General features: G+C 71.4%; 83 protein-coding genes and 1 pseudogene (1 of these 84 only partly in view). 31 read left to right on the forward strand and 53 right to left on the reverse strand.

The features are described from left to right. Positions 1-265: the start of a Holliday junction branch migration protein RuvA gene (gene ruvA, locus JD276_RS03950; RefSeq protein WP_200114106.1), read on the reverse strand. It extends 386 nt beyond the left edge of the window; the window shows 265 of its 651 coding nt (coding positions 1-265); the start codon lies at positions 263-265; the stop codon falls past the left edge of the window. Positions 266-408: 143 nt separating this feature from the next. After that, the gene (gene leuA / locus JD276_RS03955) at positions 409-2,175 is read right to left on the reverse strand and encodes a 2-isopropylmalate synthase (RefSeq protein ID WP_200114107.1); all 1,767 of its coding nucleotides are present in this window, start codon (positions 2,173-2,175) and stop codon (positions 409-411) included. 185 nt (positions 2,176-2,360) lie between these two features. Here leuA and JD276_RS03960 point away from each other — a divergent pair, with 185 nt between their 5' ends. Continuing rightward, a complete protein-coding gene (locus tag JD276_RS03960) occupies positions 2,361-4,181 on the forward strand; it encodes a DUF2207 domain-containing protein (RefSeq protein WP_200114108.1) in 1,821 nt (606 codons plus the stop codon). Between the two features lie 97 nt (positions 4,182-4,278). Here the strand turns inward: JD276_RS03960 and era are convergent, their stop codons facing one another. The 12 genes from era to lepA all read right to left on the reverse strand — a co-directional run bounded on the left by era (position 4,279) and on the right by lepA (position 16,398). Next, positions 4,279-5,214, reverse strand: coding sequence for a GTPase Era (era, locus tag JD276_RS03965; protein WP_200114110.1), 936 nt, complete (start codon positions 5,212-5,214; stop codon positions 4,279-4,281). Beyond that, the gene (locus JD276_RS03970; RefSeq protein ID WP_200114112.1) at positions 5,211-6,578 is read right to left on the reverse strand and encodes a hemolysin family protein; all 1,368 of its coding nucleotides are present in this window, start codon (positions 6,576-6,578) and stop codon (positions 5,211-5,213) included. The genes era and JD276_RS03970 overlap by 4 nt, the downstream gene beginning before the upstream one ends. Next, positions 6,575-7,036 (reverse strand): rRNA maturation RNase YbeY, encoded by a 462-nt coding sequence (ybeY, locus tag JD276_RS03975; RefSeq protein WP_200114114.1) that lies wholly within the window; start codon positions 7,034-7,036, stop codon positions 6,575-6,577. The genes JD276_RS03970 and ybeY overlap by 4 nt, the downstream gene beginning before the upstream one ends. Further along, positions 7,033-8,109: a PhoH family protein gene (locus JD276_RS03980; protein WP_200114116.1), complete on the reverse strand. Its 1,077-nt coding sequence runs from the start codon at positions 8,107-8,109 to the stop codon at positions 7,033-7,035. The genes ybeY and JD276_RS03980 overlap by 4 nt, the downstream gene beginning before the upstream one ends. Further along, positions 8,099-8,449 (reverse strand): HIT domain-containing protein, encoded by a 351-nt coding sequence (locus JD276_RS03985; RefSeq protein ID WP_200114118.1) that lies wholly within the window; start codon positions 8,447-8,449, stop codon positions 8,099-8,101. Before JD276_RS03985 ends, JD276_RS03980 begins: the two co-directional genes overlap by 11 nt. A gap of 48 nt (positions 8,450-8,497) precedes the next feature. Next, positions 8,498-9,283 carry an SOS response-associated peptidase family protein gene (locus JD276_RS03990; protein WP_233615303.1) on the reverse strand — a complete coding sequence of 262 codons (786 nt, stop codon included), beginning with the start codon at positions 9,281-9,283 and terminating at the stop codon, positions 8,498-8,500. A 33-nt stretch (positions 9,284-9,316) separates the two neighbouring features. After that, entirely contained in the window at positions 9,317-10,135 is an 819-nt protein-coding gene (locus JD276_RS03995) for a 16S rRNA (uracil(1498)-N(3))-methyltransferase (protein WP_200114120.1), read from the reverse strand. A 5-nt stretch (positions 10,136-10,140) separates the two neighbouring features. Then, on the reverse strand, positions 10,141-11,247 hold the full coding sequence (dnaJ, locus tag JD276_RS04000; RefSeq protein ID WP_200114122.1) for a molecular chaperone DnaJ: 1,107 nt from the start codon (positions 11,245-11,247) through the stop codon (positions 10,141-10,143). A gap of 95 nt (positions 11,248-11,342) precedes the next feature. Next, positions 11,343-12,377, reverse strand: a complete 1,035-nt coding sequence (gene hrcA / locus JD276_RS04005; protein WP_200114271.1) for a heat-inducible transcriptional repressor HrcA — start codon at positions 12,375-12,377, stop codon at positions 11,343-11,345. Positions 12,378-12,460: 83 nt separating this feature from the next. After that, positions 12,461-13,696, reverse strand: a complete 1,236-nt coding sequence (hemW, locus tag JD276_RS04010; RefSeq protein ID WP_200114123.1) for a radical SAM family heme chaperone HemW — start codon at positions 13,694-13,696, stop codon at positions 12,461-12,463. A gap of 3 nt (positions 13,697-13,699) precedes the next feature. Further along, positions 13,700-14,551: a DUF1990 domain-containing protein gene (locus JD276_RS04015; RefSeq protein WP_307866435.1), complete on the reverse strand. Its 852-nt coding sequence runs from the start codon at positions 14,549-14,551 to the stop codon at positions 13,700-13,702. Next, a complete protein-coding gene (gene lepA / locus JD276_RS04020; RefSeq protein ID WP_200114124.1) occupies positions 14,548-16,398 on the reverse strand; it encodes a translation elongation factor 4 in 1,851 nt (616 codons plus the stop codon). The genes JD276_RS04015 and lepA overlap by 4 nt, the downstream gene beginning before the upstream one ends. Positions 16,399-16,545: 147 nt before the next feature. Between lepA and JD276_RS04025 the strand changes: the two genes are divergently transcribed. Further along, positions 16,546-17,343 carry an MOSC domain-containing protein gene (locus JD276_RS04025; RefSeq protein WP_200114125.1) on the forward strand — a complete coding sequence of 266 codons (798 nt, stop codon included), beginning with the start codon at positions 16,546-16,548 and terminating at the stop codon, positions 17,341-17,343. Between the two features lie 187 nt (positions 17,344-17,530). Then, positions 17,531-17,791 carry a 30S ribosomal protein S20 gene (rpsT, locus tag JD276_RS04030; RefSeq protein ID WP_200114126.1) on the forward strand — a complete coding sequence of 87 codons (261 nt, stop codon included), beginning with the start codon at positions 17,531-17,533 and terminating at the stop codon, positions 17,789-17,791. 134 nt (positions 17,792-17,925) lie between these two features. Here the strand turns inward: rpsT and JD276_RS04035 are convergent, their stop codons facing one another. Both JD276_RS04035 and holA read right to left on the reverse strand, forming a co-directional pair. Beyond that, positions 17,926-18,123: a hypothetical protein gene (locus JD276_RS04035; protein ID WP_200114127.1), complete on the reverse strand. Its 198-nt coding sequence runs from the start codon at positions 18,121-18,123 to the stop codon at positions 17,926-17,928. A 110-nt stretch (positions 18,124-18,233) separates the two neighbouring features. Next, positions 18,234-19,280: a DNA polymerase III subunit delta gene (gene holA, locus JD276_RS04040; protein ID WP_200114133.1), complete on the reverse strand. Its 1,047-nt coding sequence runs from the start codon at positions 19,278-19,280 to the stop codon at positions 18,234-18,236. A gap of 263 nt (positions 19,281-19,543) precedes the next feature. Here holA and ectA point away from each other — a divergent pair, with 263 nt between their 5' ends. From ectA to JD276_RS04055, 3 genes are all read left to right on the forward strand, one after another. Then, entirely contained in the window at positions 19,544-20,029 is a 486-nt protein-coding gene (ectA, locus tag JD276_RS04045; protein ID WP_200114136.1) for a diaminobutyrate acetyltransferase, read from the forward strand. Positions 20,030-20,130: 101 nt separating this feature from the next. Further along, entirely contained in the window at positions 20,131-21,399 is a 1,269-nt protein-coding gene (gene ectB / locus JD276_RS04050; protein WP_200114138.1) for a diaminobutyrate--2-oxoglutarate transaminase, read from the forward strand. A gap of 52 nt (positions 21,400-21,451) precedes the next feature. Further along, entirely contained in the window at positions 21,452-21,853 is a 402-nt protein-coding gene (locus JD276_RS04055) for an ectoine synthase (RefSeq protein WP_200114139.1), read from the forward strand. Positions 21,854-21,954: 101 nt separating this feature from the next. Here JD276_RS04055 and JD276_RS04060 read toward each other — a convergent pair whose 3' ends face one another. The 4 genes from JD276_RS04060 to JD276_RS04075 all read right to left on the reverse strand — a co-directional run bounded on the left by JD276_RS04060 (position 21,955) and on the right by JD276_RS04075 (position 29,820). Then, positions 21,955-24,438: a ComEC/Rec2 family competence protein gene (locus JD276_RS04060; RefSeq protein WP_200114144.1), complete on the reverse strand. Its 2,484-nt coding sequence runs from the start codon at positions 24,436-24,438 to the stop codon at positions 21,955-21,957. Beyond that, positions 24,438-25,460: a ComEA family DNA-binding protein gene (locus JD276_RS15840; RefSeq protein ID WP_233615304.1), complete on the reverse strand. Its 1,023-nt coding sequence runs from the start codon at positions 25,458-25,460 to the stop codon at positions 24,438-24,440. Before JD276_RS15840 ends, JD276_RS04060 begins: the two co-directional genes overlap by 1 nt. Before the next feature lie 217 nt (positions 25,461-25,677). After that, positions 25,678-28,209, reverse strand: coding sequence for a leucine--tRNA ligase (gene leuS, locus JD276_RS04070; protein WP_372432818.1), 2,532 nt, complete (start codon positions 28,207-28,209; stop codon positions 25,678-25,680). 51 nt (positions 28,210-28,260) lie between these two features. Continuing rightward, entirely contained in the window at positions 28,261-29,820 is a 1,560-nt protein-coding gene (locus tag JD276_RS04075; protein WP_200114147.1) for an anthranilate synthase component I family protein, read from the reverse strand. A 43-nt stretch (positions 29,821-29,863) separates the two neighbouring features. On the opposite strand from JD276_RS04075, the gene JD276_RS04080 reads away from it, so the two are divergent. The 3 genes from JD276_RS04080 (at position 29,864) to JD276_RS04090 (ending at position 32,151) form a co-directional block, all read left to right on the forward strand. After that, a complete protein-coding gene (locus JD276_RS04080) occupies positions 29,864-30,814 on the forward strand; it encodes an aminotransferase class IV (RefSeq protein ID WP_200114148.1) in 951 nt (316 codons plus the stop codon). 108 nt (positions 30,815-30,922) lie between these two features. After that, positions 30,923-31,906 (forward strand): SPFH domain-containing protein, encoded by a 984-nt coding sequence (locus tag JD276_RS04085; protein WP_200114149.1) that lies wholly within the window; start codon positions 30,923-30,925, stop codon positions 31,904-31,906. A 2-nt stretch (positions 31,907-31,908) separates the two neighbouring features. Beyond that, entirely contained in the window at positions 31,909-32,151 is a 243-nt protein-coding gene (locus tag JD276_RS04090) for a type II toxin-antitoxin system antitoxin (RefSeq protein WP_200114150.1), read from the forward strand. Between the two features lie 21 nt (positions 32,152-32,172). Here the strand turns inward: JD276_RS04090 and cydC are convergent, their stop codons facing one another. From cydC to JD276_RS04110, 4 genes are all read right to left on the reverse strand, one after another. After that, positions 32,173-33,924: a thiol reductant ABC exporter subunit CydC gene (gene cydC / locus JD276_RS04095; protein ID WP_200114277.1), complete on the reverse strand. Its 1,752-nt coding sequence runs from the start codon at positions 33,922-33,924 to the stop codon at positions 32,173-32,175. A gap of 5 nt (positions 33,925-33,929) precedes the next feature. Continuing rightward, positions 33,930-35,648: a thiol reductant ABC exporter subunit CydD gene (gene cydD, locus JD276_RS04100; protein ID WP_200114153.1), complete on the reverse strand. Its 1,719-nt coding sequence runs from the start codon at positions 35,646-35,648 to the stop codon at positions 33,930-33,932. A gap of 235 nt (positions 35,649-35,883) precedes the next feature. Next, on the reverse strand, positions 35,884-36,912 hold the full coding sequence (cydB, locus tag JD276_RS04105) for a cytochrome d ubiquinol oxidase subunit II (protein ID WP_200114154.1): 1,029 nt from the start codon (positions 36,910-36,912) through the stop codon (positions 35,884-35,886). A 12-nt stretch (positions 36,913-36,924) separates the two neighbouring features. Next, the gene (locus JD276_RS04110; RefSeq protein ID WP_307866437.1) at positions 36,925-38,379 is read right to left on the reverse strand and encodes a cytochrome ubiquinol oxidase subunit I; all 1,455 of its coding nucleotides are present in this window, start codon (positions 38,377-38,379) and stop codon (positions 36,925-36,927) included. 155 nt (positions 38,380-38,534) lie between these two features. Here JD276_RS04110 and JD276_RS04115 point away from each other — a divergent pair, with 155 nt between their 5' ends. The 4 genes from JD276_RS04115 to JD276_RS04130 are packed head-to-tail and all read left to right on the forward strand — an operon-like array spanning position 38,535 to position 41,566. Continuing rightward, the gene (locus JD276_RS04115) at positions 38,535-38,693 is read left to right on the forward strand and encodes a hypothetical protein (RefSeq protein WP_200114161.1); all 159 of its coding nucleotides are present in this window, start codon (positions 38,535-38,537) and stop codon (positions 38,691-38,693) included. A gap of 5 nt (positions 38,694-38,698) precedes the next feature. Then, positions 38,699-39,364, forward strand: a complete 666-nt coding sequence (locus JD276_RS04120; RefSeq protein ID WP_307866439.1) for a DedA family protein — start codon at positions 38,699-38,701, stop codon at positions 39,362-39,364. A 44-nt stretch (positions 39,365-39,408) separates the two neighbouring features. Next, a complete protein-coding gene (locus tag JD276_RS16290) occupies positions 39,409-40,458 on the forward strand; it encodes an App1 family protein phosphatidate phosphatase (RefSeq protein WP_307866440.1) in 1,050 nt (349 codons plus the stop codon). A gap of 34 nt (positions 40,459-40,492) precedes the next feature. Next, on the forward strand, positions 40,493-41,566 hold the full coding sequence (locus tag JD276_RS04130) for an FUSC family protein (protein ID WP_307866441.1): 1,074 nt from the start codon (positions 40,493-40,495) through the stop codon (positions 41,564-41,566). A 56-nt stretch (positions 41,567-41,622) separates the two neighbouring features. Here the strand turns inward: JD276_RS04130 and JD276_RS04135 are convergent, their stop codons facing one another. The 8 genes from JD276_RS04135 to JD276_RS04170 all read right to left on the reverse strand — a co-directional run bounded on the left by JD276_RS04135 (position 41,623) and on the right by JD276_RS04170 (position 49,014). Further along, positions 41,623-42,180 carry a YceI family protein gene (locus JD276_RS04135; protein WP_200114163.1) on the reverse strand — a complete coding sequence of 186 codons (558 nt, stop codon included), beginning with the start codon at positions 42,178-42,180 and terminating at the stop codon, positions 41,623-41,625. A gap of 116 nt (positions 42,181-42,296) precedes the next feature. Next, positions 42,297-43,013: a type 1 glutamine amidotransferase gene (locus tag JD276_RS04140; RefSeq protein ID WP_307866442.1), complete on the reverse strand. Its 717-nt coding sequence runs from the start codon at positions 43,011-43,013 to the stop codon at positions 42,297-42,299. Further along, on the reverse strand, positions 43,010-44,395 hold the full coding sequence (locus JD276_RS04145; RefSeq protein ID WP_200114168.1) for a Mur ligase family protein: 1,386 nt from the start codon (positions 44,393-44,395) through the stop codon (positions 43,010-43,012). Before JD276_RS04145 ends, JD276_RS04140 begins: the two co-directional genes overlap by 4 nt. 98 nt (positions 44,396-44,493) lie before the next feature. After that, complete coding sequence (trmD, locus tag JD276_RS04150) at positions 44,494-45,240, reverse strand: tRNA (guanosine(37)-N1)-methyltransferase TrmD (RefSeq protein WP_200114171.1); 747 nt, start codon at positions 45,238-45,240, stop codon at positions 44,494-44,496. Then, positions 45,237-45,947, reverse strand: coding sequence for a ribosome maturation factor RimM (rimM, locus tag JD276_RS04155; RefSeq protein ID WP_200114172.1), 711 nt, complete (start codon positions 45,945-45,947; stop codon positions 45,237-45,239). Before rimM ends, trmD begins: the two co-directional genes overlap by 4 nt. Beyond that, positions 45,947-46,219, reverse strand: a complete 273-nt coding sequence (locus tag JD276_RS04160) for an RNA-binding protein (RefSeq protein WP_200114173.1) — start codon at positions 46,217-46,219, stop codon at positions 45,947-45,949. Before JD276_RS04160 ends, rimM begins: the two co-directional genes overlap by 1 nt. Positions 46,220-46,223: 4 nt before the next feature. Continuing rightward, complete coding sequence (gene rpsP / locus JD276_RS04165; protein ID WP_200114174.1) at positions 46,224-46,649, reverse strand: 30S ribosomal protein S16; 426 nt, start codon at positions 46,647-46,649, stop codon at positions 46,224-46,226. A gap of 697 nt (positions 46,650-47,346) precedes the next feature. Beyond that, positions 47,347-49,014, reverse strand: a complete 1,668-nt coding sequence (locus JD276_RS04170; RefSeq protein WP_200114179.1) for an HNH endonuclease signature motif containing protein — start codon at positions 49,012-49,014, stop codon at positions 47,347-47,349. A gap of 197 nt (positions 49,015-49,211) precedes the next feature. Between JD276_RS04170 and JD276_RS04175 the strand changes: the two genes are divergently transcribed. After that, positions 49,212-49,652 carry a VOC family protein gene (locus tag JD276_RS04175; protein WP_200114182.1) on the forward strand — a complete coding sequence of 147 codons (441 nt, stop codon included), beginning with the start codon at positions 49,212-49,214 and terminating at the stop codon, positions 49,650-49,652. 84 nt (positions 49,653-49,736) lie between these two features. Here JD276_RS04175 and JD276_RS04180 read toward each other — a convergent pair whose 3' ends face one another. Next, positions 49,737-51,176 (reverse strand): mycothione reductase, encoded by a 1,440-nt coding sequence (locus JD276_RS04180; RefSeq protein ID WP_200114184.1) that lies wholly within the window; start codon positions 51,174-51,176, stop codon positions 49,737-49,739. Between the two features lie 280 nt (positions 51,177-51,456). Between JD276_RS04180 and JD276_RS04185 the strand changes: the two genes are divergently transcribed. The 5 genes and pseudogenes from JD276_RS04185 (at position 51,457) to JD276_RS04205 (ending at position 55,227) form a co-directional block, all read left to right on the forward strand. Then, positions 51,457-52,005 (forward strand): type 1 glutamine amidotransferase domain-containing protein, encoded by a 549-nt coding sequence (locus JD276_RS04185; protein WP_200114185.1) that lies wholly within the window; start codon positions 51,457-51,459, stop codon positions 52,003-52,005. A 69-nt stretch (positions 52,006-52,074) separates the two neighbouring features. Then, positions 52,075-52,887 (forward strand): annotated as a pseudogene (locus tag JD276_RS04190) (ABC transporter ATP-binding protein). Then, positions 52,884-53,564, forward strand: coding sequence for an ABC transporter permease (locus tag JD276_RS04195; protein WP_200114192.1), 681 nt, complete (start codon positions 52,884-52,886; stop codon positions 53,562-53,564). The pseudogene JD276_RS04190 and the gene JD276_RS04195 overlap by 4 nt, the downstream one beginning before the upstream one ends. Then, complete coding sequence (locus tag JD276_RS04200; RefSeq protein ID WP_200114194.1) at positions 53,561-54,313, forward strand: ABC transporter permease; 753 nt, start codon at positions 53,561-53,563, stop codon at positions 54,311-54,313. Before JD276_RS04195 ends, JD276_RS04200 begins: the two co-directional genes overlap by 4 nt. Continuing rightward, complete coding sequence (locus JD276_RS04205) at positions 54,310-55,227, forward strand: ABC transporter substrate-binding protein (protein ID WP_200114195.1); 918 nt, start codon at positions 54,310-54,312, stop codon at positions 55,225-55,227. The genes JD276_RS04200 and JD276_RS04205 overlap by 4 nt, the downstream gene beginning before the upstream one ends. A gap of 60 nt (positions 55,228-55,287) precedes the next feature. Here JD276_RS04205 and JD276_RS04210 read toward each other — a convergent pair whose 3' ends face one another. Next, entirely contained in the window at positions 55,288-55,593 is a 306-nt protein-coding gene (locus JD276_RS04210; protein WP_200114196.1) for a hypothetical protein, read from the reverse strand. Positions 55,594-55,709: 116 nt separating this feature from the next. Beyond that, on the reverse strand, positions 55,710-55,943 hold the full coding sequence (locus tag JD276_RS04215) for a metallothionein (protein WP_200114197.1): 234 nt from the start codon (positions 55,941-55,943) through the stop codon (positions 55,710-55,712). 310 nt (positions 55,944-56,253) lie between these two features. Here JD276_RS04215 and JD276_RS04220 point away from each other — a divergent pair, with 310 nt between their 5' ends. Both JD276_RS04220 and JD276_RS04225 read left to right on the forward strand, forming a co-directional pair. Next, positions 56,254-57,153, forward strand: coding sequence for a sensor histidine kinase (locus JD276_RS04220; protein ID WP_200114199.1), 900 nt, complete (start codon positions 56,254-56,256; stop codon positions 57,151-57,153). Further along, positions 57,153-57,806, forward strand: a complete 654-nt coding sequence (locus JD276_RS04225) for a response regulator (RefSeq protein WP_200114200.1) — start codon at positions 57,153-57,155, stop codon at positions 57,804-57,806. Before JD276_RS04220 ends, JD276_RS04225 begins: the two co-directional genes overlap by 1 nt. A 60-nt stretch (positions 57,807-57,866) precedes the next feature. On the opposite strand, the gene JD276_RS04230 is transcribed toward JD276_RS04225, so the two are convergent. From JD276_RS04230 to ffh, 3 genes are all read right to left on the reverse strand, one after another. Continuing rightward, on the reverse strand, positions 57,867-59,324 hold the full coding sequence (locus JD276_RS04230; protein ID WP_200114203.1) for an APC family permease: 1,458 nt from the start codon (positions 59,322-59,324) through the stop codon (positions 57,867-57,869). A gap of 177 nt (positions 59,325-59,501) precedes the next feature. After that, positions 59,502-63,776, reverse strand: coding sequence for a tetratricopeptide repeat protein (locus tag JD276_RS04235; RefSeq protein ID WP_200114205.1), 4,275 nt, complete (start codon positions 63,774-63,776; stop codon positions 59,502-59,504). A gap of 15 nt (positions 63,777-63,791) precedes the next feature. Further along, positions 63,792-65,363 carry a signal recognition particle protein gene (gene ffh / locus JD276_RS04240; protein ID WP_200114207.1) on the reverse strand — a complete coding sequence of 524 codons (1,572 nt, stop codon included), beginning with the start codon at positions 65,361-65,363 and terminating at the stop codon, positions 63,792-63,794. A gap of 84 nt (positions 65,364-65,447) precedes the next feature. Between ffh and JD276_RS04245 the strand changes: the two genes are divergently transcribed. Then, positions 65,448-66,104, forward strand: a complete 657-nt coding sequence (locus tag JD276_RS04245; RefSeq protein WP_200114208.1) for an SGNH/GDSL hydrolase family protein — start codon at positions 65,448-65,450, stop codon at positions 66,102-66,104. A 1-nt stretch (position 66,105) separates the two neighbouring features. Here JD276_RS04245 and ftsY read toward each other — a convergent pair whose 3' ends face one another. Beyond that, entirely contained in the window at positions 66,106-66,981 is an 876-nt protein-coding gene (gene ftsY, locus JD276_RS04250) for a signal recognition particle-docking protein FtsY (RefSeq protein WP_200114209.1), read from the reverse strand. 69 nt (positions 66,982-67,050) lie between these two features. Beyond that, a complete protein-coding gene (locus JD276_RS16295) occupies positions 67,051-67,974 on the reverse strand; it encodes an Lrp/AsnC family transcriptional regulator (RefSeq protein WP_200114211.1) in 924 nt (307 codons plus the stop codon). A 199-nt stretch (positions 67,975-68,173) separates the two neighbouring features. On the opposite strand from JD276_RS16295, the gene JD276_RS04260 reads away from it, so the two are divergent. From JD276_RS04260 to JD276_RS04275, 4 genes are all read left to right on the forward strand, one after another. Continuing rightward, positions 68,174-69,844, forward strand: coding sequence for an amidohydrolase (locus tag JD276_RS04260; protein WP_200114213.1), 1,671 nt, complete (start codon positions 68,174-68,176; stop codon positions 69,842-69,844). An 81-nt stretch (positions 69,845-69,925) separates the two neighbouring features. After that, on the forward strand, positions 69,926-71,278 hold the full coding sequence (locus tag JD276_RS04265; RefSeq protein ID WP_200114215.1) for an MFS transporter: 1,353 nt from the start codon (positions 69,926-69,928) through the stop codon (positions 71,276-71,278). A 106-nt stretch (positions 71,279-71,384) separates the two neighbouring features. Next, positions 71,385-73,022, forward strand: coding sequence for a thiamine pyrophosphate-dependent enzyme (locus JD276_RS04270; protein WP_200114217.1), 1,638 nt, complete (start codon positions 71,385-71,387; stop codon positions 73,020-73,022). A gap of 3 nt (positions 73,023-73,025) precedes the next feature. Next, the gene (locus JD276_RS04275) at positions 73,026-74,018 is read left to right on the forward strand and encodes a C-terminal binding protein (RefSeq protein WP_200114218.1); all 993 of its coding nucleotides are present in this window, start codon (positions 73,026-73,028) and stop codon (positions 74,016-74,018) included. A 6-nt stretch (positions 74,019-74,024) separates the two neighbouring features. On the opposite strand, the gene JD276_RS04280 is transcribed toward JD276_RS04275, so the two are convergent. Both JD276_RS04280 and JD276_RS04285 read right to left on the reverse strand, forming a co-directional pair. After that, positions 74,025-77,762, reverse strand: coding sequence for a chromosome segregation SMC family protein (locus JD276_RS04280; protein ID WP_200114287.1), 3,738 nt, complete (start codon positions 77,760-77,762; stop codon positions 74,025-74,027). Between the two features lie 208 nt (positions 77,763-77,970). Then, entirely contained in the window at positions 77,971-78,819 is an 849-nt protein-coding gene (locus JD276_RS04285; RefSeq protein ID WP_200114220.1) for a 3-hydroxyacyl-CoA dehydrogenase, read from the reverse strand. Between the two features lie 218 nt (positions 78,820-79,037). Here JD276_RS04285 and JD276_RS04290 point away from each other — a divergent pair, with 218 nt between their 5' ends. Next, the gene (locus tag JD276_RS04290; protein ID WP_200114221.1) at positions 79,038-79,454 is read left to right on the forward strand and encodes an MmcQ/YjbR family DNA-binding protein; all 417 of its coding nucleotides are present in this window, start codon (positions 79,038-79,040) and stop codon (positions 79,452-79,454) included. On the opposite strand, the gene JD276_RS04295 is transcribed toward JD276_RS04290, so the two are convergent. Next, positions 79,432-80,004, reverse strand: coding sequence for a GNAT family N-acetyltransferase (locus JD276_RS04295; RefSeq protein WP_200114223.1), 573 nt, complete (start codon positions 80,002-80,004; stop codon positions 79,432-79,434). The two genes, JD276_RS04290 and JD276_RS04295, sit on opposite strands and share 23 nt — an antisense overlap. Positions 80,005-80,174: 170 nt before the next feature. Continuing rightward, positions 80,175-80,777 carry a DUF1345 domain-containing protein gene (locus JD276_RS04300; RefSeq protein ID WP_307866443.1) on the reverse strand — a complete coding sequence of 201 codons (603 nt, stop codon included), beginning with the start codon at positions 80,775-80,777 and terminating at the stop codon, positions 80,175-80,177. A gap of 166 nt (positions 80,778-80,943) precedes the next feature. Between JD276_RS04300 and JD276_RS04305 the strand changes: the two genes are divergently transcribed. Both JD276_RS04305 and JD276_RS04310 read left to right on the forward strand, forming a co-directional pair. Beyond that, positions 80,944-81,486 (forward strand): hypothetical protein, encoded by a 543-nt coding sequence (locus tag JD276_RS04305; RefSeq protein WP_200114225.1) that lies wholly within the window; start codon positions 80,944-80,946, stop codon positions 81,484-81,486. Continuing rightward, positions 81,483-81,980 carry an HXXEE domain-containing protein gene (locus JD276_RS04310; protein ID WP_200114226.1) on the forward strand — a complete coding sequence of 166 codons (498 nt, stop codon included), beginning with the start codon at positions 81,483-81,485 and terminating at the stop codon, positions 81,978-81,980. The genes JD276_RS04305 and JD276_RS04310 overlap by 4 nt, the downstream gene beginning before the upstream one ends. Before the next feature lie 148 nt (positions 81,981-82,128). Here JD276_RS04310 and JD276_RS04315 read toward each other — a convergent pair whose 3' ends face one another. Both JD276_RS04315 and JD276_RS04320 read right to left on the reverse strand, forming a co-directional pair. Then, positions 82,129-82,917, reverse strand: a complete 789-nt coding sequence (locus tag JD276_RS04315; RefSeq protein ID WP_200114228.1) for an SDR family oxidoreductase — start codon at positions 82,915-82,917, stop codon at positions 82,129-82,131. Beyond that, on the reverse strand, positions 82,914-83,525 hold the full coding sequence (locus JD276_RS04320) for a PadR family transcriptional regulator (protein ID WP_200114230.1): 612 nt from the start codon (positions 83,523-83,525) through the stop codon (positions 82,914-82,916). The genes JD276_RS04315 and JD276_RS04320 overlap by 4 nt, the downstream gene beginning before the upstream one ends. A 46-nt stretch (positions 83,526-83,571) precedes the next feature. Between JD276_RS04320 and JD276_RS04325 the strand changes: the two genes are divergently transcribed. Beyond that, on the forward strand, positions 83,572-84,279 hold the full coding sequence (locus JD276_RS04325) for a bleomycin resistance protein (protein ID WP_200114232.1): 708 nt from the start codon (positions 83,572-83,574) through the stop codon (positions 84,277-84,279). Between the two features lie 173 nt (positions 84,280-84,452). Here JD276_RS04325 and mutM read toward each other — a convergent pair whose 3' ends face one another. From mutM to JD276_RS04355, 6 genes are all read right to left on the reverse strand, one after another. Further along, positions 84,453-85,403, reverse strand: a complete 951-nt coding sequence (mutM, locus tag JD276_RS04330; protein WP_200114234.1) for a bifunctional DNA-formamidopyrimidine glycosylase/DNA-(apurinic or apyrimidinic site) lyase — start codon at positions 85,401-85,403, stop codon at positions 84,453-84,455. 3 nt (positions 85,404-85,406) lie between these two features. Continuing rightward, positions 85,407-86,090 (reverse strand): ribonuclease III, encoded by a 684-nt coding sequence (rnc, locus tag JD276_RS04335; RefSeq protein WP_233615334.1) that lies wholly within the window; start codon positions 86,088-86,090, stop codon positions 85,407-85,409. 125 nt (positions 86,091-86,215) lie between these two features. Further along, positions 86,216-86,419 (reverse strand): 50S ribosomal protein L32, encoded by a 204-nt coding sequence (rpmF, locus tag JD276_RS04340; RefSeq protein ID WP_200114237.1) that lies wholly within the window; start codon positions 86,417-86,419, stop codon positions 86,216-86,218. Between the two features lie 43 nt (positions 86,420-86,462). After that, the gene (locus JD276_RS04345; protein ID WP_200114239.1) at positions 86,463-86,987 is read right to left on the reverse strand and encodes a YceD family protein; all 525 of its coding nucleotides are present in this window, start codon (positions 86,985-86,987) and stop codon (positions 86,463-86,465) included. A 35-nt stretch (positions 86,988-87,022) separates the two neighbouring features. Further along, on the reverse strand, positions 87,023-87,517 hold the full coding sequence (gene coaD, locus JD276_RS04350) for a pantetheine-phosphate adenylyltransferase (RefSeq protein ID WP_200114242.1): 495 nt from the start codon (positions 87,515-87,517) through the stop codon (positions 87,023-87,025). Positions 87,518-87,593: 76 nt separating this feature from the next. Then, positions 87,594-89,855, reverse strand: coding sequence for an ATP-dependent DNA helicase RecG (locus tag JD276_RS04355; protein ID WP_200114243.1), 2,262 nt, complete (start codon positions 89,853-89,855; stop codon positions 87,594-87,596). A 61-nt stretch (positions 89,856-89,916) separates the two neighbouring features. On the opposite strand from JD276_RS04355, the gene rsmD reads away from it, so the two are divergent. Further along, positions 89,917-90,501 (forward strand): 16S rRNA (guanine(966)-N(2))-methyltransferase RsmD, encoded by a 585-nt coding sequence (gene rsmD, locus JD276_RS04360; RefSeq protein WP_200114247.1) that lies wholly within the window; start codon positions 89,917-89,919, stop codon positions 90,499-90,501. Positions 90,502-90,511: 10 nt separating this feature from the next. Here rsmD and JD276_RS04365 read toward each other — a convergent pair. Beyond that, positions 90,512-90,629: integrase core domain-containing protein (locus tag JD276_RS04365; RefSeq protein ID WP_200114248.1), on the reverse strand; the 118-nt coding region annotated here is incomplete at its 5' end.

The raw sequence follows: 90,629 nt of genomic DNA on the forward strand, positions 1-90,629 counted from the left end.
GCACGCCGAGCGCGCTGCGCGGGCCGACGCCGGAGACCGCGATGAGGTGCCCGAACACCTCCAGCTCCTCGGGCGTCGCGAAGCCGAACAGCGTCAGGGAGTCCTCCCGCACGATCAGCGAGGTGTGCAGGGCGACGTCCTCGCCCGGCGCCGCCTGGGAGACCCGGCCGCTGGGCACCTCGACGCGCATGCCGACGCCGCCGACCTCCACCACCACCCAGCCGGCGCCCGCCGACATCACCCGACCACGAATCGATGCAATCACGAGCCCCAGCCTAGAGCCGACGTCCGACGTCGCGCGCCCGCCACACCGCCCCATTCGAACAAAAGTACGAACAGCGGGATCTTCCCGCTCCGGGAGGATCCCGCCGTCGCGGCGTGCGCCGATCGGGCCGCGGCCCGGAGGGACTACGCTCCGACGGGCTGCTGCTGCCGGCGCCCGCTGCGCACGGCCCGATTCACCGAGCTGACGATCGCCTTGAGGGTCGCCCGCGTGGTGTCCGGGTCGATGCCGACGCCCCACAGGCGCTGGCCGTCCACCTCGAGGTCCACGTAGGCGGCGGCCACCGCGTCGCCGCCCGAGCTCATCGCGTGCTCGACGTAGTCGAAGAGCGTGACGGCGTGGCCCGCCTCGTTGAGCGCGTTGAGGAAGGCGTCGACCGGGCCGTTCCCGCGCGAGGTGAACTGGTGCTCGCCCTCGCCGTCGCGGTAGTCGACGGTGAGCTCGGTGACGCCGTCGCCGGCGCTGGTCGAGGCGGTCCGGAACAGCTCGTAGCGCCCCCAGCGCGCCGCCGTCGAGTCGCCGGTGACGGGCAGGTACTCATCCTGGAAGATGCGCCAGATCTCGTCGCTGGAGACCTCGCCGCCCTCGCTGTCCGTGACGCCCTGCACGACCGAGCTGAACTCGATCTGCAGCCGACGCGGCAGGTCGAGCGAGTGATCCGTCTTCAGCAGGTACGCGACGCCGCCCTTGCCCGACTGCGAGTTGACGCGGATCACGGCCTCGTAGGAGCGGCCCAGATCCTTCGGGTCCACGGGCAGGTAGGGAACGGCCCACTCGATGTCGTCGATCGAGACGCCCGCCGCCTCGGCGTCTCGGGCCATCCGCTCGAACCCCTTCTTGATGGCGTCCTGATGCGATCCGGAGAAGGCGGTGTAGACGAGGTCGCCGGCCCAGGGGCTCCGCTCGGGCACGCGCAGCTGGTTGCAGTACTCGGCGGTGCGGCGCACCTCGTCGAGGCGGGAGAAGTCGATCTGCGGGTCGATGCCCTGCGTGAAGAGGTTGATGCCGAGCGCCACCAGGTCGACGTTGCCGGTGCGCTCGCCGTTGCCGAACAGGCAGCCCTCGATGCGGTCGGCGCCCGCCATGTACCCGAGCTCGGCCGCCGCGACCGCGGTGCCGCGGTCGTTGTGCGGGTGCAGCGAGAGGATCACGTTCTCGCGGTGGTTCAGGTGGCGGCTCATCCACTCGATCGAGTCGGCGTAGACGTTGGGGGTGGCCATCTCGACGGTCGCCGGCAGGTTGATGATGACCTTGCGCTCGGGCGTCGGCTCCAGGATCTCGAGCACCTCGTTGCACACCTCGACGGCATACTCCAGCTCGGTGCCGGTGTACGACTCCGGCGAGTACTCGTAGAAGATCTCGGTGCCCGCGCAGATCGGCTCGCTCGCACGGCAGAGCCGCGCGCCGTCGAGCGCGATCTGCTTGATGCCCTGCCTGTCGGAGCGGAACACCACGTCGCGCTGCAGGATGCTGGTGGAGTTGTACAGGTGCACGATGGCCTGCTTGGCCCCGACCAGCGACTCGTACGTGCGCTTGATGAGGTGCTCGCGTGCCTGGGTCAGCACCTGGATCGTGACGTCGTCGGGGATCGCCCCCTCCTCGATGAGGTGGCGGACGAAGTCGAAGTCGGTCTGGCTCGCGCTCGGGAACCCGACCTCGATCTCCTTGTAGCCCATCTTGACCAGCAGATCGAACATGATCCGCTTGCGCTCGGGGCTCATGGGATCGATGAGCGCCTGGTTGCCGTCGCGGAGATCGACCGCGCACCAGCGGGGCGCCTCGGTGATCCGCTTCGAGGGCCAGGTGCGATCCGGGAGGTCGACCTGGATGATCTCGTGGAACGGCCGGTAGCGATGCGTCGGCATACCGGAGGACTGCTGCATGTTCTTCATGGTCTCGTCTTCTCTCGCTTCGAATCTTGCTCAGCCAACACGAACGCCGCGACGAGGGAGGCCTGGAAGTCTAGGACTCGTCGCGGCGGCTAAGGAGAAGCGAGCCGAACAGCATGCGTTGATCGTATCACGACTCGCGAGCCCGCCCGATGCGCGGAGCGGGCGGGACTTCATAGGGTGAAGACATGAAGAACTCGCGAAGAATGCTCCGCGGCCTGGTTCTCGCTGCGATGTTCGGAACGGCGGCGCTGCTCGGCGTCGGCGCCGCTCCCCCGCCCCCGGCGCAGGCGGACGTCTCCGATTTCAGCTACGACCGGTGGGACGTCGACTACCGCATCGGCGTCGACGACGCGGGGCGAGCCGTCGCCCGCGTCACCGAGACGTTGACCGCGCGCTTCCCCGACTACGACCAGAACCGGGGACTCGTCCGCGGCCTTCCCGACGACTACGAGGGCGCCTCGACCGACCCGCGCGACTTCTCCGTCACCGACGCCTCGGGCGCTCCCGTACCGTTCGAGGTCGAGCACGACGACGGCTTCACGGCCGTGCTGACGGGCGACGACTCGTACGTGCACGGCGTGCAGACCTACGTCATCGAGTACACGCTGAGCGACGTGATCCTCGCGCGCGACGACGGCGAGGCCGACGAGTTCTACTGGGACCTCACCGATTTCGAGCACCGGCAGCGGATCGACGCGTTCTCGGCCGAGATCGAGTTCTCGCCCGAGCTCGCGGCGCGGCTGAACGGCGACGCGAGATGCTATTCGGGCCCGGCGGAATCGACCGACGAGTGCGGGGTCACGGGAGGCGAGGGCGGCTTCCGGATCTCGGTGCCGGGGCTCGGCCCCGGCGAGGGCGTGACCGTGGCCATCGGTCTGGAACCGGGCAGCGTCGAGCAGCCTCCGCAGCGGCTTCCCGCTCCGCTGCTCGACGTGCTGCCGCTCGTCGTGTCCGGCGCCGGCCTCGCAGCGGGCGCTGCCGGCCTGTTCGCCATCGGCGGTCTGAAGCGCAAGAAGCGGAAGAGCGGGCGCGGCACCGTCGTCGCACAGTACGACGTGCCCCGGAGCCTGCCGCCCCTGATCGCCGCCTCGGTGGCGGGGACGTCGACGAGCGCGCCTGCAGCCGAGATCGTGCATCTCGCGGTCTCGGGCGCGATCCGGATCGAGGAGGGCGAGGAGACCCGGGGGCTGTTCGGCCCGAAGCAGGGGCAGCCGGTGCTCCGCGTGCTGGACCCCGCCCGGGCCGAGGATCCGCTGGACCGGACGACCATGCGGCACCTGTTCGCGACGCTCGAGCCCGGCGTCGCGTTCGAACTGCCCCAGAAGGACGATGCGTTCGGGAAGCGGATGAGCGAGCTCGCCTCGATGGGCGGGAAGGAGGCGCTGCAGCGCGGATACTTCACCAAGGAGCGCAGCCCGGCCGGTCGGGTCCTCGGATTCGTCGCGCTCGGGCTGGCCGTCGTCATCGCCGTGCTCACGGTGCTCGGATTCGCATCGGGACGCGAGTCGGCGGTTCCCGTGATCGGCATCATCGCGGGCTTCCTCTCGTTCGCCTTCGGCATCGCCGCGATCTCGAAGCAGCGCGTCTACACGCCGGTCGGCGCCGAGTGGCGGGAGTACCTGGAGGGCGTCGAGCTCTTCATCAAGGTGGCCGAGGCCGACCGTCTGCAGATGCTGCAGTCCTACCAGGGCGCCGAGCGGCGGCAGGACGGCACGGTCGACGTGATCGAGCTCTACGAGAAGCTGCTGCCCTACGCGATGCTCTTCAACCTGGAGAAGGAGTGGAGCCGCGTGCTCGAGGTGAAGTACCGCGAGCAGCCCGGCTACGTCCCGGTCTGGTACCCGGGGGTCGCGGCCCACGGCATCGGCGACCTGACGTCCACCATCTCCTCCTTCACGAGTTCGCTGACCTCGTCGGTGAGCTACACCTCGAGCAGCTCCGGAGGCTCGAGCGGCGGCGGGTTCTCCGGCGGCGGAGGCGGAGGCGGGTTCTCGGGCGGCCGCTGAGCGAGGACGCGGAGCGTTCGAGCCAGCGGCCGGTGCTGCCACTGCAGCAGCCCACGGAGCGAAGCGCGGGGTGGGCCGCTGAGCGAGGGATGGGCCGCTAGAACCCGAGCCGGCCGAGCGCCTTGGGGTCGCGCTGCCACTCCTTGAGCACCTTCACGCGGAGCGAGAGGTAGACCCGTCGCCCGAGCAGCTCCTCGATCTCGCGCCGCGCACGCTCGCCGACGTCGCGCAGCCGCGAGCCGCCCTTGCCGATCACGATGCCCTTCTGGCTGTCGCGCTCGACGTAGAGCGAGGCGTAGATCTCGAGCAGGCCGAGCTCACCCTCGCGCTTCGGATCGCGCTCCTCCCGGTCGTCCACCGTCGCCGCGAGCGAGTGGGGGAGCTCGTCGCGCACGCCCTCGAGCGCGGCCTCCCGGATGAGCTCGGCGATGCGGTCGTCCTCGCCCTCGTCGGTGGTCTGCTCGGCCTCGTACAGCGGCGGCGACTCGGGCATGAGATCCAGCAGCACGTCGGCGACGATGTCCAGCTGCTCCCCGGTCACCGACGAGATCGGCACGACCGCGTCCCACTCCCGCAGCGTTCCCAGCCTCGTCAGCTGGTCGATGATCTCGGGCCTCGACGCCTCGTCGACCTTGGTCAGGATCGCGACCTTCTTCGCACGCGGAAAGTCGTCGAGGCGGTCGTTGATGAAGCGATCGCCCGGTCCGAGCTTCTCGTTCGCCGGCACGCAGAACCCGATCACGTCGACGTCGCCGAGCGTCGCCTCGACGAGAGCGTTCAGGCGCTCGCCGAGCAGCGTGCGGGGCCGATGGATGCCGGGGGTGTCGACGATGATCAGCTGCCCGTCCGGGCGATGCAGGATCCCGCGGATCGCCCGTCTCGTGGTCTGGGGCTTCGGGCTCGTGATCGCGATCTTCTCGCCCACGAGCGCGTTCGTCAGCGTCGACTTGCCGACGTTCGGCCGCCCGACGAACGAGACGAAGCCCGCCCGGAATGCCGTCGCGTCGGTGCTCTCGGAGCGCTCCTCGTTCATGCCCTGTCCTCTCGTGCGCCGCTCCCGCGGGGGCGGGGGATCTCGCCGGCCGTCTCCTCGCGTGCGAAGCGGTCGTCGCCGGGCGCCGCGCGCTCCCCGCCGACCCAGCGCGCTCGCACGCTGATCAGCCGCTGCCTGCGGCGCTCCGTCGCGACGGCCGTGAGCTCGATGCCCTCGATGCGGACGCTGTCGCCCTGCTCGGCGAGCCGGCCGAGGTGCTTCGCGACCAGTCCGCCGACGCTGTCGACCTCGTCATCCTCGAGCTCGATGTCGAAGATCTCGCCGAGACGGTCGACCGGCAGGCGGGCGCTCACGAGGAACGAGCCGTCGGCCTCGGGGATCGCCTCGGGCGCCTCGCGGTCGTGCTCGTCGCTGATGTCGCCGAGCAGCTCCTCGATGAGATCCTCGAGGGTCACGAGCCCGGAGATGCCTCCGTACTCGTCGACCACGAGGGCCAGGTGGTTCGCCTCGCGCTGCATCTGCCGCAGCAGGTCGTCGGCGCTCTGCACCTCCGGGACGAAGATCGCCGGTTTCATGATGCGCGTGACCGGTGCGTGCTCCGCCTCCTCCGGGCGGCGCAGCACGAAGCCGCTCGCGTCCCGCAGGTAGGCGACGCCCGCCACGTCGTCGGCCTCGCCCGTGACCACCGGCACCCGGGAGTGGCGGGAGGCGAGCAGCTGCTCCAGCGCGTCCCGGACGCTCAGCTCGGCGTCGACGGTGATCATGTCGATCCGGGGCACCATGACCTCTCGGACGAGGGTGTCCCCGAACTCCACCAGCGAGTGGATGTAGTCGCGGTCGTCGTCCTCGAGCAGGGCCTGCTCGGCGGCCTGATCCACCATCGAGAGCAGCTGCTGCTCGTCTCGGATGCGAGCGCTGCCGGGGCCGCGGCCCGGAGTCACGCGATCGCCGAATCGGATGAGCCCCGTCGCGAGCGGCCCGAGGATCACCCGGATCGCGTGCACCGCCGGCGCCGAGAAGCGGATCACGGCGTCGGGGCGGTGGGTGCCGACGGTGCGGGGGCTCGACCCGACGAGCACGAATCCGAGGCCCGTCATCACGAGCGTCGCGAACACCAGCTCGATCCACAGCTGGTCGAAGGTGTAGGCGACGACGAGGGTGATCAGCACGGCCGCGAACGTCTCGGCGAACACGCGGGCGAAGCTCAGCGCGTTGAGGTGCATCGTCTCGTCGTCCGCGATCGCCCGGATCGCGCTGCTCCGCTTGGGCGACTCCTCGGCCAGGTCGAGCAGGTCGGCGCGGGAGCGCACCCCGAGCGCGGCGTCGCTCGCGGCGAGCAGGCCGCCGACGCCGAGCAGCACGGCCGCGGCGATCAGCAGCAGCGCGACGAGCCCGCCGCTCACCTCGACCTCTCGCGCATCGCGAAGCCGAGCAGCAGATCGCGCTGCAGGCCGAACATCTCGGCTTCCTCATCGGGGGTCGCGTGGTCGAAGCCGAGCAGGTGCAGGATGCCGTGGGTGAGCAGCACGCCGATCTCCTGCGCCATGTCGTGCCCCGCCGCCTCGGCCTGCACCTGGGCGACCTGCGGGCAGATGACGATGTCGCCGAGCAGGCCGGCGGGGGTCAGCGCGTCGGGCCGGCCGGGCTGCAGCTCGTCCATCGGGAAGCTCAGCACATCGGTGGGGCCGGGGATGTCCATCCACTGGACGTGCAGCTGCTCGATCGCCGCCTCGTCCACGAGCATCACCCCCAGCTCGGTGTCGGGGTGCACGTGCATCGACTCGAGCACGAACGCGGTGAGGCGCTGCAGGGAGGCCTCGTCGACCTCGACGCCCGACTCGTTGTTGATCTCGACGCTCACCGGGCGTCCCCCTTCTCGGAAGTTCCGCGGCCGCGGGCGGACCGCTCTCGGGCGGCGCGATCCCGAGCGCCCGGATCCCGAGCGCCGTCCTCGTCCGACCGCTGCTCCTCGTGGGCGGCGTAGGCGTCCACGATCCTGCCGACCAGGCTGTGCCGCACGATGTCGTCGGCGGAGAGTTCGCTGAAGTGCACGTCCTCCACGTCGTGCAGGATCCTGGACACCTGCCGCAGTCCGCTGGCCCGGAGCGGCAGGTCGACCTGCGTGATGTCGCCGGTCACCACCATCTTGGAGCCGTATCCGAGCCTCGTCAGGAACATCTTCATCTGCTCGGGCGTCGTGTTCTGCGCCTCGTCGAGGATCACGAAGGCCTCGTTGAGCGTGCGTCCGCGCATGTAGGCGAGCGGCGCGACCTCGATGGTGCCGTTCGCGAGCAGCTTCGGCACCACGTCGGCGTCCATCATCGCCCCCACCGCGTCGAAGAGGGGCCGCAGGTACGGATCGATCTTGTCCTCGAGGGTGCCGGGCAGGTACCCGAGCCGCTCCCCCGCCTCGACCGCGGGCCGGGTGAGGATGATCTTCGACACCTCCCGCCTCTGGAGCGCCTGCACGGCCTTCGCCATCGCGAGGTAGGTCTTGCCGGTGCCCGCTGGGCCGATGCCGAACACCACGGTGTTCTCGTCGATCGCGTTCACGTACTCGCGCTGCCCCTGCGTCTGCGGACGCACGGCGTTGCCGCGCACCGTCAGGATCGGCTCCGAGAGCGTGCGCGCCGCGTTCGGTCCCTGGCCCGCCTGCACCATCCGGGTCACCTCCTTCACGTCGTGCCGCGAGACGGCGCCGCTGCGACGCGCCACCTCGAGCACCTCGCCCACCACCTGCTCCGCGTGCCGCACCTCGTCGGCCGGCCCGCTCAGGGAGAGGACGTGGTCGCGCACGTGGAACTCGATGCTCGGGTGCTGCGCCTCGAGGTCGGCGATCAGCTGGTCGCGGTGGCCCAGGAAGGATGCGAGGTCGACCCCCGTCAGCAGCACCGTGCGGTGCAGCTCAGGGGTGGGAGTCGGTTCAGGATCCAACGAGTCTGCTCTCCTCGAATTCGCCGGCGAGCACGTGGGCGTGGACGTGGAACACGGTCTGCCCGGCGCTCGCGCCGTTGTTGAAGATCATCCGGAACTCGCCGTTCGCGTGCTCCTCGGCGAGCCGCTTCGCGACGGCCACCATCTCGGCGAGCGTCTCCGGAGAGCCCGCGGCGAGCTCGGTCACATCGGCGTACTCCGTGGTCTTCGGAATGACGATGATGTGCACCGGAGCCTGGGGGCTGATGTCGGGGAAGGCGAGGACCCGGTCGGTCTCCGCGAGGATCCTCGTCGGGATCTCGCCCGACACGATCTTGCCGAACACGGTTTCTGCTGCCATGCGCACAGTCTACCGGCTCGCATCCGCGGGGCGCGCTGCGGGCCGGGGTCAGAACAGGGTCGGCTGCGCGGACGGCGCTCGCCGCGCCCCTCCGCCTCCGACCCGCGGCCGCATCGCCCGGGCGAGACCGGCGGAGGCGAGCACGACCTCGGCGACGAGGTCCGCGTCTCCGGGCCGGGCCGGATCCAGCCAGTCGTCATGGAACTCGCGGGGCAGCACCAGCGGCATGCGCGGGTGCGCGCTGCGCGCCTCGCCCACCGCATCACGGGTGACCATCGAGTAGCTGAGCAGCTCGGAGCCGTCGGGCTGCGGCGAGACGGCGGTGATGGCCGCGATCCCGAACGGCGCACCGCCCGGCAGCTCGAACGTACGGCCCTTCTCGACGTACCAGGTGGCGGGCAGGATCGCGCGTCGCTGGAACGCCTGTCGCCAGCTGCGCAGCAGCTGGTCGTCGCGGGAGTTGAAGGCGGAGTAGGCGGCCGGCTCCCCACCGACGTGCAGCCACCACCAGCCGAGCACGAGCTCGCGCGGCACGCGGTGGGTGCCGGTCGCGGGCGGCGCGGCAGGCGCAGGAGACGCGTACTCCGCTCGCGGCACGATCACCGGGTTGAGGTTGCGGGCCTTGCGCCCCGTGATGCGCGCGACGCCGTCGTGCTCGGCGACCCAGGCTCCGAGCATGCGCTCGACGCTCAGGGCGTCGCGCGGGGAGACTCCGAACTCCTCGGCCGGCCGGAACCGCACCCGCGACGGGCGCGCGGCCGACCCCGTCCCACCGCCATCGATCGCTGGATCCGCCGCGTCATCCCGCACCTCGATGCCGTACACCGCGCACATGACCTCGCGCCCCGTCTCTCTGGAGTGCTCGGGCTACCAGCGGCCGAGCGCCACGTTGAGCACCGCGAGCGCCGCGGGGCCCGCCGAGGAGGTGCGCAGCACGGTGCCGCCCAGCAGCAGCACCTGGGCCCCCGCCTCCTGCAGCGCGTCGACCTCACGGTCGCTGAGGCCGCCCTCTGGACCGACGACGAGGTAGACGTCGGGCGCCGCGCCGTCGTCCGCACTCCGGCCTGCCCCATCCGCGCCATCACCCGCACTGCCTGGCTCGAGGCGGAGTCGCGCCCAGTCGCTCAGCGGCCCGGTGCCGCGGGGGTGGAGCACCACGACGCGGACGTCTCCGCTCGCCGCGAGACCGCGCAGGCCGTCGAGGGTGACGGGATCCCGCACCTCGGGGATCCGCGCGCGCAGGGACTGCTTGGCCGCCTCGCGCGCGATGCGCCGCCACTTCGCGACCCCCTTCGCCTCCTTCTCGGAGCCGCCCGGCCCGTCCCAGCGCGACACCGAGCGCTCGGCCTGCCACGGCTGGATCGCGTCGACCCCGAACTCGGTCGCCTGCTCCACGGCCCGTTCGTCGCGGTCGCCCTTCGCGAGCGCCTGCACGAGCACGAGGCGCGGCGACGGCTCGGGCTCCGACAGCACCTCCTCGACGCGCACGGTGAACCGGTCCCGCGCCGCCTCCTCCACGGTGCCGACGGCTCGCGTTCCCCGGCCATCGCCCACCATCGTGCGCTCGCCGACTCGGAGCCGGCTCACCCTGACGGCGTGCCGGGCCTCCTCGCCCGCGACGGCGACGACCTCGCCGGGCACAAGGGAGCCCGGGGGCAGCTCCTCGGCGAAGTAGAGGTTCGCCACGGCGATCAGCCCTGACGGAAGAAGCGGTCGCGGATCTTGCCGAAGAAGCTCTGATGGAACTCGCCGAGCTCGGGGGCGCCGTCCTTGCGGAGCGCCGCGAGCTGCCGGACGAGGTCCTTCTCGCGGTTCGAGAGCTTCGTGGGGGTCTCCACCTGCACGGCGATCTTCAGGTCGCCGCGCGTCGTCGTCTGCAGCCCCTGGATGCCGCGACCGCGCACCGTGATGATGTCGCCCGACTGCGTGCCGGCGGGCAGGTCGAGGCTCACCTCGCCGTCGAGCCCCTGGATGGTGGTCTGGGTGCCGAGGATGGCGTCGGTCATGCTCGCGTGGACGGTGCACAGCAGGTCGTTGCCGTCGCGGCTGAAGGTGTCGTGGTGGGTGAGCCGGAACTCGATGAAGAGGTCGCCGTTGGGCCCGCCCGCGGGGCCGACCTCGCCGCCGCCGCGCATCTGCATGCGCGTGCCGGTGTCGATGCCCGAGGGGATGTCGATCGGCAGCGTGCGCCGCTCGCGCACGCGCCCCTTGCCCCCGCACTCGACGCACGGGTGCTCGATGACGGTGCCGTAGCCCGAGCAGCTGCCGCAGGGGTGCATGGTCACGACGTTGCCGAAGAGCGAGCGCACCTGGCGCTGCACCTGCCCCTGACCGCCGCAGACGTCGCAGGTGACGGGGGCGGTTCCAGGCTGGCAGCAGCTGCCCGAGCAGGTGCCGCAGAGCACGGCGGTGTTGATCGTGATGTCGCGCTGCGCGCCGAAGACGACCTCTTCCAGCGAGACGTCGACGCGGATCATCGCGTCGTCGCCGCGCTCGGAGCGGGAGCGGGGCCCGCGCTGACCGCCGCCGAAGCCGCCGCCGCCGCCGAAGAAGGTCTCGAAGATGTCGCCGAAGCCCGCGGCCCCGCCGAACTGATCCCCGCCCGAGTCGTAGCGCTGGCGCTGCTCCGGGTCGCTGAGCACGTCGTAGGCGTGGGTCACGTCCTTGAAGCGCTCGGCCGCCTCCTCGCTCGGATTCACGTCGGGGTGCAGCTCTCGCGCGAGTCGACGATAGGCCTTCTTGATCTCCTCGGGGGTCGCCTCGCGCGACACCCCGAGTGCCTGGTAGTGGTCTGCCACGGTCTGCAGCTCCTCAGTGATCGATGGTCGATGAAATGTGTGTCGGGACGGGCTCCGCCCGGGACCGCGGTCCCGGGCGCGGTCCGGGCGATGGGCTACCCCTCGCCCAGCGCCCCGTTGAGATACCGCGCGACCGCCCGCACCGCGGCGATGTTCCCCGCGTAGTCCATGCGCAGCGGCCCGAGCACGCCGAGGCGCGACACGGAGTCGCCCTCCGTCTCGTAGCTGGAGGCGATGATCGATGCGGCTCCGAGACCGTAGGGCTCGTTCTCCCGACCGATGGAGGCGGCGACGTCGCGCTCGCCCTGCACGAGCTCGCCGAACAGACGCAGCAGGGTGACCTGCTCCTCGATGGCTTCGAGCACCGCCGGCAGGCTGCCCGCGAACTCGCCGGGACGGCTCAGGTTCGCGGCGCCCGAGATGGCGATCCGCTCGCTGCGGTTCGCCCGCAGCTGACCGTTCAGCACGGCGAGCACGCTGCGCACCAGCTCGGTCTCGTCCGGCTGCGCCCAGTCCTCGACCGTGTCGCCGAGCCTCGCGATCTCCGTCACCGCGGTCTCGACGTCGTTGCCCACGACGGCGCCGGCGATGCGCTCGCGGAGCCCGTGCACCCAGGCCTCCGTCACCTGCGCGGCCGGGAGCCGCGCGACCTGCTGCTCGACAACGCCGGTGCCGAGGATCAGCACGCACAGCACCCGGTCCTCGCCCACGGCGACGAGCTCGACGTGGCGCACGACGGTGCGCCGCAGCGAGGGGTACTGCACGACGGCGACCTGGTTGGTGAGCTGCGCGAGCAGCCGCACCGTGCGGGCCATGACGTCGTCGAGATCCGCCGACTCGCCGAGGAAGCGCTCGATCGCGGCCCGCTGGGCGGCCGACAGCGGGCGGATCCTCGCCAGGGTGTCCACGTAGAGCCGGTACCCCTTGTCGGTGGGCACCCGACCCGACGACGTGTGGGGAGCGACGATCAGATCCTCCTCCTCGAGGAGGGCCATGTCGTTGCGGATCGTCGCCGCCGAGACGCCGAAGTGGTGCCGATCGACGATCGCCTTCGAGCCGACGGGCTCGTTCGAGGCCACGAAGTCGCTGACAATGGCGTGCAGAACCTCGAGACTACGCCCTGAGACCATCATCCCTCCCTCACTGGCACTCCTCGCACTTGAGTGCCAAGTCTATCGCAGCCCGCCGACATCTCGCCCGGAGCGGGCGCGCGCTACCCGAGCAGGCGGTGCACCACCGTGTCGGCGAGCAGGCGTCCGCGGAGCGTCGGGACGATCCGCCCGCCGATCGCCGCCCGGCCGTCGATGAGGCCGTCGGCGATGAGGCCGGGGATCCCGCGCCGCTCGTCGGGCGTGAGCACCTCGGCTGGCAGGCCGTCCGCGATCCTCGTCTCGAGCAGGATCCGCTCGCTGCGCCTGGCCTCCGAGCTCAGGACCTCGCGGGCGTGCGCCGGCGAGACCCCGCGACCGATCCGCTCCGCGTAGGCGCCGGGATGCTTCAAGTTCCACCACCGCGTGCCGCCGACGTGGCTGTGGGCGCCCGGGCCGGCCGCCCACCAGTCCTCTCCAGTCCAGTAGGAGAGGTTGTGGCGAGAGCGCGTCGATCCCCCGCTCTGCCGACTGCGCGCCCAGTTGCTGATCTCGTACCACTCGAACCCGGCGTCCGCGAAGCGGGCATCGGCGAGCTCGTACATCTCGGCGTGCAGGTCGTCGTCGGGGGCGGGCACCTCTCCGCGTCTGATCCGCGCCGCGAGCTTCGTCCCGCGCTCCACGATGAGCGCGTAGGCCGACACGTGATCCGGCTCGGTCGCGAGCGCGGCGTCGAGCGACCGTTCCCAGTCGGCGACGCTCTCCCCGGGCGTGCCGTAGATCAGGTCGACGCTCACCTGCAGGCCGGCCTCCCGGGCCCACCGCGTCACGAGCGGGATGCGCTCGGGGGTGTGGGTGCGATCGAGGGTCGCGAGCACGTGCGGCACCGCCGACTGCATGCCGAAGCTCACGCGGGTGAATCCGGCGTCCGCGAGGCGCTCGAGGTAGGCCCGGTCGACCGAGTCGGGGTTCGCCTCGGTCGTCACCTCGGCGCCCTCCGCGAGCCCCCACTCGTCGCGGATGCGGCCGAGCATGACCGCGAGGTCGGTGGCCGGCAGCAGCGTGGGCGTGCCGCCGCCGAAGAAGACCGTGCTCACGCGTCGTTCGGGCAGCCCGGCGTCACGCAGCACGCGGGCGCCGAGACTCAGCTCGCGCTGGACCTGGTCCGCGTAGTCGCCCCGGCTCGTGCCGCCGAGCTCGCTCGCGGTGTAGGTGTTGAAGTCGCAGTAGCCGCAGCGCACCCGGCAGTAGGGGACGTGCACGTACACGCCGAAGGCGCGGCGCTCGGCGCCCTCGCGCACGCTCGGCGGCAGGGAGCCGTCCTCCGGCGCCGGATCGCCCTCCGGCAGGATGCTCGGCACCGCTCAGCGATCCCGCTCGTCGGCGCCGTGGGCGTCGGCGTCATGGACGTCGGCACCGGCGTCGCGGTCGTCGACACCGCGCACGTCGGTGCCCGGATCTTCGACGTCCTGCGCGTCGCGGATCTCGGCGAGGTGCGCATCGCGGGCCTCGGCGAGGTGCTCGTCGCGGGTCTCGGCGAGGTGCTCGTCGTGGGTCTCGGCGCCCTGCGGACTCTCGCCGGGCCCCGCGCCCGGGGCGAGCGAACGCAGCTGATCCTTCACCGAGGCGATCGCCGTCTTCAGCAGCGAGCGCCCCTTGATCCCGAGCAGTCCGCCGTTCGGCACGGTCAGGAAGCCTCGCGCGACGGCCCAGACGGTGTCGTCCTCGCGGTGCTCGACGGTCAGCAGCTCCTCGCCGACGACGCCCTCCTCATCCGAGGTGCCCCACGCGAAGCCGACCCGCCGCGGTTCGTCCACCGTGTAGACGACCATGACGGCCCGCGGCTCCCGCTCCTTCTCGTGCCGCAGCTTCGCCGTGGTCCCCGCCGTGAGGTAGGGCTCTCCGTCGGGGCCGAACTGGTCCTCCGCCTCGGGCGCGGGCTCGGGTCGGCCGTCGGCGTCGAAGACCACGCCGGCGTACCGTTCGCCCTCGCCGCGCACGATCTCGCTCACCTCGTACCCGGCGCCGCGCTGAGCGCCCCAGGTCATGAGGAGGCTGGACGCCGTGATGAAGCGCTCCTGGCCGCTGCCGAGACGCAGCGTCTCCTCGAAGGGCGTCATGCCCTCCGGGGGGAAGCGCAGGAGGTCGGGCGCCTTCGAGGCGCCCACGGCGGCGTACGAGGCCGGCATGCCGACGAAGCTCTGCCTGCGGCTCACTTCTTCGCCTCCTTGCCCTCGACGTCCCCGGAGAGGGCGGCGATGAACGCCTCCTGGGGCACCTCGACGCGGCCGACCATCTTCATGCGCTTCTTGCCCTCCTTCTGCTTCTCGAGCAGCTTGCGCTTGCGGCTGATGTCGCCGCCGTAGCACTTGGCGAGCACGTCCTTGCGGATCGCGCGGATCGTCTCACGCGCGATCACGCGCGCGCCGATGGCGGCCTGGATGGGCACCTCGAACTGCTGCCTGGGGATCAGCTTGCGCAGCCGCTCGGCCATCATCGTGCCGTAGTGGTAGGCGTTGTCGCGGTGGACGATCGCGCTGAAGGCGTCGACCTTGTCGCCCTGCAGCAGGATGTCCACCTTGACGAGGTCTGCCTCCTGCTCGCCCATCGGCTCGTAGTCGAGGCTCGCGTAGCCCTGGGTGCGGCTCTTCAGGTGGTCGAAGAAGTCGAAGACGATCTCGCCGAGGGGCATGCCGTAGCGCAGCTCGACGCGCTCGCCGAGGTACTCCATGCCCATGAGGCTGCCGCGCCGGCTCTGGCACAGATCCATGATGGTGCCCACGTAGTCCTTGGGGGCGAGGATCGCCACGCGCACCATCGGCTCGCGCACGCTCGCGATCTTGCCGTCGGGATACTCCGAGGGGTTCGTCACCGTGATCTCCTGCCCGTCCTCGCGGGTGACCTGGTAGATCACGCTGGGGGCCGTCGCGATCAGGTCGAGGTCGAACTCGCGCCGCAGGCGCTCCGAGATGATCTCGAGGTGCAGCAGGCCGAGGAACCCGCAGCGGAAGCCGAAGCCCAGCGCCACCGAGGTCTCGGGTTCGTACTGCAGCGCCGCGTCGGAGAGCTTGAGCTTGTCGAGCGCCTCGCGCAGGATCGGGTAGTCGCTGCCGTCGATCGGGTAGAGCCCCGAGAACACCATCGGCTTGGGATCCGTGTACCCGGGCAGCGCCTCCTGGGCGCCGCGGATCTTCGTCGTGACGGTGTCGCCCACCTTCGACTGGCGGACGTCCTTCACCCCCGTGATGAGGTAGCCCACCTCGCCGACCGCGAGCCCCTTCGTGGCCTTCGGCTCGGGCGAGGAGACGCCGATCTCGAGCGCCTCGTGCTCGGCGCCGGTCGACATCATCTGGATCTTCTCGCGAGGGGCCAGGCGGCCGTCGACCATGCGGATGTACGTGACCACGCCGCGGTACGGATCGTAGACCGAGTCGAAGATCATCGCTCGCGCCGGCGAATCCGCCGCGCCCACCGGAGCGGGCACCCGCTGCACGACGCGGTCGAGCAGCTCCTCGACGCCGGCGCCCGTCTTGCCCGAGACCGCGAGGATGTCGGCCGGGTCGCCCCCGATCAGATCGGAGATCTCTCGGGCGACGCGCTCCGGCTCCGCCGCGGGCAGGTCGATCTTGTTCAGCACCGGGATGATCTCGAGGTCGTGCTCCATCGCGAGGTACAGGTTCGCGAGCGTCTGCGCCTCGATGCCCTGCGCCGCGTCGACCAGCAGGATCGCCCCCTCGCACGCCGCGAGGGAGCGCGAAACCTCGTAGCTGAAGTCGACGTGGCCGGGGGTGTCGATCATGTTGAGCGCGTAGTCGCCGCCCTCGGCCTGCCAGTTCATGCGCACGGCCTGCGACTTGATGGTGATGCCGCGCTCGCGCTCGATGTCCATCCGGTCGAGGTACTGGGCGCGCATCTCCCGGTCCGGCACCGTGCCCGTGATCTGCAGCATGCGGTCGGCAAGCGTCGACTTGCCGTGGTCGATGTGCGCGATGATGCAGAAGTTGCGGATCATCGCGGGATCGGTGGAAGCCGGGGCCGGGGGGTTCACGCTGCGTGGAGACATTGCGAGCAATTATCCCACAGCGGCGCGGAATGCCGGGACGCCGCGAACCCGCCGGAGGACGCCGAGCGGCGGGGCGGCCCCGGAGCGACGCCGGGGGCGACCCCGGGGCGACCCCGGGGGCCGCGACCGATCTGCGATGATGACGCCATGGCACGCGTCGCAGCTCTCTCCCGCTACCCGGTCAAGGGCTTCACCCCGGAGCCCCGGGAATCACTCACCGTGCAACCCGACGGCCGCATCGCCGGAGACCGGGTGCTGGCCTTCCGGTTCGCCGATGCCGCGGTGCCCGAGCGGCGGGACGGCCTCGACTACTGGCCGAAGGCGAAGGGCCTCGCGCTGCAGGACTTCCCGTCTCTGGCCGCGCTGCGGCTCTCCTACGACGCCGACGCGCAGCGCGTCCGGATCGGGATCGGCGACGAGGAGCTGGTCGAGGCGGGCCTCGACGCCGCCGGACGGGCCGAGCTGGTGGGGGCCGTCACCGACTTCGTGCTTGCGAGCCCCGAGGCGAAGCGGCTGCGCAGACCGGGGCGGCTCCCGCTCGTCCTCGTGGGTGACGGCGTGCGATCCAGGTTCCAGGACCGCCCGCGGGGCTACGTGTCCCTGCATGGCGGAGCGAGCCTCGCGGCGCTGAACGCGGCGCTCGGAGGCCCCGTGGACGATCGGAGATTCCGCTCCAACGTCGTCGTCGACGGCCTCGAGGCCTGGGAGGAGCTGGAGTGGCGGGGACGGGTGCGGATCGGCGACGTCGCGTTCTCGACGGAGGAACCGATCGTGCGCTGCCTCGCGACCCACGCCAACCCCGACACCGGGGTCAGGGACGCGCCGGTGCTCACCGCGCTGACCCGGCGACTGGGGCAGCGCGAGCCCACGCTCGGCCAGCTGCTGCTGCCCGTCGGAACCGGAGGCGTGATCCGGATCGGCGACGAGGTGAGCGTCGAACGGTGAGGTGGAGCGGCGAGCGACCGTCTCGTGCTCCGAACACGCCGGGAGGCCCGTGTACCCCGACCGCCCGTCTTCTGGTAAAGTTGATTCTTGGCTTGCGTGTGGTTACACCACACAACCCGCGAGGTGCCCTCTCTCGCCGCGCGGAACAACCCGTCAAACTCCTAGGTTGTAAGGAACAGAACCCAACGTGGCAAACATCAAGTCGCAGATCAAGCGCATCAAGACCAACCGCAAGGCGACCGAGCGCAACAGGGCGTACAAGAGCGAGCTCCGCACCTACGTCCGCGCGGCCCGCGAGGCCATCGCCTCGGGCGACAAGGCTGCCGCCGAGGCGAAGCTGCAGGCCGCAAGCCGCAAGCTCGACAAGGCCGTTTCGAAGGGCGTGATCCACAAGAACCAGGCCGCGAACCGCAAGTCGAAGCTCGCCACGCAGATCGCCGCTCTCTGAGCGCAGCGCCTCCGCGAACGCGCGAACGAGAAGGGCCCCGCCGCACGGCGGGGCCCTTCTCGTGTTTCGGGCGAAGTTCTCGCATTCCGCTCGGAGCTCATCACGTCCGACGGCGGCCCGGGCATCCGAGCGCGTCAGTCGTCGCGCAGATCCTCCTTGGCCTCGTTCTTCGCCTTCACCGAGTCGCGCTCGGCCTCCGCACGCCTCACCTCGGCCTCGGCGCGCGCTTCATCGGCCTTGTCCTTCAACCGGTCGACGCCGTCCTCGACCGCTCGGCCGGCCTTCTTGGCCGCGGCCTCGACGGTCTCCTTCGCGTTGTCCAGAATCCCCATGCTGGTCCCCTTTCACGAGTGGTACCCCCACGCTATTCCGGTTGCCGCAGGGTTTCCAGTGCGGCCGCCGGTTCTCAGCATCGGCCCAGGCTCCCGGCGCCGGTGCGCCCTCACCGCGCCCGGCCCACCTCGCGCCCTCTGCGCGCGACGAAGAGCAGGTAGCGCTCGAGGGCGTACTCGGGGTCTCGACTTCCCCCCTTGAGCAGCCACTCGGTCTCGGCGGCCAGGTCGATGCACCGGGCGAGGTCGCTCTCCCGCCATCCGCGCACCTCGCGCTGCGCGCGATCGACCTGCCAGGGCGCCATGCCCAGCTCCTTCGCGAGCTGGCCGCTGCTCCCTCCGGCCCCGAAGACGCGCGCCATCGCCCGCACCTTCATGTTCAGCGCGGCGAGCATCGGGATCGGGTCGGTTCCCGTGGACAGCGCCTGCCGCAGCAGCACGAGCGCGTCGGCGGCGCGTCCGGCGGTGGCGGCGTCGGCGACCTTGAACGCATTCGTCTCCACCCGGCCCTCGGTGGAGTGTCCGACCTCCTCCTCCGTGAGGCGCGTCCCCGCATCGGAGACGAGCTGCGCGCAGGCTCCCGCCAGCTCTCCGATGCCCCCGGCGTATGCCGCCACGAGCATGCGCAGCGCTCCCGGCGTGATCTGCGCCCCCAAGCGGCGGAACTCGGCCTGCGCGAAGGCCAACCTGTCCTGGTCCTTCTTGATCTCGGGGCAGACGACCTCGACCCCGTCGGCGGCGCCTCCGCGTACCAGGTCGAGCAGCGCCTTGCCTCGTTGGCCTCCGGCGTGCCGCAGCACGAGCGTGGTGTCCTCGGCGGGCTGCTCGAGATACCGCTTCGCGTCGGCGAGGAAGGCGTCGGAGCTCTTCTCGACCGCCTCGACCCGGATGAGTCGCGGCTCGGCGAACAGCGAGGGGCTCGCGACGGTGAAGAGCTCCCCCGCGGCGTAGCCGGCGGCGTCGATGTCGTGCACCTCGAGCTCGGTCTCCCCCGCCCGCAGCGCCTCGCGGATGGCCTGGCTCGCGCGGTCCGCGAGGAACCCCTCGGGGCCGCTGATCAGCACCACCGGCGCCGGGCGCGCCTCGGTCCACTTGAGCTGCGGGATCTTCGCCTTCGCACCGCTCTTCGCCCCGGTGCTTCCACGTGCTGCTGCCACCCCCACAGCCTATCCCCAGCCGCCCGCGCGGCCCTCGATGGACATCGGGCCCCGCGCCGAATGGTAACGAAAAGGTAACGAAGGAGGAGTGTCTGAACGGGCCCGTGTCCCACCCCCGGACTTCCCAGTGAGCCTCTGGCGCTGAGCGTTCCCGATCGGGCGTCTGCACCCCCGCGCAGGGGCGGGAATCGCGGCTTCCCCGGCTTGACGCGGAATCGACGCTCGTTATGTTGGGACGGGTGACAACGACACTCGCAGAACCGATGACCACCGCGGAGGCCGATGTCGATATTCGGATTCCCACGATGGAGGACGGGCAGCACCTGTGGGCGCTCGCCCGCGATTCCCGCGTGCTCGACCTCAACTCCAGCTACTCGTACCTGCTCTGGTGCCGCGACTTCGCCGAGACCTCGGCCATCGCGACCGTCGCCGACGATCCCGCGGGCTTCGTGACCGGCTACACCCGCCCCGAATCGCCCGAGACGCTCATGATCTGGCAGATCGCGGTCGGCGAGCGGCACCGCGGGCGGGGACTCGCCCTGCAGATGCTCGAGGAGCTCGTCGACCGCACCGGCACAAGCCGCCTCGAGACCACGATCACCGCGGACAACGACGCGTCGAGCCGCCTCTTCGCCGCGTTCGCCGAGCGACGCGGCGCCGCCTGCGTCAGCAGGCCCCTCTTCACCGAGGAGCTGTACCCCGATCGGCACGACACGGAGTTCCTGTACGAGATCGAGCCGGTCGCCTGATCGCCGCCGGAGGCGGCCGGGCTCGGGAGTTCCCGGGCGAGCGCCATCGTGCGCGCTCCCGCTCCCGGACGACCGCACGAGAAAGGAAAGCAGACCTCACCATGACCGACATCTTCGACACCCTCGAATCCGAGGTGCGCAGCTACTCGCGCTCCTGGCCAGCCGTCTTCACCCGAGCCGAGGGAGCCCGCCAGTGGGCGGAGGACGGCGGCGAGTACGTCGACTTCTTCGCCGGAGCGGGGGCACTCAACTACGGCCACAACAATCCCGCCGTGATGGAGCCGCTCATCCGCTACCTCCAGTCGGGCGCGGTGCTCCACTCGCTCGACATGAAGACCCCGGCAAAGCGGGAGTTCCTCGAGACCTTCCGGGACCTGATCCTGCGTCCGCGGCATCTCGACTACCGGGTGATGTTCCCCGGACCGACCGGCACGAACACCGTGGAGGCGGCGCTCAAGCTCGCCCGCAAGGTCACGGGGCGTCAGCACATCCTCTCGTTCACCAACGCCTTCCACGGCATGACCCTCGGCTCGCTGTCGGTCACTGGGAACTCGATGAAGCGGCAGGGGGCCGGGATCCCGCTGACCAACAGCTCGAAGATCCCGTACGACGACTACCTCGACGGCGAGACCCCGGATCTCCTCTGGCTCGAGCGGGTGCTCGAGGACTCCGGATCCGGCGTCGACAGGCCGGCGGCGATCATCGTGGAGACGGTGCAGGGCGAAGGCGGGGTGCGCGCGGCCCGCGCCGACTGGCTCCGCGGACTCTCGGAGCTGTGCCGCCGGCACGGCATCCTGCTCATCGTCGACGACGTGCAGGCGGGGTGCGGACGCACCGGCTCCTTCTTCAGCTTCGAGGAGTCCGGGATCGTGCCCGACATCGTCTGCCTCTCGAAATCCATCTCGGGATCGGGGCTGCCGATGGCGCTCACCCTGTTCAGACCCGAACTCGACGTCTGGGCACCCGGGGAGCACAACGGCACGTTCCGCGGGAACGCCCCAGCCTTCGTCACCGCGACCGCGGCGCTGCGCACCTACTGGGCCGACGCATCCTTCCAGAATCTGCTCGGAGGCACGGTGGCCCAGCTGCAGCGGTGGATGCAGTCGATCGTGGCCGAGGTCGACGGCGCGAGCATCCGCGGTCGCGGTCTGCTGGCCGGGATCTGCTTCGAGAATCCCGGCACGGCCGAGCGGGTGGCCGCCGAGTCGTTCGCCAGCGGTCTGCTGGTCGAGACCTCCGGCCCGCGGAACGAGGTGCTCAAGCTGATGCCGCCGCTCACGATCAGCACGCGCGATCTCGACGCGGGGTTCGAGATCCTCGCGGCCGCCGTGCGAGCGCAGACCCGAGAACCCGAACCGGCCGGCGTCTGAACGCGGCCGCCCGCCCCTGCCACCGTTTCCGCACCGAGGAGGAACACCGAACATGCACGTCATCGATCTCCACGATCTCGACGACACCGACCGCGACGTGAAGTCGGAGACCTGGCGCAGCCGGCGCATGGTCCTCGCGAAGGAGGGCGTCGGCTTCTCCTTCCACGACACCGTCATCTACGCCGGCACCACGTCGACCTTCCACTACCAGAACCACGTCGAGGCGGTCTACTGCGTGCAGGGCGAGGGCACCCTCACGAACGAGGAGACCGGCGAGGTCTTCCCGCTGCGCGACGGCACCATGTATCTGCTCGACGGCAACGAGAGGCACTCGGTGCGCGCCCGGTCCGAGCTGCGCATGGCCTGCGTCTTCAATCCGCCCGTCACCGGTCGCGAGGTGCACGACGAGAACGGCGTGTACCCGTTGGTCACGGAGGACGATCGGAGCGCGTGAGCGGCGCACTCGCCTCGCCGCGCAGTTCACCCCGCCTCCGCACTCGCCGCACCCGGCTCGCTCGGCCCGCGCCCGCACTCGCTGCACTCGCGGTACTCGCCTCACCCGGCGCGCGCTGCCCACGCCCGCAATCGCCCCGGCTCGCCGGCGATCGCGACCGATCCGTGCCGGTCGGTGCGCAGCGCGGCGATGCCGGAGGCCGCGAGGTCGGAGAGCACGTCGGGGTGCGGATGTCCGTAGCCGTTGTCCTCGCCGGCGGAGATCAGCCCGTACTCGGCTCCGCTCGCCGCGAGGATGCGGGGATCCTGATCGCGGGATCCGTGATGCGCGATCTTCACGACGTGGGCCGAGAGGTCGAGGCCCGACGCCAGGAGAGAGACGTGCTCCTCGCGGCCGGTATCCGCGAGGAGCAGCGCCGTGAGGTCGCCGGCACGCACGCGCAGCACGACGCTCGCGGCGTTGCTGTCGCTCGGCACGACATCCGGCCTCGGCGCCAGCACCTCCCATCCGAGGCCCCGCCCGCCCCCGAGCCCACCGCTCATCCCGGCGGTGCCGACGGTCGTCCGCACCGCCGCGGCCTCGAGCTGCCGCACGACGGCCCGATCCGCACCGCCCTGAGCGTGGGGCGGAGCGATCAGCGCGGCCTCGACGCGTTCGGCCACGGCCGAGAGCGCGCCGACGTGGTCGCGATCGTCGTGCGTGAGGACGAGCAGGGCGATGCTCCGCACGCCGAAGCGATCGAGGCAGGCGCCCAGCAGCTCGGGGTCGTCGCCGGTGTCCACGAGCATCACCGCATCAGGCCGGTCGGGATCGCGCAGCAGGAGCGCGTCGCCCTGCCCGACGTCGCACGCGACGACGCTCCAGTCCGCGGGCGTGCCGATCCGCTCGACGAGCGGCGCCGCAGCGGTGACCGAGACGAAGATCCCCGCCGAGGCGCAGGCGAGCAGGGCGACCGCTGCCCGCTGAGCCCGAGACCGCCCGATCGCCCGTTCCCAGGGGGCGCGACGGGGGCGCGGCGTGCCGCCGGGCAGCGCGATGCGGCCCGTGGCGACCGCCCAGCCGAGCAGCGCGGCGCCCTCGCACGCCGCGAGCAGGAGGGCGCCCGCCCATCCCTCCGGCCAGTGCCACCGGGCGAGCGGGAGAGCGGCGGTCACCTCCGCCGTCGCCGCGACCCAGCGCGCCGGGATGCTCGCCAGGCCGACGGCCCACTCCCCCGCCATCGCCGCGAACGGCAGCAGCAGCATGCCGAGCAGACCGATTCCCGTGCCGAACGGAGCCGCGGGCGCCGCGAGCACGTTGGCGAGGATCCCCGATGCGGGGAGGCCCGGCTGCAGCAGGAGCAGGAGCGGACCGCAGGCCAGCTGGGCGGCGATCGCGATGGAGATCGGGAGCGTCAGCGCCCGCGGAGCCCGCGGCAGACCGGGCACCCGCACGAGGCGACGCAGTCCGCGGTCGATCGAGGGAACGAGGAGCAGGATGCCGGCGGTCGCCGCGACGGAGAGCGCGAAGCCGGGCTGCAGCGCCTGCCAGGGGTCGGCGACGAGCAGCACGAGCATCGCGATGCCGAGCGAGGGCAGGGAGACGGCGCGCTTGCCCCCGAAGCCCGACACCAGGATGACGGCGGCCATGACCGCCGCGCGCTGCACGCTCGCGTCGGGACCGACGACGACGACGAAACCGGCGAGCACGGCGGCGGCGATCGCCGGCCGCAGTCGGAAGCCGGCGCCGAGACGCGAGGCGCACCAGATCGCCGCTCCGCAGATCAGGGAGATGTTCGACCCGGAGACCGCCGTGAGGTGCGTGAGCGAGCTCGCGAGCATCTGCTCCTCCAGCTCCTCCGGCACGAGCGAGGTGTCGCCCACGGCGAAGCCCGGCACGAGTTCCGCCCCCGGGACGCGCTCCGCCGCGGTCCGCAGCCGCTGCCGCAGCTCGGCCGCGGCGGTTCCGGCGGCCTCCCGAAGCCCGCCGCCGCTTCCCGCCGGGAGGCCGATCTCCGGCGCCGGCGCCTCCGAGAACGCCCGCACGGCGACGCCGTAGGCCGCCGCGGAGCCGGGATCGAGGCGCTCGAGGTGGCCTCGGATGCCGAGCCGGGTGCCCGGCCCCCACCGCTCGATCTCGTCGTCGAACCACAGCAGGACGGGCACGGCGCCGCTCGCGGCCTCGACCTCCGCCCGGGCCCACCCCCGGCTGCCGAAGGCCGTCCGCGTCGCTTCGGGGTAGCCCGTGAGGACGGCCCGCAGGGCGACGACGGTGCGCTGCTCCGCGGCGAGGGCGAGCCCCGGGTCGGACCTCGCCGCCTCCTTCGCCTCGATGCGCGCCCCGAGCACGAGGAGCACGGCGCAGCCCACGGCCCCGTAGCGCAGCAGTCTCCTGCCGACGCGAGCGACGGGGCGCGCTCTGCCCGCGTCGCGATGGAGCGCCGCCAGCAGCAGCCCCGCGCCCGTGACGCCGGCTCCGAGAGCGATCCAGCGCCCCGTCCCGGGCAGCACGACGGCTGCGGCGGCGACCGCCCAGCCGAGCAGGGCCGGGCCGAACAGCCGCCATTGCCCCGGCGGAGAGCGGGCCGCGCGTCCGTCGAGCCCCATCAGACCGCCACCCGATCCCGCAGGCCCTCGAGCGTCTTGACTCCGATCCCGGAGACCTCCAGCAGCTGATCGACGCTGGCGAAGCCGCCGTTCGCCCCACGCCAGTCGATGATCCGTTGCGCGAGCGCCGGACCCACCCGGGGCAGCGTCTCGAGGGCGGCCGCATCGGCGGTATTCAGGTTCACGAGGCCGGTGCCGATAGCGGCTCCGCCGACGCCGGCCTCCGCCTCAGAAGAGGCGCCGGGGCCTCCGCCTGGAGCTGCGCCCGGCGCGGTCCCTGCAGCAGCTGCGGCAGCCGTCTCCGCGTCGGGAACGAGGATCTGCTCGCCGTCCGCGACGACCCTTGCCAGGTTGACACCCGAGAGCACCGCCTCCGGCGTCGTGCCTCCTGCGGCGTCGATGGCCGCCTCGACCCGAGCGTCGGCCGGCAGCTCGTACACGCCCGGGTCGTTCACCTCGCCGACCACGTGCACGAACACCTCGCCGGTCGGGTCACCCGTGTTCGCTCCCCTCGACGTGCCGGTCGCATCGGCAGTGTCGCCGGAGTCGGAGTCGACCCCGGTCGCCGCGGAACCGCCCTCGGAGAGCGACGCCGCTGCCCGGTCAGCGTCGAGTGCCGCCCCGAGCGGATCGTGCGGCTTCGCCATCACCACGACGATGGCGATGACCACGGCCGCGACGAACACGACGGCGCCGGCGAGAGCGGGCACCGAGACGGCCCTCGACAGGCGCTGCCTCAGCGTCGGCGGCGGGCGCCAGTTCAGGGGCTCGGGAGGCTCCCCGCTCGGGTCGGGGTCCGCGTCTGCCGAGGTTCGATCGGAGTCCGCCCCGCGACCGTCGCCGGTGCTCCGGGCGTCGTCGACCTCCTCGGCGCGGAGGCGCACGGGCTGTTCGGCGCGGAGGCGCACGGGCTGTTCGGAGCCGCTCCGCGCGGCGAGGAGACGATCCGCGAGCCCGAGGCCCGCGGCGCTCTCCTCACCGTGCGCCCCTCTGCGACCGGGAAGGTCTCGTGTTGCCGTCATGCCGCAACGTTAGGTCGCGCGACGCCTCTCAGGCTCGCGAGCAGCCTCCGATGTGGAGGACGCGCCGCTCGACGGGCGGGAACGCGGTCTGTGGACGAGAGCGATCAGCGCGCGGACACGCATCGGAGCCCCGGGCGGGAGGAACCGGCCGACCGAGCACCACCCGGCCGACCGAGCACCACCCGGCCGACCGAGCACCACCCGGCCTGAGCCGCCCCTATGCCGCGGGCTTCGTCGCGATGCTCACGATCTTCGGCACGCGCACGACGACGTTCACCACGGCACGATCCCCGACGGCGCGCTGCACCGCGGCCGAGGCGCGCGCGGCGGCCTCCGCGTCCTCGGCGGACACCGAGGCCGGCAGCGTCAGGCGATCCCGGACCTTGCCATCGACCTGCACGACGAGGGTGATCTCGTCCTCGACCAGCAGCGCGGGGTCGGCTTCGGGCCAGGTCACGAGGGCCACGGTCGGCTCGTGGCCCAGCTTCGCCCACATGTCCTCGGCCGTGTAGGGCGCGAAGAGCGAGAGGATCACCGCGATCGCCTCGACCGATTCCCGCACCGCGGGGTCGGCCGCGCCGCACCCGGAGTCCACGGCCTTGCGGGTGACGTTGACCTGCTCCATGAGGCGCGCCACGACGACGTTGAACTTGTACTGCTCGACGAGGCCGGGTGCGTCGGCGAGCAACCGGTGAGTGGCCCGGCGCAGCGCGGCGTCGCCGGAGGCGAAGGACGCTCCCGGCGCCGATCCCGAACCCTGCACGTCGTCGGCGAGCCGCCAGGCACGCGCCAGGAACTTCGCCGAGCCCTGCACCGACACGTCGGCCCAGTCGATGTCATCCTCGGGCGGACCGGCGAAGGCCAGCGTCACGCGCAGCGCGTCGGCGCCGTGATCCCGCAGCTCGGAGGCGAACTCGACGAGGTTGCCCTTCGACTTCGACATCTTCGCGCCGTCGAGCAGCACCATGCCCTGGTTCAGCATGTCGAGGAACGGCTCCTCGAAGTCGATGTAGCCGAGATCGTGCATCACCTTCGTGATGAAGCGCGAGTAGAGCAGGTGCAGGATCGCGTGCTCGACGCCGCCCACGTACTGGTCGACGGGGGCCCACTTCTTCGCCTCGGCAGGATCGAACGCCTGCGTGCCGTCGTTCGCCGAGAGGAAGCGGAAGTAGTACCACGAGCTGTCGACGAAGGTGTCCATCGTGTCGGGATCCCGGGTCAGAGTCGCCCCCGTCTCGGGATCGACGACGGTCGCCCACTCGGTCGCGCCGCCGAGCGGCGAGGTGCCCTTCGGCTTCAGGTCGAGCCCCTCGGACGAGGGCAGCACGACCGGCAGCGCGCTCTCGGGGACGGGCTGCATCGAGCCGTCCTCGGCGTGCAGGATCGGGATCGGGGTGCCCCAGTAGCGCTGGCGCGAGATCAACCAGTCGCGCAGGCGGTAGGTGGTGGCGGCGCGGCCGGTGCCGCGCTCCTCGAGGATCTCGACGGCGCGCGCGATCGCGTCGGCCTTCGACAGCCCGTCGAGCTCGGCCGAGTTGACCAGCGTGCCGTCGCCGGCGAGCGCGACGCCGCTCTCGACCGGATCCGGAAGCGACTCGCCGTCTTCGCCGCGCACGTCGAGCACCACGCGCACGGGCAGCTCGAACTTCAGCGCGAAGTCGAGGTCGCGCTGGTCGTGGGCGGGCACCGCCATGATCGCGCCGTGGCCGTAGTCGGCGAGCACGTAGTCGGCGGCCCAGACGGGGATCCGCTCGCCGTTCACCGGGTTCACCGCGAAGTGGTCGAGGAAGACGCCCGTCTTCTCGCGGTCGGCGTTCTGCCGGTCGATCTCGCTCTGCTTCTGCGCCTGCTCGAGGTACGCTTGGAACTGCATGCGCACCTCGGGCGAGGCGCCCGCCGCGAGCTCCGCGGCGAGGTCGGAGTCGGGGGCGACGACCATGAAGGTCGCGCCGTGCAGGGTGTCGGGGCGCGTGGTGAAGACCGGCACGCGCTGCTCGCGGCCCTCGATCTCGAACTCGACCTCGGCGCCGCGCGAGCGGCCGATCCAGTTGCGCTGCATGTTCAGCACCTTGGTCGGCCACTTGCCTTCAAGCTGGTCGAGGTCGTCGAGCAGGCGGTCCGCGTAGTCGGTGATGCGGAAGTACCACTGGGTCAGCTTCTTCTTGACGACGACGGCGCCCGACCGCTCGGACGTGCCGTCGGCGAGCACCTGCTCGTTCGCCAGCACGGTCTGATCCACCGGATCCCAGTTCACCCAGCTGGCCTTGCGGTAGGCGAGGCCCTTCTCGTACATCTTGAGGAAGATCCACTGGTTCCACTTGTAGTACTCGGGATCGCTCGTGTGCAGCACACGGCTCCAGTCGAAGGAGGGGGCGTAGACCCGGAACGACGCCTTCTGCTGCTCGATGTTCGCGTAGGTCCACTCGCGCGGATCCACTCCGCGTTTGATCGCGGCGTTCTCGGCGGGCAGGCCGAAGGAGTCCCAGCCGATCGGGTGCAGCACGTCATAGCCGCGTCCGCGCCAGTAGCGCGCGAGGATGTCGCCGAAGCAGAAGGCCTCGGCATGCCCCATGTGCAGATCGCCCGAGGGGTAGGGGAACATGTCGAGCACGTACTTCTTCGGGCGATCGTCGCCCGCCTTACCCGCCTCGAACGGCCGCAGATCCTCCCACACCGGAAGCCAGCGATCCTGGATCGCCCGGAAGTCGTAGCCCTCGGCCTGCCGGTCCTGCTGCTCGCTCACACACACCTCGATTTAGTTCGGGATCGGCCCGCGTTCAGGCGGGCACGCACACATTCTTCAAGAATACCCGAGCGCCGCGAGCAGGGGCGCTGCCTTCAGCTCCTTCTCCCCGAGCTCCCGCTCGGGATCGCTGTCGACCGTGATCCCGCCGCCGGCACCGACGCGCGCGCTGCCGGTGCCAGTGGCACTGGTGCCGGTGCCAGGGGCGCCGGCGTCGCGAGTGCCGTCAGCAGCGCGGACACCGCGAGCGGCGATACCGCGGAGCTCGATGCTGCGGATCGTCATCGCGAGTTCGGCGTCCCCGCCGTCGTCGACCCAGCCGAAGCACCCGGAGTAGAGACCTCGCGGCCCGCGCTCGAGAGCCGCGAGGATCTCGACGGCCCGGCGCTTCGGAGCGCCGGTCATCGATCCGCCGGGAAAGCACGCCTCGACCGCGTCGAAGACATCGGCGTCGGCGCGGAGCATTCCCGCGACCGTGCTGACGAGCTGGTGCACGTGCGGGTGCGTCTCGACGTCGAGGAAGCGCTCGACGCTCACCGTTCCCGGTCCGCACACCCGGCTCAGGTCGTTGCGCATGAGGTCGACGATCATGAGGTTCTCGGCGCGCTCCTTCGGATCCGCCGCGAGCTCGGCGCGCAGCTCGGCGTCGCGCTCGGGCGACACGTCGCGCGGGCGGGTCCCCTTGATGGGGTGGGTGCGGATCCGCCGATCCCGCACGCTCAGAAACCGCTCGGGGCTCGCACTCACGAGCGCACGATCGCCCGCGACGACCACACCGCCGCGCACGGCGCCGCCGCGCTCCCGCAGCCGGAGGAAGAGCCCGAGCGGGTCGAAGTCGCCCGGAACCTCGGCGGTGTCGGTGAGGCAGAGCACGTAGGCGTCGCCGTCGCGGATCGCCGAGCGGCACGCCTCGACCTCCTCGGCGTACGCGGTCTCGGTGCTGCGCCAGGTGGGACGCGGCCCCGCCGCATCCCGTTCTTCGGCTCTCACCGTCGTTTCGGATCGTTCCGGGCGATCCGAGCCGAAATACGGGTGAAAGCCGAGATACGGGACGCGGTCGAGGCGCGGAGGGGCGGGAGAGGCTCCCGAGCCCGCGTTCGGCTCGGCGAGCGCAGCACCGGGCGCGCCGGGAAGCTCACCGAGCAGCTCCGCGAGTGCCGCGGCATCGCCCCGCAGCTCAGCGGTCCCGCTCTCGTGGTCGACCGCGAGCACACCGTCCACGCGCAGCGCGAATGCGGCGGGAACGGCGTCGGGCAGTGGATCGAGCCCCATCAGCGTCACCCCGAATTCGTAGCCCAGCGCCACCACCCAGCCATGATGCAGCCCCGCGCCCCGATCTCCCCCGGGTTCCGGGTGCTCGGCCCTGAGACCGGCGAGGAACTCCCGCTCGCCGCCAGGCTCAGCGATCCGCAGCTCGCTCGCGACGCCGAGGGTGCTCACCCGGGGTTCGCCCGGCGCCGCGGTCTCGCCGTCGAACCAGAACCAGGGCCGCTCGGCACCGGCGAGCGAGCGAGCGACGGCCGCAGGATCCTCGGGGCAAGTGACGGGGCAGGGCACGGAGCGCGCCGCCCCAGCCGGCTCCCCGCTCGGCGGCCCGTCCGTCTGCTCCACGGTCATCAGCGTAGTGGGCCGAGCCGGGCACCGATGGTACGTTCGGTGCATGCCGGCCTCCCCCTCACGCGACCGATCGCCGAGCGCCCTCGCCGGCTCGCTGCTCGTGGCGGACTCCTTCCGCGTGCGCACGAACCCGCGCACCGGCGTCGCCGAGGTGCGCGGGCTGGACCGCCATCGCGACCGCTTCGCGCGGTCGGTGCTCGCGTGCTGGCCCGGCGCCGCGGAGCGGGAGGCCGAGATGCGCCCGGCCGTCGAAGCGCTCATCGGGGAGTACGGGGCGGAGCGCGGAACGGCCTCGTTCATCTGCAGCGTGCGCCGCCCGGAGGAGGAGCGGCTCCTGCGGGGCGTCGACGCCTTCCTCGACGACGCCCTGGCGCGGATCGCGGAGTACGGCGAGGGGTTCCCGCGTCTCGAACTCCGGGGCGACGGCGACCGCGATCCCGAGCTGGGCCTCGCACTGCGCCCGCTGCCCGAGCTGCACGACACGATCGAGCTGCGGACGGCGGGGCACGTCGGTGTCGAGCGTGCCGGAGTCAAGGGCCCGAACATCTCCCGCTACTCGGCGCTGAATCGGGAGCTCGGAGCCGAGGCGCTGCTGCTCGACCCCCGGGGGCGCGTGCTCGAGGGGACGACGACGAGCCTCGTCTGGTGGACCGACGGCGGTGACGGATCGGGCCACTACGTCGATGAGCCGTGGGGATCGAACGCAGCCGCGGATCGAGTGGGCTCGATCACCGAGGAGCTGCTGCGCGAGGCCGCCCAGAAGCGGCTCGTCGGGCGTCGTCCGAATCGCAGGCGCACGGGCGCCCTCTCCGCAGGACGACCGACACCGGCCGAACTCTCGCAGCACGAGGTGTGGGCGGTGAACGCGCTGCACGGGATCCGCGTCGTCACCCGCATCGACGACGTCGCGCTTCCGGCGCCCGATGCGGATCGGCTGCGGTGGTTCCGCGACGCGCTCGATCGCGCCTGGCAGCCGCTGACGCCGCGCAACTGAGCAGGAGCGCGGCCGGGCAGACCCTCGCCTGAGCAGGGCCTCGTCCCTCTCGCCGCTCGGAGCACCTAAAGTGATATCATTTTTATATCACCCAGCGAAGGAGCGCAGATGACGACGAACCCCGTACCCGCACCGCAAGAGATCGGCCCGGTGAACGCCGAGCCCGTCGGCCACGACGGCATCCGCGTCGACGTCGACGAGCGCCCCGCGTGGCACGGCGGCTCGGGCATCGCACTTTCCCTGTTCCTCCTGAGCATCGTCGCGTTCCTCGGCGGCGTCGTGCTCGTGATCCGCGGCGGCGTGATCCTCGACGACGGCGGCTCGGGCGTCATCGCGGGCCTCAGCATCGCGATCGGCATCCTGCTCGCGATCGTCAGCCCGTGGGTGTGGGGCATGGTGACGATCGTCGCCCCCGGCCAGACCTCGGTGCGGCAGTTCTTCGGCCGCTACGTCGGCACCATCCGCAGCACCGGCATCAGCCTCGCCGCACCCTTCACGACCGGCAAGAAGGTCTCGGTCCGGGTGCACAACTTCGAGACGAACGAGTTGAAGGTCAACGATTCCGACGGTAATCCGATCCACATCGCCGCGATCGTGGTGTGGCAGGTGGCCGACACCGCGAAGGCCGTCTTCGCCGTCGAGGACTACAACGAGTTCATCGAGACCCAGGCCGAGGCGGCGCTGCGCCACGTCGCGACGACCCACCCGTACGACGAGCCCGGCCCGGGCGAGCAGTCGCTGCGCGGGAGCACGGATGTCGTCTCGGCCGAGCTCGCGGAGGAGGTCGCCGCGCGCGTCGCGCTGGCCGGCCTCGAGGTGCTCGAGGTGCGCATCTCCTCGCTGGCCTACGCCCCCGAGATCGCCCAGGCCATGCTGCAGCGGCAGCAGGCGAGCGCCATCATCGCGGCCCGCGAGAAGATCGTCGAGGGCGCCGTGACGATGGTGGATCAGGCGCTCGACCGCCTCGAGCGGGAGGACATCGTCGCGCTCGACGACGAGCGGCGGGCGCAGATGGTGTCGAACCTCCTGCTGGTCCTGACGAGCGAGCAGCGGGCGACCCCCGTCATCAACGCCGGGTCGCTGTACGGCTGACCATGGCCGAGCAGGAACCCGGTTCGGAGGGCCGGGCCCGCAGCCGCAGCAGGAAGCAGCTCCTGCTGCGGCTCGACCCGGCCGTGCACGCCGCGGTCGCGAAGTGGGCGGCCGACGACCTCCGCTCGGTGAACGCGCAGATCGAGGTCATCCTCAGGCGGGCGCTCGTGGAGGCCGACAGGGATCCCCGCCCGCGGCCGATGCGCGGGCGGGGCCGCCCGCCGCGCGAGACGCCTCCGGAGTGAGCGCGGGCGACGCCGCGTCGCTCACCCCGCTGAGAGCTCCAGCCGCCGCACCCGGGAGTCCGCGAGCCCCTCGGGCAGCTCGGTGTGCGTGATGAGGATCACGGCGCGATCCTCGGGCACGGCGCCGATCAGGTCCACGAGCAGGCGATCGGCCAGCTGCCGATCGACCCCCGCGGTGGGCTCGTCGAGCACGACGACCGGGAAGTCGGCGAGGATCGCCCTCGCGAGCGCGATCCGCTGTGCCTGGCCGCCGCTCACGAGCGCGCCGCGCTCCCCGACCGGACTGTCGAGCCCGCCGCGATCCCGCGCCCACTCCCCGAGCCCGACGCGGTCGAGCGCCGCCATCAGCTCCCCGTCGGATGCCGCGTCGGACGCGCCGACGGCTCCGCTGCCCGATGCCCCGCGCCCCGCGCTGTCGAGCGCGAACTTCAGGTTCTGGCGCAGGTCGGCGTCGAAGAGGTGGGGCGTCTGCTCGCAGAGGCCCACGATCGAGCGCAGCTCCCGGATCGGCAGGTCGCGCGCCTCGACGCCGCGCACCCGGTAGTCGCCGCCGTACTCCAGCAGCCTCACGAGCGCGAGTGCGACCGTGCTCTTGCCCGCGCCGCTCTCCCCCGTCAGCACGAGGGTCTCCCCGGCGCGCACTGCGAAGGAGACGCCCGACACCGAGGGCGCCGGCGCGCCCGGATGGCTCACCGAGAGGTCGCGCACCTCCACGAGCGGGGCCGCGGGATCCGGGCGGGGTACCGCACCGCTCCCGGCGCCCTCGCGCGGGACCTCCGGCGGCATCGGGGCCTCGGTGAGCTCGGCCACCCGCTCCGCGCTCGCTCGCACCGTGCGCCGCGCCGCCAGCGCCGCGGGCAGCTGCGCGAACACCTCGAACACGGCGGCCGGCACCACGACGGCCGCGGCGACGAGGGGGGCGGAGAGCGCGCCCGGCCCCTCGGCGTGGAGCGCCGGCGCGGCGGCCAGCAGGATGAGGAGCGACGCCGCCCCCGACCCGAGCGCCAGGATCGCGCCGGTGAGGCCGGCCGCACGGCTGCGCCGCAGCTGCACCCGGGCGAGGCGCTCCTCGGCCGCGGCGATCCGGCGCCGCTGCAGATTCTGGGCCCCGAAGGCGGCGAGCACCTCAGCCGCGGCGAACCGCTCGAGCAGGGTGTCGAGCAGCGCGGCGCGGGCCGCGGAGAGCTCGCGGTCGCTGCGGCCCGCGATGCGCTCGGAGAGCCACGCCGCAGCGCCGCCGGAGACGAGCAGGGAGGCGGCGAGGATCAGGGCGGCGGGCGGCGAGACGAGCGCCAGCACCAGGAGGCTGAGGCCGACGACGATGCCGCTCACGAGGATCGGCTGGCGCACGCGCAGCGGCTCATCCTGCAGTTGGTCGACGTCGTCGACGAAGGCCGCGAGCACCTCCCCTCGTCTGCGCGACTCGATCGCCCCCGGCACGCGGGGCACGAGCGCCTCGAAGGTCGACACGCGGAGTTCGGCGAGCTGGGCGAGAGCGGCGTTGTGGCTCGCGAGACGCTCCGTGTAGCGGAACGCGGCCCTGCCGATGGCGAGCGCCCGCACTCCGACGATCGCGAAGGTGAGGTGGAGGATCGGGGGTTGCTCCCCCGCCCGCACGATCAGCCACATGCTGAGGGCGAGCAGCCCGACGACGCAGCCGTCGGCGAGCGCCCCCAGGACGACGCCGGGGGCGCGGGCCGGGCGCGACGGCATCGCGCGCCGCAGCACACGCTCGACGGCGGCCTCGCCCGCGGCCGTGCTCCGCGACTCCATTCCGCTCACGATTCCTCCCCCACGCGCACCACCCGATCGGCCGACGCCATCAGCGCCTCGCGGTGGCTCACCACGAGCACAGCCCGGCCGGCCTCAGCCTCCCGACGCAGCGCCGCACCCACGCGAGCCTCGGTCGCGGCGTCGAGGGCGGAAGTGGGCTCGTCGAGCACGACGGCCCCCGCATCGACCGCCCAGGCCCGGTAGAGGCAGCGCGCGATCCCGACCCGCTGCGCCTGACCCCCCGAGAGCCCCGAACCGCCGGCGCCGAGCACGCGCCCCGGGTCGGCGTCGGGCAGGCCGGCGGCGTCGAGCGCGCGGCGCACCAGTCCGGCATCGGGGGCGCCGGCGCCGAGCGCCACGTTGTCGGCGATGGTGCCCTGCAGCAGTCCCGGCCGCTGCCCGGACCACGCGAGCTCGGCGGGGCGGCTCAGCACCCCCGCTTCGGGCGCCGTGAAGCCGAGCAGGCCCGCGATCAGTGTCGATTTGCCCGCGCCCGACGGGCCCGCGAGCGCGACCACCTCCCCGGGGCGCACCTCGAAGGACACCGGGCCGACGATCCGCCGCCCGCCCCGGGCGAACACCGCGCCGTCGAACGCGATACGCCCGTTCTCGCGGCCGCCTCCGCGGCCGGCGCTCCCTCCGGAGAGGATCTCAGCAGACACCGGAGCCTCGGCAGGCTCAGCAGACGCAGCCGGCACAGCCCCGGCATCCTCCTCGATGATGTCGAAGACCTGCTGCGAGGCCGCGAGCCCCTCCGTGGAGGCGTGGAACGCCGCGCCCACCTGGCGGATCGGGATGAACACCTCGGGAAGCAGGAGCAGCACGTAGAGCCCGAGGGCGAGCGGGAACTCGCCCGACACGAGGCGCGTGCCCACGGTCACCGCGACGAGCGCGATCGAGAAGGTGCCGGCGAGGTCGAGCACGAAGCCCGAGAGGAAGGTGACCCGCAGCACTCTCATGGTGCGCGAGCGGTACTCCTCGGTCTCGCGGGCGATGCGGGCGGCCTGGCGCTCCTCCCGGCGGAAGATCTTGAGCGTGGGCAGCCCGGTCACGACGTCGAGGAACGAGGACGAGAGCCGCTGCAGCTGCTGCCACTGCCGGTCCTGCACCGCCTGCGTCGCCAGTCCGATGAGGATCATGAAGAGCGGGATCACGGGGAAGACGACGATCACGGTGATGCCGCTCACGGGGTCCGCGAGCAGCACCGCGAGGATCAGGAACGGCGTCGCGCAGGCGGTGAGGATCAGCTGCGGGACGTACCCGGAGAAGTACCCGTCGAGCGCGTCGAGACCCCGGCCCAGCACGGTCGCGATGCCCGCGTCGGCCCGGGAGGCGGCCCACTCGGGCGAGCGGCCGTCGATCGCGTCGAGAGCCCGGGATCTCAGCTGCGCCTTCGCGCGGATCGCTCCGCGTGCGGCGACGACGTCCATGCCCCACCCGCTGAGCGCCCTGACGAGCAGCGCCGCACCCGCGCCGGCCAGCAGCCACGGCAGGAGCTCGGGATCCTGCACCCCCTCGGCCACGCGACCGGTGAGCTCCTCGCCGGCCGCCTCTCCCCCGCGGGAGCCGAGCACCGGCAGCACCAGCACCGCGAGCGCCTGCGCGAGGAACCAGCACCAGCCCACGATGGCCGCGGTGCGGAGCAGGCCGAGCGCCGCGCCCGTCGCGAATACCCCGCGGGCGGCGCTCGCGTAGCGGAGCAGCCTGGGATCGAGAGGTTTCAACCGGTGTCCTCGTTACGTGTCGCGCGATCTGCGGGCGGCGGGCGGAGCGTGCGCATCCGCTCCGCCTCCGGCAGTCTACGGAATCGGCGGGCCATACATCTGATGAAATACCGGGTGCCGGGATCCGAGCCTCGTCGATCCGGATCCCGGCGGGCCCCCGGAACACCGGGAGCCCCCGAGCACCGCGAACCCCGGAGCGCCGGGAGCCCCCGGAGCGCCGGGGCCCGCTCGCCCCCTAGTGCGCGCCCTGCGGGATCGACTCGCGCGAGAGGCGCTTGCGGAAGATCCAGTAGGTCCACGCCTGGTAGGCGAGCACCAGCGGCATGGTGAAGACCGCCACCCAGGTCATGAGCACCAGGGTGTTCTGCGAGCTCGCCGCCCCCTCGATCGACATCGACTCCGCCGGGTCGATGCTCGACACCATGAGGTTCGGGAACAGCGCCATGAAGATCGTCAGCAGCGCGAACACGATCGTCGCCGCGTTGCACGCGAACGCCCGGCCCTCACGACCGACGGCGTTCGCCACCCAGCCGGCGACGAGCGCGAGGGCTGCGACGATCGCGCAGGCGGCCACGACGGGCAGCATGGGGTTGTCGAGGTGCTGCAGGATGGTCCACGCGAGGAAGACCGCGGCGACGAGGATCGTCGCGAGGCCGACCTTCTTCGCGAGCGCTCGGGACCGGTCCCGGATCTCGCCGGAGGTCTTCAGCGCGATGAACACGAGGCCGTGGGTGAAGCACAGCAGCATGAGCGCGACCCCGCCGAGCAGGCCGTAGAGGTTGAGCAGCGTCAGCAGCGTGCCCTCGTAGATCCAGCCGCCGTTGTCCATGGTGCGGATCGGCAGCCCCTGGGCGAGGTTCGCGAACGCGGTGCCCCAGAGCAGCGGCGGCAGCAGCGAACCCCAGAAGATGAACTGGTCGAACCAGCGGGTCCACTCCCGCCCCTTGCCCTGGTGGCGGTACTCGAAGGAGACCCCGCGGAAGATCAGGGCGACGAGGATCAGCAGCAGCGCGAGGTAGAAGCCGGAGAACATCGTGGCGTACCACTCGGGGAAGGCTGCGAAGAGGCAGGCGCCCGCGACGATGAGCCAGGTCTCGTTGAGATCCCAGACGGGGCCGATGGTGTTGATCACCACGCGGCGATCGGTGTCGTCGCGACTCACGAAGGGCAGCGCCATGCCGACGCCGAAGTCGAAGCCGTCGAGCACGAAGTAGCCGATCAGCAGCACCCCGACGATGAAGAACCATACTGTGGTCAGTTCCATTGCGGTGTCCTCCTAGTAGACCGTGGCCAGTGCGCGGTGATCGGGCTCTCCGCCCTCGTCCTCCGAGGTCTCGATCTCGGGAGGGCCCTCCTTCGCCGCCTTGGTGATCAATGTGAACTCGACCACCGCCAGGGCGCCGTAGACGAGCGTGAAGACGATCAGCGAGACGAGCACGGCCCAGCCGGGAACGCCCGGCGAGACCCCCTGCTCCGTCGTCATCAGCCCGAAGACGATCCAGGGCTGGCGGCCCATCTCGGTGAACACCCAGCCGACGAGCGAGGCGAGCATCGGCACCGGAACCGTCCAGACGGCGACCTTCCACGCCCACTCGGGCACCTCGCGGTTCTTCCGCGTGATCCAGAGCCCGACGGCCGACACGAGGGCCGAGAGCGCGCCGAGGCCGATCATCCAGCGGAACGACCAGTAGGTGACCCAGATGATGGGCGCGAAGCCACCGCCGCCGGGGCAGGTCAGCAGGCTGTCGGCGCCCCCGCAGTACAGCGCCTCGTACTCGGTCTGGAGGTCGCGGATGCCCTCGACGGAGCCGTCGAACGTGCCGTTCGAGAGGAAGGAGAGCAGGTACGGGATGCGGATCGAGAAGATCTCGTGCGCCCCGTCGGGGGTGCCCAGGCTGAAGATCGAGAAGGACGCGTCGGCACCGGAGGCCGTCTCGTAGAGCGCCTCGGCGGCGGCCATCTTCATCGGTTGGGTCTCGGTCATCACCATGCCGAGCGAGTGCCCGGTGAGCCCGACCCCCATGAAGGCGAGGATGTTGGTCCACGCACCGAACCGGAGGCTGACGCGCATCTCGTCGACGAACTGCCCGCGCTTCAGGTGCCACGCGGCGACCGCGACCATCACGGCCCCGGCGAACATGACGGACGCGAAGAGGGTGTGCGGGAACTGGGTCATGGCGACGGGGTTCGTGAGCACGGGGACGATGTCGTTCAGCTCGACGCGGCCGCGCTCCTCGTTCACCGTGAACGCCTCCGTCACGGGGTTCTGCATGAACGCGTTGGCTGCGAGGATGAAGTACGCCGAGAGCATCGTGGCGATCGACGTCATCCAGATCGAGAGCAGGTGCACCCGCTTCGGCAGCTTGTCCCACCCGAAGATCCAGATGCCGATGAAGGTGGCCTCGAGGAAGAAGGCGATGAGGCCCTCCATCGCGAGCGGAGCGCCGAAGATGTCGCCGACGAAGCGGGAGTAGTCCGACCAGTTCATGCCGAACTGGAACTCCTGCACGATGCCGGTGACGACGCCCATCGCGAAGTTGATGAGGAAGATCTTGCCGTAGAGGCGGGTGAGGCGCAGGTACTTCACCTTGCCGGTGCGCACCCACACGGTCTGCAGGATCGCGACGAGCAGGCTCAGCCCGATCGTCAGCGGGACGAAGATGAAGTGATACAGCGTCGTCAGCCCGAACTGCCATCGGGCCAGCGTCAACGCATCGAGGGTTTCGTACACGTGAGGCTCCAGGGCACGGGACGCGGACCGCACCCAGGGGGCGTCGTTCCGCACTCCCTTAGTGAGATCCGGGGGCAGGATGGTCATTCCTCGCCGGAGCTACCGGTCGGTGACCGGTCACCTCCGATTCTACCTTTTCTGCGAATTCCCTGCGAATGCATCTCGACGTCGAACTATTCCACGACCAGGGTTTTCTCGACGTGAAGCTATCTCGCCGATCCATCAATGCCACAGATGTCGCGCTCGGTATCGCCATCGGCGCGTGCGGCGCGCCATCGGGCGCAGGCGGCGTCCGGCTCGCGGCCCTACACTGACCCTGGTGACCGAGCTTCTGAACACTCTGCTGGATGCGATCCGCGACATGGATCCCGCGCTGCGCACCGTCGTGGCCGGCCTGGGCATCATGCTCGAGACCTCGGTCTTCGTCGGCCTCGTCGTACCTGGCGACTCCATCGCGCTGATCGCCGCGGTCGGCGTCACGAGCCCCGCGCAGTTCTCCTGGCTGGTCGTCGCGCTCATGGCCGGCTCCCTCGCGGGGGAGAGCGTCGGCTTCGCCCTCGGCCGATGGTTCGGCCCGAGGCTCCGCGGCAGCCGGGCGGGGCGGAGGCTCGGCGACCGCAACTGGGCGCTCGCCGAGCACTACCTGGGCGAGCGCGGCGGCGTCGCGGTCTTCCTCTCCCGGTTCCTCCCGGTGCTGCACTCCCTCGTGCCGCTCACCGCCGGCATGGCGGGCATGCGCTATCGCGTCTTCATCGTCTGGACCTTCGCCGCCAGCCTCGTCTGGTCGCTCCTCGTCGTCTCGCTCGGGTCGGGGGCCGCCGCGGGGTACGAACGGCTGGCCGGCACCGTCAAGGGAGCGGGCCTGCTGTTCGCAGCGGCGGCCGTCGCGGCGGCGGCCGCCCTCTGGGCGCTGAAGCGCTGGTTCTTCGCCCGCGAGCGACGGCACATGCGGAGCGAGGAGATCGAGGGCGGGGACGCCCGCTGAGCGCGTCCGAGCGCCCGACCGGCCTCGCACCCTAGACTGTCCGGGTGACCGAGTACGACCGCACCGACCCCCGGCCCCGCTTCGCAGCGCGCATCGAGGACTGGGTGCAGGGCCGCCGGGCGAAGCGGGCCGCGAGTCGGGGCAAGGTGCCCTCGGTGATCCCCTACATCGGCTACGGCAGCGGCGAGTGGGTGCGGGTGCTGGGCCGCGTGATGTACCTCAAGCCGTCGACGCGAGAGCACACGCGCTTCCGCTCAGACGTGGCCGAGGTCTCCCGCGTGCGGGGATGGCGCACGTTCACCAGCCTGCACGTGCCCCACCAGACGGTGCGCGTGCTCGTCGACGGCGAGCCGGTCAGCGAGGTGGTCTCGGATCGGGGCGGCGTGATCGACTCGATCGTGCCGGTCACGCTCTCCCCCGGCTGGCACACGCTCACGCTGCAGGCCGGCGACAGCGAGGCCACGAACGCCCCCGTGTACGTCGTGGATCCCGCCGCCCGCTTCGGCGTGATCTCCGACGTCGATGACACGATCCTCATCACCGCGCTCCCGAAGCCGCTGGTGGCGGCCTGGAACAGCTTCGTGCTCGACGAGCACGCCCGCGCCGCCACCCCGGGCATGGCCGTCATGCTCGACCACCTCGTGGCCGACCATCCCGGCTCGCCCGTCGTGTACCTGTCGACCGGGGCGTGGAACGCGGCGCCGGCGCTCAGTCGGTTCCTCGCCCGCAACCTCTACCCCATGGGCCCGCTGCTGCTCACGGACTGGGGCCCGACGCACGACCGCTGGTTCCGCAGCGGCAAGGAGCACAAGCGCCGCGAGCTGCGACGGCTCGCGGCCGAGTTCCCCGACGTGCGATGGGTGCTCATCGGCGACGACGGCCAGCACGACGAGATGCTGTACCACGAGTTCGCGACGGCCCACCCGCAGAACGTGGCGGCGGTCGCGATCCGGCAGCTCTCCGTCGGAGAGGCCGTGCTCGCCGGCGGCCGCTCCAAGGCCCGCCTGCACCGCAGCGTCAGCGGCGTGCCGTGGGTGTACGGCCCCGACGGCGCCACGCTGCGCCACGAGCTGCAGAAGCTGGATCTGATGTGAACGGCCTCGGCGCGACGCGGGAGGCGGAGCGGCCGTGACCGACGCCCGGCCTCCGCTCTGGCGACGCACCCCCGCGGAGCTCACGGGGCGCTTCCGCGCCGAGAAGCGCGCCTCCCTGCTGCAGGCCGGGAAGGCCCTCGCCGCGATGCTCATCGCGTGGCCGATCTGCCTGCTGGTCTTCCCCGACCAGCTGCCCATCTTCGGGGCGATCGCCGCGCTGCTCGTCGTGCAGCAGGACAATGTCGACCAGTCGCTCAGCCGGGGGCTCGAGCGGGTCGTCGGCGTGCTGCTCGGCGTCACGGTCGCCCTGATCGCCGGCGAGATCCTCGGACAGCACTCCTGGCTCTTCGTGGCGGCGCTCACGCTCGCGATCGCGCTGGGCTGGCTGCTGCGGATGACGCCGAGCGCCTCGAATCAGGTCGCCATCAGCGCGCTGCTGGTGATCGCGCTCGGCGGCCTGGATCTGCACTACGGAGTGGAGCGCCTGGTCGAGACGCTCATCGGCGCGCTCATCGGATTCGGGCTCAACGCCCTCGTCGCGGCCCCCGTGCGCACCCTCCCGGTGCACGAGGCGATCGCGAAGCTCACGGAGGACGCCGCAGCGGCGCTCCGCCGCCTCGCAGACGCGCTCGACGAGCCGCGCGACGACGAGTGGCTCGAGGAGATGTACGAGCGGGCGCGAGCGCTGCAGGAGGACCGCTCCGGCGTGCACGCGCTGCTCAGGCAGGCGCGCGAGAGCCTGCGGCTCAACCCGCGGAGCCGACGCTACCGGGAGGGTCTCGCCGCCGACGACGAGCTGTTCCAGCGACTGCAGCCCATCGTGACCCAGGTCATCGGGATGTCGCGAGCCGTCTACGACCTCTACGAGTCGGATCTCGTGGCCGATCCCTCGGTGGTCGGGATGGTGGAGGAGATCCGCCGCGCGGCGCACGACCTCGAGCTGCTCGTCGGTCCCGGAGAGCCGACCGGTGACCACGTCGAGCCTCCGCTGCTCACCTCCCCCTACACGATCCCCCGCCCGCATCCCGACCACTGGGTGCTGATCGGATCGCTCATGGAGGATCTGCGGCGGGTGCGGGGCCGGATCACGGGCGAACTCGACCTGTAGCGAGCTTCGGGCGCACGAAAGAGGGGTCGCCGCGGACGACCCCTCTGCGCGCCTCGCTACTGCTGCAGGGCGGCCTGGACGTCGAGGGTGATCGTGACATCGGAGCCGAGCAGGAGACCGCCCTTCTCAAGCGGTGCGTTCCAGGTGAGGCCGAAGTCCTCGCGCTTCACGACGGTCGTCGCGGTGAAGCCCGCCTTGTAGTTGCCGTAGGCGTCCTCGCCGAAGCCGCCGAACTCGAAGTCGAAGGTGACGGGCTTGGTCACACCGCGCATGGTGAGGTCGCCGTCGACCTTGAAGTCGCCGTTCTCCTCGCGGACGCCCGTCGAGACGAAGGTGAGCTGGGGGTACTCCTCGGCGGCGAAGAAGTCACCCGTGCGCAGGTGGCCGTCGCGGTTCGGCTCGTTGGTGTTGATCGACTCGACCTCGGCCGTCGCCGTCACGGAGGAGTCGAGGGGGTTCTCGCCGGTCGTGAAGGTCGCCTCGAACTTCTCGAACTTGCCCTTGACCTTGCTGATGGCGAGGTGGCGGACGGAGAATCCGACCTCGGAGTGGGTGGGGTCGACGGTCCAGGTGCCGACGCGGTAACCGGGGATCTGGTCTGCGGTGATTGCCATGGTGAGCCTTTCGATCAACTGCATTCGTTTTAATTGATGTTTCAACTATAGCGACGCGATGCGGGATCCGCAAGCATTCATGCGGATCCTTTTCTCACACGGGCGGCGCCGGGCTTCTAGCGCGGGCGGCGCTTGGCCGATTCGCGCGCGCGGAGGGCGGTCTCGTCCACCCCGGCGCGGGGCTCGAACGATCCGTAGCGGCGCTTCGCCGCCTCCGCGATGAGGAAGTCGGTGATGGCCGGGTTCTTCGGCAGCAGCGAGCCGTGCAGGTAGCTGCCGATCACGTTGCCGGTGCGCGCGCCCTCGACGCCGTCATCGGGGTTGTTCCCCGCCCCCTGCGTCACCCGGCCGAGCGGCCGGGACCCGGGGCCGAGCGTCGTGTGCCCGCTGTGGTTCTCGTAGCCGATCACCTCGCCGAACTCCTCGGTGTCGAGGACGATGTTGCCGATCATGCGCTCGTCTCCGCCGCGGGTCTCGACGTCGAGCACGCCGATCCCGACCAGCTCGTCGCCGGTGTGGGTCACGAAGCGGTGCCCGAAGAGCTGGTAGAGGCCGCAGACCATCAGCATCGGAGCGCCCTCGTCCGCGAGCCGCTGGATGCGGTGCTGCTTGAGCGCGAGGTCGACGGCCACGCGGCCCTGCCCCGAATCCTGCCCGCCTCCCCCGACGACGATGTCGATCCTCTCGGGCAGCGGGTCCCCCGGGTTGACCTCGACGACCCGCGGCTCGAATCCGTGGGCACGGGCGCGCCGCTCGAGGGCCAGGACGTTGCCGCGGTCGCCGTAGATGTTCATGTCGCGCGGGTACAGGGACACGATCACGAGCTCGTTCACCAGATATCCTCCACCTCGGTCAGCTCCGCGAGCTCCCTGCGCAGCGCGAGCATCGCGGTGTACGTGCAGTAGATGCGGCGGGGTCCTCCGCCGGTGCGCGCCCGGAACTCGCGCAGCGCGCGAGCCAGATCCTCCTCGACGTGCCGCACCTCGACATCGTCGTGCTCGAGGCGCAGCGCCATGTCCCAGGCGCGGGTGCCGCTGACCGTGTCCACGCCCTCGACGAGCGAGGTGAAGTCCACGTCCCACAGCCAGGACATGTCGCGTCCATCGGCGTACTGGTCGTTGATCGCGATCATCACGTCGACGCCGGCCGCGTCGAACGAGGCGAGGCCGAGCCTGAACCCCGCGGGGTTCTTGACGAGCACGAGCTCGAGCGGCCGGCCGTCCAGCTCGAGCCGCTCGCCGCGTCCGAACGCGGGGCGCACCTCCGCCAGCGCCGCGAGCAGCGAGGCGGTCGTCGCAGGCGGCCGACGCCGGGCCGAGCGGCCGGGCAGGATGCCGGCGTCCAGGACCATGCGCACGGTTGCGAGCGCCGCAGCGGCGTTGAAGGTGTTGTAGAGGCCCTCGAGCTTCAGGTCGGTACCGTGCCGGGCGCCGTCGATCTCGAACACGGCCGAGTGATCGCCGAGCTCGACGAGTGCGACGTCGGCGCGAACGGCGTCGCTTCCGGCGCCCGCCGCGTCGGCCGTGCCGACGGCGACATCGCCGTCGTCCGTTCCGCGCGCGTCCCCGCCGCCGTGGAAGTCGTCGTCGCTCGGGAACATCGCCCGCAGCTCGGCGGAGAGGCCGAACTCCCGCACCTCGGGCAGCGATCGGCGATCCCGCGCCGCGGCGGCGCGCACCCGCTCCCCGATCGCGGCGAGCAGCGGATCCTCGCGGTTCACGACGACGCCCTCGGTCGTGGCGTCGGCGATGCGCTGCAGCAGCTTCGCCGTCGTGTCGATCTCGCCGAACCGGTCGAGCTGATCCCGCAGCACGTTCAGCAGCAGCGTGAAGCGGGGCTTCACCTTGTCGATGAAGTGCATCGCGTGCGCCTCATCGAGCTCCAGCACCGCGATATCGGCGTCGAGCCGCCCGCGCAGCGAGCACTCCTGCACCGCCGCAGCGATGACGCCCCTCGTGAAGTTCGATCCGGTGCGGTTCGTGAAGACCCGCAGGCCCTGCGCCTCGAGGATCTCGACGATCATCTTCGTGGTGGTCGTCTTGCCGTTCGTGCCGCTGACCGCGACCGCCCCGTAGGGCAGGCGGCCGAGCACGCGCGCGAGGAACCCTGGATCGAGCTTCTCGATCACGAGGCCGGGCAGCGCGGAGCCGCCGCCGCGGAGTCTCGCGAGCTGCCGCACCGTCTTGCCCGCGACGGCTGAGAGGAAATCACGCATGGGTCAAGCCTAGTGCGCGCGATGAGACTGCCGCGGTCGCACGGCGAGACTGCCGCGGTGCGCGCTACTCGGCGGCGTGCCTACCGCGACGGTGCGCGCTACTCGGCGGCGTGCCTGCCGCGACGGCCACCGCTCAGCCCGGGCGGCAGCAGCTCGGGGCGCATCCTCAACGTGCGCTCGACGCGCTGCTCCTGACGCCACTTCGCGACGGCGCCGTGATTGCCGCTCAGCAGCACCGGCGGCACCGCTCGGCCGCGCCACTCGGCGGGCTGCGTGTAGCTCGGGTACTCGAGCAGGGCACCCCCGCCGGAGGCCTCGTGCGACTCCTCGACGAGGCTCTCGGGGTTCCCGATCACGCCGGGCAGCAGGCGCCCGATCGCCTCGATCATCGCGATCGTCGCGACCTCGCCGCCGTTGAGCACGTAGTCCCCGATACTGACGAGGCGCACGCGGCCGCGGTCGGCGTACTCGTCGAAGACGCGCTGGTCGATGCCCTCGTAGCGCCCGCAGCCGAACACGAGGTGCGACTCCCCCGCCAGCTCGCGCGCCATGCGCTGGTCGAAGACCTCTCCAGCGGGCGAGGGGAAGATGATGAGCGGGTCGGGACCGGCATCCTGAGCCGCGAGGATGCCGTCGAGCATCTCGCCCCAGGGCTCGGGCTTCATCACCATGCCGGCTCCGCCGCCCGCGGGCTTGCCGTCGACCGTGCGGTGCCGATCGTGGGCGGCATCGCGCAGGTCGTGCACCCGCACGTCGATCAGGCCCCGGCTCCGGGCCTTGCCGAGCAGCGAGAGCTCGAGGGCGTCGAAGTACCCGGGGAAGATCGTGACGACGTCGATCCTCACGCGGGGTCGCCCTCCGCGTTCCCTGGAGCGGGCTCAGCCTCGGGACCGGATTCAGAGCCGACCTCAGAGCCGGAATCGGGCTCGGCCTCGGGACCGGATTCAGAGCCGGAATCGGGCTCGGCATCCCCCGAGTCGGGGCCCTCCTCGAAGAGGCCGGTCGGCGGAGTCACGACGACGACGCCGGCCTCGGGATCGACGCTCGGCACGATGGCCTCGACGAACGGCACCAGCACGATCCCGCCCTCCGTCTTGACGGCCAGCAGATCCTGCGCGGGGAGGTGCTGCACCTCCACGACCGTGCCGACGGTGACGCCGTCCCGCTGCACCGCGAGCCCCACGAGCTGGTGGTCGTACCAGGCGTTCTCCTCGGCGCCCTCCGCGACGGCGCTCTCATCGATCCACAGGATCGCCCGCACGATGCTCTCGACGGCGGTGCGGTCCGGAAGCTCGTCGAAGAACCCGACGGGGGCGTCGTTGAACCAGCGCAGCTCGCGCATCGTGATGGTGCGCTCGAACCACGGCGAGTCCTGCGGCACCTGGAGATGGAACACCGCGCCCGGCACGAACCGCAGCTCAGGATTGTCGGTGAAGAGTTCGAGCTTGACGCCGCCCTTGAGCCCGTGCGGCTTCGTCAGGCGACCAACGCGGAGGCTCCCCGCCCCGCTAGCGGGACGAGGAGCCTGGGTGCGCTTGGGCGCGTCGACCATCAGGACGCGTCCTCCGCCTCGTCTGCGTCGTCGGTGTCGACGACGTCGATGCGGACGCGGTCGCCGTCCGCGAGGGAGCCGATGACCGTGCGCAGGGACTGGGCGGTGCGTCCGCCCCGCCCGATGACGCGACCGAGATCGGCGGGGTGCACGCGCACCTCGAGGATCCCGCCGCGCGACGTCTCGCGCGCGTCGACCCGCACCCGCTCAGGGCGATCCACGATCCCCTTGACCAGGTGTTCGAGAGCGTCGGCCAACGCCTGCGCAGTCACGGTTCTAGCCCTCGGTGCTCTCGGCGGCCTCGTCGGCGGCGGCCTCAGCGGGAGCCTCGGCGGCGGCAGCAGCGGGCTTCTCCGCCTTCGGGCGCAGCACGGGCTTCTTCGCCGCGTCGGCCTCGAAGGCCGGCTTCGGCTCGACGGGGAGGACCTTCGACTCGGTGTCGCCCTCGCCCGTGAACTTGCCCCAGTCGCCGGTGAGCTTCAGGATCGCCGCGACCTGCTCGGTGGGCTGCGCGCCGACGCTCAGCCAGTACTGCGCGCGCTCCGAGTCGACCTCGATGAACGAGGGGTTCTCGGTCGGGTGGTACTTGCCGATCTCCTCGATCACGCGTCCGTCGCGCTTGGTGCGCGAGTCGGCGACGACGATGCGGTAGAACGGCGCACGGATCTTGCCGAGGCGCTTCAGACGGATCTTGACGGCCATGAATGACTCCTTGAGTTGAGTGGTGACGATGCGCCGATGTGTCGCGGCGCAGAGTGCCACGGTGGGAACGGCGCGAAAGCCTGACGCGCGAGTCGCGCGAACCCATCAATCTTCACACACACGGCCCTGAAATGCAATTTTTGTTGGGACCAGGGATTTTCGAGACTCGCTCTCCGCGGAGATCCCATTCTCGCCTCGATGAACCGGATCCTCGTGAGCGAAGGGGTCTCTCTCAGGAGCGCGATGCCTCGGGGAGCCCGGACGCCCCGGTGAGCCCGGACGCCCCGGGGACCCTCGACGCCCCGGTGAGCCTGGGCGCCCGGGGACCCGGGCTCCATGAGCGCCGCGATCCACCGCCGAGGAGAACTCGTGGACGGGCTGATCGGGGTCTCCGGCGGCGTCCTCGATGGATCCACCGGCGAGCCCGACCGCGCAGGCCTCGCGCACCTCCTGCCGAGGAGTGATCTCCTGCTGCTCCGACATGCTTCCTCCGTCCGTGAGGATGGAGAGAGTCTAGGCCCCGTCGAGTGTGCGCCCCGCTACTCGCGATCGGGCGTCCCTGTCCCACCAATGGCGACCGGGCTGTCCCTCATCCCACTACCTACTCGCGACCGAGCTACGTCCCTGCCCCGCTACTCGCGATCGGGCTGTCCCTGTCCCGCTGCTCGCGACCGGGCGGCTGCACGCCCGACTCCTCTCAGAAGGGGACACTGAGGGGAGGCTCCCCACTGCGGTCGCGGGGCGCTCCTCGGGCGGACTCCCGCCCACGATAGGTCGGGGCACCTCGAGCATGCGCGACAGGCGGGGAGTTCGGCCCTCTCGGGGCGCCCGGCCCATACGGGTCGCGACGGCCTTCTCGGGCACTCGGCCCTGACGAGTCGTCGCGGAATGGGGTGAATCTCACTCGGCTCGCCGGCTCGTCGGGGTACACGCGCCCCGTGGGGCTGGTCCACGTCAGCACGCCGCTGTCGTCCTGCTCGACCTTCCAGGCCGTCGAGTGCTTCAGCGTGTGATGCCGTCTGCAGAGATGGGCTGTGTTGACGGTCGACGTCGGCCCCCCGAGCGCGGCGTCGATCGTGTGGTCGATGTCGCATCGCTGCGGCGCGACGCGGCATCCGGGGAACCGGCAGTGCTCGTCTCGCGCTCTGAGAAAACGCCTCATCTCAGCGCTCGGACGATAGGCCTCGACCGCGATGATCTCGCCCTTCTCGCTGTCCACGTCGACGCGATCCCAGCTGCTCGCCGATGCGGCGAGGCCGCGCACCGCCTCGTCGCTCACGAGCTGGCCTCCGCTCAGCACGGCAGCGTCGTCGAACCCCGGAACGTCGAGAGCGTCCGAGAACTCGGCGAACGCTCCGGCGGAAGTCGAGCCCTGTTCGGACCCGGCCCGCGGTGCGCCGCCCGTTCGCCGCCCCGCGACCCGCTTCACGGGCACGAGCACCTGCACCCGCGCAGCGATCGACGCGAGACCGCCAGCCGGCCTCGCCGCCAGCGCACTCGGATCCCCGGCGAGGAGCATGTCGGTGAGCAGATCGGCGCGTATCTCGTCAGCGGACCGCACGTCGACCCGATCATCGACCCGATCGTCCCCCCGATCACCATCAGAGGCGACAGCGCCGGCGGGGAGCACACCGCCGGCGGGGAGCACACCGTCGGCCATGACACCGTCGGCCGACCCGTCGGCCGGGCGCCCCTCGGCGCGTCGGCTTCCGGCCGGAGCCGCCTTGATGCGGCGGGCCATCTGATCGAGCCGGTCTTTGATGCCGTAGGCGTAGAGGGCGGGCAGCGTCGCCACGAGATCGGCCATGCCGTCTTCGCCGTCGACGACCCGCACCGCGCGAAAGCGCCCGGCCTCCTTGTGACGCTCCTCGAACGCGCGCTCCGCATAGCGCTCCGCGAGCCGTCGCGCGATCGGACGCAGCCGGCCGACCGTCTGAGCCTCGGCGTGCTTCAACGCCTCCGCCTCGTAGCGGGCCCGGGCCCGCGGATCGGAGATGACCTCCCCCGATTCAACGACCGCCGAGGCATGCGCCTGCGAGATCCGGCCGTCGGCGAGCGCGCGGTACGCCGCCGGATAGTCGTGCACGAGCCTCGCCGCCCGATCCATCTTCACCGCGACGGTGCGATCCGACTCGTTCACCGCGGCCCCCAGCTCGGCGGCCACGGCGCGATGGGCGAGCTGGGCGTTGTCGGGGTGCGCCCCAGCTGCGGAGACGGCGTCGGCGATCAGGGATCCGCTCGACAGCAGGAGCGCCTCGACCGCCTGCAGGTGACGCATCTGCTCGCGCACCGCCGCGAGGCTCGACACCACCGAGTCGAGCGCGTCGAGCTGCGCCGAGGGGGTATCGAACGGGAGCGGGGTCATGCCTCTATCAGAGCATCGACCACTGACATCGGCCCCCCAGGAGCGGCGGGAACGGGCGGGTGCTGCGAGATCGGCCGTCCACGCTTTCCGGGGGAATTCTGGAGGTTCGGGATCTTCTTCGCATTCAGCTCCTGTGCAGCTGTGGATGAGTCCCTGTTATCCACAGAGTCCTGCACTCCCGGAGACAGGAGGTCGTCATGTCGCCCACGTCAGCCGTATCCCACCTCTTCGCCGTGATGCCCTCGAGGGACACCCGCGCCGCGGCATCCTGGTACGCCACCCTCTTCGGCAGGCCGTCCGACGAGGAGGTCGGGGACGAGATCATCTGGGAGATCAGCGAGACGGCGTGGTTCGTGCTGGCTCCGCACGCCGAGCACGCGGGCCACGGCATCGCGACCCTCGCGGTGCACGACCTCGACGGCGTGCTCGAGCGACTGCGCACCTACGAGGAGGAGACCGCCACCGCGGCGGGCGCGGCGGGCTCGGAGCAGTACCTCGTCGAGACCTACGGGAACGGGGTGCGTCACATCGCGGTCCGGGATCCCGATGGGAACAGCCTCGCACTCGCGGAGGAGCCGACACCGGAGGAGCCGACACCGGAGGAGCCGACTCCGGAGAGGATCGCGGACGAGGTCTGACGCCGGGCGATCCGGCACCACCGCTCCGGACGGCGCCACGGCACCACCGCTCCGCAAGGCGCCACCGCCGCGACCGGCCCGCGCTCAGAGCGGGGGCCGCTCCCCCGCGGGAACGTCGAGGCCGAGCAGCGCGTTCTCGGTGACCTCCATCAGGGCCGGGTGGATCCAGTACTGCCCGCGCGCGAAGGTGTGCGCGTCGATCCCGAAGCTCATCGCCGTGACGACCGGCTGGATGAGGTTCGAGGCCTGATACCCCATGACGCAAGCCCCGAGGATCCGCCCGTCGCGACGATCGGCGACCGTCTTGAACAGGCCCGAGCGATCCTCCATCGCCCATCCGTACGCCGTGTCGCCGTAGCGCTGGACCTTGCAGGTGACGTTCTCGGCGCCGATGCGCTCCACCGCCTGCGTCTCGGTGAGCCCCACGCTGGCCAGCTCGGGGTGGGTGAACACCGCCGAGGGGACCGCATCCCGCCTCGACTCGCGGAGATCGTCCGGATGCTCGAGGTTGTGAGCGACGACACGCGCCTCGTGGTTGGCGACGTGCTTCAGCTGGAGCTCCGAGCATATGTCGCCGAGCGCGAAGAGGCCGTCGACCGGGCGCCCGCCCGAGAGCACCCGCTGGAAGGCGTCCACGGCGATCCTGCCGTCGCCGTGCAGGTCGAGCCCGGCCTCCGCCGCGCCGACGAGGTCCGAGTTCGGCCGCCGTCCCAGCGCCACCAGCACGATGTCGAACTCGCCGGGCTCCCGCACCTCCTCCTCGCTCTGCGCACCCCGCACGAGGATCTCCGCGGTGACGGCTCCGTCGTCCGTCTCCGCGAGGGAGGAGAGCACGCGCCCGCAACGGACCGTCCAGTTCTTCCCGGCCTCCTCGGTGTAGGCCCGTGAGATCTCCTCGTCGAGCCCGCGCATGAGCCGCGGCCCCCGGTTGATCTGCACCACCTCGGCGCCGAGCCCGGAGAAGATGCCCGCGAACTCGCAGGCGATGAACCCTCCTCCGACGACGAGGACGCGCCGGGGCAGACTGTCGATGCGCATGACGGTGTCCGAGGTGTGCACGTGCGGCAGATGGATCCCGGGCACGTCCGGCAGCACGGGCCGGGAACCGGCTGCGATGACGAGCCGCTCAGCCTCGACCCGCGTGCCGTCCTCCGCGACGAACGATCGCGCGCCCGCGAGCCTCACCCGCTGCTCGATCAGCTCGACGTTCTCGAGCTCGTCGCGATAGCGTCGGCCCGCATCGGAGATCGGATCGATCCGCGAGAAGATGCGGTCCCGCATGCCGACCCAGTCCACCGCCTCGGTGCGCTGCGTGACGTTCAGCCGGGCCGCCTCCTCCGGGCCGCGGGCGGCCTCTGAGGGGCGCACGAACATCTTGGTGGGGATGCATCCGACGTTGAGGCAGGTGCCTCCGAAGGTCCCCTGCTCGGCGAGCACCACCCGCTTGTCCTCCCAGTGCGGGGTGATCAGGGTGTTCCCCGATCCGGAACCGATGATCGCGAGGTCGGCGGTGAGTGTCGTCATTCCCCCATCGTAGGCCGGGCGAGCGGGGCTTCCGTGCGGGACGGGCGCGCCCCCGTAGGCCGGCGGCGGGGCCCCAACGCCCGGCGCGCCGGGGACGCCGCGCCGGGCGAGCGAGGCACGCCTGCGCGCTCCACGGCGATACCGCATTTGCGGCGCTCCATCAACGGGTTGCGGCACGGAGCGCCGCACCGCTTCACTCGTGAGGGAACCCAGGACGCGTCGCTCCCGCGGGCCCAGCCCGAGCCGAGCGGCCGTCATCGCCCGAACGAGAGGAGCAAGCATGTCGCATCTCACAGGCAAGAGGATCGCCTTCCTCGCCACCGACGGTTACGAGGACTCCGAGCTGACGAGTCCCTGGGGCGCGGTGACGGAGCACGAAGCCGTCGCCGAGCTGATCTCGACGGAGACCGGCACCATCAAGGGCAAGAAAGAGCACGAGGCGCAGGTGGGTCGCACGACCTCGGAGGCGAACGCCGACGACTACGACGCGCTGGTGCTGCCGGGCGGGGTCGTGAACGCCGACCACATCCGGCTCGACCGGGCGGCCGTGCAGTTCGTGCGGCGCTTCTTCGAGACCGGCAAGCCCGTCGCGGTCATCTGCCACGGCGCGTGGATCCTCGCCGACGCCGATGTGCTCCGCGACCGCACCATCACCTCCTACCCCAGCCTGCGGACCGATCTGATCAACGCGGGGGCGAACTGGGTCGACGAGGAGGTCGTGGTCGACCAGGGCCTGGTGTCGAGCCGCACCCCCGACGATCTGCCCGCCTTCAACGCGAAGCTGGTCGAGGAGGTCGCCGAGGGGCGCCACGAGGGCCAGACCGCATAGGGTTGATGGCAGACATCGCCCGACGGTGACGGAACGCCGGGCGGATCCCGCGGCGGAGGGGGTGGGCTCGTGATCGAGTTCCAATCGGTGACGAAGACGTACCCCGGCGGGTCGGTGGCCGTCTCGGAGTTCTCCTTGACGGTCCCGTCCCACCGCACCGTGGTGCTGGTCGGGTCCTCCGGTTCCGGCAAGACCACGCTGCTGCGGATGGTCAACCGGATGGTGGACCCGACCGAGGGCCGGGTGCTCATCGACGGAGACGACGTCCTCGACCGCGATGCCGTGCGGCTTCGGCGCTCGATCGGCTACGTGCTGCAGCAGGGCGGGCTGCTGCCCCATCGCACCATCGCCGACAACATCGCGACCGTCCCCGTGCTCACGGGCGCTTCCCGCAGGGAGGCGCGAGCCGCCTCGCTGGAGCTCATGGAGCGGGTGGGCCTCGACCGCTCGCTCGCCCGGCGGTATCCCGCCCAGCTCTCCGGGGGGCAGCAGCAGCGCGTCGGCGTGGCCAGGGCGCTCGCCGGGGATCCCAACATCCTGCTGATGGACGAGCCCTTCGGCGCGGTGGATCCCATCGTGCGGCGCGAGCTCCAGGACGAGCTGCTGCGGCTGCAGTCGGAGCTCGGGAAGACGATCGTCTTCGTCACCCACGACGTCGACGAGGCCTTCCGCCTCGGCGACGAGGTCGTCGTGCTGCGCGAGCGGGGAGAGATCGCGCAGCACGGCACTCCGGCGGGGATCCTGGCGGAGCCCGCGGCCGACGTCGGGCGCGGGTGAAGAGGATGCGAGCGCGCCGAGCGCTCCCTGCGCACGGTGCAGCGGGAGGGGCGCACGATCGTGGTCGACGGGAACGAGCGGCCGATCGGGGTGCTCGGCCCATGAGCTGGCTCGCCTCGAACTGGGCGCAGGTGCTCGAGCTCGCCGTCGACCACCTCATCCTGAGCGTGCCGGCGATCCTCGCGAGCGTGCTCATCGCCGTTCCCATCGGCCGCCTCGCCTTCCGGCGCCCGCTCCTCGGGTCGCCGCTGCTCGGAGCGGCGTCCCTCATGTACGCCATTCCCGCGCTGCCGCTGCTCATCATCGTCCCCGCCGTGATCGGCACCGCGCTCCGCTCATCGGCGACGATGATCGTCGCTCTGACGGTCTACGGCGTCGCCCTGCTCGTGCGCACCTCGGCCGATGCCTTCGCGTCCGTGGACGGGGCGGTGCGCGACGCCGCTCTCGCCACGGGGTACTCGCCGCTGGGCGTCTTCTGGCGGGTGGATCTGCCGCTCGCCGTCCCGGTGCTCGTCTCGGGCGTGCGGGTCGTGGTCGTCTCCACCATCAGCCTCGTCACGATCGGCGCGCTCATCGGGGTCTCGAGCCTCGGCACGCTGCTCACCGACGGGTTCCAGCGGGGGATCGCGGCCGAGGTGGCGACGGGCCTCATCGCCACGGTCGTGCTGGCGCTCGTGCTCGACGCCGCGGTGCTCGCGCTGGGCCGCGCCGTGACCCCGTGGACCGCGACCGCGAGACCCGCAGCGTCGAGGCGCCGCGCGCGAGGGGAGGTCGCGCGATGAACCTCTTCGCCGAGGCGATCGCCTGGCTCGCAGACCCGACGCACTGGTCGGGTCCCGGCGGCATCCCGACTCGTGTGGGCCAGCACCTCCTCATCACCTTCGCCGCCGTCGCGATCGCGGCGATCGTCTCGATCCCGAGCGGCGTGCTGATCGGTCACCTCCGTCGCGGCGCCGGCTTCATCGGCGCGATCACCGGAGCGGCCCGCGCGATCCCGACGCTCGGTCTGCTCACCCTGTTCGGCCTCGCGCTCGGGATCGGGCTCACCGCCCCGCTGCTCGCCCTCGTCATCCTGGCGATCCCGTCACTGCTCGCGGGCGCCTACGCGGGAGTGCAGGCGGTCGATCCGGATCTGCCGGGGGCCGCCCGAGCGATCGGGATGAGTCCCCTCCAAGTCGTCGGCCGGGTGGAGTTCCCCCTCGCCCTCCCCGTCGTCGTGGGCGGGCTCCGCGCCGCGACGCTGCAGGTCGTCGCCACCGCCACGCTCGCCGCCTACACCTCGAACCTCGGGCTCGGACGCTACCTCTTCGCCGGCCTGAAATCGCGCGACTACGCCCAGATGCTCGCCGGCGCCCTGATCGTCGCGGTGCTCGCCCTGGTGCTCGAGCTCGCACTGGCGGCCTGCCAACGGCTCGCCGCCCGACGTTTCGCCCGCCCGGGTTCGCACCCCCGCACCGGGCGGCGCGGGGCCCGCTCCACGGACACGACCGCAATCGCCACCGCAGCTTCGCGAAAGGAAGTCACACCATGAACCGTCGCACCATCGCCACCGGAGCGCTCCTCGCCGCGAGCGCGCTCGCCCTCAGCGCATGCACCGGCGGCGACCCGCTCAACGAGGGCGGGAGCGGCGATGCCGGTGGGTCCTCGGACACCATCGTCGTCGGCTCGCAGGACTACTACTCGAACGAGATCGTCGCCGAGATCTACGCCCAGGCGCTCGAGTCGGAAGGCTACGACGTCGACCGGCAGTTCAGGATCGGCCAGCGCGAGGTCTACCTGCCCGAGATCGAGAGCGGATCGATCGATCTCTTCCCCGAATACACGGGCCCGCTGCTGCAGTACTGGGTGCCCGACACCGGGGCCCGTCTCTCCGACGACGTCTACGACGAGCTGGCTGCGAACACGCCGGACGGCCTCCGACCGCTCGAGCAGGCGCCCGCGACCGACCAGGACTCCTACGTGGTGACGCGGGAGTTCGCCGACGAGTGGGGCCTCGAGACCGTGGCGGACCTCGAGAAGGTCACCGACCCCTTGACCCTCGGCGCGAACTCGGAAGCGGAGAGCCGCCCCAACGGGCCGGAGGGCCTGCGCGAGACCTACGGGGTGGAGGTGGGCTTCACGCCCATCGAGGACGGGGGCGGACCCCTCACCGTGAAGGCGCTGCAGGACGGCGACATCCAGCTCGCGATCATCTACACCGCCGACCCCTCGATCGCGGAGAACGACCTCGTTTCGCTGGAGGACCCGGAGGGCCTGTTCCTCGCCTCGCACCTGGTGCCGCTCGCGAGCGACAAGGTCGACGACGAGGCCGCCGCCGTCATCGACGCGGTGAGCGCGGCGCTCGAGCCGCAGGACCTCATCGAGCTGAACGCCCGCAGCGTCTCGGAGGAGCTGCCCGCCGACACCATCGCGAGCGACTGGCTGGCCGAGCAGGATCTCGGCTGAGCCCGGGCGGCCGGGCGGGGCCCTCGGGCGGCCGCCCGGCCGCATCCGGGGCAGCCTCGATCAGGGAGTCGCCTCCAGGAACGCACTGACGAGGATGCCGATGAGCGCCACGGCGGCCATCGTCAGGAAGTACACCGCCAAGCGCCGCAGTCTTCCCGCGCCGGGTCGCGCCAGGAACCGCGTGAGCAGCAGCGCCGCGAAGAACACCACGACGGCCACCGCCGTCGCCCATGCCACGGGCGCCGAGCGGCCCGGTGAGACGAAGATGAGCGCCGAGAGGGGGATCATGCTGGCGGCCGCGAAGAGGAAGCCCACGATCACCCAGACGTTGCCGGAGGAGGTGCGCAGGGCGGGTTGATTCGCCATCTTGGTGGGATCGAGCGGTTCAGCCGTCGGGTCCGGTTCTCCCGCAGGGCGCGGCTGACTCGTGGAGCGCGGTTCACCCCGAGGGTCCGCTCCGTCCCGGGGCTCCCGTTCGCCGCTCATGCGCGGTCCACCAGGTCGCGCTCACCCACCCCGCGAGCGCAGTGGGCGCAGCAGAAGATGCGCCCCTCGGCTTCGACGCCGTGGCCGAGGATCCTGCATCCGCAGTGCCCGCACTCGGGGGCCATCGCCTGCGCCGCGCACTCGAAGCTGTCGAACGTCCCCGATGCGTCGGGCGCGGTGACCGTGAAGGTCTTGTCGTAGTCGTTGCCGCACGTGTCGCATGTCGCCATGATGCTGAGCTCCTCACCTCTCGGGCGACGACCGGTTCGGACGCTCCGTCGAGCATCGGAGATGCTCGCGCACGTCCGCACGCGGATCGTCGATGATGGTCCACGTGATCCCAGGATCCCCCTCCCGCCCGGCGGGCGGGAGGGGGTGGCCGATCCGGCGGATGCGGCGTATGGTGCGAGCCCGGACGCGCACCCGTTCAAGCGGAGGCGGCCCCGGCTCGGGGCAGGCTCCGCGTGCATCGGCCCGGACCGGCCCGTCTCCGACCCGGGTCCGATCTCGTCCTCCGCGCCGCTCCCTAGACTGAGGAGCATGGAGTTCTCCGACCGCCCGGTGTGGCGCACGCGCGCGTGGTTCGGCGCGGCGATCGCCTCGGCGCTCGTGCTGCTCGGGCTCTCGTTCATGGGCGTCGGCGGCGACCCGCGCACGGTCTGGCTGCCCCTCGCGGTCGCGGCGGGAGTCGTCTCGGCGGTGCTGGGCTCCACTCTGCTGCGCGTGCGGAGAGAGCGGCGCGAGCACGAGGACCGCCTGACGGAGTGGGCGGCCGAGCGGGCGGCCCAGGCCGAGCGGCTGCGGATCGCCCGGGAGCTGCACGACCTCGCCTCGCACGGCCTCGGCCTCATCACGGTGCGCGCGGCCGCCGCCGGGCGCGTGAGCGGCGCGCGGGCCGAGGAGGAGCGCAGCTCCGCGCTGCGCGACATCGAGCGGGCCGGACGCCAGGCCACGACGGAGCTGCGGCGCATGCTCTCGGTGCTGCGATCGGCGGACCAGGCCCCGGCTCCGCTGCGCCCCGGCGAGACGCTGGAGGATCTCGCGACGATCGTCGAGGGCGCGCGCACCGCCGGCCTCGACGTGGAGGCGAGGATGGGCGCGGGATCCGGTCTCGGAGAGATCTCGGCGGGCGTGCAGCTGACGATCTGCGCGATCGTGCGCGAGGGGCTCGCCAACACCGCGAGGCACGCCGGCCCCACGGCCGCGAGTGTCGAAGTGCGGCGCTCCGACGACGGATCCGGACCCGGAGCCGAGGTGACGGTGCGGGTGCGTGACCGAGGGCCGGCGCCCGCATGGGAGCCGCAGCCGGGGACGGGGCTCGGCCTCGCGGGGCTGCGCGAGCGGGTGACGGCGCTCGGCGGTTCGCTGTCCGCCGGCCGCGTCGAGGGCGACGGCGGCTACCTGCTCGCGGCGATCCTCCCCGACGGAGGCCGCCCCTGATGGCTCCCATCCGCGTGCTGGTGGTCGACGACCAGCCCCTGATCCGGCGCAGCCTCGGGCTCATCATCGACGGCGAGGCCGACCTCGCCGTCGTCGGCGAGGCGGGCACGGGCTCGGAAGCGGTCGCACAGGCGCTGCGGCTGCAGCCCGACGTGGTGCTGATGGACGTGCGGATGCCGGGCGGCGACGGCATCGAGGCGACCGGACGCATCGCGGCCGAGCCCGAGCTGGAGGGGACGCGGGTGCTCGTCCTGAGCATGTTCGAGCTCGACGAGTACGTCGACGCGGCGCTCCGGGCGGGCGCGAGCGGGTTCCTGCTCAAAGACGCCCCGCCCGAGCAGCTCGCCGACGCGATCCGGCGCACGCGCTCCGGTGAATCGCTGTTCGCGCCCAGCATCCTCGCCCGACTGGTCGAGGAGTTCCTGGAACGGTCGGCCGCTCCCCCCGCCACGGGCCTCGACCGCCTCACCGCGAGAGAGGTCGAGGTGCTCACCCTGATCGGCCGGGGCCTCTCGAACGACGAGATCGGAGCGCACCTCGTGATCTCGATGGGCACGGTCAAGACGCACATCGGCAGCATCCGGGCGAAGCTGCACGCCCGGGATCGGGCGCAGCTCGTGATCGCCGCCTACGAGCACCGGCTGCTCCGCTGAGGCGCTCCCCGGCAGGCCGGCCCGGTCATCGGTCTCGCGGCCGCCCTCCGTCCGGTTCGACTAGAACTGCCCGACGTTGCGGCTCTCGGTGCGCCGGCGCGTGGCGAGCGTCGCGATCCAGGTGACGAGCCACAGGCCGACGCCGATGGCCAGCAGCAGGCCGGCGATCTCGTACTGGATCCAGTCCTCCCGGCTGCGCGCCCAGGGACCGGCGAGGAAGAGGGAGAGGATCGCGCCGAGGATCGGCACGACCGTCGGCGCCCGGAAGCCGTTCTCCGGGGTCGGATCGCGCCGCAGCACGAGCAGCGCGATGTTGACCACGGCGAAGACGCAGAGCAGCAGCAACCCGGTGGTGCCGCCGAGCGCGCCGACGATGCCGTCCTCGGAGTTCTGGTTGACGTAGACCACGAGACCCACCGCGAGGAGCGTGCTGAACAGGATCGAGACCCACGGCGAGCGCCGCTTCGGCAGCACCTTGCTGAGCACCTTCGGCAGCACGTCCTGCTTCGCCATGCCGTAGAGCAGGCGGCTCGCCATCAGCATGTTGATGAGGGCGGTGTTCACGACCGCGAACACCGTGAGGAAGGGGAAGATCGCGTCGACCGGGATGCCGGGCGCTCCGATCCTGACGACGTCGAGCAGGATCCCGGCATCGGGGTTCTTCGGGTTGAGCAGGTCGCCCGGCGGGATCACCATGATGACGGTCACCGCGACCAGCATGTAGATGAGGGCGCAGAGTCCGAGGCCGGTGAGCATGATCCTCGGGAAGTCGCGCTGCGGGTTCTTGCACTCCTCGACCAGGTTCACCGAGTCCTCGAAGCCGACCATCGCGAAGAACGCGATCGCCGTCGCCATGGTGACGGCGGCGAAGGCGCCTCGGTCCCCGGGGGTCTCGAACACGACGAGCCGCCCGACATCGCCGTTGCCGCCGACGATGGCGATGAAGCCGATCACGATGATGACGCCCATGATCCCGAGCGTCACGAGGGTGAGCACGAGGTTGAACTTCACGCTCTCGCCGACGCCCCGCAGGTTGATGAGCGCCAGGACGACGATGATCGCGATCGCCGTGACCATCGTCGCCGTCGAGTCGCTGGGGACCCCCTCGAAGAACTGCCCGAAACCGATGAGGAGGTTCTTCGCGACCAGCGTCGCCGAGGTCGCGGCGCTCGTGATGCCCGAGCTGGCGACGGCGAAGGCCACGATGAAGGTGACGAAGTGGATGTGGAACGCCTTGTGCGTGTAGAGCGCCGCTCCGGCCGCATAGGGGTACTTCGTCACGAGCTCCAGGTAGGAGAAGGCCGTCAGCGTCGCGATGGCGAAGGCGAGCAGGAACGGCAGCCACGCTGCGCCGCCCACCTGGCCCGCCACCCGGCCGGTGATCGCGAAGATGCCGGCGCCGATGATGTCGCCCATGATGAGCAGGAGCAGCAGCTTCGGCCCGATCACCTTCTTGAGCCCGGTTCCGTGATCGGCCCCCTCAATCGCCGCGACCGCTTCGGTATCGGGTCTCGTCATCGTGCTCCCCCTTCTCGCTCCCGCCTCGTCGCAGGCACCCCGAGGCGAATGCCTCGAGCGCAGATCGAGGACTCCAATGTATCCCAGTTCGGGAACGAGGCGGAGGTGCCCCAGTTCGGGAACGGCGCGGAGATATCCCAGCTCGGGAGCGGCGCGGAGCGCGCCCGGTCGCGGGGTTCAGGCCGCGGAGAGGAGCCGCTCGTCGACGACCCGTGCGAAGGCGTCGGGGGCCAACGCCGCGAGGGCCCGCCAGCCGGCCCAGGGATGCCCCATCGCGACCCACATCTCCCCGAGCAGACGCGCCGCGCGGGCTCGCAGCTCGTCGAGGGATCGCAGCGGTTCTTCGAGCGGCGGCACCCGCGCACCGAGCGTCGCCGTTCCTTCCGCCGCGGGCCGCAACTCGTTCGGCGCACTCCTCTTCTCGATCGTCGTGATCGCCTCGACGACGAGCACGAGCGCATCGACGGCGGCGTCCAGTTCCATGTCACGGTGGTGGCCGGGCCCGACGGACGCTGCCCAGCGCAGCACGTCCTCCAACATGTCGAGCGCTTCGAGGACGTCGGGCAGCGCGTCGTGACCGCGAGCCTCGGCCAGGCCCCTGGCGACTCCCGCGAGGCCGTGCACCAGGGCGGTGCCGGGATCGAGGAGATCAGCGGCCTCGCGCGCGGCATCGATGTCGCCGAGGTCGGCCAGCGCGAGAACGACCCTCACCATGGACCGGTCCCTCCAGACTCCGGGGAGATTGTCGCGAGTCGGTCTCATCCACACGCTCGCGATGGAGAGTATCGCGGCTCGAGCCTCGGAGACCGCATCGGGTACGTCTCGGAGGGCGCGGGCCGCACTCCCCATGGCCCGGCAGCGTCTCGAGTCGTCCGTTATCGACCGGGCGAGCTCGAGGGCCGCGGAGGACTCGCCGAGCGCCGCCACCGCAGGGGCGAGCGCGGCGAGCACTTCCTCCCGCAGCATGACCCGGGATTTCGCGCCGAGTTCTCCGAGTGCACGATCCTCGTCTTCCGCCCGCCTCAGCACCGGGACGACGTCGGCGGGCGGGCGGCTCCGGTCGAAGTCCTCTCCGACGACGCACGCCTCCGCCAGCGCTTCCCAGACCGCTCCGACTGCGGCTTTCCGCTCGCCACCACTCGCGAGCGCGTGCGCGATCCCCGCGAAGGCGCGCCCTCGCTGAACGGCGGCGTCGAGGCCCCTGGCCTCTGCGATAGCCGTTTCGGCGCCGTAGACAGCGACGAGGTCCGGGGCGGCATCGACGATCTCCTCATCCTGCCGGTACACTCCCGTGCCGCTCCGTGCGGCGTCGAGGGCCTCCCGAAGAGCGGGGAGCGCGGTCTCTGCCTCGCCCCGCTCCGACAGGATCAGCGCGCTTCCGCACAGCGCTGCGCTCCTCTCCTCGCCGACCGGGATCTCCCGTGCCAGTTCCAGGGCTCGCGCGGCGCTGCCCCCTCGCGCCAGCGACGCGACGACCCCGGCGCGCACATCCTGCCACCGTTGCTCCTCGGGGATCTCCCGCAGCGCCTCATACGCGGCGTCGGGATCGCCGAGGTCGGCGAGCACGGAGACGGCGGCATGGAGCACGGAGTATCGCGTCCACTCATGGTGAATCGCACGCACCGAGACGAGAGCCTCGGGCGCCAGCCGACGGGCTCCCTCGGTATTCCCCGAGCGGACCAGGGCCGAGACCGCCTCGACCATCGTGCGCCCCCTCATACCGTCCCAGGGGATCTCTCGCGCCAGGCCGACACCGAGGTCTGCGCTGCCGGCATCGACCAGGAGCGGGGCGATCACGGAGGCGATACCCCACCGATAGAAGTCCCCATCGTCGGTCTCGAGCGAGGAGAGCGCCTCGACCGTCGATGCCGCCTCACGGCACAGGGAGTCGGCGGAGGCGGCGTCCCCGGTGCGAGACGCGACACCGGCGAGGAGCGCGAGCGTCTCCGCGAACAGGGACGGGTTCTTGATCCCGCGGGCCTCGCGCAGCGCTTCCTCGGGCTCCCCGGCGCTGGCGAGCAGCTGGAGCGCGTTGCGCATCACCACCTCGGCTCCGCCGATCCCGGTGCCGTTACCGGTCTTGTCGGCGACATCGAGAGCGACGGTCAGGGCTTCGCGGGAGGTCTCGAGTGCGTCGCGCGCGACATCGCGCGCGACCTCCGTCTGCCCGGCGTCGAGCAGAGCCGCGGCGACGCTCACGAGCGCCCTCCCCCGGACCGGAGCGTAGGCGATCGCGCGGGAACCGTCCACCGCGTCCCGCAGGGCCGATTCGGCAGCTTCGGGATCCCCCGCCCGCGCCAGCACCGGAAGGAGCTCGGCGAGCGCGGAGCAACGATCTTCGGGATCGTCGATCGTGTTGACCGCCGCGAGCGCGTCGCGGGCGGCGCGGAGCGCGAGGGCAGTCCGCCCGACCTCGATGAGGGTCTCGCTGACATGCGTCAGCGCCGTCGCTCGCCTGCGGGGCAGCGGCACGGATGCCGCCAACCCGAGTGCTTCCTGCTCCTGGCCGAGCCTGGCGAAGCCGGCCGGCAGCTCGAGCGGGAACCTCGAGTTCCGCAGACTGTACAGATGGAGGTACCGGAGCACCTCGCCGAGCCGATCGAAACCGTCCCCGGCGCCGGCCCAGTGCTCGAGCAGCGACCGCGCCATCTCGGCCAACTGCCCGAGGACCTCGCCCTCTCCGTGGTCGCGCGCTCTGAGCCGCTCGATTCGTCGATCGTCGCAGACCACGGAGACCGCCTGCCCCTGGAGCGCGGCATCCGAGCACAGCAGCGCGGGATACGTCGGCGAGAGCAGATAATCCGGCGTCTCCTCGGGCCAGCCGTGCTCGGCCCACTCCGCTCCCCACCGCGCCAGACGCTCGCGCCACGGGGACAGCGCCGCGAACCGATCCGCCCGGTAGCGGCGCAGCTCGGCCTCCGCCTCGGTTCCGGATACAGCCGTCTCCTCGGGCCCCCGCACGCGCGTCTCGAGGTGATCGGTGACCACCACCCGGTCGAGCATGTCATGGCCGAGGCTGTAAGCGGGTGCGCCGTCCGGCGACTCCGCGACGGTGAACGAGCGCCCGCTGGTCGAGCTCATCAGCCGGCCGAGGTCGCGGGGATGCTGCCCCGTCAGCTCGGCGAGGTCGCGGGCAGTCAGTGCCGTTCCCGCTGCGGCGAGGCAGGCCAGGGCATCTCTGCCGTAGCGGCTCCCGTGCCGATCGGCCGTGTCGAGGATCCTGTCGATCTCGTCTGTGGCCCTGCGCTCGGCGGCGGACGCGACGGGCGACGTCTCGAGTTCCCGCCTGCGGACGCTGCGGAGCGGGTGATCGTCGCCCAAGTCCGGCGGCAGCGGCGGGTTGCTGCGCGAGGCGATCACCACCCGCACGTTGTGAGGCAGACGTTCGGGAAGGCTTGACGCGACCGACGGCTTGGGAGTCGGGAGCAGCGGCCCCTGATCCTCGTCCAGACCGTCGACGAGCAGCAGGAGTCGCTCGCCCTGCTCCGAGGCTCTCGCCGCGGCGAGCGTCAGGAGCTGCGCGAAGATCAGGCTCCTGGACTGAGCCTCGTTCGGGAAGTCGCCCCTGTCGATCCCGGCGATGAGCGCGAGCTGCGGCATCAGAGCGGCGTAGAGGGCGTCGCTGTCCGCGTAGGCGGGTTGACGCCCGATGATGAACGCCGATGCCACTCGCGCGCCCGCCGGGGGTCGGAGCGCGAGACGCGCCATCAGCGCGGTCTTCCCCGCCCACGGGCCGGCGAGCCACCACCACCACTGACCGCCGTCGTCGCCCCGAGGGGCGACGAACTCCGCGATCGCGGCGAGTTCCCGCTCGCGCCCCCGGAACTCCTCGGCGGCCAGTCTCTCAATGACGGAGGTCCGGTGGTGGCTCGCCGCGTCGGACGCGCTGACGGCGGAAACCGACGCCGCCCCTGCGCCCTCGATGAGGTGCTGCAGGTCGCGCTGCAGGCCCGCCAGACGCGCGTTCAGCTCCTCGAGCAGCGCCTCCCTGCGAGAGTCCCTCACCTCGGACCGCTCGAGGCGCTCCTGAATGTCGCCGACTCTCGCGTGCAGCAGACGGCCCTCGAGCGGGAGCGTCGACACGATCGCGTCGGTGCCCGCCTGCCGCAGTCTCGCGTTCAGGTCGTCCACGAGGGCCTCGGGGCGATCGCCGAGCAGCCGCTGCCACTCCCGCTGGGCATCGGTGAGTTCGGTCTCGCCGGGGTGCAGCAGTGCGGCGAGGTTCCGCTCGCCCGCCAGCTCGGTCAACCGCTGCCGCAGGCCTTCCCCGAGCGAGGGGGTGTGCCGGATCTCGGCGGTCAGCGCCTGCGTCAGCCGCCGACGTGCGCCGCGGTCGGCCAGCCGCTCCCGGAAGAGCGCGACCGATGCCCCGGCCGTCTCCCCCGCCGCCGCACCGGCGACCGCGCCGAAGCCGATGTTGATCGCCTCGGCGAGATCGAAGACCAGCTCCACCGCCGCCCGCTCCCGCTAGCGCATGCCGCGGCCGAGCATCTTCTGCAGCTGCGCCATCTCCTCCTCCGACGGAGCCGCGCCGCCGCCTCCGCCGAGCCCGAACCCGGACCCGCCGGCGGGAGCAGCGGCCTGCTTCGCGGCCACCCCGGCCTCCTGCTGGGCCCGCTTCGCGGGGTTGCCCGAGCGCTTCGCGCCCTTCTTCTTCGCGGGCTGCTGCTTCTTCCTGCCGCCGTGACCACCCATACCGGGCATCGCGCCCATACCGGGGATCTGGGGAACCCCGCCCTTCGCGACGGTCTTCATCATCTTCGCCGCCTGCTCGAAACGGACGATCAGCTGGTTCACGTCGGTCACGGTCATACCGGACCCCTTGGCGATCCGCAGGCGACGCGACCCGTTCAGGATCTTGGGGTTGGCGCGCTCGGCCTTCGTCATCGACTGGATGATGGCCTCGGTGTGCAGGATCTCGCGCTCGTCGAAGTTGTCGAGCTGCTCCTGCATCTTGCCCATGCCCGGGAGCATGCCCATCATCTTCTTGAGCGAGCCGGCGCCGCGCAGCTGCTGCATCTGCTTCAGGAAGTCGTCGAGGGTGAAGCTGTCGGAGGCGATCTTCTCCGCGACCTTGCGCGCCTCCTCCTCGTCGAAGGCCTGCTGCGCCTGCTCGATGAGGCTGAGCACGTCGCCGAGGTCGAGGATGCGGCTCGCCATGCGATCCGGGTGGAACGGCTCGAAGTCGTCGAGCCCCTCGCCCGTGGAGGCGAAGAGGATCGGGCGGCCGGTGAGGCTGCGGATCGAGAGGGCCGCACCGCCGCGGGCGTCGCCGTCGAGCTTGGTGAGCACGACGCCGGTGAAGTCGACGCCCTCCTGGAACGCCTTCGCCGTCGCCACCGCGTCCTGACCGATCATGGCGTCGATGACGAAGAGCACCTCGTCGGGGTTCACGGCCTTGCGGATGTCGGCGGCCTGGCGCATGAGCTCGGCGTCGACGCCGAGGCGGCCCGCGGTATCGACGATGACGAAGTCATAGTGCTTCGCCTCGGCCTCCCTGACGCCGTCGCGGGCGACCTTCACCGGATCCCCGACGCCGTTGCCCGGCTCGGGCGCGAAGATCGCGACACCCGCCTGCTCGGCGACGACGCCGAGCTGGGTGACCGCGTTCGGGCGCTGCAGGTCGGAGGCCACGAGCAGCGGCGTGTGTCCCTGCCCCTTGAGCCACTTGGCGAGCTTGCCGGCCAGGGTCGTCTTGCCCGCGCCCTGGAGGCCGGCGAGCATGATGACGGTCGGCGGGTTCTTCGCGAACTGCAGTCGGCGCTGCTCGCCGCCGAGGATGCCGACCAGCTCCTCGTTCACGATCTGGACGACCTGCTGCGCCGGGTTCAAGGCGCGGTTCACCTCGTCGCCGAGGGCGCGCTCGCGCACCCTGCCGGTGAAGTCCTTGACGACGTCGAGCGAGACATCCGCCTCGAGCAGCGCGCGCCGGATCTCGCGGACCGTGCCGTCGACGTCGGCGGCGGAGAGCTTGCCCTTGCTCCGCAGGTTCTTGAAGGTCTCGGTGAGCCGCGCAGACAGGTTTCCAAAAGTAGCCATGGTGCCATCGATTCTACCGGGTTCGCGCGCGGGCCCGTCCCGACGCACAGCGAAGCCCCCGCTTGGGCGCCTATCGTGCCGGGTATGCCACATCGAGCCGCGGGATCAGCCGTCGTCGTCGCGGCGTGCCTGCTCGCCGTCGGCTGCGCCTCCGCGCCGCCGCGCTCGTCGCCGCCTCCGCTGCCGGAGCCGGCCGAGGGCGCCATCCGCATGGCGGCCGTGGGCGACTCGATCACCGACGGCGACAGCATCGACCTCGCGGGCGGCTCCCCGGGGCCGCAGTCCTGGGTGAGCTACGCGATCGGACCCGAGGTCGAGTTCGTCGGCGGATGGGCAGAGTGGGGCGCGACGACCGAGCGCATGGCGGATGCCGTGCGCGGGCCGCTCGACGCCGACGTGCTCGTCGTCCTGGCGGGCACGAACGACGCGGGCTGGACCGGGCACGAGCAGATCGGCGACAACCTGACGAGGATCGTCGAGAACGCCGGCGTCGAGACGGTGCTGCTGTCGTCGGTGCCCCCGACCGACTTCGCCGGCGCGACCAAGACGGATCTGAACGCCTACCTCGAGCGCTTCGCCGACGATCAGGGCTGGGCGTGGGTGGACGCCGCCGCCGGCCTGCGCGACGGCGACGCGTTCTCGGACGGCATGAGCTACGACGGGGTACACCTGACAGAGGAGGGCGCCCGCGTGCTCGGGACGGCGATCGGCGAGGCGGTCGTCGACGCCGCCGGGCGGTGAGTCACCCCACCAACTGCTGGGCGAAGACGTGCGGGGTGAAGCCCGTCAGGTCGCCGATCCCCTCGCCCTGGCCGATCAGCTTGATCGGCAGCCCGGTCTTCTGCTGCACCGACAGCACGAAGCCGCCCTTGGCCGAGCCGTCGAGCTTCGTCAGCACGAGCCCGGTGACCCCGGCGTGCTCGATGAAGGCTTCAGCCTGCGCCAGCCCGTTCTGCCCCGTGGTCGCGTCGAGCACGAGCAGAACCTCGGAGACGGGCGCCTGCTTCTCGATGACGCGGCGCACCTTCGAGAGCTCGTCCATGAGCCCGCCCTTGGTCTGCAGTCGACCGGCCGTGTCGATGATCGCGACATCGTAGCCGCCCTCCGTCGCCCGCTGCACGGTCTGGAACGCGACCGAGGCGGGATCCTGACCCTGCTGCTGGGGCCGCACGACGTCGACGCCCGCGCGCTCGGCCCAGGTGGCGAGCTGCTCGACGGCGGCCGCGCGGAACGTGTCGGCCGCCCCCACGACCACCTTGCGGTCGAACGTGGTGAGGTACCTGGCGAACTTGCCGATGGTCGTGGTCTTGCCGACGCCGTTGACGCCTACGACGAGCACCACGGCGGGGCGCTCCTGCAGGCGCAGGGTCGGGTCGAACTTCGCCAGGCGATCCTCGATCGACTCGCGCAGCATGAGCCGGAGCTCTTTCACCTCCGTGACGTGGTGCCGGTCGACCTGGGCGCGCAGCTCGTCGAGGATCGACTCCGAGACGTCGGGCCCGAAGTCCGCCGTGATGAGCGCGGTCTCGAGCTCGTCCCAGGTGTCCTCCGTGATCAGCTCGGGGCCGCTGAAGATGTTGCGGAATGCCTTGGAGAAGGACCAGGATCGCTCAGCCATGCCTCGATCCTACCGGCGCTGCTCCCCCACCGCCGAAAGGCGGGAACGCCGCCCCGAGGAGCACGCCCCTCATCGGGAGGCCAGGCGCTCCAAGCGGTCGAGGCTCCACTCGTAGCGCTCCAGCCAGACGAAGGCGTGGATCCAGCTCTCGACGCTGTACACCCCCGGATGCGCCCGGATGCGCCGCACGATCGCCGTGTAATCGGCGAGCGAGCGCGCCGCGATCGTCGCGATGAGCCCGTAGCGGCCCAGGGTTCGCGCGGCGAACTCGATGGTCGGGATCCCGACCAGGAGCTCCTCGACCGATGCCAGGTCGTGCTCCTCGCCCGTGAGCATGATGCCGACACCCGTGAGCACCGAGTTCGTCGCCCGCCGCCGGCTGCGCACCGCGCCGATCCGCATGATGCGCGAGTCGAGCAGCCGCAGCACGCGCGCGCGGCAGGCCGACGCGGAGCGCCCGGTGCGCCGGGCGAGCTCTCCGAACGTGAGCCTGCCATCCGTCTGCAGCTGCGCCATGAGCGCGATGTCGAAGTCGTCGAAGACGAGGTCGTTCGGCTCCGGATCCTCTCCGAGCCGCAGGCGGCGCAGCACGCGGTCGTAGACCGAGAACTGCACCCCCGCCACCCCCGGGATCGACTGGATCTCGCGCACGGAGCGCCCCACGTCGTCGAGGTCGGCGGCCCAGACCTCCACCACGGCCTGGGACTGCCCGCTGATCTCCGACAGGAAGACGACGTTGGGGAACTCTCCGAGCTGCTCGAACACCGGCGAGGTCGGCCCGTTGATGCGCAGCTGGAGGTTCACCTGCACCGGCAGCCCCACCGCCCGCGGATGCACGGCCGCGAGGATCCGGATCTCGCCCGAGGCGAGCAGCTCTCCCACGCGCTGGGCGACGAGCGTCCGGTGCACGCCGAGCTGCGCGGCGAGCGTCGAGAACTGCGCGCGACCGTCGAGCTGCAGGGCGCGGATCAGGTCCTCGTCGAATTCGTTCACGTGTCAGATGATGCCAGAAATCACGTCGCCGTTCCTGACAGAACAACGCGACAGCCCCGAGATTCAGCGCGAATAGACGAGAAAATGCCGCGACGATCCGACATCTATGCGCGCTCGATATCGATTTCCGGTTTTCCGCGTACCGATCGCCGCCGAATGGACGTACTCTCATATCAATTCGACACGAAGGAGTTCCCCCGTGCGCAAGCTCGCGTTCACCCAGGCCCCGACGCTCTCGGCACCGAAGATCATCACCGCGGCCCGTATCCACGCCCTCGACGACGGAGGCACCACTCCCGAGGCGTTCCTGGTGATCGACGACCGGATCCGTCATGTCGGCTCGGTCGACGCCTGCCGGGCGGCCGCCGCAGAGGTGAGCGCGCTCGCCCCCGAACTCGTCGACCTCGGCGACGCCACCGTGGTACCGGGATTCATCGATGCGCACGCCCACCCGCTGATGCTCGGACAGATGATGAGCTGGGTCGACTGCGGCCCCGAGAAGGCCGGGTCGATCCCCGAGATCGTCGCGCTGCTGCAGGAGGCCGCGAAGACGCTGCCGGCCGGCCGCCCGATCCGAGGCTACGGCTACGAGCAGCGCAACCTCGCCGAGCGCCGTCACCCCACCCGCTTCGAGCTCGATCAGGTCGCCACCGACCGCGAGGTGTACCTGATGAACGCCTCGGGGCACGGCGGCGTGGTCAACAGCTACACCTTCGAGCTCCACGGCGTGACCCGCGACACCCCGAACCCCCAGGGCGGCGAGTTCTTCCGCGACGCCGACGGGGAGCTCACGGGCGAGCTGTCGGACGCGGCGTGCAACGTGCTCACGGGGCTCGAGGGCGTGAAGATCGGCCACCACGGCCCCAACTTCCACCTCGCCGACGAGCCCGAGGAGCACAAGCGGCAGCTCGCCGCGGCGCAGGAGAACTTCCTCGCCGGCGGCGTCACCGCGATCGGCGACGCCCAGGTCAGCCGCCGGGAGTTCGACATGTACCTCCGCCTCGCCGAGTCGGGCGACCTCAAGGTGCGCGTGAGCATGTACCTGCTCTCGCACCTGCTCGACGAGGCCATCGAGATGGGCCTCCACGGGCAGTTCGGCAACGAGCACCTCAGCTTCGCCGGCATCAAGTTCTACTCCGACGGCACGCTCGGCGGCTGGACCGCCTATTTCCCCGACGGCTACGTGGGCGACCCCTGCCGCACCGGCCAGCTGTACCACGAGCCCGGCGACTACGCCGAGCTCATCAGGAAGGCGCACCGCGTCGGCCTGCAGACCGCGACCCACTCCCAGTCCCCGACCGCGCTCGAGATGGTGATCGGCGCGATCGAGGCGGCGCTCGCGGATCGCCCCGACGCCGACGCCCGCCACCGCATCGAGCACTGCGGCCTGCCCACCCCGGAGCAGATCGAGCGCATGGCGCAGGCGGGCATCTACCCCGTCAACCAGCCGCAGCACCACTACAACTGGGGCGAGGGCGTGGAGCAGGCCATCGGCACGCCCGGCGAGCGATTCAACCCCCTCGGCGAGTTCGAGCGCGCGGGCGTGCCCGTCACCATCTCGTCCGACGCGCCGGTCGCAGATCCGCGGCCGATGGAGGCCGTGCAGGCCGCCGTCTCCCGGATCACCCGCCGAGGCACGCAGCTCGGCTCCGACGACCTCGCCGTCTCGCTCGACACGGCCCTCCGCGCGCACACCATCTCGGCGGCCCGCGCACTGGGCCGCGAGGACGAGCTCGGCAGCATCGAGGCCGGCAAGCGCGCCGACTTCGCCGTGCTCGACCGCGATCCCCACGCGACTCCCACCGCGGAGCTCGCCCAGGTCTCCGTCGCCGAGACCTGGGTCGGCGGCGAACGCGTCTTCGCCCGCTGACCCTCCCGGGCGGGCGCACCCGCGCCCGCCCTCCCCCTCCGAGAACCTCACCCCCTGCCGGCATCCAGCAAAGGAGCTCACATGTCCACCTCGACGGCCGCTGCGCCGAACTCCCACAGACGCGCGCTGAGAGGCGGCATGGCCGCCCTCGTCGGCACCTCCATCGAGTGGTACGACTTCTACGTCTACGCCACGGCGGCGGCGATCATCTTCCCGCACGTCTTCTTCCCCGAGGCCGAGCCGGCGCTCGCCACGCTCGCCTCCTTCGGCACCTACGCCGTGGCCTTCTTCATGCGCCCGATCGGCGGCATCGTCTTCGGCCACATCGGCGACAAGCTCGGCCGCAAGCCGGCACTCACCATCACGCTGATCCTCATGGGCGTCGCCACGACGCTCGTCGGCGTGCTGCCCGGCTACGCGACTATCGGCATCTGGGGCCCGATCCTGCTCATCATCTGCCGCATGGCCCAGGGCCTCGCGGTCGGCGGCGAGTGGGGCGGCGCGAGCCTCATGGCCGTCGAGAGCGCCCCGCCGAAGTGGAAGACCTTCTACGGCGGCTTCACGCAGGTCGGCAACCCGCTCGGCGCCATGATGGCGACGGGCGCGTTCTGGGCCCTCTCCGCCCTGGGCGAGGATGCGCTGCTGAGCTGGGGCTGGCGCGTGCCCTTCCTCTTCAGCATCGTGCTCATCGCCGTCGGCTTCTGGGTGCGCTACCGCGTCGAGGAGACCCCGGTGTTCGAGGCCAAGGTCGAGGGGCAGGAGCAGTCCACCCCGCTGCTCTTCGCGCTCAAGAACAACTGGCTTCCGATCCTGCTCGGCTTCTGCATCATCGCGATGTCGTCGGGCGGCTACGTCATCGCGACGACCTTCGTGCAGAACTACGCCGACACCCCCGAGATCGGGCTCGATCCCTCCATCATCCTGGGCGCCATGACGATCGCCTCGCTCGTCGAGTTCATCGTGACCCTGCCGATCGCGGCGCTCGGCGACAAGATCGGCCCGAAGACGGTCATGTACCTCGGCATCATCCCGTCGTTCATCGTGATCATCCCGCTCGTGCTCTCGATCCAGGCGAAGAACATCGGGTTGATCTGGCTGTTCGTGATCCTGATCCGCGTCACGCTGAGCGGCGCCTGGGCGCCCCTGTCGACGCTCATGGCGCAGATGTTCCGCCCCCAGTCGCGATACACCTCGATGTCGCTCTCGTACGGCATCGGCGCCGCCGTGTGGGGCGGTCTGTCGCCCGCCATCGCGTCGACGCTGCTCATCGCGACCGACGGCAACTTCTGGTCGGTCGTCGGGTTCTTCGGCGTGCTCACCATCGCGGCCTTCATCGGCGTGCGCTTCGCACCGCAGCACTCGGACACGGCCCCGGTCACCGGGTCGTTCACGCCGCGCCTCGACACCACCGCGATCGACACCCAGGACGACTGAGCCGGCGCCGCTCCGGCGCGACCGACCCGGCGGTGCCGACGCGACCGCGCCGGCACCGCCGGGTCCCACACCCCGAGCTCCCACCACTACCAACGCGAGGAACAGCATGGAAACCACCCCCAAGCGCACGACCGGATGGGTCGTGATGGAGGCCCTCCGGGGCTACGGCGTCGACACGGTCTTCGGCATCCCCGGCACGCACAACCTCGAGTTCTACCGCCCCCTCGGCGCGCTCGGCATCCGGCCGGTCACCGCCCGCCACGAGCAGGGGGCCGGGTACGGTGCCGACGGCTGGTCGCTGCAGACCGGGAAGCCCGGCGTCGTCGTCACCACGAGCGGCCCCGGCCTGCTCAACGCGCTCTCCGCCGCCGGCACCGCCTACTGCGAGTCGCGGCCCATGATCCTGCTCTCCCCGGGCCCCGCGCTCGGCGCGGAGTTCGCCGACAACGGCACACTGCACGAGACGAAGGACCAGCTCGGCGCCGCCTCGGCGATCGTCGAGTGGGGCCGCCGCGTGCGCTCGGCCGAAGAGGCCGTCGCCGCGGTGCACGACGCCTTCGAGCTCTTCGCGACGACACGCCCGCGCCCCGTCTACATCGAGGTGCCGCTCGACGTGCTCGAGGAGGAGACCGATCTTCCCGCGATGGCGACCGCGCCCCGCGAGTTCGCGGCGCCCGCCGCCCCCGCCGCCGACGTCGTGGCCGAGGCGTCCGCGCTGCTCGCCGCAGCCGAGCGGCCCGTCATCCTCGCGGGCGGCGGCTCCCGCGGCGCCACCGCCGAGCTGCGCGCCCTGGCCGAGCGTCTGGCCGCACCGGTCGTGACCACCCTCAACGCGAAGGGCGTGCTCGACGAGCACCACCCGCTCGCGGTCGGCTCGAACCTGCGGCTCGCCGCGGGGCGCCGGATCGCGCAGGATGCCGATGTGCTGCTCGTCGTCGGCTCGAAGCTCGGCGAGGCCGAGCTCTGGGCCCCGCGCCTGGAGGCCGGCGGCACCGTGATCCGCGTCGACCTGCTCGCCTCCCAGATCGACAAGAACCAGACGTCCGATCTCGGGATCGTCGCCGACGCGGCGGCCGCGCTCGGCGCACTCCTCGAGGCGCTGCCGGCCGCCGAGCCCCCGGCCGAGCGCACCGACCGCGCCGAGGCGCGGGTGCGCGAGACCCTGGCGGCCGTGCGCGCCGAGTGCGCCGAGCTCTCCCCCGGCAACACCGCCCTGGCCGAGAGCATCGCCGCGGCGCTTCCCGGGAACGCGATCGTCGCCACAGACTCCTCGCAGATCGCCTACTGGGGCCTGCTCAACACCCTGCGCGTCTCGGAGCCCGACTCGACCCCGTACATGGCGACCTACGCCACGCTCGGCTACGGACTGCCGGCCGCCCTCGGCGCCCGCATCGCAAACCCCGAACGCCCGTCGTTCGTCGTGATCGGCGACGGCGCCCTCATGTTCTCGATGAACGAGTTCATCACCGTCGTCGAGCAGGGCGAGGACGTCACCGTGATCGTCGTCGACAACGGCGGCTACGCGGAGATCAAGCAGAACGAGGCCGATGCGGGGATCGCCCCCGTGGGCGTCGACCTCGTGCAGCCCGACTGGGCGGCGGTCGCCGACGCCTTCGGCGGCACCGGCCGCAGGGCGGCCGACCCGGGCGAGCTCTCCGCAGCCGTGGACGCCGCCGTCGCGGCGGGCGGCCTGCAGCTGATCCACATCGACCAGGCCGCGTTCTCGGCCGCCGAGGAGGCCTGAGCCGTGACCGGGACCGCTCGCCCCGTCGCCGTCTACACCGACGTCGACGACACCGATCCGACCATCGGCATCCGCCTGCTGGAGGCCCACGGCTTCGAGGTGCGCGTGCTCGGCACCCGCGACGCCGAGGAGATCATCGCCGGTGCGCAGGACGCCGTCGCGCTGCTCCCCGGCTACGCATCCGTGACCCGGGAGATCATCGAGGCCCTGCCGCAGCTGAGCATCGTCTCGCTCATGTCGATGGGCTTCGACTACGTCGATCTCGAGGCCGCGACCGAGCGCGGCGTGTGGGTCACCAACGTGCCGGGCGCCGCCACCGAGGAGGTCGCGACGCACGCCCTCGCGATCCTGCTCAGCAGCGTGCGTCAGCTGCCCTTCTACACCGGCTCGGCCAACCCGGTCGACTGGAACGATCGAGCGGAGTCGGCTCCGCCGCGCCTGAGCGAGATGACGCTCGGCATCGTCGGCCTCGGCAAGATCGGACGAGAGCTGGCGCGGATCGCCGGGCCGCTCTTCGGCTCGGTGGTGGGCTACGATCCGCTGCTCCCCGACACTCCCGAGGTCCGGGCGGATCTCGAGGCGCTCGGGGTCGGGCGCACGAGCCTCGAGGAGGTGCGCCGTACGGCGAACGCCCTCTCGCTGCACCTGCCGCTCACCGATGACACCGCCGGCATGATCGACGCCGAGTTCCTCGGCGAGATGCCCCGGGGCTCGGTGCTGGTGAACGTCTCGCGCGGCGGGCTCATCGACAACGACGCCCTCGTGGCGGCGCTCGACGCCGGGCGGCTCTCCGGCGCGGCGCTCGACGTGCTCGATCAGGAACCGCCGGCGCCCGGCCACCCGCTCCTCGATCGCGACGACATCGTGCTCACGCCCCACATCGCCTACTTCTCCGCGCGCACCGAGATCGAGTACGTGCGGATCCAGGCGCAGAACGTGATCACGCTGCTCGAGACGGGCGCTCCCGACTCCCCGGTCAACCGTCCGGCCGCGTAACGTCGGCTACTCCTCGCGGCCGACCCGCTGCCCGACGACCGCCGAGATGCCGTCCTGCCGCATGGAGACGCCGTAGAGGGCGTCGGCGATCTCCATGGTGCGCTTCTGGTGCGTGATCACGATCAGCTGCGAGCTCTCGCGCAGCCGCTCGAAAACCTGCAGCAGACGCCCCAGGTTGGCGTCGTCGAGTGCCGCCTCGACCTCGTCCATGATGTAGAACGGGCTGGGGCGCGCCTGGAAGATCGCGATGAGCCACGCGACTGCGGCGAGGGATCGCTCGCCGCCCGAGAGCAGCGAGAGCCGCTCCACCTTCTTGCCCGCGGGCCGCACCGTCATCTCGATGCCGGTGTTCAGGAGGTCATCGGGATCGCTGAGGGCGATCTCGCCCGAGCCGCCCGGGAAGAGGATCGGGAAGACCTCGGCGAACGCCGCGCGCGTGTCCTCGAACGCCGCCGCGAAGATGCCCTGCATCTTCTCGTCGAGCTCCTCGATGATCGTGGCGAGATCGGCTCGCGTCTTCGTGAGGTCCCTGAGCTGGTCCGAGAGGAACCGGTGCCGCTGCTCGAGCGCCGCGAACTCCTCGAGCGCGAGCGGGTTGATGCGGCCGAGCTCGCTCAGGCGTTTCTCCGCGCGCGCGAGACGCCGCTCCTGCTCCGCCCGCACGAAGGGGACGCCCCGGGCACCGTTCGGCTCGGGATCGGCGCTCCCCCGTTCGACGTCGGCGGTTCCCGGCTCCGGTCCCTCGCCGGCCTCGGGCCGGCTCTCCGGTCCGCGCAGCACCGCGAGCTCGGCGTCGAGCTCCGCCTCCAGCGCGGTCCGGGGCGGCTCCGCATCGTGCTCCGCCTCCGGCGCGGTCCGGGGCGGGTCGGCGTCGTGTCGATCTGCGCGTGAACCCACGGGCACCGGTTGATCGGGCCCGTACTCCGCGATCAGCACGTCCTCGACCAGCCCGAGCTCGGTGCCCGAGCGCTCGAGCAGCGCCGAGAGCTGCAGCTTCCGCTCGTAGCTTTTGAGCTCCGCGCCGTGCACCCGCTCGGTGAGGCTCTGCAGACGCAGGCGCAGCTCCGACTCCTCGGAGCGCAGCAGGGTCAGCTCCTGGCTGTGCCGGGCGCGCTCCTGCTCGGCGGCCTGCTGGGCGAGGCGCGCCTCGGACAGCGAGCGGTCGCAGGCGTCGATGATGGCGGGCAGCAGCGCGGCGACCCGCTCGGCGCGCGCCACCTGCCGCGAGCGCAGCACCGCCCGACGTGCGGCCTCCTCGGCGGCTCGGCGCTCGGCCTCGAACTGCTCCACCAGGGTCCTGTGGTGCGCCGCGCCCGCCCGGGCGCGCTCGCGCGCGGTCTCGAGATCGAGCCGTCGCTCGACCTCTGCTGAGCGGGCGCGCTCGAGTTCCGCGAACAGCCCGTCTCGCTCGCTCGCGTCGAGGATCGGCCGCGGCGTGGCCTCGGCCTCGGCATACGCCTGGGCTGCGCGCTCCGCCTCGGCGCCGGCCTCGGCCTCCGAATCCGCGACCGCGGCGAGCGCCTGCCGCGCGCGCTCCGCCTCCGCCTGCCCCGTCTCGGCGCGCACCACGAGCTGCTGGCGCTGCTTCGCGACCTCGGCGAGGCGGGCGTCCGCGGCGCGGAGCTCGGTGTAGGCCTGCTGCGCGTCGCGCTTCGCGCGGTTCGCGGCCTCGCGCGTCTCGGCGAGCTCGGCGCTCAGCTCCTCGATCTCCGCGACGACGGCGTCTCGGCGTTCGACGGCCTGGTCGTGGTCGGCGGTGAGTTCGATGCGCGAGGGAGCGAGCCCGGACCCGCCGGCGAGGGTGTGGCGGGTGAGCACGTCGCCGGGCGCGGTCACGACCGTGTAGCCTCCGCCGGGCCAGCGCCTCCGCAGTTCGTCGGAGGCGTCCAGGGCCCCCGGGAGATCGTCGACGATGTAGCTGCGGGCGAGGAGCCCCAGCACCCCCGCCGGCGCGTCCTCGATGACGTCGACCGCGCGCACGGCGCCCGCCACCTCCGGTGCGCCGTCGTCGGGGTCCGGACCAGCGCCCTCGGCCGCCTCGGCTCCGGCGATCACGGCGCGGAGCACCCCCAGGTCCCCCTCGTGCGCTGCTGTCACCGACGCGGCCGCAGTCGTCGCGTCCTGCGCGAGCAGCGCGTCGCCGAAGCTGCCGAGCGCGGCGCCGACGGCCGCCTCGTAGCCCGGTCTCACGCGCACGTGATCGGCGACGCGGCCCCGGATCCCGGCCGGCTCGTCGGCCAGCAGCGCGGCCGACGCGTCCCGCTGATCGAGGGAGCGCGCGAGCGCCCCGATACGGGCGTCGAGGCCGGCCCGCTCCTGCTCGAGGCCGTGCAGCCGCTCCCGCAGCTCGTCGCGTCTGTGCTCGGCCTCGGCCTGGCGATCCTGCGCCGCCCGATACGCGTCGTCGAGGCCCTCCTCGGGCGGGCCCTCGCCTCCCCCGGACTGCTCCTCGAAGTCCTCGAGCCGCCGCTGCGCCTCGGCGGCGCGCTCCTCGGCCTGCGCGACCGCCTGCTCGCGCCGACGCACCTCCTGCGCCACGGCGGCGCGCTTCTGCTCCGCGGCCTCCGCCCGGCCTCGCAGTTGCGAGAGCTGCAGATCGTGCTTCGACACGAGCGCGCTCTGCGCGGCGAGGTGCTCATCGATCGCGTCGAGGACCTGTTGCGCGCGCCGCGTCGCCGATCCGGCGAGCTGCCACGCATCCTCCGCCGCGGGGATCAGCCCTTCCAGGCGCTCCGCCTCCTCCTGCGCCTCGGCGACCGCCGCCCGGCTGACACGCCCCAGCTGCTCGGGTGCTTCGGCCTGGGTGGCGAGAAAGGTGAGGCGCTGCTGCGCCTGCGAGTACAGCCCGCGCAGCTTGGAGAGCGCCGATTCGAGACCGAGCGTCACCCGGCGGGCGGCATCGAGCTCGTCGCTCTGCTGCTCCTGCTCGAGCCGTCCGATGCGCAGCTGCTTCTGCTCGACCTGCTCCTGCAGCACGATGCGCTCCGAGTGGCGCTCGGCCTCGTCCTTGGCGAGCTCGTCGAGCTCGGCGCGAAGCCGGAACACGTCGTCGGCCAGGAGCCTCGCCTTGGCGTCGCGCACCTCGGCGGCGATCCCCTGCGCGGCCCGGGCCACCTCCGCCTGACGCCCCAGAGGCTTCAGCTGACGCCGGATCTCCCCCGCGAGGTCGTTCAGGCGGGTGAGGTTCGTCTCCATCGCCTCGAGCTTGCGCAGGGTGCGCTCCTTGCGGCGGCGGTGCTTGAGAATCCCGGCGGCTTCCTCGATGAAGCCGCGCCGGTCCTCCGGGGTGGCGCGCAGCACGGCGTCGAGCTGCCCCTGCCCCACGATCACGTGCATCTCGCGCCCGAGCCCGGAGTCGCTCAGCAGCTCCTGGACGTCGAGCAGGCGACAGCCCTCCCCGTTGATCGCGTACTCGCTCGAACCGTTGCGGAAGAGGGTGCGGCTGATCGTGACCTCGGAGTACTCGATCGGCAGCGCGCCGTCGGAGTTGTCGATCGTGAGGCGCACCTCGGCGCGGCCGAGCGGGCCCCGGGTCGAGGTGCCGGCGAAGATGACGTCTTCCATCTTGCCGCCGCGGAGGGTCTTGGCCCCCTGCTCCCCCATGACCCAGGCGAGGGCGTCGACGACGTTCGACTTGCCGGAGCCGTTGGGGCCGACGATGGCGGTGACGCCGGGCTCGAACTGGAAGGCGGTCGGCTGTGCGAAGGACTTGAAGCCCTTGAGCGTGAGGCTCTTGAGGTGCACGCCGCCCCCTTCCCGGATCTCCGCCGATTCGCTCGCCACGCCGCTGCGGCGGACGCTTGAAACGTTACCGGATCAGGGCGCGATTCCGCGGGATCGCGCTGGCGGTGCGGGATCGCGCGGCCGGTGCGGGATCGCGGGAGTCGTTCGAGGACCCGCGATCCCGCGCACTCTCGGTTCGAACCGGATCCTCAGCCGCTCACCCGCTCGATCACTCGTAGGAGTAGAAGCCGCGCCCGCTGCCCTTGCCGAGGTATCCCTTGTCGATGTACTCGCGCTTGATGTACTCGGCGAACTCGCGCTGCTCGGGATCGTCGCTGTCCTTCCCGAGGGTGTACGGCGTCATCATGCCGACGACGTCGTAGATCTCGAAGGGGCCCATCGGCGCTCCGGTCGCGATCTTCCAGGTGCGGTCGATGTCCTCGGGAGTGGCGACGCCGCGCACGAGGAGACCGGAGGCGGCGTTGAGGAACGGCACGAGCAGCGAGTTGAGCACGTACCCCGGCTGCTCCTTGTGGATGCGGATCGGCACCATGCCGATCTCCTCGGCGAACTGCGCCACCTGCTCGAACACCTCGGGGTCGGTGCCCGCGTGGCCCATGACCTCGCCGGTGTTCTTGGCCCACACCTCGTTGGCGAAGTGCAGCGCGAGGAACTTCTCGGGGCGCCCGGTGAACGGCGCGATGTCGCTCGGCAGCAGCGTCGACGAGTTCGTGCAGAAGATCGTCTTCTCGGGTGCGAGCGCCGCGACCTGCTCCCAGGTCTGCTGCTTGATGTCGAGCCGCTCCGGCACGGCCTCGATGATGATGTCCGCGTCCTTCACCGCGTCGGCGAGGTCGGAGCTCGTGCGGATGCGCGCGACAGCCGCGTCGAGCTTCTCGGGGGTCGCATCGGGCAGGTCGCGCAGGTAGAGCGGCTTCAGGTACTCCCAGCGCGCGGGGAGCGCGCCGAGGATCTCGTCGTTCAGATCGTATGCGACGACGGTCTTGCCCGAGTACGCCGCCTGGAAGATGATCTGGGAGCCGAGCACGCCTGTGCCCAGCACGGTGAGGTTCTGCACTGTTTCGCCTTTCTCGGAGATTCCGGCCTCGTGAGCCGCTGATCCGGTCGGGCTTCCGGCGTGATGCCAGTTCGTCCGGCCTCACCCTCAGGTCTACTCTCTTTTGCTCGTCGGATGCGCGGTTTTCGCTCACGGCGGATGGCGCACCCGGGCGGGAGAATTCTGGGAGATCCGGCGGAACTCTGGAAACCGGTGCATCCCGCGCGTAGGGTCGGATCATGGCGACGCTCGATGACGCTCGCAGGATCGCGCTGGAGCTGCCCGAGACCTTCGAGAAGACGGAGGGCCACCGCGGCGGCGCGACCTGGCGCAGCAAGCACGGCACGTTCGTGTGGGAGCGGCCGCCGAGCAAGACGGATCTGGCGCGACTCGCGGAATCGGGCCGCGCGTGGCCGGAGGGCGACATCCTGGCAGTGCTCACGGACGGTCTGGAGGGCAAGGAGGAGCTGCTCGCGGCCTTGCCCCGCCTCTTCTTCACGATCCCGCACTTCGACGGATACCCCGCGGTACTGCTGAGACTCTCCGCGATCGATGTCGCGCAACTGCGCGAGGTGATCGCGGAGGCCTGGCTGCTGCGAGCGCCGCGTGCCGCCGCGCAGGCGTGGCTGGCGGCTAACCCAGCGGCATCCTCATGAGCACGCGCGGGAAGCCGTCGAGCACCGACCCGGTGTCGGCGGCCTTCTCGAACCCGGCCCGCTCGAAGAGCCGGCGCGTACCGACGTAGGCCATCGTGAGGTTCACGGGCTCGCCGGCGTTGTCGACCGGGTAGCCCTCGATGGCCGGTGCGCCGCACTCGCGGGCGTGTTCGACGGCCCCGTCGATGAGCGCGTGCATGATCCCCCGCTTGCGGTACCCGGGCCGCACCCGGAAGCACCACAGCGACCAGACGTCGAGGTCGTCGATATGCGGGATCAGCCGGTTCCGCGCGAAGCTCGTCTCGGAGCGCGGGTGCACCGCCGCCCATCCGACCGGCTCGCCGTCGAGATAGGCGAGCACACCGGGCGGCGGATCCTGCGCGCACAGCTCGCGCACGCGGTCGGCGCGTGCCGGGCCCCGCAGCGCGACGTTCTCCTTGCTGCCGATGCGGTAGCTCAGGCAGAAGCACACGTTCGAGGTCGGCTTCTTCGGCCCCACGAGCGTCGCCACGTCTTCGAACACCGTCGCCGGCCGCACCTCGATCCCCATGGACTCAGTATGGACGATGCCTCAGCGACGCTGTCTCAGCGGAACCGGCCACAGCGCCAGGGCTGTTCCAAAGTCCGCGTTCCATCGTCCTGCGCGAGATCACGAGCCGCAGGATCTGCAGCTCGAGCCCTCGCCGGCCCCGCGGATGGGCCGCCGGTCGCGAGCTCCCCTCAGCCCAGGCCCGCGATGAGATTGACCACGTTCGCGATGATGCCGACGCCGAAGAGATAGCCGAGCAGGGTCTGCGCGATCACCACACGGCGCACGTCAGTCCGGCTCACGTTCGTGTCGGCCACCTGATAGGTCATGCCCAGACCGACGGAGAAGTACGCGAAATCCGAGTACTGCGGCGGCCCGGTCTGGTTGAAGTCGATCCCGCCCCGCTCTTGCCCATCGGGACCGGGCCGGTAGTAGAGGTCTGCGTAGCGCAGCATGTAGTCGACCTGGATCAGCATCCAGGAGCTTGCGACGCTGAGCAGCGCGATTCCGGCCAGCAAGTACGCGGTCGCCCCATCCGCTCGCTGCGCCTGGGCCGCGACGACGACCACCGCGGCCAGACTGGCGACGCTGCTGACCACGGCGATCGCGGGGGCGAGCCTGCGGCCCGGATCCTCGACGGTGGGGTGAGTTCGCGTCTGGGACGGATCCATCGGCCACACGAGCAGCAGTATCCAGACCGCGTTGACGAGCGCGACGATCCCCCACCCCGCGAGCAGTCCGGCCGCGATCCCGAGCGTCGGAGCAGCGGTGGCGCCGGCGGCGACCCCGAGCACGATCGACGCGCAGGAGCGCAGGCGCAGCCGCCGTGCGCATTCCCGCGAGAGAGCGATAACTGCTCCGTTCCCCGAGGAGCGCAGCAGTTATCGCTCCCTCGCGGAGAACTCCGGGAAACGGCGCAAGCGCCTCGTGGCGTCACCGCGCGGGGTTAGGGTGGATGACATGTGCGGGCAGAGCGGCGACGAGGGCAGCGACCCGAGAACCTACTCGAGCAACAACCCAAGAAACGACCCCAGAGCCGTTCCGAGAAACGACCCGGGCAGCGGTCTGGGTCGCAAGTGCAGCGGTCCGAGTCGCAAGTGGAGCGGTGATCGGATCGGGCGGCTGAGCCTGCGGCTCGACGCGGCCTACTGCACGATCCTCGGGGCCGGGGTCGCCCTCGGCGCACCGCGGATCGCGACCGCGCTCCCCATGTCGAGCTGGCTGCTGGCCGCCCTGGGCCTCGGGGTCGTCGCCTGGGCGGGCCTGATCCTGGTCATGCTGAGCCGGCTTCCGCTGCGCACCGCCCTGCGGCTGGTCATGATCGCGAACCTGTTCGCCGCGGCCGCCGTCGCGGCGGTCTCGACGACCGGGGCGGCCCTGCTGGTGGTGCTCGCGGTGCTCGCCGTCGCAGCGGACATCACGCTCTTCGCGGGAAGCCAGGCCTTCGCCCTGCGACGGCTGCGACGCTTCCCGGATCCCCACCATCCGCGGGCGGCGGCGTGAGGGCGCGGGGCCCGGCCGCACTGCTGATCGCCTGGGCGCTGCACGACGTCGAGGAGGCGGTCATGTTCCCCTCGACCTGCGAGCGCCTGGCCGAGAGAACCGGGCTGCCCTGGCCGCGCATGGATGGCCGACAGTCCTGGGTCGCGGTCGGACTCATGGGCACCCTCGTAGCGTTCGCCTGCCGCCGCAGGCACCGAACGGGCGGACGGTCCCGGCTCTACCGCGCCGTGACGGCCGGCCTCGAGGGCCACGTGGCGACCCACTTGCTCGCGTCCGCGGCGCAGCGCTCCTATACCGCGGGCGTCGCCACCGCGTTCCCCGTCATGCTGCCCGGCGCCCTCGTCGCGCGGCACGAGCTGCGTCGGGCGGGGATCCCGCTGCGAACGCGGGATTCCCTGCTCGGGGCCGCGATCCTCATCCCCGCGGCCCTCGCCTGCCACGCGCTCGCCCGCCTCACCCCCGTGAGAGGCGCAGCTCCAGCTGGTCGAGGATGATCGCGAGACGACGAAACCCGGGGCGCTCGCCTCGCGGATCGCACCCTCGACCATGAAGCAGAGCATCCCCAGCGCGCCCGATGATCCCGCCGCCAGCCGGAGGTGCGTACGACCTCACCGTCGATCATCGCGTACACCGGCTGCCCGATCACCGTGGCTCGTCGGAGCGTCCTCGATCCTCACCGCCCGCTCCTCGTCGACCCGCAGCCGCCGCGACGCGCACCAGCCACTCCGCGAAGGTCTCCGTGCCCCGAAGCGCATCGGGCTCCGGCAGCAGGGATCCGTCGCGCTGAGCTCGGCCGAACGCGCCGCCGAGGTTGATCGGGATCACAAGACGCCCGGCGCCGCTCGCTCGGGCATACCCGCGCACCATCTCCACGAGGGACTCCTCACACGGACCGCCGAGATCTGCTGCGCGGCCCACGGGTGCGGCCTCGGCGAGATCGACGAGGCGGGCTCCGACCTCGCGCACGGCGACCGGTCGGGTGCGCATGCGCGGACTGAAATGCAGGGGCCCGCGGGCGCCCCTGCGCCACACCTGCGCGGCGAACTCGTGAAACTGCGTGGTGCGGGCGATCGTGAACGGGACGCCGCTTCCCTCGACGGCTCGCTCCTGGGCGAGCTTGCCGCGGTACAGCGGGTAGTCGCCCGCGCGGTCGCAGTTCACGATCGACAGCACGACGATGCGGGGCGGCTTCGCCCCCGCGAGCGAGCGAACGACCGCCTCGTGGAATGCGACCGGATCGTCTCCCGGCCTCACGCCGGACGCGTCGATGACGGCGTCCACCCCGTCCAGCGCAGCGGCGGCGCCGGAACCGGAGACGAGATCGATCCCCTCCGAACGCGCCAGCACGATCACCTCGTGCCCGCGCTCGCCTGCCGCGAGGGCCGCCTGCGCCCCCGCCTGACCGGTTCCACCTGCGATCGCGATCTTCATGACTCCAGACTAGAGACCGGCGGCGCGGGCGTGGAAGCGTGGACGCGCTCCTCGCCCTCGAAGACGTACGCCCCGTTCTCGATGCGGTCGATCAGACCGCGGGTCCATTCCGCGCCCGCATCCGCCGAGTGCACCCAGAGGTGCATGATCTCGCCGATGTGGCCGAACTGGCCGGGTCCGCCCTCGGGGGCGTAGTAGTCGGTGACGCTCCTGCGCCATTCCTCGAGCCGTTCCACCCGCTTCTTCAGCAAGGCCACCGCCTCCTCACGCGGCAGGTGGACGATGAATCCGATGCCGGCTGAGAGGGCGTCCATCTTCTCGTCGTGGGAGACGAGTGCTTCGCGGAGGAGGGCGAGGAACTCCTGGGTTCCCCGATCCGTGATCTCGTACTCGGTGCGCGGCGGCCCGCCCACGGTGGACGGGGCGACCTCGCGAGCCACGAGCAGACCCTGCTTGGCCATCTGCTTGAGCGCGTGGTAGATCGAGCCGGGTTTCGTGTTCGACCACTCGTGCGCTCCCCAGTGCTCCAGGTCGTTGCGCACCTGATAGCCGTGCGCGCGGCCGCGCTGGCGGACAGCGCCCAGGACGAGGAGGCGGATGGCGGACAAGCAGCGAGTCTTTCTCTTCTATTCAACTTTGACTAGTGTATCGAGCATGGCCGAGAAGACGATCCCTCTGCTCCCCTGTCAGACCATCCAGCCCGTCCTCGATTTCTACCTCGCCCTCGGTTTCGAGGTCACCTTCCTGCAGAAGAGCCCCAATCCGTTCGCCGCTGTCGAGCGGGGGGACATCGTGCTGCAGTTTTTCGGCATGAAGAAGTATGAGCCCAGCGAGTCGTACAGCACGTGTTACATCCTCACCGACGACGTGGACGGGTTGTACGAGTCATTCCGCTCCGGGCTCAAGGCCGCACACGGCAAGATCCCGAGCCGGGGCATACCGCGGATCGGACCACTCAAGGACATGTCCTACGGAGTGCGGCAGTTCTTGATGACGGACCCCGGAGGCAACTGCATCCGCGTCGGGCAGCCCATCAGCGAAGACTTCCACCACCGCCCTGCGCCTCAGGAGACCTTTGCGCGGGCGCTGCACAGCGCCGCGCTCTTCGCCGATTCCAAGGAGGATCTGGTGGGCGCGGCGAAGATCATCGACCGGGCGCTCGGACTCGAGGACGAGCATCCGCCTCCCCTGCAACTCGTACGCCTCCTCATCATGCGAGGCGACGTGGCGGGGCGTCTCGGCGATGAGACGGCGGCGGCCTCCGCACTCGAAAGGGCGGCCGCGGTCCATTTGACCGACGAGGAACGGGAATCGGTCCGCGACGATCTGGCACGGCTGGCAGACCTGACGGGTCGGCCCTGAGCCGGATACCTCGCCCGCGACTCCGCAGCATACCGACGGCACCGCTGACAGCGAGAAGCGATGGCTCGGCGACATCGGCGATGCACCGACGGAGCCGGTCATCCTCGAGACACAGCGCTTGTCCGAACTCGGGCTGATGGTGCCGGGGTCGGCCAAGCTTGGCTACGCACAGCTCATCGCCGCCGCTGGCACCGCGGGCAGAAGTGCGAGGAGCGGCCGCCGAACGGCACGCGCCTGATCGCCGTGCCGCACCGCGTGCACGGCTGGCCGGAACGCCCGTACGCGTTCAGCGAGTGCGCGAAGTAACCCGCCTGGCCGTTCACGTTCACGTACTGCGCGTCGAAACTCGTGCCGCCCTCGGCCAGGGCCTGGGCGAACACCGCGCGCAACTGCACCAGCAGCTCTCCGGCCTTCCTCGGCCCCACCATCGCACCGGGGGTCTCGGGGTGCAGCCTCGCCCGCCACAGGGCCTCGTCGGCGTAGATGTTGCCGATGCCGCTGACGAGCCGCTGGTCGAGCAGCGCCCGCTTCACCCCCGTGGCCCGGGAGCGCAGTCCGCGCACGAAGCCGGCGTCGTCGAACGCGGGATCCAGCGGATCCCTGGCGATGTGCACCGCCTGGCTCGGGATCGCCGTCGCGCCCCCGATCCCGTCCGGCGCCGGCACGAGACCGTCGAGGGCGAGAGATCCGAAGAGCCGCTGGTCGGCGAAGTCGACCCGCAGCTCGCCGTGCTCCGGATGCTCGATCCAGAGCCGAACCCGCACGTGCCGGTCATCAGAGGCGTCGTGCGAGCGCAGCAGCAGCTGCCCGCTCATGCCGAGGTGCGCGAGCAGCGCCTGAGCGGGACCGCCGGACGACCGCACCGGGATCCACATGAACTTGCCCCGACGAACCGGCGCGTCGAGCACCAGCCCGGTCGTGCGCCGCTCGAAGTCTGCCGCACGCAGCGCGCCGGCCGCGTCGCTCAGCGTGACTCCGTGGCCACCGAGCCCGTCGTCACCGCTGAGGGGGACGTGGCGCTTGAGCGCCCGGGGATCCAGCACCGCGACGCCCGCGACGCGAGCGCCGGTGACCGCGGGCGCGAGCCCGGCGCGCACCACCTCGACTTCGGGCAGCTCGGGCACTTCTCAGCCCTTCGCGCGGGAGGAACCGCGGCGCGCGCTCTTCCCGCGTCGGCGCCCGGCCGCGCGCAGCTGCTCGACGGCGTCGCGCGCCGCCAGCAGCTCGGCGCCCTTCTTGCTCGTGCTCGTGCCGGTACCCGAGATGTCCTCGAGCCTCACGACGGCCGTGTAGCGCCGATCGTGGTCGGGGCCCTCTCCCGTGACCAGGTAGGAGGGGTGCGGCAGTCCGCGGGCGGCTGCCTCCTCCTGGAGCGCGGTCTTCGGGTCGAACAGGGCGAGCGTCTCCTCGAAGCGCTCGGGGTCGGCGAGCAGTGGCGCGATGAGCGCGCGCACGAACCCCGCAGCGGTCTCGGGGTCCGTCGACAGGTAGACGGCGCCGATGACGGCCTCCACGGCGTCGGCGAGGATGGACTCCTTCTCGCGCCCGCCCGACTGCTCCTCTCCCCTGCCCAGGCGCAGGGAGGCGCCGAGGTCGAGACCCCTCGCCACGCGCGCGAGCGCGACGGTGGAGACGAGCGCGGCACGGCGCTTGGCGAGCTCGCCCTCGCTGAGCTCGGGGTAGTCGAGGTACAGCTTGACGGTGACCGCCTGCCCCAGGATCGAGTCGCCGAGGAACTCGAGGCGCTCGTTGTGGGGCGCCGCGCCGTGTTCGAAGGCCCACGATCGGTGCGTCAGGGCGAGTTCGAGCAGCTCAGGATCGACCGCGACCCCGAACGGATCGAGAAAGCCGCCGGGTCCGCCCTGAGGCGTACCCGACGGCTCTCTCCGCTCGTGGTGCGGGACCGAGGATTCGTTCCCGTTCACGTGACAGGTCTTTAGACGTCTGCGACCTTGCGGCCCTTGTACTCGAGGAAGAGGGGGGTGCCCGCCTGATCCTCGACCACGCGCGCGCGGTGCGGGAGGCTGTAGACGGTCTTGCCGTTCTCGACGGTCTTGACCAGCTTGGGAGCCTCGGCCTTCCACGCCGAACGGCGGTGGCGAGTGTTCGAGCGCGACATCTTCCGCTTGGGAACAGCCATGATGTTCTCTTTCCTACTTGCTTCATCGACCAGGGCTCACGCCCTAGTCACGTTCTTCTTCAGCCTTGAATTCAGCCAGCGCCGCCCACCGCGGGTCGATGCTCACCGCGGGCGCCGCATCAGCCTCAGCATCGCGCAGCTCACCGGACTCGGGATCGAGCCCCGGACAGTCCGGGCGACACACAGGCTGGAACGGTAGTGCGAGCACTACCGCGTCTCGGAGCGGAGGTTCAAGATCCACGTGATCACCGTGAACCTCATACTCGTCGGCCTCCGTAGGAGTATACGCGAAAAGCTCCTGAAACTCGACTTGAAACGGCGTGGTGAATTTCGTGAGACAGCGGCCGCACTCCGCGTGCATCGTCGTGCGCACGTCCGCGGAGACGAGGATGCCCTCGTGCACCGACTCCAGGCGCAGGGCGAGGTCCATGCGCTCACCCGCGGGGATCTCGGCGAGCGCCTCCCCGAGCTGCTCGGGCACGACGATGTCTCGCTCCCGCTCGCGCATCTCGCCCGGGCGGCCGACGAGCTCTCGGATGTTCTCGCGGTACACGTTCTTGCTGGTCACCGGGCAAGCCTAACGGATCGCCCTGCGGAGACGCTCTACGCCGGCCGACTGTTGTCGAGGAAGCGCGCCACCGCCGGTGGCACGTACTCGCTCACGTCGCCGCCGAGCGCCGCCACCTGTCGGACGAGCGTGCTCGAGACGTGGGCGTGCCCCGGGTCGGGGAGCATGAAGACGGTCTCGACGCCCGCCAGGCTGCGGTTCATCAGCACCATCGGCGTCTCGTAGGCGACGTCGATCTGAGAGCGGATGCCCTTCACCAGCACGCCGGCGCCGACCTCGGTGCAGTAGTCGACGAGCAGGCCCATCGACCAGGAGGCGACCGTGATGTTGCCGGGCATGGCGGGATCCTCTTCGATCGCCTTCTGGATCAGGTTCACGCGCTCGGAGATCGGCAGCATCGCGTTCTTGCCCGGATTGTGCACGACGAGCACGTGCACCTCTTCGAACACCGTCGCGGCGCGGCGGATGACGTCGAGATGCCCCTTCGTGACGGGGTCGAAGGAACCGGGAACCACAGCGATCCTGCTCATGATCCCACCCTATTGCGTCCCCATCCCGGAGAAGCTGCGAGTTCGGTGGCACGGCGGTGGGAACGAGCTGGTCGCGTCACGACTTCGCCAGGTTCTCGAGGTGCCCCGACTCGTTCTCGCGGCGCAGCAGATCCCAGAGCCCCGGAGCGCCCTCGAGCGTCGGATCCTGTTCGAGGAGCTCGGCCGCGACCTCGCGGGCGTGCGCGATGAGCTCTCCGTGCTCGGCCACCCTGAGCAGCCGCAGGGTCGACCGGCCTCCCGACTGCGCCGTGCCGAGGATGTCACCCTCGCGGCGCAGTTCGAGGTCGGCCTCCGCGAGGGCGAAGCCGTCGCCGGTGGCCGCGACGGCCTCGATGCGCTCGCGGGCGACGCTCCCCTGCTCCGCGGCGGTGAGCAGCAGGCAGAGACCGGGGTGCTCGCCCCGGCCGACGCGGCCGCGGAGCTGGTGCAGCTGCGAGATGCCGAAGCGGTCGGCGTCCCGCACGATCATCATCGACGCGTTGGGCACGTTGACGCCCACCTCGATGACGGTCGTCGCGACGAGGATCGCGATCTCCCCCGCCGCGAAGGCCTGCATGACAGCGTCCTTCTGCTCGGGCCTCATCGAGCCGCTCAGCCCCTCGACGCGCAGCCCGGCGTAATCGGGCCGGGCCCGCAGCTCGGCGACGGTCTGCTCGACGCTCGCGAGCGGGCGGTCGGGCCCGCCCGCATCGGCGGCCCCGGGCCCCTCCGCCCCCTCGGTGGCTTCAGCGTCGCCGTCCTCCCGCGCACCCGCCGAGATCGCCGGGCAGACGACGTAGACCTGGCGCCCCTTCCCGACCTCCTCGGCCGCCCGCAGCCAGGCCCGCTCCGCCCACTTCGGCCGCTCGAGCACGGGGACCGCGAAGGTCTCGATGCCCTGGCGCCCCGGCGGCAGCTCCCGGATCGTCGACACCTCCAGGTCTCCGAACGCGGTGAGCGCGACCGTGCGCGGGATCGGTGTCGCCGTCATGGTGAGCACGTGGGGCTGCGCTCCCTTCTGCCGAAGGGTCTCGCGCTGCTCGACGCCGAAGCGGTGCTGCTCGTCGACCACGATCAGGCCGAGATCGTAGAAGGTGACCTTGTCGCCGAGCAGGGCGTGGGTGCCGACGACGACGCGGGAGTTGCCCGAGGCGATCGAGAGCAGCGCCCGACGCCGCTCCGCCGCGGGCATCTTGCTCGTGAGCAGCACCGGGACGAACTCGGGGGCGAGATCGGGGCCGAGGGTCTCGGTGATGGAACGGTAGTGCTGGGCGGCGAGCACCTCCGTGGGGGCGAGCATCGCGCTCTGCCCGCCGCTCTCGGCGGTCTGCAGCATGGCGCGCAGCGCGACGAGCGTCTTGCCGGATCCGACCTCTCCCTGCAGCAGCCGGTGCATCGGGTGCGGGCGGGCGAGCTCGGCGCCGATGGTGGCGCAGGCCTCGCGCTGGTCGCCCGTCAGCTCGAAGGGCAGCGCCGCATCGAAGCGGTCGAGCAGCCCCCCGCTCCGCTGCGGGCGGGGCGTGCTCTCGGCCAACCCGGTTCTGCGACGGCGGTCGAGCAGTGCGAGCTGCAGTTCGAAGGCCTCGCGAAAGCGCATGCTGTCCCTGGCCTTCCGCCAGTCCGCCGTGCGCTCGGGGCGATGGATGAGCTCGAGCGAGGGGCCCAGCGCGAAGACGCCCTCGCGCTCCCGGATGCTGCGCGGCAGCGGATCCTCCACCGGCCCGAGCGCGTCGAGCGCGAGCCCCACGGCCTTCTCGATCGTCCAGCTGGGGAACTGCGCCGTCGCCGGGTAGATCGGCACCGGGCGCTCCGCGTACGCGCGCGCCGCCGCCCGGTCCAGATCCTCCGATTTCCGCGCCGACACCTCGGCGCCCGCCGAGGGGTCGGCCGCGGCCTCGTGCTCCTCGAACAGTTCGTAGTCGGGGTGCTGCAACTGCAGCTGACCCCGGTACTCGCTCACCTTGCCCGCGAAGATGCCGCGGCGCCCCGGCAGCAGATGAGCCGCCCGCCAGCGCTGGTTGAAGAACGTCAGCGCGAGCGTGCCGGTGCCATCGGTGATGCGCACCTCGAGGATGCTGCCGCGCTTGCGCTGCATCGTGCGCTCGCGCGCGTCGAGCACCTGCGCCAGCACCGTGATGTGCTCGCCGACCGGCAGGCCGACGAGGGGGGTCAGCTCACCGCGGTTCGAGTAGCGGCGCGGGAAGTGGTAGAGGAGATCGCGCACCGTGACGATGCCGAACGCGCGCTCGAGGCCCTTGGCCGTGCGCCCGCCGACGATCGACGAGAGGTTCCTCTCGAACCCCTCGTTCGGTCGAGTGCCGTGCCCTGCGCCGTTCACCTTCCCAGGCTATCGGGCGCCGCGGACATCGCGCCCCGCCACCAGGCGATACGCTCGAGGCATGACCCGCATCATCTCCGGGGCCGCAGGTTCCCTCCGCCTCGAGGTGCCGAAGTCGGGCACCAGACCGACCAGCGATCGCGTGCGCGAGGCGATCTTCTCGACGCTCGAGTCCTGGGGCCTCGTCGACGGTGCCCGCGTGCTCGACCTCTATGCGGGCTCGGGCGCCCTCGGGCTCGAGGCCGCGAGCCGAGGGGCGGAGTCGGTCACCCTCGTCGAGCGGCACGCCCAGGCGGCCCAGGTCGCGGGGCGCAACGCCCGCGTCGTGCTCGGCGCGTTCGGCGGCCCGGGATCCGGCGCGCCGCGTATCGACGTGGCCCGCCAGTCGGTGCAGACGTTCCTCGAGGCTCAGGATCCCGCGCCCCGGTGGGACGTCGCACTGCTCGATCCGCCCTACGACCTCGGGGAGGCCGAGCTCACGGCGAACCTCGCGGCGCTCCTGCCGCTGCTCGCGGACGATGCGGCCGTGCTCGTGGAGCGATCGAGCCGCTCCCCCGAGCCGGCCTGGCCGGCGGGCGTCTCGCTGCTGCGCGAGAAGCGCTACGGGGAGACCGCCCTGTGGTGGGCGGAGCCCGCGACCGCCTAGCTGTACCGGGTCAGGGCGTTGGTCGCAGTCGGCTGATCGGGGGCTTTCCTCCGAGGGCTGAGTGGTGTCGTCCAGTGTTGTAGTGCTCGAGCCAGGGGTCAAGGGCTGCGGTGCGCTCGTCGTTTGAG

Source organism: Leucobacter chromiisoli (assembly GCF_016522505.1).
Lineage (GTDB): Bacteria > Actinomycetota > Actinomycetes > Actinomycetales > Microbacteriaceae > Leucobacter > Leucobacter chromiisoli.

Excerpts from the sequence above, each read along its gene's own strand:
- JD276_RS04135 (WP_200114163.1), bottom strand. The coding sequence starts at position 42,180 with ATGGCAATCACCGCAGACCAGATCCCCGGTTACCGCGTCGGCACCTGG.
- JD276_RS04245 (WP_200114208.1), top strand. The coding sequence starts at position 65,448 with ATGCCACATCGAGCCGCGGGATCAGCCGTCGTCGTCGCGGCGTGCCTG.
- JD276_RS04225 (WP_200114200.1), top strand. The coding sequence starts at position 57,153 with ATGGCTCCCATCCGCGTGCTGGTGGTCGACGACCAGCCCCTGATCCGG.
- JD276_RS04180 (WP_200114184.1), bottom strand. The coding sequence starts at position 51,176 with ATGACGACACTCACCGCCGACCTCGCGATCATCGGTTCCGGATCGGGG.
- rsmD (WP_200114247.1), top strand. The coding sequence starts at position 89,917 with ATGACCCGCATCATCTCCGGGGCCGCAGGTTCCCTCCGCCTCGAGGTG.
- JD276_RS03960 (WP_200114108.1), top strand. The coding sequence starts at position 2,361 with ATGAAGAACTCGCGAAGAATGCTCCGCGGCCTGGTTCTCGCTGCGATG.
- JD276_RS04175 (WP_200114182.1), top strand. The coding sequence starts at position 49,212 with ATGTCGCCCACGTCAGCCGTATCCCACCTCTTCGCCGTGATGCCCTCG.
- JD276_RS03985 (WP_200114118.1), bottom strand. The coding sequence starts at position 8,449 with ATGGCAGCAGAAACCGTGTTCGGCAAGATCGTGTCGGGCGAGATCCCG.
- JD276_RS04115 (WP_200114161.1), top strand. The coding sequence starts at position 38,535 with ATGCATCTCGACGTCGAACTATTCCACGACCAGGGTTTTCTCGACGTG.
- cydB (WP_200114154.1), bottom strand. The coding sequence starts at position 36,912 with ATGGAACTGACCACAGTATGGTTCTTCATCGTCGGGGTGCTGCTGATC.
- JD276_RS04325 (WP_200114232.1), top strand. The coding sequence starts at position 83,572 with ATGGCCGAGAAGACGATCCCTCTGCTCCCCTGTCAGACCATCCAGCCC.
- ftsY (WP_200114209.1), bottom strand. The coding sequence starts at position 66,981 with ATGGCTGAGCGATCCTGGTCCTTCTCCAAGGCATTCCGCAACATCTTC.
- lepA (WP_200114124.1), bottom strand. The coding sequence starts at position 16,398 with ATGTCTCCACGCAGCGTGAACCCCCCGGCCCCGGCTTCCACCGATCCC.
- JD276_RS04025 (WP_200114125.1), top strand. The coding sequence starts at position 16,546 with ATGGCACGCGTCGCAGCTCTCTCCCGCTACCCGGTCAAGGGCTTCACC.
- JD276_RS04060 (WP_200114144.1), bottom strand. The coding sequence starts at position 24,438 with ATGGGGCTCGACGGACGCGCGGCCCGCTCTCCGCCGGGGCAATGGCGG.
- JD276_RS04305 (WP_200114225.1), top strand. The coding sequence starts at position 80,944 with ATGTGCGGGCAGAGCGGCGACGAGGGCAGCGACCCGAGAACCTACTCG.
- ectB (WP_200114138.1), top strand. The coding sequence starts at position 20,131 with ATGACCGACATCTTCGACACCCTCGAATCCGAGGTGCGCAGCTACTCG.
- rpmF (WP_200114237.1), bottom strand. The coding sequence starts at position 86,419 with ATGGCTGTTCCCAAGCGGAAGATGTCGCGCTCGAACACTCGCCACCGC.
- JD276_RS04170 (WP_200114179.1), bottom strand. The coding sequence starts at position 49,014 with ATGACCCCGCTCCCGTTCGATACCCCCTCGGCGCAGCTCGACGCGCTC.
- JD276_RS15840 (WP_233615304.1), bottom strand. The coding sequence starts at position 25,460 with ATGACGGCAACACGAGACCTTCCCGGTCGCAGAGGGGCGCACGGTGAG.
- JD276_RS04205 (WP_200114195.1), top strand. The coding sequence starts at position 54,310 with ATGAACCGTCGCACCATCGCCACCGGAGCGCTCCTCGCCGCGAGCGCG.
- ffh (WP_200114207.1), bottom strand. The coding sequence starts at position 65,363 with ATGGCTACTTTTGGAAACCTGTCTGCGCGGCTCACCGAGACCTTCAAG.
- ectA (WP_200114136.1), top strand. The coding sequence starts at position 19,544 with ATGACCACCGCGGAGGCCGATGTCGATATTCGGATTCCCACGATGGAG.
- leuA (WP_200114107.1), bottom strand. The coding sequence starts at position 2,175 with ATGAAGAACATGCAGCAGTCCTCCGGTATGCCGACGCATCGCTACCGG.
- JD276_RS04220 (WP_200114199.1), top strand. The coding sequence starts at position 56,254 with ATGGAGTTCTCCGACCGCCCGGTGTGGCGCACGCGCGCGTGGTTCGGC.
- JD276_RS04090 (WP_200114150.1), top strand. The coding sequence starts at position 31,909 with ATGGCCGAGCAGGAACCCGGTTCGGAGGGCCGGGCCCGCAGCCGCAGC.
- JD276_RS04195 (WP_200114192.1), top strand. The coding sequence starts at position 52,884 with ATGAGCTGGCTCGCCTCGAACTGGGCGCAGGTGCTCGAGCTCGCCGTC.
- JD276_RS04315 (WP_200114228.1), bottom strand. The coding sequence starts at position 82,917 with ATGAAGATCGCGATCGCAGGTGGAACCGGTCAGGCGGGGGCGCAGGCG.
- coaD (WP_200114242.1), bottom strand. The coding sequence starts at position 87,517 with ATGAGCAGGATCGCTGTGGTTCCCGGTTCCTTCGACCCCGTCACGAAG.
- JD276_RS04055 (WP_200114139.1), top strand. The coding sequence starts at position 21,452 with ATGCACGTCATCGATCTCCACGATCTCGACGACACCGACCGCGACGTG.
- JD276_RS04290 (WP_200114221.1), top strand. The coding sequence starts at position 79,038 with ATGGCGACGCTCGATGACGCTCGCAGGATCGCGCTGGAGCTGCCCGAG.
- JD276_RS04210 (WP_200114196.1), bottom strand. The coding sequence starts at position 55,593 with ATGGCGAATCAACCCGCCCTGCGCACCTCCTCCGGCAACGTCTGGGTG.
- JD276_RS04080 (WP_200114148.1), top strand. The coding sequence starts at position 29,864 with ATGCCGGCCTCCCCCTCACGCGACCGATCGCCGAGCGCCCTCGCCGGC.
- JD276_RS04295 (WP_200114223.1), bottom strand. The coding sequence starts at position 80,004 with ATGGGGATCGAGGTGCGGCCGGCGACGGTGTTCGAAGACGTGGCGACG.
- JD276_RS04085 (WP_200114149.1), top strand. The coding sequence starts at position 30,923 with ATGACGACGAACCCCGTACCCGCACCGCAAGAGATCGGCCCGGTGAAC.
- JD276_RS04265 (WP_200114215.1), top strand. The coding sequence starts at position 69,926 with ATGTCCACCTCGACGGCCGCTGCGCCGAACTCCCACAGACGCGCGCTG.
- hrcA (WP_200114271.1), bottom strand. The coding sequence starts at position 12,377 with ATGGTCTCAGGGCGTAGTCTCGAGGTTCTGCACGCCATTGTCAGCGAC.
- cydC (WP_200114277.1), bottom strand. The coding sequence starts at position 33,924 with ATGGAGTCGCGGAGCACGGCCGCGGGCGAGGCCGCCGTCGAGCGTGTG.
- JD276_RS04075 (WP_200114147.1), bottom strand. The coding sequence starts at position 29,820 with ATGACCGTGGAGCAGACGGACGGGCCGCCGAGCGGGGAGCCGGCTGGG.
- JD276_RS04230 (WP_200114203.1), bottom strand. The coding sequence starts at position 59,324 with ATGACGAGACCCGATACCGAAGCGGTCGCGGCGATTGAGGGGGCCGAT.
- JD276_RS04185 (WP_200114185.1), top strand. The coding sequence starts at position 51,457 with ATGTCGCATCTCACAGGCAAGAGGATCGCCTTCCTCGCCACCGACGGT.
- JD276_RS04035 (WP_200114127.1), bottom strand. The coding sequence starts at position 18,123 with ATGGGGATTCTGGACAACGCGAAGGAGACCGTCGAGGCCGCGGCCAAG.
- JD276_RS04215 (WP_200114197.1), bottom strand. The coding sequence starts at position 55,943 with ATGGCGACATGCGACACGTGCGGCAACGACTACGACAAGACCTTCACG.
- JD276_RS04200 (WP_200114194.1), top strand. The coding sequence starts at position 53,561 with ATGAACCTCTTCGCCGAGGCGATCGCCTGGCTCGCAGACCCGACGCAC.
- JD276_RS03990 (WP_233615303.1), bottom strand. The coding sequence starts at position 9,283 with ATGTGCGCGGTGTACGGCATCGAGGTGCGGGATGACGCGGCGGATCCA.
- rimM (WP_200114172.1), bottom strand. The coding sequence starts at position 45,947 with ATGGTCGACGCGCCCAAGCGCACCCAGGCTCCTCGTCCCGCTAGCGGG.
- JD276_RS04145 (WP_200114168.1), bottom strand. The coding sequence starts at position 44,395 with ATGCGTGATTTCCTCTCAGCCGTCGCGGGCAAGACGGTGCGGCAGCTC.
- rpsP (WP_200114174.1), bottom strand. The coding sequence starts at position 46,649 with ATGGCCGTCAAGATCCGTCTGAAGCGCCTCGGCAAGATCCGTGCGCCG.
- JD276_RS04270 (WP_200114217.1), top strand. The coding sequence starts at position 71,385 with ATGGAAACCACCCCCAAGCGCACGACCGGATGGGTCGTGATGGAGGCC.
- era (WP_200114110.1), bottom strand. The coding sequence starts at position 5,214 with ATGAACGAGGAGCGCTCCGAGAGCACCGACGCGACGGCATTCCGGGCG.